The organism is Rhodococcus sp. ACPA1 (assembly GCF_002300195.1).
GTDB classification, from domain to species: domain Bacteria; phylum Actinomycetota; class Actinomycetes; order Mycobacteriales; family Mycobacteriaceae; genus Rhodococcus_F; species Rhodococcus_F opacus.
Genome location: NZ_NSDX01000001.1, coordinates 515254 through 630596 on the forward strand (window position 1 = coordinate 515254; position 115343 = coordinate 630596).

The window sequence follows — 115343 nt, forward strand, 5'->3', positions numbered from 1 at the left end:
GCCCACGCCGGCCTCTCTCACGCCATCCACGTGCCGGGGTCGATCTTCCACTCCTCGGCTCTGACCCAGCTCGGCGGGGAACCTCAGGGCATCCACCGCTCGATGATCTAGGCGCTCCGCGCCCGTGCGTGGTTAGCGAGTCCAGAGACTCGTCAACCACGCACGGGTGGCGGAGCCGCCTCCAGGAAAGGACTTTCACATGACCGACATTCGAGGACTCGGCTACCTCAGGATCCAGACGAAGGACGTGCCACGCTGGCGTGAGCTGGTGGTGGACGGGCTGGGCATGGCCGAGGGTTTCGGCCCCGAGCCCGACGGCCTGTACCTGCGCGTCGACGAGCGGCGGTCGCGGCTGATCGTCCTCCCCGGTGACACGGACAAGGCACTCGCGGTGGGGTGGGAGGTGCGCGACCAGTTCGCTCTCCAGCGGGTGCGTGAGCAGGTGGAGAAATCGGGTGTCACGGTCGACGTCCTGTCCGAGGAGGAGTCGCGCCACCGCGACGCAGAGCAGGTGATCGCGTTCGACGATCCGTCCGGCACACGGGTGGAGGTGTTCTTCGGGCCCGTGCTCGACCACAGTCCGGTCGTCACTCCGCACGGCGGGCGGTTCGTCACCGGCGCACAGGGTCTGGGGCACGTGGTCCTCCCGACGCCGGCGTTCGAGGAGGCCTACACGTTCTACACCGAGGTGCTGGGCTTCCTGCCGCGAGGGGCGATCCGGCTCGGACCGGCCGACGCCCCGGGACCGGCCCGCCGGGTGCGGTTCATGGGCGTCAATCAGCGCCATCACAGCCTCGCGTTGTGCCCTGCGCCGCGCAGCGGCGAACCCGGAATGGTGCATCTGATGACGGAGGTCGACACCCTCGACGCCGTCGGCCAGGCACTCGACCGGCTCGGCAAGCTCGGCTTCTCCATCTCGTCGACCCTCGGCCGGCACACCAACGACCGCATGGTGTCGTTCTATGTGCGTGCCCCCGGCGGCTGGGACCTCGAGTTCGGCACGGAGGGCATGCTCGTCGACGAGACGCACTACACCGCCGAGGAGATCACGGCGGACAGCTACTGGGGTCACGACTGGTCGGGTTCCGAGCCGCTGGCGGCGTTCTCATGATGTTGTCGCGCGCCCGGATCGGCGCGGTGGCCGCACTCGTCCTCCTCGGTGGAACCGCCTGTTCCACTGCGACATCCGAGACGGCGACGGACCCGGGCGCACTGCGACCGGGCCAGCTTCTCTCGTCCCGCGCCGTCGCGGACGGTCCCGCACTGCCGAGCGCCGGACGGAACGAGGTGATCACCTACGCGTCGCAGGACGGCAACGGCGACCCTGTCGTCGTGTCGGGCACCGTGTCGATTCCCCGCACGCCGGCACCCGAGGGCGGGTATCCGGTGATCAGTTGGGCGCACGGCACGACCGGCGTCGCGGACGCCTGCGCCCCGTCCGCGGATTTCGCCGGCGGCCCCGCCCACGGCTATCTCTCCGGGGTGGACGCGTCCCTCGACGACTGGGTCGCCAAGGGATATGCGGTGGTGAGCACGGACTACCAGGGTCTGGGCACGCCGGGGATCCACCCGTACATCAACGGTGACACCGAGACGAACGCCGTCGTGGACATCGTGCGCGCCGCCCGGGCGATGGATCCGGCGGTCGGCTCGACGTGGTTCGTGATCGGTCACAGCCAGGGTGGGCAGGCGGCGTTGTTCACCGCCGCGCAGGGCGGGGAGCGCGCGCCGGAACTGCACCTCGGTGGTGCGGTGGCGATCGCGCCGGGCAACGGGCTCGACCAGACGCCGCAGTACTTCCGCTCGGGTGTTCCGGGTATCGAAGCGGCCGAGGCGTTCCTCCCGCTGATCCTCCTCGGAGCCCAGGCCGCGGATCCCGCCATCGACCCGTCGGCGTTGCTGACGGAGCAGGCGCAACCGTTGCTGACGGTGGCGCGGACCGGGTGCATCGACGACATCCGGAAGGTGCCGCCCGTGCCCGCGGGTCAGGTCTTCCGTCCCGACGCCGATCTGGGACCGCTCACCGAGTACCTGGCCCGCCAGGAGCCGTCGAGGGTCCACGTGCAGGTCCCGACGCTGGTCGCGCAGAGCTCCGGCGACCTGGTGGTGAGCGAGCCGTCGACGGATCTGATGGTGAAGACGTTGCAGGACAACGGGAATGAGCTGACGTATCGGACGTACGAGGGTGCGGACCATCGCGGGACGATCGGTGCGTCGCAGAAGGACGCGCAGGATTTCGTCGCCGGGATCCTCGCCGGCTGAGGATGCCGGGACCTCGCCCGACGACGCGACCATCAACAGAATGTTGACAACAGACTGTTGATAGCGTGTGGTGGTCGGGTGACCACCGACGACCAGACACACGCGGCCGAACTCGATCAGGCACGCACGACGCTGAACGAGGCCGGTGCCGCGCGACTCGAGCGGCGTCCCTGGGAGCATTCCGGGCAGCCACGTTCGGACACCGACCTCGTCAGGTTCGCGGCGTGGGCCGGCCGGGACGCACAGGGCACGGACCCGGCGGTGCTCGCGGCCGGGCTGCGGCTGCTGTCGTCAGCTCGGGTCGAGCTCGATCAGATCGAGTCCGGCCTGCTGTTTGCTGCCCGTGCCAGTGGGATGACCTGGCCGCAGGTCGCGGAGGAGCTCGGCCTGGGTTCGGCGCAGGCTGCCCAGCAGCGTCTGAACCGGGTCCTTGCCAGGGCCGGCGACCGCGACGCGGAGGCCTGAGCATGCCGATCGTCCCCCTGCCGGACGCGTCGGAGGGTTGCGGTGCCAAGGCCCGCAACCTCGGCCTGCTGCTGCGTGCCGGATTCCGGGTGCCCGACGGATTCGTGATACCCGACCCGCTCGGCGATCCCGGTTGGGAGCGGGAGATCGACATCGGACTGCGCCGTCTCGGGCCCGGTCCGTTCGCGGTGCGCTCGTCCGCCCTCGCGGAGGACGGCGTCGAGTGCTCGTTCGCCGGACAGCTGACCACGACGCTCGGGGTCACCACCAGCGCCGAGGTGATCGAGGCGGTGCATCGCAGCGCCGCGTCGGGCTCCTCGCCCGAAGCCGTCGCCTACGCGGCTCGCACCGATCGGGAAGCCCCCGCGTCGGCCGGGGTGATCGTGCAGGTGATGGTGCAACCCGAGACGGCCGGAGTCATGTTCACCCGGCACCCGCTCACCGGTACCGAGCAGGTGGTGATCGAGGCTGCGCGGGGCCTGGGTGACACTGTCGTGGCCGGGACCGTCACTCCGGAGGCGTACCTGGTCGACGGTGCGCATGTGCAGGTCGCCCGGCACCGCGGCGGGCAACTGCTGACCACTGCCCAGGCCCTCGCCCTCGCGGCGCTGGGACGCGATATCGAGAGCCTGTTCGGCCGCCCGCAGGACATCGAGTGGGCGATCGCCGGCGACGAGATCCGGGTCCTGCAGGCCCGCCCGATCACGACCGCTCCCACCGCCGCGCTGCCAGTGCGAGCCACGTCGGGCGACGTTCTGCTGACAGGCGTGGCAGCCGGCCCGGGCACTGCCGTCGGGCCTGCGCGGATCATCGGCAGCCTGGACGACTTCGCCCGCTTTCGTCCGGGCGACGTGCTGGTCTGCCGTACGACCTCGCCGGCGTGGACCCCGCTGCTCGCCCGCGCGTGCGCGGTGGTCACCGAGACGGGCGGGATGCTCGCGCACGCCGCGATCGTGGCCCGCGAATTCGGCATCCCGGCAGTCCTGGCGGCGCCGGGGGCCATGACCATCCTGACCGAGGGCCGACGGGTCCGCGTCGACGGCACCCACGGGCACGTCGGCACCGCCACCGGCAACGCGGGGACGAGTTGATGTCGCACCGCACCCCGTCGGACATCCTGGTGCTGCACGCCGTGCGGATCCTGGGCTACGCGGAGACCGCGCGCATCGCGGCCCGGTTCGCCCTGCCTGCAGGGCTGGCCGCAGAGCACCTGCTCGATGCCGAGGCCCGTGGGTGGGTCACCCACACCGACTTTGCCGGGGACAGCGGCTGGTCCCTGACCGAAACCGGGAAGGTCCACGGCGAGCGACTGCTCGCCGCCGAGCTCGACCGGTGCGGCTCCCGCGCCGTGGTGGTGCAGGTGCACCAGGACTTCCTGCCGCACAACGTCGCCGTGGCGGATGCGTGCACCGCCTGGCAGCTGGCCGAGATGGGTTTCGGCGAGTCGACCGTGACCCTCGACGAGACGATCACCCGGCTGGCGACCGCGGCGGACGCCCTGGGCGAATTCGAGGCGCGCCTGGTCGCGGGCATGGACCGGTTCGCCGGTTATCACCGGCGGTTCGCCGGCGGCGTCGAGCGAGCGGGCACCGATCCGGCCTGGATCACGGCAACCGACCGCGACTCCTGCCACCGCGTCTGGTTCGAGTTCCACGAGGACCTCATCACTTCTCTCGGCCTAGCCCGATGACAGGCCTAGTCTCGAACTATGGGCCTGCGACTGCGAGACAGCATCGGACGTCAGTTGCGCGAGCTTCGCTACGAGCCGACGGCGAAGCGGATCCGTGCGGTGCTGAACGGGACCACCGTGGTCGACAGTGACCGTGCGGTCCTGGTCTGGGAACCGCGGCGCGTCGTTCCCACGTACGCGGTGCCGGCGGAAGACATCGACGCGGAGTTGTCGCCGGAGCCAACGGATTCGGTGCCGGCGGAAGGAGCAGGTGACGTCGGTTTCGCCCTGCCGGACGTGACGACGCTGCCGGTACTCGATCCGCGGGTGCCGTTCTCGGTGCACAGCACGGAGGGCGAACCCGTCTCGCTCCGCACCGCCGGCGCAGGGTATGCCCTGGGGTTCCGGCCCGGAGACGAGGACCTGACCGGGTACGTGGTTCTCGATTTCGACGGCTTCGACCGCTGGCTCGAGGAGGACGACGAGATCGTCGGTCATCCGCACGACCCATTCCAGCGCATCGACGTTCGCCGCACGTCCCGCCATATCCGGGTGATGCTGGGCGACACCCTCCTCGCCGACACTCGGCGCGCGAAAATGCTGTTCGAAACACTGCTTCCGGTCCGCTACTACCTGCCGCCCGGCGACGTCGTCGCGGAACTTCAACCGAGTGCGACGACGTCGTACTGCGCCTACAAGGGCGAGGCCGCCTACCGGTCCGCGGTCACCGCCGGCGGAGTGCTTCACGACATCGCGTGGCGATACGACGAGCCCCTCGTCGACGCGTCGGAAGTTCGGGGGCTCGTGGCCTTCTTCGACGAGCGGCTCGATCTGGTCGTCGACGGTGTGGCCCGGCCTCGGCCGGTGACTCCCTGGTCCTAGTACTCCTCGCCGGCGCCGGTGTCGGCGCGCCCGAGGACGATCTCGAGCGCCCGGGCCTCGTGCGCGTGTCCGAGCAATTCGTATCCGACGACCGTGACGACCGGTGCCAGCATCACCACGATCAGACACCACGCCATCGACACGCCTTGCGCCGCCAGCACCAGTGCGAGCGCGATCGTGGCCGCGGTCAGGACGAGGAGCAGGATGTGGAACGGGTCGGGCACCCGCAGCAGATACGTGTACAGCGCGTAGACGCCCGCGAGGAAGATCGCGACGGGCGCGGCGACGGAGAGCACCGTCGCCGTCCCGCCGAGATGGGAGGCGTGTTCGATGTAATACGCCGCCACGTGTAGTCCGGCCCCCACCGCGGCCAGCGACGCGAAGAGCGCGATGTGGCTGTAACCCCAGACGAACGACCGGCTGCGGTACACCTCGAGCACCTCGGCCGACGGCAGGGTGTAGTACACCCACCACAGTCCGAACGTGAGTCCGATGCCCGCGACCGCGACGAGTACCGCGTCCAGTGTCCAGCCCTGGTGTTCGACCACGGCGGACAGTGATGCCACGGTGCCGATCACACCTTCGCCGAGTGTGATGATGACGAGCAGGCCGTGACGCTCGACGATGTGGTGTGCGTGCCAGGGTGTTCCGCCCTTGTATCGTTCGGCGATGACGGGGCTGGTCAGCTCGACGAGTATGAGTATCGCGCCGAGGCCGAACGCGTACTCGACGGTGAGGGGAGCGATCACCAACGCGACCCAGCCGATCTGCGCGATGACGAGCGTCGTGGCGTACGTCAGTGACGCGGAACGGTGCTCGGGGTCGTGTTTGGCGGCGCGCAGCCATTGGAACACCATGGCGACCCGCATGACGATGTACCCGGACACCATCACGGAATTGTCGAGTTCGACTCCGCGGTCGATGGACGCGAACATCGGAGGCATACCGAGCGCCAGGATGACGACGCCGATCATCTGGATCATGGTGGTGACCCGGTAGATCCAGTCGTCGGTGTCGTAGGCCGACGCGAACCAGGAGAAGTTGATCCACGCCCAGATGATCGAGAACATCGCGAACGCGAATCCCGCCAGCCCGGCGGCGACGTGTCCTTCGGCGACGAGGTGCGCGAACTGATCGCCTGCGACGCCGAACGCGACGACGAACGTCAGGTCGAACAGCAGCTCCAACGGCGTTGCCGCACGGTGTTCCTCGTGCGGATCACGCCCCACCATCTTCTGGACGCGGTGGGCGAGGCTCCTGCTGTTCGGTGCCGGTTGTCCGGGCGCGTTCACGGCGGTCCGCTACGGAGTTCCCTGGTCTGCCTGCACCACGAGGTCCGCGACCGCGCCGGGCTGGGACACCAGGACGGCGTGCGACGCGGGAATTTCCGTGATCCGGGCCCCCGCGCGCGTGGCCATGAACCGCTCAGCGGCTGCCGGAATCACGCGATCGTTCTGAGCGACCATGGCCCAGCTGGGGGTCGACGCCCACGACGGATCGGCGGTCGGTTCGAGGTTCGCGACGAGTGCCGCCGACTTCTGGTGTGCGATCATGTCGGCGACCGTGGCGTCCGGGACGTCCTGGGCGAACACCTCGTGGAATCGGCCGGGGTCGATGTAACCGTCGAGGTTTCTCCCGGCGATTCCGGTGGGATCGTTCTCGACGACCTTCACCTGAAGCACCGGCGGGAGCAGCTGGCTGCCGGGGAACCGGATCGGATCGAGGTTCAGCATGACCGGCTCGCCCTGCGCCGGGGCGAAGGCCGCCACGTAGACGAGGGCCTCGACGTTCGGCGAATGCACATTGGTGATGACCGCGCCGCCGTACGAGTGACCGACGAGCACCACCGGCCCCGGGATGTCCGCGAGCACCTTTTCGATGGCGGCGGAGTCGTATGCCGGTCCGCGCAACGGGTTGTCGGGCACCACGACTTCGTATCCTCGGCCGCGCAGTTCCGCGGCCACCGCATCCCAGCTGGTCGTGTCGGCGAACGCGCCGTGGACCAGCACCACCGTCGGCAGATCCTGGGCGAGGGCCGGTCCGGCCCCCACAGTGAGCGTGCCGGCGGCCGCGATCGCGCACGCGGCAACGGCGGTTCGAAGGCGAAGAAGTCGCATCACTCGTCTCCCGAGTCAGGAAAGAACACAGTGGTTAGGGGTGAAGGGGCCTGCGCGCCAGGTGTAGTCGTGCGACGACAGGCATCGCCGTACGAGAGCAACGCCGTGGCCTGGCCCTTCGTCGCTGAGATTACTCGCCTGCAGCGCGGTCGGCATCATTTCGGCTAGCGTGATCGGAGGGGGATGTTCCGCTCGTCCGTGCACGCTCCGCCGTCGTCAGGAGGAACCCCGTGGATCTCGCCTTACGTGGCACCGTCGCCGTGGTCACCGGAGCCAGCAAGGGTATCGGGCTCGCCATCACCCGGGCGCTCGCCGCGGAAGGTGCGTTCGTGGTGGCGGGGGCGCGCTCGCCCAGCCCTGAACTGGACGAACTCGTCCGCAGCGGAACGGTGGAGGCGGTGAGCGTCGACCTGTCGACCCCCACCGGTCCGGGCGAACTCGTCGCCGCCGCCACTGCTCGGGGCAGTCTCGGCATCGTCGTCAACAACGTCGGCGCCGCCCACCCGAGACTGACCGGGTTCCTCGACGTGACCGACGAAGACTGGATCACGACGATGAATCTCAACCTGATGTCGGCGGTGCGGACGATCCGCGCCGCCCTGCCCACGATGATCGCGGCGGGCCGGGGAAGCATCGTGACCACGAGTTCGGTCAACAGTTTCCTGCCCGACCCCACCGTCATCGACTACTGCGCGTCCAAGGCCGCGCTCACCAACTTCTCGAAGGCCCTGTCGAAAGAGGTGGGACCGTCGGGTATTCGGGTGAACACCGTCAGCCCCGGTCCGGTGTCGACCGCCCTCTGGCTCGGCGACGACGGGGTCGCCGCCACGGTGGCGCGCGCCGCAGGCGGTGACCCGGAGGCAGTGGCGGAGCGTGTCGCGGAGCAGGCGGTCACGGGCCGGTTCACCCGCCCGGACGAGGTGGCGGATCTCGTCGTGTTCCTCGCGAGCGACCGGGCGGGCAATGTGACGGGCTCCGATTTCGTGATCGACGGCGGACTCGTCACCACCCTCTGACCTCCGCGGCTACCGGCGGCCCAGAAGTTTCCGCATACCCTCGGCTGCGCCGCGCACGAGTGCGTCGCGGGGGAAACCGCTGCGCTTGCGCACCGCGTCGTCGTTGCCGCCCGCCACCCAGACCGGGCCGTCGGCGATGTGCGCGAGCCCCTCACGGGCAACGTCTTCGGGTTCGGCGACTTTCATTCCGGGAAGATCGAAGTTCAGGCCCGCCCGGACCATCGCCGGCGTGCGGGTGACGCCGAGGATCAGTTCGACCACGTGGACGCCGAACGGCGCGAGTTCGAGCCAGAGGCTTTCCGCGAAGATCCGGCCGAACGCCTTGGATGCGGCGTAGATGCTCTGGTCTTCCGAACCCAGGTACCCGGCCAGCGAACCGACCAGCACGATGCCGCCCCGTCCGCGGTCCTTCATCCTCGCGCCGAAATGCTGCGAAAGGTGCAGCTGCGAAGTGATGTTCAGGTCGATGACACGTTGGAAGCCGGTGAGGTCACCGCTGACGAACTCGTGTCCGTAACTGTTGGCCCCGGCGTTGAAGATCAGCAACCCGACCTCGACGTCGTCGGTGGCCGTGCGGATCCGGTCGAGGGCGTCCGGATCGAGGAGATCGAGCGCGAGTGTGCGCACCAGGACGCCGTGGGCGCGGACCGTGGCCGCGGTCTCCTCGAGCGGCCCGGGCTTACGGGCGATCAGCACGAGGTTGATCCCCGCGCGGCCCAGTTCCTCGGCGAAACTCGCGCCCACACCCTCGGAGCCGCCTGCGATCACGGCCCACGGGCCGTAGTGCTCGGTGTCGATCATGTTGTGTCCTTCCGGAAATTGTTCAGTGGGCGACGACGGGGGTCGGGACGGGGTCGGGATCGCGCACCGGGACGACGCCCGCCTCCGCGGCTCGGATGATCGACGCCGTCAGCGCCGAACATCCTTTCCGGGGAGTACCGGGGCGCCCCGGCCCGGCGCTGCCGATCTCATGGCACCGGGCGCGGGCCGCGTCGTCCCACTGAACGGAAGTGTGTTCCCAGCTGTTCTTCTGGACCAGGACGCTCGCGCCGCACTCAGTGCACTGCAGCGGTTGCATCGGCTTCGCGCGCCTTTCGTGCGAGGTTCTCTTCGACTTCCCTCTTCCACGACTCGACCGGCCGGGTGGTGTCGAGCTCGAACTCGAACCGCTCGGTCATCTGCGGGGTCACCGCATCGACGTCGACGTAGAACTGCTCGTACCACCGTCGCAGCTGGTAGACCGGGCCGTCTTCCTCGCACAGCAGCGGATTCTCGATGCGGGTCTTGTTCTTCCAGATCTCGATGTCCTGCTCGAAACCCTTCGCGATGAACGTGCCGAAATTCTTCGCCATCTCGGTGGCAGCGTCGCCTTCGAGGTCCTTCGACTTCTTGACGATGATGCCGTACTGCAGCACGAACCTGTCGGCGCTGACAGGGTAGTGGCAGTTGATCAGCACGGAGTCGACGTCGTGCGTCTCGTAGCGGTACGTCAGGTCGTCGACCATGAACGACGGGCCGAAATACGTCGCATCCGAGCGGCTTCCGACCATCTTGGGCTGACCCGACGCGTGCGGGCGCATGTCGTCGCGGGCCTGTCCGCGCATGAACTGGCCGGCGACGTGGCCCTCGAAGACGTTCTTGAAGTACGTGGGGAACGAGTAGTGCACGTAGAAGAAGTGCGCCATGTCGACGATGTTGTCGACCACCTCGCGGCAGTTGGTGTCGACCGTGGTCCGATACCAGACCCAGTCCGTCCACTCGTCGTCGAGTGCGCCTTCGATGCGGGGAATCGTGACGTCCGCGGGCGGCGGATTGCCCTCCGGATCGTTCCACACGAACAACATCCCGTCCTGGTCGAGCGCGTGCCACGACCGGGTCCGGGCGAGCGGCGGAACCCGGCGCGCGTACGGAATCTTCTTGCACCGGCCGTTGCTTCCCCACCGCCAGTCGTGGAACGGGCACGCCACCTCGTCGCCCTTGACCGTGCCCTGGCTGAGGTCGCCGCCCATGTGCCGGCAGTAGCCGTCGAGCACGGCGAGATCACCCGCACTGTCGGCGAAGACGACGAGCTTGGTCCCGAACGCTTCGACGGAATGGGGCTTGCCGTCCCGGAATGCCTCGGACAATCCGATGCAGTGCCATCCACGGGCGAATCGGGTGGGCGCTGCGCCCGCGTCGATTTCGCGTACCTCGACTGTCTCGGACTGTTGGGTGGTCACGATGCGTCCCGTCCTCTCCTGGGCTTGTGCGGTGCCCTGCACGCTAAGTGAGCGTGGACGGTCCGCATGACGTGGTCCCACTGGACGGGACCGGGCGGTGGGGCGGCGTTTCCCGTTGAGCGAGACGCCTGTCCACGCACGGGTGTGATCGCCCTACCCTCCGACAGATGACGAACGAGGTCCTGAGATCGATCCGCGGCCTGCTGCCGATGATCGCGGAACGCGCGGACAAGGTCGACGAGTCGCGGCGGGTGTCCGAACAGGTGATCCGTGAGCTCGGCGACGCCGGATTGTTCAAGATGCTGCAGCCCAGGCGGTACGGCGGCACGGAAAGCGATCCGGTGCACTTCTACGAGGTGGTGCGCGCCGTGTCCGGTGTGTGCGGCTCGACGGGCTGGCTGGCGTCCGTGCTCGGGGTGCACCCGTGGCACCTGGCCCTGTTCGACGACCGGGCGCAGCGTGACGTGTGGGGCCACGACGATTCGGTGCTCGTGTCGTCCGCCTACGCACCCGTCGGGCGGCTCGTCCCCGTCGAGGGCGGCTACCGGCTGACGGGGGACTGGCATTTCTCCTCGGGCTGCGAGCACGCGTCGTGGGCGTTGCTCGGCGCGATGGTGGTCGGGACCGAGGGCCGCCCGGTCGATTTCATGACGGCGCTGGTGCCGCGGTCGGATTACCGCATCCACGACGTCTGGGACGTGGTGGGGATGCGCGGCACCGCCAGCAACGAGATCAGCGCCGAGGAGGTGTTCGTTCCCGACTACCGGATCAAGAGGAATTACGAGACGGCGCAACTGCGCGGACCCGGACAGAAGGTGAACCGGGGACCGCTGTACCGGCTGCCGTTCGCCACACTCTTCACCACGGCCGTCGCCGCCCCCGGAGTGGGAGTCGTCGCGGGATGCTACGAACGCTATCTGACGTTCATGCGGGAACGAGTGCGGCTCAGCCTCGGTGGCGGAAGATTCGTCGACGACCAGTTCGCCCAGGTCGCGGTGGCCCGGGCGTCGTCCGAGATCGACGCCGCGATACTGCAGATGGATCGCAACGTGCGTGAACTGTGGGAACTGGCGGAGGCCGGTGACGAACTCCCCATGGGTCTGCGCCTGCGGGTGCGCCGCGATCAGGTTCGCGCGACCGAGCGAGCCCTCGACGCGATCGACCTGCTGTTCAAGACCGCCGGCGGAAGTTCGCTGTCGCGCGGCAACGCGATCGAACGGTCGTGGCGCGACGCCCACGCGGGCAGCGTGCACGTGGCCAACGAGCCCGAACGCGCCCTCGCCCTGTTCGGCAGGGGCGCGTTCGGGCTCCCGGTGGAGGACAACCTCGTGTAGTCAGCTCCGCATGTGCTGAACTGCCCGGTAGGAGAAGACCATCGCGGTTCCGAGCGGCACACCCGGGCCGGGATAGAACCGGCCGCTGAGCGACGCGCTCGTGTTACCGGCCGCATACAGTCCGTCGATGGGTGTGCCGTCGGCGCGCAGGACCCGGGCGTCGGCGTCGGTCCGGACCCCGCCCTTGGTACCGAGATCGCTGAGCACGATGCGGGCCGCGTGGAACGGGCCCTGCGACACCGGGCTCAGTGCCGGGTTCGGTGGTGCGTCCGCACCCGTGCCCGGAGGGCAGAAGAAGTTGTCGTACGGGTCCTCTCCCCGGTGGAAGGACTCGTCGACGCCGTGCTTGGCGAAGTCGCTGAACTGTTCGACGCTGCGGCGCAGTGCGTCTGCGGGGACGCCGATCTTCTCCGCGAGTTCCTCGATCGTGTCGGCCGAGACCCAGGTGCCCGCCGCGTGATGCTTCTCGGCGGAGATGTTCGGAATGGAGATGGCAGGCAACACGGGCCCGCCCTCCTTCGAGTCGAACACGAGATACGAACTGCTGCTGCCGTGCTCGATCATCGCTCGGCCGAACTGGTCGTACGGCAGCGATTCGTTGAGGTACCGCTCTCCGGACGTGTCGACGAGAATGCCGCCGCGCACGCCCACCATGAAAGCGCCGGAGCCGTCCGGAAGTTCGACCCCGGGGCACCACCACGCCTCGTCGAGTAGTGCGGTGTCCGCGCCGATCTCCACCGCCGCCCGCAGGAGGTCGCCGGTGTTCGCGCCGCGCGGGCCCATGCTCCAGGCCGCCCGGCCCGGTGTTCCGTTCTCGGTGCGCAGGGCCGCGTTGCCCTCGATTCCGCCTGCCGCGAGCAGCACGCCGCGCGTCGCCCGGATCCGGACGGTCTCACCGGCGGCGTTCGTCGCCTCGACGCCGACGACCCGTCCGTCCTCGACGATCAGCGAGCGCGCGGCGGTCTCGGTGCGCAGTTCCACGTGCCCGGTGCCGTGCAGAGCCATGAGAAGGCGGCCGATCAGGGCGCGGCCACCGTTCAGCGTTCCCTCCGGATGCGGTTCCCCGGCCCGGTCGACGTCGGCCTCGGGCCGGATGACCTCGCGCAGGTCCCCGATCTCGTCGCTCGGCAGGTCCAGCGGGTTGATCGCGCGACCGTAGTCCATCCGGCCGGGTGCCTTGTAGTAGTCGGGGAACGCGCGCCACTCGAACTCGATGTGGGGATCGCGTTCGAGAAGGTCGACGACGTCGGGCGCGGTGGCGACGTACGCCTCCTGACGGTCGATCTCCTCGTCGCCCACCACTGCGCGCAGGTACGTGCGCGCCTTGTCCGTGGAGTCGCCGATGCCGGCGCGCTCCTGCACGGCGGTGCCCGGCAGCCACACCGCGGCGCCGGAGTACGCGGACGTGCCGCCGAACAGTGGGGTCTTCTCGAGGACGAGGGTGCGCAATCCCTGCGAAGCGGCCGTGTATGCGCCGGTCAGCGCGCCGCCCCCCGAACCGACCACCAGCACGTCGCACTCGGTTGTCCAGTCCTGCATCGTCGTTTCCTCCGTTGATGGTCTGTGGAGACTGGCGGTCCAGTCGTGGGGTTCACGCAATCGCATCCGGGCGACCTGCGGCACGTGCGGTCCCACTCACCGGACGAAATTCGATGGTTTCCCGATCCAATGCGAGAATCGACACCGGATCCGGGGCTGTGTGCGGAGTGAAGGGGGATCGAGGGTGCCGAGAATCGCCGAAGTGCGGGACGCTGCCGAACCGAGTTCGGAGGAACAGCGGGCCCGCCACGTCCGCATGCTCGAGGCCGCCATCGAACTGGCCACCGAGAAGGAACTCGCCCGGGTCCAGATGCACGAGGTGGCCAAACGTGCCGGCGTCGCGATCGGGACGCTGTACCGGTACTTTCCGTCGAAGACGCATCTGTTCGTCGCGGTGATGGTCGATCAGATCGACCGGATGGGTGCCGGGTTCAAGAAGAGTGCGCCCCCCGGCGAATCGCCGCAGGATGCGGTGTACAACGTTCTGGTCCGCGCCACCCGCGGGCTGTTGCGCCGGCCCGCATTGTCCACCGCGATGATCCAGTCCACGAGCACCGCCAACGTCGCGTCCGTGCCGGACGCGGGGAAGGTCGACCGGGCATTCCGGCAGATCATGCTGGACGCCGCGGGGATCGAACACCCGACCGAGGAAGATCTGACGGCACTGCGCCTGCTGGTGCAGTTGTGGTTCGGCGTGATCCAGTCCTGCCTCAACGGCCGCGTCTCGATTCCGGACGCCGATTCCGACATTCGTAAGGCCTGCGACCTCCTGCTCGTCAACCTGTCGCACCGCTGACGCTCGTCGGTCCGGGTGCCGGCGCGTCCGCGACCGTGAAGTGAAATTCATTCCGTCTGTCTGACCTGCGATGACGGTTTGTTTGCACGGCAAACGGTATTGATGTCTTCTCAGAAATAGAATAAATTCCAATTATGAGCCGCGGCTGAGTCCGTGAGTCAGAAGAATCCGAGGAGTAGAACATGGGCAATGCCGTCATCGTCGACGCGGCACGGACACCGATCGGGCGCCGGCGCGGGGCACTGTCCGGACTGCACCCGGCCGAACTACTCGGTGCCGCACAGCGGGGTGTCCTCGAACGGGCCGGTGTCGCCCCGGCGGACATCGGGCAGATCGTCGGTGGATGCGTCACCCAGGCGGGTGAGCAGTCCAACAACGTGACCCGGCAGGCGTGGCTGCACGCGGGACTGCCGTACGCGACGGCGGCCACGTCGCTCGACTGCGCCTGCGGATCTTCCCAGCAGGCCGTGCACGTCGTGGCGGGTCTCGTCGCGTCCGGCCAGATCTCTGCCGGAATCGGGTGCGGTGTCGAGGCGATGAGCCGGGTGTTCCTCGGCCAGGCCGTTACACCGGAGACCGGCAACCCGTACCCGGACGACTGGGCGATCGACATGGGCGACCAGTTCACGTCCGCCCAGCGAATCGCCGACCGGCGCGGGCTCGGGCGCGGCGACGTCGACGCGTTCGGGCTCGAGTCGCAGCGACGCGCCGCCCGGGCCTGGGCGGAAGGACGGTTCGACCGCGAGATCGTTCCCGTCACCGCTCCCGTCGTGGACAAGTCCGGCGCACCCACCGGTGAACTCGCGGTGGTCACCCGGGACGGGGGACTGCGCGAGACGACCGCAGAGGCCCTGTCTGCCCTGAAGCCCGTGATCGACGGCCACATCCACACCGCGGGCAACTCGTCCCAGATCAGCGACGGCGCCGCCGCCGTCCTGCTCATGGACGGCGGCCGTGCCCGCGAACTCGGATTGCGGCCGCGCGCGAGGATCGTCGCGTCCGGCATGGTCGGCTCCGACCCGTACTACCACCTCGACGGGCCGATCGAGTCGACGCGGATGGTCCTCGAGCGCGCCGGAATGTCTTTGGGCGACATCGATCTCGTCGAGATCAACGAGGCATTCGCGTCCGTCGTGCTGTCGTGGGCGCAGGTGCACGGAGCCGACATGTCGAAGGTGAACGTCAACGGCGGGGCCATCGCACTCGGACATCCGGTGGGCTCCACCGGGGCCCGGCTGATCACGACCGCCCTGCACGAACTGGAGCGCTCCGACACCTCCACCGCGCTGGTCACGATGTGCGCCGGTGGCGCGCTGTCCACCGCAACCATCATCGAACGCATCTGACCCCGAACGATCGACGAGGCCGACATGACAATGGGATTGACCGAAGAAGAGCGCGACCTGCGCGACTCGGTGCGGGGCTGGGCCACACGGACCGTGACCCCGGCCGTGCTCCGGGGGGCCGTCGAGGCCAAGACCGAGCAGCGACCGCTGTTCTGGAAGTCGTTGGCGGACCTGGGCGTACTGGGACTCCACCTGCCCGAGGACGTGGGCGGGGCGGGGTGCGGGCTGGTGGAACTGGCAGTGGTCACCGAGGAACTGGGCCGGGTCCTGCTGCCCGGTCCCTTCCTCCCGACCGTGCTGCTCGGCGCCGTCCTGCACGAGTCCGGGCGCACGGGTGAGCTCTCCGGGCTGGCCGACGGTTCGGCCCTCGGCGCCGTGGCCCTGCAGCCGGGTTCGCTGCGGCTCGTCCGGGACGGCGGAGTGGTGACGCTGGACGGTGAGTCCGGGTACGTCCTCGGCGGGCAGGTGGGCGACCTGTTCCTGCTCGCGGCGAGGGACGGCGACGAGACCGCGTTCGTAGCGCTCGCCCGCGACCGGCTCGACGTGACCGACCTGCCCAGCCACGACGTGGTGCGCCGCAACGCGACCGCTTCGGTGAGCGGCCTCGAGATCGCCGAATGCGATGTCCTGCACATCGATTCGCAGCGCGTTCTCGATCTGGCGGCCACCTTGTTCGCCGCCGAGGCCTCCGGTGTCGCAGACTGGGCGGTGACCACCGCCGCCGACTACGCCAAGGTGCGCCACCAGTTCGGCCGCCCCATCGGCCAGTTTCAGGGGGTGAAACACCGGGTAGCCCGCATGCTCTGCCTCGCCGAACAGGCCCGGGTCTGTGCGTGGGACGCGGCCCGTGCGATGAATCCCGGAAGCAGTGCCAGGGCCGCGACGGCTGCGCCGCGCTGCAGTGCGGCGGAGGCGTCACTCGCGGCCGCGGTCGCCGGAGCCACCGGACCCGACGCGGCGTTCTCCGTCACCAAGGACTGCATCCAGGTGCTCGGCGGCATCGGCTACACCTGGGAACACGACGCCCACCTGTACCTGCGCCGGGCGCAGTCGCTGCGGATCCTGCTCGGGTCCACCGCATCGTGGCGGCGGCGCGTGGCCCGCGCGACCCTGGGCGGGGACCGCCGGGTGCTCGGGATCGACCTGCCTCCGGACGCCGAGGGCATCCGCGCCGGCGTGCTCGCGGAACTCGCGCCAGCCGCCGCACTGGACGACGCGGAGCGCAGGACGTACCTGGCCGAGAAGGGCTACACCGCACCGCACCTCCCCGCACCGTGGGGCAGGGGGGCGGGCGCCGTGGAACAACTCGTGATCGCGGAGGAACTGCGCGCGGCCGCGCTGAAGCCCCACGACATGATCATCGGCAACTGGGTGGTACCCACGCTCATCGCGCACGGCAGCGAAGAACAGTTGCAGCGCTTCGTGCCCCCGTCACTGCGCGGCGACCTCGTCTGGTGCCAGCTGTTCTCCGAACCCGGCGCCGGATCGGACCTCGCCGGCCTGACCACCCGGGCCACCAAGGTGGACGGCGGCTGGGTGCTGCGGGGGCAGAAGGTGTGGACGTCGATGGCCCGGGACGCGGACTGGGGTATCTGCCTCGCCCGCACAGATGCCTCGGTGCCCAAACACAAGGGATTGTCGTACTTCCTGATCGACATGAGGGGCAGCGACGGCCTCGACATCCGGCCGCTGCGCGAGATCACCGGCGAGGCACTGTTCAACGAGGTGTTCCTCGACGACGTGTTCGTCCCCGACGAACTCCTCGTGGGCGAACCGGGCGACGGCTGGAAGCTCGCCCGCACGACCCTCGCCAACGAACGGGTGTCGCTGTCGCACGACTCCTCGCTGGGCTCCGGCGGCGAGGCTCTGCTGACGCTGGCCGGCGAGCTGCCCGGCGGCATCGACGACGAGCAGCTGACCGTGCTCGGCAAGGTCCTCTGCGACGCACAGTCCGGCGGCCTGATGGGGCTGCGCACCACCCTGCGCTCGATCGCGGGCGGGCAACCGGGCGCCGAGTCGTCGGTCGCGAAACTGCTCGGCGTCGAACACATCCAGCAGGTGTGGGAGGTGGCGATGGACTGGGCCGGACCGCGCGCCCTGCTCGGCGACCGGCCCCGCACGTCCGCTACGCAGATGTTCCTGAACTCGCAGTGCATGTCGATCGCGGGCGGCACCACCAACGTCCAGCTCAACATCATCGGCGAACGACTGCTGGGTCTGCCGCGTGACCCCGCGCCCGGAAAGGGAGCGTGACCTGACATGGCGATCGACGTGAAGGCCGCGCTGACCGCGGAACCGGCCGTGCGTGACGTGGCGTGGACCGAGCGTGACGTGATGCTCTACCACCTCGGACTCGGCGCCGGCGGGAACGCCCAGGACCCCGCGGAACTGCGCTGGGTGTACGAGAAGGACTTGCAGGTGCTGCCGACGTTCGCGCTCGTCGCGGGACAGGGAATCTCGGCCGGCGACGCACCGGCGTCCGGGCTGGGCCTGCCCGGTATCGACATCGACCTGCGCAAGATCCTGCACGGCGGACAGTTGCTCACCGTGCACGCGCCCATTCCTCCGTCAGGTGGGGCCCGGGTGTCCTCGCGGGTGGCGGACGTGTGGGACAAGGGCAAGGCTGCCGTCATCGTGCTCGAACAGACGGCCACCGACTCGGGCGGGAACCCGTTGTGGACCACGGGGATGCAGATCTGGGCCCGCGATGAGGGCGGGTTCGGCGGCTCCCCGGGACCTGAGTCGGTGGCCACGGTGCCGGCCCGCGAACCCGACAAGGTGCTGGTGTCGCGCACCGGGACGGCGCAGGCCCTGCTCTACCGGCTCAGCGGCGACCTCAACCCGCTGCACGCGGACCCCGAATTCGCGGCCGCGGCCGGGTTCGAAAGGCCGATCCTGCACGGGCTCGCGTCGTACGGTGTGGTGTGCAAGGCCGTCGTCGACGGGATGCTGGACGGCGATCCCACGCGACTGCGCCACTACGAGGTGCGGTTCGCGGGCTCGCTGTACCCGGGCGAGACCGTCGAGACCGCGGTCTGGCACGACGGCGACCGGCTGACCCTGCGCGCGACGTGCCCCGACCGTGACGGGCAACCGGTGCTGACCGAGGCGACGATGGAGGTGAGCGGGTGAGCGTCGGTACGCACCCCACGTTCGAGAACAGCCCGTCGGGAACGGTGCTGACGTCACCGCCCGACAGTTCCGCCGTCGACCGGGCGACCGAGGCCGCCCGGCGCGTGGTCGACGCGCTGCTGCGAACCGATCGCGGCAACGCCAACCTCGACCGCGTCGCGGAAGAGCTGAACAGCATCGCCGAGCACCTCGAGGAACACGCGCCCGCCGTCGCCGAGCGGCTGATCGACATGTGGAACGGCGAGGGCGTCACCCGGCACGATCCCGTCACCGGACCCGAGAACGCGCTCGCGCCGCCTGTGGTCCTCGAGGGGCTGTCCGACGGATCGGTCCGGGGCACCGTCACGCTGACCATCCCGTACCAGGGGCCGCCCGGGCACGTCCACGGCGGCGTGTCCGCGCTCCTGCTCGACCACGTCCTCGGCGTCGCCAACGCCTGGGGTGGAAAAGCCGGCATGACAGCGCAGTTGAGCACCCGCTACCACCGCCCGACGCCGCTGTTCGAACCACTCACCCTGACCGGGAAGCTGATGTCGGTCGACGGCCGCAAGATCACCACCGTCGGCGACATCCGGACCGCGGACGGCCAGGTGTGCGTCTCGGTCGAGGGACTGTTCGTCGACAAGACCGTGCCCCGCCCACGATGACCCCGATCAGGAGCAGACAATGATCAGGAACAGACAATGACCTCCCCCGACCGTTTCGAGAACAAGGTCGTCTTCGTGACCGGCGCGGCGCGCGGGCAGGGCCGCGCCGAGGCCGTCCGGTTCGCGTTCGAGGGCGCCGACGTCATCGCGATCGACGCCTGCACCGAATTCGCGTCCACCGCCTATCCCGGCGCCACGGAAGACGACCTGGCCGAGACGGTCCGGCTCGTCGAATCCACCGGCCGGCGGATCGTCGCCGCCACCGCGGACGTGCGCGATTTCGACGGACTCTCGCGCGCCCTCGCCGACGGCATCGAGCAGTTGGGGCGCCTCGACGTCGTGATCGCGAACGCGGGCATCTGTTCGGGGGCGTTGTCGTGGGAGATCACCGCCGAGCAGTGGCAGGAGACGGTCGACGTCAACCTCACGGGAACGTTCCACACCGCGAAGGCGGCGGTTCCCTATCTGATCGAACAGGGTGAGGGCGGCGCCGTCGTTTTCACGAGTTCGGTGTCCGGACTGAAGGGCACGCCGTTCACCGGGCACTACGTCGCGACCAAGCACGGCATCACCGGGCTCGCCAAGACGATGGCGAACGAACTCGGTGAGCACCGCATCCGCGTCAACACGGTGCACCCGGCCGGTGTGGACACCGGCATGAAGGTGAACGACCTGCACCCGCTCATCGCCCGGTTCGCGTCGACGCTCGGTTCCATCTACCAGAACTCGCTGCCGTACAGCATCACCCAGCCCGAAGACGTCGCCGCCGTCGTCGCGTGGCTGTGTTCCGACGAAGCGCGGTACATCACCGGGGCGCAGATTCCCGTCGATCTCGGCAACCTCATCCGCTGAGGTTCGCGCGCTCCCTCGCTCGCCGAATGTCGCAGTGGCGCAGTTCGACTGCACCACTGCGGCATTCGGCGTTCAGACGGCGATGTCGCGCCGGATCATCTTACCGGTGGCATTGCGTGGCAACAGGTCCGTGGTGATCCGCCACCGGGTCGGGACCTTGAAGTACGACAGTCGCTCGGACGCGTACGCGCGCAGTTCCGCCTCCGTGGCACCGGCGCCCGGCCGCAGGACCACGACAGCCGACACCTCCTGCCCCAGATCCTCGTGCGGCGTCCCGATCACCGCGCACTCGAGCACGTCGGGGTGTTCGTCGAGGCACTGCTCGATCTCGGTGGGGTACACGTTCTCCCCGCCCCGCAGGATCAGATCCGAGCGCCGCCCGGTGAGGCGCAGGCGACCGTTTTCGACGAGCCCGTAATCGCCGGTCCGGAGCCACCGGCCGGGGGCGATCGCCGCGGCGGTGGCGGCCTCGTCCTCCCAGTACCCGAGCATCACGAACGGGCTGCGCACGCAGACCTCACCCTCGACACCGTCGGGCAGCCATTCGCCGTACGGGTCGCGGATCTCCATGCTCACCGTGATGATCGGACGTCCCAGAGTCCCCGGGAACTGCTCGAGTTCGGGGGCGGTGGCGACGGCGATCGCGGTACTGCACTCGGTGAGTCCGTAGCTGTCCACGAGGGCGTTCCGCGCGAACGGCACCTTCTCGCGCAGCCGTTCCTTGAACGCGACCGACGACGGTGCGGACGCCAGCGAGAACGAGGTGAGCGACGACAGGTCGTACCGGTCGAGGTCGTCGTGCTCCACGAGACGGGACGCCATGGTGGGTACCGCGCCCCAGTTGGTGACCCGTTCCCGCTCGACGAGACGGAGCACGGCGTCCACGTCGAATCCGCCCTGGTGCATGACGACGGCACCACCGGTCGCCAGCCGCGGAATCACCAGATTGTGCAGGCTCGCGATGTGGAACAGGGGAGAGGTCAGGAGGTAGCGAAGCGGACTCGGCATCGCCGGGTCGACGGGTCGTCCACTGAATTCGCCGACCACGGCGTCGCTGAACCGGTGGTAGTCGACGACGGCCAGAATGTTGCGCTGCGAGTGCAGCGCTCCCTTGGGTCTGCCACTCGTGCCGCTGGTGTAGAGGATGGCGGCGGGATCGTCCTCGTCGACGTCGGTGTGCGGCATCGGGGACCCTGCGTACTTCGCGAAGATCGCGGGCAGATCCGCCTCCATCGTGAGGACCGGAAGGTCGGCACCGGCCGCGGCGAGCGTCTCGGCGCGCTTCGCGTCGGCGATCACCACGGTGGGGCGACTGTGCGTCAGCCCGTACTCGACCTCCCGCGGAACCCACCAGCCGTTCAGTCCGACACTGATGGCGCCGAGCACCTGCGTGGCCCAGAACGCGACCACCCACTCGGGGGTGTTCGCGGCCAGGATCGCCACCCGGTCACCCTTCCGGACGCCGTGGTCGTCGCGCAGCGCCGTCGCCAGGGCCGCGACCGCGGCGGCGTGCTCCGTGTAGGACATCCGGCGGTCGGCGCTCACGAGGTAGTCGCGGTCGCCCCACCGGAGCGACGTGGTGAGGAGTTCGCCCACCGAGCGCCCGCGGTTCTTCATCACCGGCATCCGGGTGCCGAGTACCAGCTCCTCGACGAGTTCGAACCGGCCACCGGGTCCGGTGAGACGGGACATCACCTGATCCAGGTGCAACTGTGGATCTGTAGGGGCAGTCATCGGGGCGACCTTTCGTCCTCGGGCACTCGTACCGACACAAGATGGCACGCCGTGACGGGCGCCCGGACGTGGTTACCACTCAGCGAGACTGCCGCGATCCGCGACATCCCGGCGCCGTTACGTTCGACAGCGAATCGCAGCTGGAGGAACTCATATGACGATAGATCTCGACCAGCCCACAGTGAAGGTCGATCCGCTCGCCCCGGCCAAGCTCGGGCCGATCACTCTGCGCAATCGCGTGATCAAGGCAGCGACGTACGAGGGGCTGACCCCGAAGGGTTTGGTCACCGACGAGCTCATCGAATTCCATCGGCAACCCGCCGCCGGGGGCGTCGGTATGACGACGGTCGCGTACTGCGCCGTCGCCCCCGACGGCCGGACGTCGCCGGGCCAGATCCAGTGGACCGACGAGACGATGCCGGGCCTGCGGAAGCTGACCGACGCCATCCACGACGAGGGCGCGGCAGTGTCGGCGCAGATCGGCCACGCGGGACCGGTCGCGGCCGCGAAGTACATCGGGTATCCCGCGCTGGGCCCGTCCCGCGCGTTCCGGATGACCACCCAGAACTTCTCCAAGCCGGCGACTGCGGCAGATATCGCCCGGATCGTCGAGGCACACGCCGACGCGGCTCGCCGCGCGGTGGAGTCGGGGTTCGACGCCGTGGAGATCCATTTCGGCCACAACTACCTGATCAGCTCCTTTCTCAGCCCGAAGGTCAACAAGCGCACGGACGAGTACGGCGGATCACTGGCGAACCGCGCCCGGTTCGCGCTCGAGACCGCCCGCGCCGTACGCGACGCCGTGGGGGACAGGATCGCGATCCTCGCCAAGCTGAACATGGACGACGGTGTGCCCGGGGGCTTCTGGGTGGACGAGGCGATCCAGGTGGCGCAATGGCTCGAGCAGGACGGTTCGCTGGACGCGCTCGAGCTCACCGCGGGCAGTTCGCTGCTGAACCCGATGTACCTGTTCAAAGGCGACGCGCCGCTCCGTGAGTTCGCCGCCGTCATGCCGCAGCCGACGAAACTGGGAATCCGGTTGGTCGGCAAGCACTTCCTGAAGGAATACCCCTACCGCGACGCCTACCTCCTCGAGGACGCCCGCCAGATCAGAGCCGCCGTGACGATGCCGCTCGTCCTACTCGGTGGCATCACCGGCAAGGCGACCATGGACCTGGCGATGGAGGAAGGATTCCAGTTCGTGGCCGTCGCACGGGCACTCCTGCGGGAACCCGACCTCGTCAACCGGATCACGGAGGAGACCCACAACCCCGGTCTGTGCATTCACTGCAACAAGTGCATGACGGCCATCTACGGTGGCACCCACTGCGTGCTCCGCGTGCCGTGAGCGTGCATACCGTGTCGACAGGAGAGATGGAGTTGGAACGCACCACGATCGCCGAGATGCTGCTCGACCGGCTGGGTGACGACAGGCTGGGAGTCCGTACCCGGCAACGGGATTGGACGTGGGACGAGGTGGTCCACGAGAGTGCGGCATGCGGCGCGGTCGCATCCTCGCTGCGGACAGAGGGGCCGTTCCACATCGGCGTGTTACTCGAGAACACCCCTGAGTTCCTGTTCTGGCTGGGCGGTGCCGCGCTCGCCGGAGCCACGATCGTCGGCATCAACCCGACGCGGCGCGGGGCGGAACTCGAGGCCGAGATCCGGTACGTCGACTGCCAGCTGATCGTCACGGATACCGCGGGGAAGGCGCAGCTCGCCGGTCTCGACCTCGGGCTGTCCGAGGACCGGTTTCTGCTGGTCGACGATCCGGCCTACACCGAACTCGTCGCGGCCCACGCGGTCGCGAATCCGGCCTGGGATCCCGGGATCGACGCGTCGACGCTGTTCCTTCTGCTGTTCACGTCCGGCACCACCGGCACGTCGAAAGCGGTGCGGTGCAGCCAGGGCCGGCTCGCCCGGCTGGCGTACGCGAACACCGTCAAGTACGGGCACGTGCGCGAGGACGTCGACTACTGCTGCATGCCGCTGTTCCACGGCAACGCGCTGATGGCGTTGTGGGCGCCCGCGCTCGCCAACGGCGCCACCGTCTGCCTGCCACGCAAGTTCTCCGCGTCCGGGTTCCTGCCCGACGTCCGGTTCTTCGGCGCCACATTCTTCACCTACGTCGGCAAGGCGCTGGCGTACCTGATGGCCACCCCGGAGCAACCCGACGACCGTGACAACACGCTCGTCCGCGGTTTCGGGACCGAGGCCTCTCCGGAGGACAAGACCGAATTCGTGCGGCGGTTCGGCGCCGAACTGTACGAGGGGTACGGATCGAGCGAGGGCGCCGGTTCGGTGACGCTCGACCCGAACGCCCCCGAGGGTGCGCTCGGCCGGCCCGCGAACGAGAACATCGTCATCGTCGACCCCGACACCCGCGCGGAGAAGGCCCGGGCGCGGCTCGACGAGCACGGTCGCGTGCTCAACCCGGACGAGGCGATCGGCGAAATGGTCGACAAGGCCGGCGCGGCGCGGTTCGAGGGCTACTACAAGAACGAGGACGCGATCGCGGACCGCATCCGGCACGGCTGGTACTGGACGGGCGACCTCGGGTACGTCGACGAGGCCGGCTTCATCTACTTCGCCGGCCGGAAGGGCGACTGGATCCGCGTGGACGGGGAGAACACCTCGGCGTTGATGGTGGAGCGGATTCTGCGCCGCCACCCCAAGGTGGTCGCCACCGGCGTGTACGCCGTCCCCGACCCGCGGTCGGGCGATCAGGTGATGGCGGCCGTCGAGGTGTCGGATCCGACCGATTTCGATCCGGCGGAGTTCGCCGCGTTCCTCCGCAGCCAGGACGACCTGGGTACGAAGGCCGCTCCCCGCTTCGTCCGGGTGTCGACGGACCTGCCGGTGACGGGATCGAACAAGGTGCTCAAACGAACGCTGCAGGAACAGCGCTGGCGTTGCGACGATCCGGTCTTCCGGTGGGTGGGACGCGGTGTTCCCGAGTACCACGAGATGACCGACAGTGAGAAGGCCGCGCTGGAGCAGGAGTTCCACACGCACGGCCGGCAACGATTCCTGCACGTGTGACGGTGAGGGTGACATGAAACTGGGTGTGGTGGTTCCCGTCGAACTGGGACGGGCGGGCGAGCCCGAATGGATACTCGAATTCGCGAGGGCCGCCGAATCACTCGGATTCGACGAGATCTCCGCCGTCGAGCATTCGGTCGTCATCGCGGACACGGCGAGTGCCTATCCGTACTCGCCCACCGGGAAGTCGCACCTGCCCGATGACTGCAGCCTGCCGGACCCGCTGGAACTGCTGTCGTTCGTCGCCGGCGCCACCACGACCCTGGGTCTCGCGACGGGCGTGCTGGTGCTGCCCAACCACCACCCGGTGGTGCTGGCGAAACGCCTCGCCACCCTGGACCGGCTGTCCGCGGGGCGCCTCCGCATCTGCCTCGGTCTCGGCTGGATGCGCGAGGAGATCGAGGCCTGCGGCGGCGACTTCGACCGGCGCGGCGCGGTCGCCGACGAGGCGATCGCGGTGATGCGGGCGCTGTGGTCGGGCACCACCGCCGTCGACTTCGCGGGCGAACACTTCTCCTTCCGCGGCGCCCAGAGCTGGCCCAAACCCCACCGGGATTCGGGAGTGCCGCTCTACATCGGCGGACACAGCCCGGCGGCCGCACGACGGGCCGGGCGGCTGGGCGACGGCTTCCAGCCGCTCGGCCTGGCCGGCGACGACCTGGACCGGGCGATCTCCCGGATGCGAGCGGCGGCAGCGGACGCCGGCCGCGATCCCGCCGACGTCGACCTCGTGCTCGGTGCGACCCTGCCGCGGCTGGACGAGGCCAGGGTCGACCGGGCCCGGGACCTCGGCGCGAATCGGCTGGTGCTGTCGGCGTCCCGGAACGTGCAGTCGCTCGACCAGGTCATCGACGAGATGGCCGAGTGCTCGGCCAGGTTGGGGCTCAGTCCGGCACGGTGACCGGCACGTCCTCGCTGAAGTCGACGATCAGTTCGCGCCGGGAGAACCGCCAGCCGGTGTCGCCGAGCACATACCGGTCGTGGTATCGCAGCGCGATCCGGTTGTCACGGTAGCCGTTTCGGCCGGAGTAGACGTGATGCGCGGTGCAGTAGGTCTCACCCGACGCCGTCGACCCGTCCACGTCGATCACCTGCTGGTGGACGACGTGCCGGGTCGACTGCAGATGCGAGACCGCGTCCACGACGGCGGACGCGAGCACGTCGCCGCCGCGGAGTTCGGATGCTGTGCCGGTGCCCGTCAAGGCCGGCGGGAGGACGAACGTCGCGTCGGGGTCGAACAACGACGCGAGCGTTGCCGCCTCGCGCCGGTCGACGGCTCGGGCATAGCGGGCGGTGAGTTCGGTGAGAGCGAATCCGGTGGCCATCCGACCATTCCAGCGGACATTCGGCACCGGCGACAACCACCTCCCGCTGACCGAGACATCGGCAGTGAGGCGGGGGAGCGCTGGCTAGCGTCCAGAACACACGTGGCGACAGCCACGCACACGTTTGAGGAGAACGCCGATGGATCTGAGGGAATCGCCCGCGCAGCGGGAACTCCGGCGGGAGCTGCGCGCCTACTTCGCGGCGCTGCTGCCGGAAGAGAAGCGGCGCGTCGCGGGTGAGGAGGGTGTCGGCGGCGAGCATTTTCGCGACATCGTGCGACTGCTGGGCAAGGACGGCTGGCTGGGTATCGGATGGCCCGTGGAATACGGCGGGCAGGGACGGTCGATCGAAGACCAGTTCGTGTTCTTCGACGAGGTGCAGAGGGCCGGGTTGCCGTTCCCGTTCGTCACCGTCAACACCGTCGGCCCCACCCTGATGAAGTACGGCACCGAGGAGCAGAAGGCGCGGTTCCTCCCCGGCATCCTCGCCGGCGACATCGTCTTCGCCATCGGCTACACCGAACCGGAGGCCGGCACCGACCTCGCGTCCCTGCAGACCCGGGCCGTGCGCGACGGGGACACCTGGGTTGTCGACGGCAACAAGGTCTTCACCAGTGGCGCCAACACGGCCGACTACGTGTGGCTGGCGTGCCGCACCGATGCAAATGCACCCAAGCACAAGGGCATCTCGATCCTCATCGTTCCCACCGACGATCCCGGCTTCAGCTGGTCGCCGATCCACACCGTGGGAGGGCTGACCGTCACGTCGACGTACTACAGCGGGATCCGGGTCGGCGATCAGGACGTCGTGGGCGACGTCCACGGCGGGTGGCAGCTGATCACCGCGCAACTCAACCACGAACGCATCGGGCTCGCCGCGCTCGGCGGACGCACGCTCGGGCTGTGGCACCAGGTCCTCGACTGGGCCCGGGAGACCGGTGCCCTCGACATCCCGTGGGTGCAGACGGATTTCGCGCGCACTCACGCGAAGCTCGAGGCGATGCGACTGTTGAACTGGAAGATGACCGCGGCCGTAGCGCGGGATGCGTTGTCTGGGGCGGACGCCGGTGCCACCAAGACGTACGGCACCGAAACCCATGTCGAGGTTTATCGCACGCTGCTCGGGATCCTCGGCGCCGCCGGGCGGCTGCGTCCGGCCTCACCGGGCGCGATCCTCGCCGGTCAGATCGAACAGATCTCCCGGCAGAGCGTGGTCAACACGTTCGGCGGCGGCGTCAACGAGGTGCTCCGCGACATGGTGGGCACCCTCGGCCTCGGACTCGTCCGTGAGAAGAGGGTGAAATGAGCGAACTCCTCGCCCGGCTGCGCGCATTCGAGGGACGGACGATCGTCCACGCCACCTGGGGTCCCGATCCCGTGAACATGCCGATGATCCGGCACTGGGTCGAGTCGATGGGCGACACGAGCCCCGTCTACCTCGACGAACACTCGGCACGCGCCACCGGCCGCGACGGCGCCGTGGCGCCGGCCCAGATGCTGCAGGTGTGGACGATGCGCACGTTCGCCGACAAGATGTCCGGCGCCGACCCGTCGGCTGTGTGGACGGAGCTGATCGACACGCTCGACGAGGCGGGATTCACGTCCGTCGTCGCCACCGATTCCGATCAGGAGTTCTTCGCAGAACTGCGCCCCGGCGACCGGGTGAACACGACCGAGGTGGTCGAGTCGGTATCGGCGGAGAAACACACAGGTCTCGGCGCCGGACATTTCGTCACCACCCTCAAGACGTACCGCAACGGCGACGGTGCGATCGTCGGCACCCAGCGGTGGCGGACCCTGCGCTTCCGGCCCGCCGAACGCCCGGCACCGCGCGCCGTGCGTCCGCGGCCTGCACTCGACGACGACAACGCCTTCTGGTTCGCGGCCGCCCGCGAGCACCGCCTCGTCATCCAGCGGTGCGTCACCTGCGGTGTGCTGCGGCACCCGACCGGACCGATGTGCGGGGAGTGCCGCTCCACCGAATGGGACACCGTCGACGCGTCGGGGCGGGGCACCGTCTACACGTTCGTCGTCAACCACCACCCGAAGATCGACGCCTTCGACTACCCACTGATCGTCGCGGTGATCGAACTCGAGGAGGGCACCCGCCTGATCGCCAACATGACAGGTGTCGAACCCGAACACGTGCACATCGGAATGCCCGTGGAACTGGACTGGATCGACGCAGACCCGGAACTCACACTTCCCGCATTCCGGCCCGCAGCATCGGAGGAACACTGATGGACTTCACATTCAGCGAGGAACAGGAAGCGGTCCGCCGACTGGCCGCGGACGTGTTCGCCGCCAGGTCGCGACCCGAGCGGATCAAGGACGTCGAGTCGAGCGCCGACCGGATCGACCGGGAACTGTGGCGCGAACTGGCCGGCACCGGGCTGCTCGGCATCGCCCTGCCCGAGAACCTCGGCGGCGGCGGCATGGGACTCGCCGAACTGTACGTCCTCCTCGAGGAGCAGGGCCGGACCGTGGCGCCGGTTCCGCTGTGGCCACACATGCTCGGCGCACTCGCGATCACCGAGTTCGGGACACCCGACCAACGAGACGCGCTGGTCCCCGCGGCGGCCGACGGCAGCCTGATCCTCACCGTCGGACCCGAGGAGTTCGGACCGTACGTCGCGGGCGAACCGGCGACGACGGCACGCGAGGTGGACGGCCGGTGGCAGGTGCACGGCGTCAAGGCCGCGGTCCCGGCGGCGCACGTCGCCGAACGCCTCCTCGTCTCCGCGAACACCGACACCGGTCCGGCGCTGTTCCTGGTGCACCCGTCGGCCGCGGGCGTGACTGCGCAGCAGGCGGAGTCGACCACCCGCGCGATCTGCGCGAACGTCACGTTCGACGCGGCCCCCGCGGAACCGGTCGGCCCGGCGGACGGTACCGCGGTGCGTTGGCTACTCGAACGAGCGGAACTGGCGGTCGCCGCCCTGCAACTGGGTGTGGGGGAAGGCGCGGTGCGTCAGGCCGTCACGTATCTCAACGGCCGCACCCAGTTCGGCCGCCCGCTCGCGACGTTCCAGGCCGTGACCCATCAGCTCGCGGACTGCTACATCGACCTCGAGGCCATGCGCGTCGCACTGTGGCAGGCCGTCTGGCTCCTCGCGAACGGCGAGGATCCGGGAACCGCGGTGCTGGTGGCCAAGTGGTGGGCCACCGACGGCGGTCAGCGCGTGGTTCACCGCACCCAGCACGTGCACGGCGGAATCGGAGTCGACACCGACTACCCGGTGCACCGGCACCTGCTGTGGGGGAAGCAACTCGCCGCCACTCTCGGCGGCGCGAGTTCCGACCTGGCACGTCTGGGTGCGCAGCTGGCGGCTGGCGTCGAGGTGGTCGCATGACCGCAACCGTCGACACCGCCCGCGGCTACGGGGACGTCGCCGTCGGCGAGAACCTGCCGGAGCTGACGATCCCCCTGACCCGCACCCTGATCGTCGCCACCGCCCTCGCCACCCGCGACTTCCAGGACGTCCACCACGACCCGGCACTCGCGGTGGCGAGAGGGTCGAAGGATGTGTTCATGAACATCCTCACCACCAACGGGCTGGTGGGACGGTTCGTCACCGACTGGGCGGGCGCGCACGCGTCGCTGCGCCGGATCGCGGTGCGGCTCGGTGCCCCCAACTACCCCGGCGACGTGATGACCCTGACCGGTGAGGTGATCACGAAGGACGACGGCCTGGTGACCGTGAAGGTCCGCGGCGCGAACAGCCTCGGTGATCACGCCACCGGCACCGTCGTCGTCGCCTGGCCTGCACGAGGAGACCTGTGACCAGCCCCCTGTCGGGCGCCGCCGCCATCGTCGGCATCGGCGCCACCGAATTCTCCAAGCACTCGGGACGAAGCGAACTGCAACTGGCGTGCGAGGCGATCGTCGCCGCACTCGTCGACGCGGGCATCGACCCGTCCGAGGTCGACGGACTGTCCACGTACACCGCCGAGACCAACGGGGAGGTGCTCGTCGCCCGCAACACGGGCATCGGCGAGCTGAAGTTCTTCTCCCGCATCGGGTACGGCGGCGGCGCCGCGTGCGCCACCGTCCAGCAGGCGGCGATGGCCGTGGCGACGGGCATCGCCGACGTCGTCGTCTGCTACCGCGCCTTCAACGAACGGTCCGGTGTGCGTTACGGACTCGGGCAGCACGACCGCCCGATGGACAGCACCGCGGACCGGGCGGCGTACGCCTGGCTGACCCCGCAGGGACTGTCGACGCCGGCCCAGTGGGTGGCGATGTTCGCCCGCCGGTACATGCATCGGTACGGCGCCACGAGTGAGGACTTCGGCCGGGTCGCGGTCGTCGCACGCAAGCACGCCGCCGACAACCCGGCCGCCTGGTTCCACGGGCGGCCCATCACCCTCGACGACCACCAGAAGTCGCGGTGGATCGCCGAACCGCTGCACCTGCTGGACTGCTGCCAGGAAACCGACGGAGGCCAGGCCCTCGTCGTCGTCTCCGCCGAACGCGCCAAGGACCTCCGCACCACCCCGGCGATCGTCAAGGCAGCCGCGCAGGGCTCCGGCAAGGACCAGCACATGATGGCCAGCTACTACCGGCCCGACATCACCGGAATACCCGAAATGGGCCTCGTGGGCAGGCAACTCTACGGGCAGAGCGGTCTCGCGCCCGACAACATCTCGGCGGCGATCCTCTACGACCACTTCACCCCGCTCGTCCTCCCGCAACTGGAGGAACTGGGTTTCTGCGATCCCGGCGAGGCGAAGGACTTCATCCGGGACGGCAATCTCGAGGTCGGCGGCCGACTCCCGGCGAACACCCACGGCGGCCAGATCGGCGAGGCCTACCTGCACGGCGTCAACGGCATCGCCGAGGCAGTTCGCCTGATCCGCGGAACGTCGACGACACAACCGGACGGCATCGGCAACGTGCTGGTGACCGCGGGCACCGCCGTGCCCACCAGCGGCCTGATCCTGGGTAGAGAGGACTGATCATGACGACAACCGAACGCACGACGGCAGGAGCGTGGCGAGGCGAGGACCTCGGCACCCGCACCGTGAGTTACGACGAGCGCGACGCCATCCTGTACGCACTGTCGGTGGGTGCGCGGGCCACCGAATTGGACCTCGTCTTCGAGGAGCATCTGCGGGTGCTGCCCACGTTCGCTCTCACCCTCGCCCAATGGGCGCCTGACGAACTGGGGTCGCGGGGCGCGTTCGACACGAAGACGGCGCTGCACGGATCGCAGGAACTGACGGTGCTCGCGCCGCTTCCCCGTCGCGGCGAGATCGCGTTGTCGGCGTCGGTCGGCGAGGTGTGGGACAAGGGCTCGGCCGCCGTGTTCGACGTGCGCGTCGAGTCCGAGTTCTTCGTCGCCACCTGGTCGCTGTTCGCGCCCGGCGCCGGCGGTTTCGGCGGCGATCGAGGTCCCGCGAAACCGTCTCGGCCCGAGGGTGAACCGGCCGTGGACGCTGTTCTGCGGACCGCGGGGAACCAGGCGGCGCTGTACCGGCTGACCGGCGACCGGCACCACATCCACATCGACCCGGCGGCGGCCGAGCGGATCGGACAGCCCCGGCCGATCATGCACGGCCTGTGCACGCTCGCCGCGAGCACGCTGGAACTCGCCCGAGCGCTGGACGTCCACCCGGCCGACCTCGTCCGGCTGGAGGGACGATTCGCCGCACCGGTCTACCCGGGCGACGCGCCGACGTTGCGGGCCTGGGGTGATGCGGGTGATGCGTCGTTCGAACTCGTCGAGGACGACCGCCCGGTGATCGCCGGGGCCCGCGCCGCGTTCGGCTGACAGCACGGTCGCCCGCCGTCGCCGAATGTCACACCGGTGCAGTTCAACTGAACCGATGCGACATTCGGCGCGGAGGTCAGCAGTGGGTGGCGAGATACCGCGCGGGATACTCGCCGCCGCCGTGGACGGCGAGATCGGCGCCGTTCACGTACGACGCCTGCGCGCTCGCCAGGTACAGGCAGGCGTCCGCGATGTCGGACGGCACCGCCATCCGCCCCATCGGCAGGGTCCGGGTGACGGCGGCGCCGCCGTCCTCGCCGTAGACGGAGGCCGCGCTCTCGGTGCGGATGAGACCGGTGGTGATGTGATTGATCCGCACCTTCGGAGCCCATTCGAGCGCAAGCGCTTTCGTCAGAACCAGCAACCCGGCCTTCGCGGCGCTGTACGCGGCGGTGCCGGGTTGCGGATCGTGGGCGGAGACGCTGCCTATGTTGACGATGGCACCGCCGTCGGACTGCTGCTGCATCACCGCATTGGCGGCCTGGGCGACGGTGAAGGGCGCCAGCAGATTCAGCGCGACGATCTTCTCGACGAAGCGCGGCGAGACGGTGGCCGCGTCGGCATCGGGCGAACCACCCGCATTGTTGACGAGGACGTCGAGGCGGCCGTACCGCGCGACGGCCTCATCGATCAGGGCGGCGGCGTCGGCGTGGTCGCGGACGTCGGTCGCGCGGAACGCGGCGGTGCGATCACCGTGCGCGGGCAGGGTGTCCGGTGCGCTCCGGCCGCACACGAGCACGTTCGCACCCGCGGCGAGAAACGATTCGGCGACGACGAAACCGATGCCCTTGGTTCCGCCGGTCACGACGATGGTGCGGCCACTGAAATCGAGAGGATGGGGGATTGTCACGGGAGACCTTCGGAGTGAGGGAGCGCGGAATTCCTGGCGCTCGAATGGGATCGGGTGAATCGGCACGAAGACCGAAAACAAGCAAATGCTTGGTTCGATAGTAGGGGAACGGGAGTGGACATGGGCAAACTCGACGGCAAGGTCGCGCTGATCACCGGTGCGGGGCAGGGGATCGGGCAGGGAATCGCCCTGGCCCTCGCCCGGGAGGGCGCGGCGATCGCCGTCGCCGGCCGGACCGAATCGAAACTGCACGGCACGTGCGAGCGGCTCACCGAACTCGGTGCACGCAGCGAACCAGTGGTGTGCGACGTCAGCAGGCGTGCGGACATCGCGTCCGCCGTCGAGCGGACCGTGGACGTGTTCGGCGGCGTCGACATCCTGGTCAACAACGCCAACGACTGCACACCGGGACCGATCCTGTCGGTGATCGACGAGGAGTACGAGCGGTCGTTCGCGACGGGACCGCTCGCGACGCTGCGGATGATGCAGTCGTGCCACCCGCACATGAAGGCGCGCGGCGGCGGCGTGATCGTCAACCTCGTCACGTCGGCGGCCGTGCGGTGGGACGCGAGCAACTACGGTGCCTACGGTTCGATCAAGGAGGGAATGCGTTCGCTGACCAGGTCGGCGGCGTGCGAGTGGGGCCGGGACGGCATCCGGGTGCTGTCCGTCGCCCCGCACGCCAAGAGTCCGGCGCTCGAGCGATGGATGGACAGGAACCCGGACGAGGCGGCGGAGTTCGTGGCGGGCATCCCGCTCGGACGGGTCGGCGACGCCGAAACCGACATCGGACGCGCCGTCGTGTTCCTCGTGAGCGAGGACGCCGGCTACCTCACCGGGGCCACCATTCCCCTGGACGGCGGGCAGTCCCGTTGGGGCTGACGGCGGGCAGTCTCGTTGGGGCTGACGGCGGGCATCCGGGTCCCGCACAGCGGGAAGGCCAGGGGCCGGCGCGCTCGATCTGCACTAGTTTCGGCAGGATCGAATTACCGTAGCGAGAGGGCACCATCGCGATGACGACCGTTGAAACACCACGCAGTTCGCGATCAGTAGTGGTCACCGTGGCCGCTGTCGTGGAGGAGACGTCCGACGCCCGGTCGCTGGTGTTCGACGTCCCCGACGAGCGCCGGCACGAATTCGCCTACAAGCCCGGACAGTTCCTGACCCTGCGTATCCCGAGCGACCGGACCGGATCCGTCGCCCGGTGTTACTCCCTGGCCAGTTCGCCGTTCACCGACGCCCTGCCGAAGGTGACGATCAAACGCACCGCAGGCGGCTACGGCTCACACTGGCTGTGCGACAACGTCGGCGTCGGAGACCGGATCGAGGTTCTGCCGCCCGCCGGGGTGTTCACACCGGCCAGCCTGGACGAAGACCTGATCCTGTTCGCCGCGGGCAGCGGAATCACCCCGGTGATGTCGATTCTCAAGTCGGCGCTCAGCGAGGGCGACGGGAAAGTCGTTCTCGTCTACGCCAATCGGGACGAGAAGTCGATCATTTTCGCCGGGGAGTTGCGGGAGCTCGCGGCCCGCCACGACGACCGGCTGACCGTCGTGCACTGGCTCGAGAGCGTGCAGGGTCTGCCGACGCCGCGGCAGTTGGCCACTCTGTCGGACCGGTTCCGGAACCACCGGGCCTACCTGTGCGGACCGCGACCCTTCATGGACGCGATCCACGAGGCGCTCGCGCTCGCGGGGACGCCGCGCGACCGCGTGCACGCCGAGGTGTTCACGTCGCTCTCCGGCGATCCGTTCGCCGACGTCGTCGTCGACTCACTGCCGGACACGGGGGAGGCGTCGACGGTGGAGGTGCAACTCGACGGCGAAGCGCACAACCTGAGCTGGCCACGAACCGCGACGCTCGTCGACGTGATGCTCTCGAAGGGACTCGACGTCCCGTACTCCTGCCGCGAAGGCGAATGTGGTTCCTGCGCATGCACGGTGGTGGAGGGCGAGGTGGACATGGAGAACACGTCGATCCTCGATCCCGAAGACCTTGCGAGCGGCTACATCCTCGCGTGCCAGGCGCGTCCCGTCTCCGAGCACGTGCGGGTGGAGTTCTGACCGGAGTCGGCTATTTCTCCGTCTGCGATGCCGCGGCGCGGGCGCCCAGATCGGCCAGACGGATCGGGTAGCGCGGGGGCCGATCGACGATCACTTCACGAGTGACGCCGAGGTCGCGGTCGACGTGGAGCAGTTCGCCCGACTGCAGCGGCATCCAGCCGGGGTCCTCGTCCATCTGCTCGCTGGCGAGGACCACCGCCGGATACTCGGCGAGATGCTCGGACCTGGCACGGATCCGGCCGGGAGTGCTCGCGTGCTGGAGGTGGCGACCACCGCTCGGACCGCCCGCGCGCCGCTCGAGGAACAGCAGGTCGTGGGTGTCCGGGTACCGGAGCGCCCACAATTCGCCGGGTGTGGTCAGCAGGATGTTGAGCGCGTAGATCGGCACGTTGTCGGCCAGCCATCGGGCGGCCGAGGTGATGCCGGCCGTGACGTCGCCGCCGTTCCTGCCGATGTGACTGGTCACGAGAGCGAAGACGCGTTCCGAGTCGGTGTCGCCGTGAACGAGCGCGAGATCGGAGCCCAGTTCCGCCTCGAGCTTCGGCAGGTCCTCGACCACGCCGTTGTGGGCGAACACGCGACCGTCCTGGGCGAACGGATGGGTGTTCTGGGGAAGCAGTTCACCCGTGGTCGCGAAACGGATGTGCGCGACGAACGTGGCCGAAGAGCGATGCTTCGCCTCCTGCGCGAACTCCTTGTCCTCGTATGCGGCGAGCGGTTGCTTCTCCACGATCGGAGTTCCGTCCTCCGCGAACGTGCCGAGTCCGGTGCCGTCCGGCTCGCGGTGACTCTGCTGCGCGAGGCTGTCCGGGGCGTCCAGCAGCCAGAACGACGCGCGGACGCGATGAGGAGCGGCGGACAACCCGAACAATCGGCACATGACTTCCCTCTCGAGTGGGACGGATCAGCGGTAGTCCGGGTTGGCGAAGTCGGGGCGGCAACCCGCGTCCCACTCCGAACGTTGATTTCCGTACGCGGGGAACCCGCCGGCCTTCTTCAACATCGCGGCGACGTGCATGAGGTTGTACGTCATGAACGTGGTGTTGCGGTTGGTGAAATCGTTCTCCGGGCCGCCCGACCCTTCGTCGAGATACGACGGGCCCGGGCCGGCCTCACCGATCCATCCGGCGTCTGCCTGCGGTGGGATCACGTAACCGAGATGCTGGAGGCTGTAGAGGATGTTCATCGCGCAGTGCTTGACCCCGTCCTCGTTGCCGGTGATCAGACAACCTCCGGCCCGCCCGTAGTACGCGTACTGGCCGTTGTCGTTGAGAATCGACGAGCAACCGTACAGTCGCTCGATCACCTGCTTCGTGACGGAACCGTTGTCGCCGAGCCAGATCGGACCGGCCAGGACCAGGATGTCGGCGTCCAGCACCCGCTGAAACAGCTCGGGCCATTCGTCGCTCGGCCACCCGTGCTCGGTCATGTCCGGATAGACGCCGGTCGCGATGTCGTGGTCCACCGCCCGGATCTGGTCGACCGCGACGCCTTCCTTCTCCATCAGGCCGACGCTGCGGTCGATCAGCCCCTGGGTGTTGCTCACCTCGGGAGACCGCTTCAGGGTGCAGTTGACGAACAGGGCACACAGACCGCTGAAACGGGGTGTCCCGTCCTGCGGCGACGGATCGGTCATCAGTCCTCCCACGAAAAGAGTCCGGAAGTCCACGATATGCCGCGGCGGACCCTGTTCGTGGCAGAAGAGTCCGCCCGGTCCGGGACGATCCCGGACCGGGCGAACCCGGGTGTTCTCAGCCCAGCGCGGAGATCGCCTTCGCGACGCCCTCGCCGTAGGCGGGATCGCATTGCGTGCAGTTGTCGATGTGCCGCTGCACGACCTGCTGCGACGCGCCGTTGATGGCGCGCGCGGTGTTCTCGAACAACACTTGCTTCTGCTCGTCGCTCATGTTGTTGAACAACACGCGCGGCTGCGAGAAGTAGTCGTCGTCGTCCTCGCGGAAGTTGAACCGGTCGGCGAACGCGCCCACACCCTGCGCGGGATCGCGGTACCGGCTCTGCTCCTGCCACTTGCCGTAGCTGTTCGGCTCGTAGTGCAGGGTGCCACCGTTGTTGCCGTCGACCCGCATGGCACCGTCGCGGTGGAAGTTGCTCACCGGGCAACGGGCCGCGTTGACCGGGATCTGGTAGTTGTTCACACCGAGGCGGTAGCGCTGCGCGTCACCGTAGGAGAACAACCGGCCCTGGAGCATCTTGTCCGGGGAGAAGCTGATGCCGGGCACGACGTGCGCCGGGTTGAACGCGGCCTGCTCGACCTCGGCGAAGTAGTTGTCGGGGTTTCGGTTGAGTTCCCATTCGCCGACCTCGATGAGCGGGTAGTCGGCTTTCGGCCACACCTTCGTCAGGTCGAACGGGTGGTAGGGGACCGTGTCGGCGTCGGCCTCGGGCATGATCTGCACGCACAGCTTCCACTTCGGGAAATTGCCGGCCTCGATGGCGTCGAAGAGATCCCGCTGGTGGCTCTCGCGGTCGGCGCCGACCAGGGCCTCGGCCTCGGCGTCGGTGAGGTTCTCGACTCCCTGCTGCACGCGGTGGTGGAACTTCACCCAGAAGCGTTCGCCCTCGGCGTTGATGAAACTGAACGTGTGCGAACCGAATCCGTGCATGTGCCGGTACGACGAGGGGATACCGCGGTCACTCATGACGATGGTGACCTGGTGCAGCGACTCGGGCAGCGACGTCCAGAAGTCCCAATTGTTGTCGGGGCTGCGCAGATTCGTGCGGGGGTCACGCTTGACGGCGTGGTTGAGGTCGGGGAACTTCAGCGGGTCGCGGAAGAAGAAGACCGGGGTGTTGTTGCCGACGAGATCCCAGTTGCCTTCCTCGGTGTAGAACTTGACCGCGAAGCCGCGGATGTCGCGCTCGGCGTCGGCGGCGCCGCGCTCACCGGCGACGGTGGAGAAGCGGGCGAACAGGTCGGTCTTCTTGCCGACCTCGGAGAAGATCTTCGCGCTGGTGTACCGAGTGATGTCGTTCGTGACCGTGAACGTTCCGTACGCACCGGAACCCTTGGCGTGCATGCGGCGTTCCGGAATGACCTCGCGGTCGAAATGTGCGAGCTTCTCGAGGAACCAGACGTCCTGCAGCAACTGCGGCCCGCGGGGCCCGGCGGTCACGACGTTCTGGTTGTCGGGGACGGGTGCGCCTACGGCCGTGGTGAGCTTGTCGCCCGTGTTCGCAGTGGTCTCTCGGCTCACAGTGGATCCCTTCGTTGCTGGCTGTCGCTGTGGGTTATCTGGAACTGGCTGTCGGGCAAGAGGCTTCGCCGATGGACAGTCGACGTCGCGGATCGAACCACACTCACGGGACGCGACGTGGTGGTGGCCGTCTCCCGCCCTCGTGTGTGTTCACGGTCACACTGCACCATCGTTTCTTGAATTAGTCAAGAAAGCGCACGCTAACTCTCGACCGCTGTCTGCGTCTCCAGCGCCGCAACCAGGAACTCTTCCGGAACATCCGGCCAGTCGGACTGCCAGCGGCCGGCTCGCTTGTCCTCGAGGAGTGCCGTCAGCGCGGGCACCATGCGCGGTCCGCCGTCGATCAGGTAGCGCACGAAGCCGATTCGTGCACACGTCGCGGCGATGGACGCCAGCACCGGCTTCGCTTCGTCGACCCGGCCCGCCGCGACCAGGCATGCGACGAGCAGGCGACTGGCCTGCATGGCCGCCCTCGGCCGACTCTCCCGTTCGACCCTGCGCACCCACTCCTCCGCGCGGCGACACGCGACGTCGGGCTCGTCGGCCGACTGCTTCCGGATCTCGGTGGCGTCGTCGAGCTGCGCGACGATCTCGGCGAAACCGAAATCGGGTTCGCGGTTGGCCTTCCCGGCAGTGGCCGGGGGCTGGGGCGAGGCCGGCAGACCGAGCCGGACCCGCTCGTTCTCGACCCGGGCCCGCAGCCGGGGAAGTCCCAGCGACGCCGCCGCGGACGCGCCCTCGTCGAGGTGGCGGGCGGCGGACACGACGTCGCCGCGCCCCGCCTTCAGCCGTGCGCCCGTGACGAAGCGGGCGATCATGAAATCGACTATGCCGCCCTCGGGCCCGAGCTCGTAGCTCTCGTCGAGGAGTCGTTCGGCCTCGTCGAGATGGCCCAGTTCGTACATCAGCTCGCCGAGGAGTGCGCCTGCAAGTCGTGCGGCATGTGAGTGGGTGCCTGCCGACTTCGTCGCGGTCTGCACGGCCAGCCGGAAGTTGTCCTCGGCCGCGGCGATGTCGAGTTGTTCCATCGCGGCGATGCCGGCGAAGGAGTACCCGTACATCGTACTGAACGGTCCGACGGTCCGCTGGTGGTACCCGGTGGCCCACTCCTGCAGGCGGCGTGCCTCCACGAAATCGAATTGGGCGATCGCGACGGCGGATGCGAGATTCGACCCCGCCGAAACCACCCACGCGCGTAGGGTTTCCGGGCGGGCCAGACATTCCGCGATGAGGTCGGGAACTCCCGCGATGCGATCGGACGACACCGCGATCACGGCGCGGACGATGTCGGCCTCCACGCGGATGTCCGCCTGTTCGGTCTCGCTCAGCTTCGAGGACTCGAGGGTCGACGCGACCAGCGAGAGCGACCGCAGCGTCGGCGCCACCCGCTGCAGCAGGATGTTCGCCCACGCGACCGCGATCTGGATGCGGGGACTGGACTCGACCAGCGGCCGCGGCAACTTGTCGACGAGGCCGAGCAGCGCGACCATCCGCGAGTGCTCCACCAGGTACATGCCCTGCTCCTCGACCACCGCGACAGCCACGTCGCGATCACCCGCCGCCAACGCGTGATCCACTGCGTCGCTGACGTAGTGGTGGTCGGCGAACCAGTGCGCGGCCGCGCGGTGCAGGTCCGCCACGCGCGACGGATGATCGCGCTCGAGGCGTCGGCGGAGATACTCGGCGAACAGGTGGTGGTACTCGAACCACTCCCGGTCCTCGTCGAGGCTGCGCAGGAACAGATCGCGCGATTCGACCTGTTCGAGCAGGGCCTGACCGCGGGTCACGTTCGCCAGCACGCAGGCGAGGTCGCCGCAGACCCGCTCGGTGACGGACGTGGCCAGCATGAAGTCGAGAAGCGCAGGCTCGAGTGTGCTGAGCACGTTCTCCGCCAGGTACTCACCGATCGCATGGTGGCGGCCCGACATGTGCCGGATGAGATCGCCGGGATCGGCGCGATCACGCAGCGACAGCGATGCCAGTTGCAGCGCCGCGACCCACCCGTCCGTGGTCTCCTCCAGCGCCTCCACGTCGGAGTCCTCCAAATGCAGTCCACCGAGGTCGACCAGGAACCGCTGCGACTCGGTGAGGTCGAAGCGCAAAGCCACGGAATCGATTTCGACGAGTTCGTCACGCACCCGCATCTTGGCCAGCGGAAGTCCTGCCTGGCTTCGGCTGCTCACCACCATCTGCAGGTGGTGGCAGCCGTTCTCGAGGATGAAGTCCATCGCGGCGATGGTGTCGGGCGACGTCACGCGATGCCAGTCGTCGATCATCACCACCACGTGGCGCCTGCTGTCGTGGACCTGATTCACCAGCGAGGTCAGCACATACCGTTCCGCTTCGGCACCGTTCTCGTCGAGCGCCTGACCCAGTTCGTCCGCCAGGGTCGGCTCGGCCCGGCGGATCGCTTCGACGAGGTGGGACAGGAACCACACGACATTGTTGTCGTCGTTGTCGACCGTCAGCCAGGCGACGGCGGAGCCGTCCTCGATGAGCACGTCGCGCCACTGCGCGGCCACCGTGCTCTTCCCGAAACCGGCGGGTGCGTGGATGAGCGTCAACCGCCTCCGCTGACCCAGCCGGAGCAGATCCAGGAGACGGGTGCGTTCCACCAGGGACCGCATCGGGGTCGGCGGCCGGAAGCGGGCCGCGGCGCTCGGCGGAGTGGCACCCGACCGCCGACGGTAGCTGCGACTGTGCCCGGACGTCGAGGACTGCGTGGTCGGCGCCGCCGTGTGCTCGGTGCGCGGGAACTCGTCGGCCGCCGCGGGGAGCGCCATCTCGTCGACGTCGAGCCCGTGCCTGCGCTCGATGTCGCGGAGTTCCTGGCCGAATTCCGCGGCCGAAGCCGGGCGGTCGGTCGGTTCCTCGGACATGGCGCGCTCGATGGCCGCGCACACGTCGTCGGGAATGTCCTCGCCCCGCAGGTCCGGAACCGGTTGCGTCGCAATGCGGAGGAACTGCGCGACGAGCCGCTCCCCGCTCCGCCGCTCGAACGCGGCGTGCCCGGTGAGCAGGCAGAACAGGGCGGCGCCCAGGCTGTACACGTCGGAAGCCGCGGACGGTGCGTCACCCCGGAGGACCTCCGGCGCCGTGAACGCAGGTGACCCGGTAATCATGCTCGACGTGGTCTCGAATCCACCCGTGACCCGCGCGATGCCGAAGTCCGTGAGCTGCGGTTCGCCGTATCCGGTGAGCAGGATGTTGGCGGGTTTCACGTCGCGGTGCAGGGTACCGAGCCGGTGCGCCGTCTCCAGAGCGCCCGCCAGCTTCACACCGACGCGCAGCGTTTCACTCCACGGCAGCGGCCCCTCGCGGCGAATCCAGGCGTCCAGCGAATTGCGCGAGTGGTACGGCATCACGATGTACGGCCTGCCGCTGCGCGTCACCCCGGACTGCAGGATGTCGACCACGTGGGGATGCCCCGACAATTTTCCCATCGCACGCTGTTCCCGCAGGAAGCGTTCGCGGTCCTCGCCGTCCAGATCGGAGGACAGCACCTTGATCGCGACCGTGCGGTCGAGCGCTGTCTGAAGGCAGCGGTAGACGACCCCGAACCCTCCCCGGCCGATCTCGCGGGCGTCGTCGAATCCCTCCGACGACAGCTCCGCGACGATGTCGGTCACGACGATCCGCTTGGTAGCCTGCGGATCCGAGTCGGTCGGCCCGGAACTGCTTTCCGGGTGTCGTGGCACACTCAATGAAATCACCTTCTCGGTGCACTGACGCCAGCATATCGCGGTCGCACGACACAGAGAGCGGTGTTCGAGAACGAGTAGACCCGAGGAGAATTCGACGGTGACGGATACCGGTATTGCGACAGCGGACACGAGCCTGGCCGAGCGGACCCTGGCCCAGCTCCTCGACGCGCGGATCAGTTGCAGGGCTTACCTACCGACGCAGGTGCCGCGCGACGTGATCGAGAGGATCCTCGAGCTCGCGCAGCAGACGCCGTCGTGGTGCAACACGCAGCCGTGGCAGGTCGCGATCACCGAGGGGGAGGGGACCGAGCGGTTCCGTTCCGGGCTGGCGGAGTACGTCCGCACCCACCCGCAGGAGTCCGACTTCGAGTGGCCCCGCGAATACGTCGGCGAGCACAAGCAACGCCGCCGGGAGTGCGCCATGCAGCTGTACTCCAGCGTCGGCATCGCGCCCGGCGACCGGGCCGCGTCGGCCGAGCAGACGATGAAGAACTTCGACCTGTTCGGCGCGCCGCACGTCGCGATCGTCACCACCCACGAAGCACTCGGCACGTACGGCGCCGTGGACTGCGGCCTGTACGTCGAGACGTTCCTCCTCGCCGCGCAGAGCCTCGGGGTCGCGACCATTCCGCAGGCCGCCGTCGCGGGAAGTTCGCGGTTCATCCACGACTTCTTCTCGCTCGGCGAGGACCGCAGGGTCGTCTGCGCGATCTCGTTCGGCTACCCCGACACCGAGAACCCCGTCAACGGATTCCGCACCCACCGGGAACCCGTCGCCAACGTCGCGCAGTGGGTGTCGCAGTAACGTGCTCGACTCCGAAGTGTTCGACCGGGACGCCCTGTTCGCCCGCCTCCGCCGCCGTCCCGACGTCGAAGCCCCCAACCTGACGGCCGTCGACGCCGCCGACCGGCTGATCCTCGACGAGGCCGCGGCGGCACTGTCGGCAGCGCGCCCCGGGACGCTCGCCGTGATCGGCGACCACTACGGTGCGCTCACCCTCGGCGCCGCGGCGACGCACGGCTCCACCGGGATCCGCGTGCACCAGGACCCGCTGACCGGCGAACTGGCGCTCGCCGCCAACGCCGCGACGGTCGGGCTCGCCGACCGGTACCGGTCGTGCGCGCTGTCTGAGGAGCTGCTCGCGGGCGCAACCGTCGTGCTGATGCAGCTGCCGCGGAGCCTCGGCGAACTGACCGAGGTCGCCGAGGCGATCGCCCGCCACGCCGACCCGTCCGTCGTCGTCTACGCGGGCGGACGCAACAAGCACATCTCCACCGCCATGAACGACGTGCTCGGTCGCTCGTTCTCCGACGTCCGCGCGACCCTCGGCAGGCAGAAGTCGCGGGTGCTGATCGCGAGCGGTCCGGTGGAGGTGGCGCAGCAGACGTACCCCGTCACCGATCATCTCGCCGAGATCGGGCTGGACGTCGTCTCGTACGGGGCCGCGTTCGCCGGCCCCAAGCTGGACATCGGGACCCGGTATCTCCTCGACTTCCTTCCGCGCGTGAACCCCCGGGCCCGCGCCGCGGTCGACCTCGGCTGCGGAACGGGCATTCTCGCCGTCAGCCTGGCCCGGCTCCTCCCGGAGGTGTCGGTGATCGCCACCGACCAGTCCTCCGCCGCGGTGGCGTCTGCCGCCGCCACCGCCCGCGCCAACGGACTCGACGGACGGGTCCGCACGCTGCGCGACGACGCCATGTCCACACTCGCCACCGACAGCCAGGACGTCGTCCTGTGCAACCCGCCGTTCCACGTGGGCGCGGCCGTCCACACCGGTGGCGCGTCGAAGATGTTCACCGAAGCCGGGCGGGTCCTCCGGCCCGGCGGCGAGTTGTGGACCGTGTACAACTCGCACCTCGGATACCGGGGCCGGTTGCAGCGGCTCGTCGGTCCGACCGACGTGGTCGGCCGGAATCCCAAATTCACGGTCACCCGGTCGGTGGCCTGACCGCCACGCCGACCGGCCTCGTCTGGCGGGTGTCCCCACGGCACCGGTAGAGTCCGAATTGTCCGACCCGAAAGCGACGAACGGGAACTTGCGGTGGGTGCGGGACGTTCAACGTACAAGAAACCCGGATCCACCCGGCGAGCCACGAGAAGGGATGTGCACGGTGCGCACCACCAGTAACCCGGTGTTCCGCAACCTGCCCAAACAAGAGGGCAGCGGCGGATACGCCTCGTTCGGATCTACGACGGCCGGCGCAGCGCAGGTCACGCAGCAGTTCGGTCAGCCGCAGTACACGCAGGCCGAGCCCTACCGGACGGGCCCCGACTACCGTTCGATGACCATCGACGACGTCGTCACCAAGACGGGTGTCACGCTCGGCGTGCTCACGGTGTCGGCGATCATCTCCTACTTCCTGGTGAACAACGACGCGAACCTCGCGACCCCGCTGGTCATCGGTGGTGGCCTCGTCGGTCTCGTGCTGGTCCTCGTGGCCACGTTCGGCCGCAAGATGGACAACCCGGGCATCGTTCTCGCCTACGCGGTGGCGGAGGGCCTGTTCCTCGGCGCCCTGTCGTTCATGTTCACCGACGTCACGTTCGGTGGAGTCGGGGGAGCGGCGCTCATCGCCCAGGCCGTACTCGGCACGTTCGGCGTGTTCTTCGGCATGCTCGTCGTCTACAAGACGGGCGCGATCCGAGTCACGCCCCGCCTGACGCGGATGATCATCGGCGCCCTCATCGGTGTCGTCGTCCTCGCCCTCGGCAACGTGATCGCCAGCTTCTTCACCGAAGGCGGCCTCGGTCTCCGCGACGGCGGTCCCCTGGCGATCATCTTCAGCCTCGTCTGCATCGGCATCGCCGCGTTCAGCTTCCTGCTGGACTTCGACGCCGCCGACCAGTTGATCCGCGCCCAGGCGCCGGAGAAGGCAGCGTGGGGCGTCGCATTCGGACTCACCGTTACCCTCGTGTGGCTGTACGTCGAGATCCTGCGACTCCTGAGCTACTTCAACAGCGACTAGCAGTTCCACGAGAAGGCCCCCGAGAGCATGCTCTCGGGGGCCTTCTCTGTTGTGCGGGCCCGGTTCGATTACCTCGGAGGTAATCGACGCGCGTATCCCGGCGGAGGAATGTCGTGTGCAGCAACCAGCACCACCCGAAGGAGCACGACATGAGCGCGTACGGAATGGCCCACCTCGAGAACGTCGACATGGGTCCGCAGATCGTCGAATACCTCGAACGCATCGACGGCACCCTCCGCCCGTTCTCCGGCAAGTTCATCGTCCACGGCGGACGCCAGGACGTGGTCGAGGGAACGTCCAAAGGCGCGTTCATCGTCATCGAGTTCCCCGACCGCGAGCACCTCGAAGGCTGGTACGCGTCCGACGCGTACCGGGAGATCCTCCCGCTCCGCGCCGAGCATTCCGACGGACTGGTGATAATGGCCGACGGAGTCGACGCCGACCACAAGGCCACCGACATCCTCGGGTAGGCGCTTCGCGCCCGTGAGTGGTTAACGAGTCTCTGCACTCGTCAACCACTCACGGGCCCGGAGGGCCTAGCTCAGGCGCTCGAGGACCATGGCCATGCCCTGCCCGCCGCCGACGCACATGGTTTCGACGCCGAACGTCTTGTCCTGCTCGCGGAGGTTGTTGAGCAGGGTGTTGGTGATGCGGGCACCGGTCATGCCGAACGGGTGGCCGAGGGCGATGGCGCCGCCGGAGATGTTCAGCTTGTCCTCGTCGATCTTCAGCTCGCGGGCCGATCCGAGAACCTGGACCGCGAACGCCTCGTTGATCTCGAACAGGTCGATGTCCGAGATGGACTTGCCCGCGATGGCGAGGGCCTTCTTGACGGCCTCGATCGGGCCCAGGCCCATGATCTCGGGGGACAGTCCGGACACCCCGGTGGACACGATGCGGGCCAGCGGGGTCAGGCCGAGGGCCTTGGCCTTGGTGTCGGACATGATGACGAGCGCGGCGGCGCCGTCGTTGAGGGGGCACGCGTTGCCGGCGGTGACGGTGCCGTCCGGCCGGAACACCGGCTTGAGCTGGCTGATGCCCTCGTAGGTGGTGCCGGCGCGCGGGCCGTCGTCGGCGGACACGACGGTGCCGTCGGGGAGGGTGACCGGGGTGATCTCCCGCTCGAAGAAGCCGTTCTTGATCGCTTCCTCCGCGCGGTTCTGGGAGCGGACGCCCCAGCGGTCCTGCTCCTCACGGGTGATGCCGGTGGCCGATGCGACGTTCTCGGCGGTCTGGCCCATCGCGATGTAGACGTCGGGAATCTGCTCGTCCCCGCGCGGGTCGGTCCACGCGACGCCGCCCTCGGCGAGCTTCGCGGTACGGGCCTCGGCATCGGCGAACTTCGGGTTCTTGGTGTTCGGCAGGCCGTCGGCGTTGCCGGTGACGAAGCTGGACACCGACTCGACGCCGGCGGAGACGAACACGTCGCCCTCGCCGGCCTTGATGGCGTGCAGTGCCATGCGGGTGGTCTGCAGCGAGGAGGAACAGTAGCGGTTGACGGTGACGCCGGGCAGGAAGTCGTAGCCCAGTTCCACCGCGACGACGCGGGCGATGTTGAAGCCCGACTGGCCGGCGGGCTGGCCGCAGCCGAGGAGCAGGTCGTCGATCTCGGTGGGATCGAGTTCGGGGACCTTCGCCAGAGCCGCGGCCACCATCTGCGTCGTCAGATCATCCGGGCGGATGGTCTTGAGCGAGCCCTTCATGGCTCGGCCGATCGGTGAGCGTACTGCGGAGACGATGACTGCCTCGGGCATGAAAACTCCTTTGTCAACTGCGGGGGTCTGCGCTGTGTTGCAGACCACCCGTTCTGTGGCCTTCCCGACAACTTACGTTGCCGGGCGGCACCGGGGACATCGCCATCTCACTCAGCGACCCGTCGCGTCCTGGACGCTGACGCCTCCTCGATCGCGAGGAGCTCGTCGAGGCTTGCAGGTGAGCGTCGCCGGGCACTGCGTCGCCACAGGAAACGGTTGAGCGAGGCTGTCATTCGGGTCGACAGCTTGCGTGATTCCGCGGCCTCCGACACTTCGGGCAGGTCGGGCAGCGGTCCGCCGTGCCACATGCCCAGAGCGGTCGCGAGAACGGGCACGATCTGCATCGCCGCCAATTCGTACCCCGCCGCGGACGGGTGGAAGTGGTCGGAGGAGAACATCCGGTCGGGGGCCGCCAGGAACTCCGGCGCCAGCAGGTCGGCCAACGCCACCGGGTGGCCACCCGCCGCGCTGGTCGCGGCCGCCTGCGCCCGGGCCAGGCGCAACCCCCACGTCCGGACGACGGTCCGCAGGGGCTGCGGAATCGCGGTCACCACCCCGAGGTCGGGACAGGTTCCGACGACGACCGCGCAGTCGTGGGCGCGGAGCCGTTCGACCGCTTCCCCGAGCCTGCGCGCCGACGCCCGAATCGAGTTCTTGGACGTCACGTCGTTGGCGCCGACCAGGATCACGGCGGCGTCCGGCGGCGGTCCGGCCACGAACATCGCGTCCACCTGTCCGCTGAGTCCGCGGGATGTGGCGCCGCCGATGGCTTTGGTGCTCAGCCGGATCCGCTTGCCGGTCTCGTCGGCGAGGCGCCTCGCGATCTGCACACCGGGCACTTCGTCCGCGGACAGGCATCCCACCCCGGCGGCCGTGGAGTCGCCGAAAATCATCAGATGGACGTCGTACGAGACGGTCCGTAGCCAGCGTTCGGGGACCGCGGCGCCGGGGGAGTAGACGCCGTCGGCCTCCGGCGGCTTGGCGACGTTGCGCCCGATCACACCGCGGGCCGCCGTCGCCTGGGACATCAGATAGGAGTACGCCGCCCACGACAGCGTGCCTGCGCTCGAACCTGCCACGACAGCCGCGGCGCCGGCTTTCACTCCGCTCTGCCAGGTCCTCTTGGGCACTGGTCTCACCTTTCCGCTACCTGGTGCTCATCTCACGGGTTCCAGCGGACTGCGTCCGCACCAATCTAGTCGGATCAGGGCCCCCGTGCCGGACGTCTGTGAGCATCGGATCAGGGCATCTGGGAGCATGGAGGCATGCGCATCGCGGAACACGTCGTCGACCTGATCGGCAACACCCCTCTCGTCAAGCTCTCTTCTGTCATCGGGGAGAACCACGGGACCGTTGCAGCCAAGATCGAATACCTCAACCCGGGTGGAAGCTCGAAGGACCGCATCGCGGTCAAGATGATCGACGCCGCGGAGGCGTCCGGTGAGCTGAAGCCGGGTGGGACCATCGTCGAGCCCACGTCCGGCAACACCGGCATCGGCCTCGCCCTGGTGGCCCAGAAGCGCGGATACAAGTGCGTGTTCGTCTGCCCCGACAAGGTCAGCGAAGACAAGCGGAACGTCCTCAAGGCCTACGGCGCCGAGGTCGTGGTGTGCCCCACCGCGGTCGCGCCCGAGCACCCGGACAGCTACTACAGCGTCTCCGACCGGCTCGCCCGCGAGCTCCCCGGCGGCTGGAAGCCCAACCAGTACTCCAACCCGGGCGGCCCGCAGAGCCACTACGAGACCACCGGCCCCGAGATCTGGGCCGACACCGACGGCAAGATCACGCACTTCGTCGCGGGCGTCGGCACCGGCGGCACCATCACCGGCACCGGCCGCTACCTCAAGGAGGTGTCCGGCGGAAAGGTGAAGGTCATCGGCGCCGACCCCGAGGGCTCCGTGTACTCGGGTGGCACCGGGCGTCCGTACCTGGTCGAGGGTGTGGGCGAGGACTTCTGGCCGACCGCCTACGACCCGTCCATCCCGGACGAGATCATCGCGGTGTCCGACGCCGACTCCTTCGAGATGACCCGTCGTCTCGCGCGCGAAGAGGGCCTGCTGGTCGGCGGTTCGTGCGGCATGGCCGTCGTCGCCGCACTCGAGGTCGCCAAGCGTGAGGGCCCCGACGCCGTCATCGTCGTCCTGCTGCCCGACGGTGGTCGTGGATACCTCTCGAAGATCTTCAACGACAAGTGGATGGCGTCCTACGGATTCCTCCGGACCCCGCTCGACGGCAAGCCCGACGAGAAGACCGTCGGCGACGTGCTGCGCGGCAAGTCCGGCGAACTCCCGGACCTCGTCCACACCCACCCGTCCGAGACGCTGCGCGACGCCATCGAGATCCTCCGCGAGTACGGGGTGTCCCAGATGCCCGTCGTCGGCGCCGAGCCGCCCGTCATGGCCGGTGAAGTGGCAGGCAGCGTCACCGAGCGCGACCTGCTCAGTGCCGTGTTCGAGGGACGCGCACATCTGGCCGACCCGGTGGAGAAGCACATGAGCAAGCCGTTCCCGCTCATCGGGTCGGGCGAGCCCGTGTCGGCCGCCACCAAGGCGCTCGGCGACACCGACGCGCTGATGGTCGTCGACGACGGTAAACCCGCCGGGGTCATCACCCGCCACGACCTTCTCGGGTTCCTCAGCGCCGGCTCCTAGACGACACGTCGAGGGCCGGGCACGACAACTCTGGTCCCCGCTGCGCACGGAACGTACGGTGCACAGCGGGGCACCGGTCCGGTGTCCGTGAGGGGGAATCACAGTGAGTGTTCGTCTACGTCGTGTTCTGGTGGTGCCGGTCGCCCTGCTCGGGTTCGCCGCCGCCGGATGCGGGAACAGCATCGAGGGTGCCGCGGTCGCACAGCCGGGATCGTCGGACGTCGACTCGGTGTCTTCGGGAACGTCTCCTTCCGGGGCGTCCGCTGACTGCGCCGCGCTGACGAAGGCACTCGGCCGGCTGGTGTCGGACCGGCCGCATCTCACCGAGGCCGTCCTGCCCGGCTCGACCGATCCGACGTGCTCGTGGTCCAAGGGACCGACCAATGTCATGAGCACCATCACCGCGTCGGTCAAGCCGCAGGTGACGGATCCTGCCGTCCTCGTCGAGATGCGGAACGGGACGAACGTCGTCCCCGACCCCCGTTCCGCCGAGTTCGGCGGGGTGGTCCTCGACGTCGTGGCCATGGCCCTGCTCACCCCGGAACACAGCATCATCGTCAACGCGCTCGACCCCTCCGTCAGCGACGCGACCAAGCTCGAGGTCGCGTTCGCGATCGCGGAGTATCTGGAGAATTAGGTCCCCACTAGGCTGGGGGCCATGAGTGAGCAGCGCAGCAAAGCGGACAACATCAGCTGGCAGGGGTTCTCCACCAAGGCCGTGCACGCAGGATTCGACCCGGACCCGCAGACGGGCGCCGTCAACGTCCCGATCTACGCGAGTTCGACGTTCGCGCAGGACGGCGTCGGCGGCATGCGTAACGGATTCGAATACGCCCGCACCGGCAACCCCACCCGGCGACCGCTCGAGGCCAACCTCGCCGCCCTCGAGTCGGGCACGTACGGTCGCGCGTTCGGCTCGGGCATGGCCGCCACCGACTGCCTGCTCCGTGCCGCGCTCCGCCCCGGCGACCACCTGGTCATCCCGAACGACGCCTACGGCGGCACGTTCCGCCTGATCGACAAGGTCTTCACCCAGTGGGGCATCGAGTACACGCCCGCCGCGGTGTCCGACGTGGACGCGGTCCGGGCAGCCATCCGGCCCAACACCAAGCTCGTGTGGGTCGAGACGCCCACCAACCCGCTCCTCAACATCGGTGACATCGAGGCACTGTCCGACGTCGCGCACGAGGCCGGCGCGAAGATCGTCGTCGACAACACGTTCGCCTCGCCGTACCTGCAGCAGCCGCTGCAGCTCGGCGCCGACGTCGCGCTGCACTCGACCACCAAGTACATCGGCGGACACTCCGACGTCGTCGGCGGCGCACTCGTCACCAACGACGAGGAACTCGACACGGCGTTCGCGTTCCTGCAGAACGGTGCAGGCGCGGTCCCCGGACCCTTCGACGCGTTCCTCACGCTCCGCGGCATCAAGACCCTCTCCCTGCGCATGGAGCGGCACAGCGACAACGCCGAGAAGGTCGTCGAACTGCTCACCGGGCACTCCGCGGTGTCGCAGGTCATCTACCCCGGACTCGAGTCGCACCCCGGCCACAAGGTCGCGGAGAAGCAGATGCGCCGCTTCGGCGGCATGATCTCGGTCCGCCTCGCCGGCGGCAAGCAGGCCGCGCTGGACTTCTGCTCGCGCACCGAGATCTTCACGCTGGCCGAGTCGCTCGGCGGCGTCGAATCGCTGATCGAGCACCCGGGCGCCATGACCCACGCCTCCACCGCCGGTTCGCTGCTCGAGGTCCCGGACGACCTCGTGCGCCTGTCCGTCGGCATCGAAGATGCCGCCGACCTCGTGGGCGACATCGAGCAGGCGCTGAAGTAGGCGCCTCCGGCGCCCGTGCGTGGGTGACGAGCCTCTGGACTCGTTAACCACGCACGGGGCGCGGAGCGCCCTATGCTGGCCCGCGTGGAGCCTGTCACGCTGGATCAGATCAGAGCAGCTCGTAAGCTGCTGGACCCCGTCATGCGCCGGACGCCGGTGATCGCGTCCCGGGCGCTGTCGGAACGATGCGGGCACGTCGTGTCGCTGAAGTGCGAAAACCTGCAGCGCACAGGATCTTTCAAACCGCGCGGTGCGTACAACCGGATCGCGAATCTGTCGGTCGCCGAACGGGCGTGCGGGGTGGTGGCGGCCAGTGCGGGCAATCACGCGCAGGGTGTGGCCTGGGCGGCCACGGAACTGGGCATCCCGTCCACCGTGTTCATGCCCACCGGCGCACCACTTCCGAAACTCGTCGCCACCAAGGCGTACGGCGCCACCGTCCACCTCACCGGGGACACGGTGGACGACGCTCTCGTCGCCGCGAAGGAGTTCGCGGACGAGACCGGCGCCGTCCTCATCCATCCCTTCGATCACGTCGACATCGTCGCCGGACAGGGGACTGTCGGGCTCGAGATCCTCGAGCAGGAACCCGACGTCGGCACGCTCGTCGTCCCGACCGGCGGTGGTGGGCTGATCGCGGGCATCGCCGCGGCGGTCAAGGCCACCCGGCCGGACGTGCGGATCGTCGGCGTCCAGGCCGAGCAGGCGGCCGCGTGGCCGCGTTCGCTGGCGGAGGGCCGTCCGATTCCGCTGGAGACCATGTCGACGATGGCCGACGGCATCGCGGTCGGCCGGCCCGGCGACGTGCCGTTCGCCCACGTCGGCTCGCAGGTCGACGCCATCGTGACGGTCAGCGAGGACGCGCTGTCCCGGGCGCTGCTCCTGTGCCTCGAACGCGCGAAGCTCATCGTGGAGCCTGCGGGCGCAGCGGCGGTGGCTGCGTTGATCAGCTGCTCGACGGAGGAGCTGGGACTCACCGGGAAGGTGTGCGCGGTGCTGTCCGGCGGCAACATCGACCCGTTGCTGCTCACCCACGTCGTCAATCACGGCCTTCGGGCGGCCGGACGGTATCTCGGTGTGCACGTGACCATTCCGGACCGACCGGGTGGTCTGGTCAGCCTCCTGGGCGTGATCAGCGGCAACGGCGCCAGCGTGGTGGACGTCGTCCACTCCCGCACCGGCGGCGCGCTTGCGCTCGACGAGGTGGAGGTGTTCCTCACCGTCGAGACCCGTGGCCCCGGCCACCGGCAGGATCTCCTCGACGCACTGCGCGACGCCCAGTACGCAGTTCGCCTGCAGGAATAGCCGGACCTAGCTCGGCCACCCGCCCAGGGTGATCACCCGGAACTCCTGATCCACCAGCCGGGCAGGCCGCTCGAGGTTGGTGAGCCAGTCGATCGCACCGCCGCCCATCCCCACCGCGGCCGTGCTCGACGCGTGCGCGGTGGTGCACGACTCGGCCACCACGGACACGGTCCGCCACAACGAGATCGAGTCGGGATGCAGCGGCTTGACGGTGCTGGCGGTCGCGACGGCCGCACCCGACGGGATCGACACCTGACAGGTGGGGTCGCCCGGCAGGTCCTGGACCTGGACCTGCCAGCCGCCCGGTGGCGTGGTCCCGGCGGTGGCGATGTCTCCGCCGAGCGCCACCAGGACGCCACACCCGAGCAGCTCCGCCGTCGTCGACGCACAGTGGTCGGCGGAACTCGCCCGCGCGGTCGCCGTCAGGTCGAGATCCACGCCGGCGGGGAGCGTGACCTCGGTGCCGTCGACGGTGATCGACCGCCACGACTGGGGTGCGGGGGCCGACGCCGTGGGGTCGAGTGCGCCCTCCGTGGTGCGCGCTGCGGCGAGGGCGTCGGTCAGGAACCGCGCGAACATCGGTGTGACCGTGTTCGGCCCCTCGTCGAGGGAGCGGATCTCGGCGTCCGCGCGGTCCCGGTTGACGGCGGCATCGGCGGCCGCGAGGTAGCCGCGGATCAGGTTCGACGCCGAACTCAGGGCGTCGGGGTCGGTGACGACGATGCGTGCGTGCACACCCCAGGTGGACCATTCGGTTGCGCTGCGTGCGCTGGTCATGTGGTAGTTCTCCGGTCGCGCGATCTCAGGAACCGCTGGACACGGCGTCCGGTGCGCCGAATCCTGCCGAGACCAGGGGCGCTGCCACCGTCGAATCGGGGGTCGCGGGGTCCGCTGCCGCCGCCATACCACCACCGGCGACCAGTCCGGCGATTCCGGCTGCCGCGAGGACGCGGCGAACGGGAAGCAGGCGGGAAATCCGTCGGTCTTCACTCATGCCGACCAGCTTCCCCGACGAACCTTAGAACAACCTGGGAAGAATCTGTCTCTCCTCGCCGAGTGCACAGTTGGTGCAGCGCACGCCCGGCGCGTCGCATGCAGTCGTGCCCGACAGCCGTGATTCGCCAGGTGTCGCGCTCCCGCAGGTCACGGTAGGGAACGGATCAATCCCGCAGAATCGCCTCGCATCTGCTGTGCCCCGTCGTAACGTGAACTCACTCGGTTAGGTGCACCGAGGAGGAGGAGCGCACGTATGTCAGTTGATGCAGCGGCGATCATCGTGGCGATCACCACCGCAGCGGGGGCCATCGTTCAGGGAGCGGACATACCGCAGCCGGTGAAAGATCAAGCAGCAGAAGCAATTCAGGTGGTCGAGCAGGCCTCACCCGACGTTCAGAAACAAGTAAACGACGCATTGTCGACCCTCCCCGAACCGGCCCGCGTGCAGGCCGAGCAGATGGTGGCCCAGGCCTCGGATGTGGTGAAGCAGGCAACCGACCCCTACATTCCGCCGCCACCCGCCGTCGAGGCGGCTCCGCCGCCTGCTCCGGTTCCCCCACTGGCGCTGCCGGACACGCCACTCGACCAGCCCCCAGCGATGAGCGCCCCCGACGTCGGAAACGCGATCGGGGGCCTCGCCGCTCTGCCGGGGGTCCCCGCCCTGATCAGCGGACTCGGGTCGCTGATCCCGTCCGTCCCCGCCGGCTTCCCCGGTGTCTCGCTCGCGCCGGTCGGCGCCATCGCCGTCTTCGCGCCGTGGATCCGCAAGGCCGGGTCGCTGTGCGAGGGCATCAAGCCGCCGACACTGGCGGCCCTGTACTCCGTCGAGAACGGCTTCCGATACGGCGCGACCTCACCGGTGTCCCGGGCGGGCGCCCGCGGTCCCGGCCAGTTCATGCCCCCCGCGTGGGCGAAATACGGCAAGGACGCGGACGGCGACGGCAAGGTCGACATCAACGGCGTCGCCGACCCGATGATGGCGTCCGGTCAGATGCTGTGCGATCTGTTCGGGCAGATCGAGGGCTGGAAGAAGGAGGGTGTGGTCAAGGGCGACACCCTCGACCTCACGATCGCCGCGTACAACGCGGGTGCGGGTGCGGTCCGGACCGCGGGTGGCATGCCCGCCGGCAAGTTCGACTACGAGCACGAAACGCAGCCGTACGTCGGGCGGATCCGATCGCTGGAGGAGTCGTTCGCGCGGATGCTGTCGCCGTTCTTCTACGGTGCGGCCGCCGGTGACACGAGCCGCGTCGTCGAGGCGGCCATGCGGTTCATCGGTCTGCCGTACGTGTGGGGCGGCGGCAACATCAACGGACCGTCCGGCGGCGGTTTCGACTGCTCGGGGCTGACGTCGTTCGCCGTGTACGCCGCCACCGGCGTCAAGCTGCCCCGGACGTCGGAGACGCAGTGGAATGTCGGCGTGGAGGTGCCGCTGTCGCAGGCCAGGCCCGGAGACCTGCTGTTCGGCAACTGGCAGTCGGGTGGGCCGGGACACGTGGCGATCTACGTCGGCAACGGTCAGATGCTGCACGCCCCGACGACGGGTGACGTGGTGCGCATCGGCCCCGTGTTCGCCGACATGAAGGCCCGCAGGGTCTTCTGATCCCGCCCACCGGCGTCAGTGCAGAAAACTCCGGCCCGGGCGCTGGGCCCGGACCGGAGTTTTCGGCGGTGGATCCGAGATCAGCTGTGGTACGGCTCCGCGCTGACGAGCGTCACCTTCATGCTGCTGCCGTTGGGCAGCGTGTATTCGCGGGTTTCGCCGACCTTCGCCTCGAGCAGTGCGCCACCCAGCGGGGAGTTGGGGGAGTAGACCTCGAGCTTGTTGTCGCGTGCACCCTCTTCGCGGGTGGCGATCAGGAACGTCTCGGTGTCCTTCTCGTCGCCGTCGTAGTACACCTTCACCACGGAGCCGGGCAGTGCGACACCGGACTGGGTGGGCGCTTCACCGACCTTCGCGCTGTTCAGGAGTTCCTGAAGCTGGCGGATGCGTGCCTCCTGCTGACCCTGCTCTTCGCGGGCCGCGTGGTAGCCACCGTTCTCCTTCAGATCGCCCTCTTCGCGACGCTCGTTGATCTCGGCGGCGATGACCGGACGATTGGCAATGAGCTGGTCGAGTTCGCTCTTGAGCCTGTCATGTGACTCCTGGGTCAGCCAGGTCACCTGGGTCTCGGTCATCTCGATCACTCCCTCGTAGTTGGAGCCGCCGGGCTCCCTCGACAGACCACTGCAACAGCAGTGATCAACGGCTCGGCAGAATTCGACGGCCGGGGCCGTTCGATCTCCGCCTTGCCGCCAATGCAGCAATACACGGTTCCAAACCGGAACCGTGTACCAGGCGATTCTAGCACGATCGGGGAGCGCAAACCCCGAATAACCCGAACGGTCGCTCGGGTGCGCTGGTGTCAGCCGCCGGTCAGATAGGCGGGAACGTCCAGGCTGCAGCCGTAGATGTCGCCCATCGCGGGCGGGCGCGACGTGTAGACGGGGGCGGTGACTTTCACCGTCTGGTCCTCGCCGCCGGCGATGTAGACCTCGCGCCTGCCGGTTTCGGAACCGTCCTTGGAGCGGGAGCGGACGATGCAGACCGCCGCCTGGGACGGATCCTCGCGGGTGACGGTGAACGTGATGTCCAGCTGCGATTCACTCACCAGATCGAACGACGTGGCCTCACTGTCGATCTCGGAGACGGCGAACTTGTTGTAGGCGACGAACGCCACGATCACACCGACGACCAGGACCGCCGCGGACAGCGCCCACACGAGCCAGCGCTTCGGGCGCGCAGACTTTGCCTCGGCTGTGTATCGGCCCGGGGGAAGCGTTCTCGTCATCTCTCAACTCTCGTACCGCTCCGGTTCCACGTAACTCGCAGCACTCGAGCGGGGGCACGGCTGCAAGCGGAACTCTCGGGTGGAACTATAGAGGACGTGCGTCAGTGCGCCGTCAGCGATGGCGGAGGGCGAGAGCGCGCGACACGGACAAGCCGGCAACGGCTACTGGCGAAGTTGAGGTGAACGAATACGTGAGCGGATTCCGGCTCATGGCCGTCCATGCCCATCCCGACGACGAGTCGAGCAAGGGTGCCGCGACAACGGCCCGTTACGCCGCAGAGGGCAACGAAGTGAAGGTCGTGACGTTGACCGGTGGTGAACGTGGCGACATCCTCAACCCCGCGATGGACGTGCCCGGGGTGCGGGACCGCATCCACGAGGTACGCATCGAGGAGATGGCCGAGGCGGCGCGCATCCTCGGAGTCCAGCACCAGTGGCTGGGATTCGTCGACTCGGGTCTGCCCGAGGGGGACCCGAAGCCGCCGCTGCCGGAGGGCTGCTTCGCGCTCGTTCCGCTCGAGGAGTCGACCGAGGCGCTGGTGCGCGTGATCCGCGAGTTCCGTCCGCACGTCATGACCACGTACGACGAGAACGGCGGCTACCCGCACCCCGATCACATCCGGTGCCATGAGGTATCGATGGCCGCGTACGAGGCCGCTGCCGACCCGGAGCGGTTCCCCGACGCCGGGGAACCGTGGAAGGTGCAGAAGGTCTACTACTCGCACGGCTTCATCAGGAAGCGTCTCCTGCAGTTCCAGGAGGAGTACGACCGCCGCGGCGAAGAGTTCCCGATGGCCGAGTGGCTCAAGAAGTGGAAGACCGAGCAGGGCGACCTGATGGCACGCGTCACCACCCAGATCACGTGCGGCGACTATTTCCCGCAGCGTGACGACGCGTTGCGGGCCCACGCGACCCAGATCGACCCGAACGGCTCGTTCTTCGCGGTTCCGCTCGAGATCCAGCAGAAGATCTGGCCGACCGAGGAATTCGAGCTCGCCAAGACCCGCGTCACCACCTCCATCCCGGAGAACGACCTGTTCGCGGGCATCAACGAGGACGGACAGCAGTGAATGCGTTGACGGTGAGCATCGTGGCCGGCGCGGCGGACGTCCTGGCGCAGACGCCGAGCACGCCGTCCGGTCCCGAGTTCGGCAAGGCGTCGCCCATCGGCCTCGTCGTCATTCTCGCGCTGCTCGCGGGTGTGGTGCTGCTGGTGCGGTCGATGAACAAGAAGCTCAAGAACCTGCCCGAGACGTTCGAGCCGGAGCACCCCGAACCGGACCAGGAAGTGGACGAGGGCACCGACCGCGGCGCGATCCACGGTGGCGGGCCGAGCAGCACCGAACCGCCGAAGCCGACGGACACCCCGCCGAACCTGCAGAAGTAGTCGAACAGGAGCCGGACATGGACCCACGCGCACAGAACACACTCGGTGGGTCCACCAGCCCCTATCTGCGACAGCACGCCGACAACCCCGTGCACTGGCAGCAGTGGGGTCCGGCGGCGACCGAGTGGGCGCGTGAGCGGGACGTCCCGATCCTGTTGTCGATCGGATACTCGGCGTGCCACTGGTGCCATGTGATGGCCCACGAGTCCTTCGAGGACGAGGCGGTGGCGTCGCTGATGAACGAGCATTTCGTGTGCGTCAAGGTCGACCGCGAGGAGCGTCCGGACCTCGATGCCGTGTATATGAACGCCACGGTCGCGATGACCGGCCAGGGCGGCTGGCCGATGACGTGCTTCCTCACTCCCGACGGCGCCCCGTTCTACTGCGGCACCTATTACCCGGCCGAGCCGCGCGGCGGGATGCCGTCGTTCACCCAGTTGCTGGGGGCCATCGCCGACACGTGGCGGGACCGCCGCGGTGACGTCGACGACGCGGCCGCCTCGGTGGTCGCCGAGTTGCGGCGGGGAGCCGGCGGCATCCCCGAGGGCGATGTCCGCGTGGACGCGGCCCTGCTGGACGCGGCTGCCGGAGCCGTGCTGCGGGACGAGGACGCCGACCGCGGCGGGTTCGGGGGAGCCCCCAAGTTCCCGCCGTCCGCGCTGATGGAAGGCCTGCTGCGCACGTACGAGCGGTCCGGTGACGACGACGTGCTCGGTGTCGTGGCGCGGACGGCGTCGGCGATGGCGCGCGGCGGCATCTACGACCAGCTCGGCGGCGGCTTCGCCCGGTACTCGGTCGACGCCGCGTGGGTGGTGCCGCACTTCGAGAAGATGCTCTACGACAATGCCCAGCTGCTGCGCGTGTACGCGCACCTGGGCCGGCGCACGGGCTCGGACCTGGCCGTCCGGGTCACCGAGGAGACCGTCGAGTTCCTGCTGCGCGATCTGCGCACCGACAACGGGTCGTTCGCGTCCGCCCTCGACGCCGACACCGAGGGCGTCGAGGGACTCACGTACGTGTGGACCCCGGAGCAGCTCGTCGAGGTTCTCGGGCCGGAGGACGGGGAGTGGGCGGCCCGGGTGTTCGCGGTGACCGCGGACGGGACGTTCGAGGCCGGCACGTCCGTTCTGCAGCTTCCGCGCGATCCGGACGACTGGGACCGCTGGCGCCGGATCCGGTGCACGCTGCTCGATCGGCGTGCGACGCGGCCGCAACCGGGACGCGACGACAAGGTGGTCACCGCCTGGAACGGCCTCACGATCACCGCGCTCGCCGAGGCCGGTGCCGGACTCGGCAGGCCGGAGTGGGTGGCCGCGGCCGCCGATTGCGCGCGTGCGGTGCTGGGCTTGCACGTCGTCGACGGGCGGCTGCGGAGGGCGTCCCTGGGAACGTCCGTGGGCGAATCGGCCGGGGTGCTCGAGGACTACGCCTGCCTGGCGACGGGCCTTCTCGCGTTGTATCAGGCGACGGGCGACAGCGAATGGCTGACGCACGCGCAGGCGCTGCTGGACCGCGCCCTGATCCATTTCGCCGACGACGAGCGGCCGGGCACCTGGTTCGACACCGCTGACGACGCCGAGACCCTGGTGACCCGTCCCCGCGACCCGGTCGACGGTGCGACGCCGTCCGGAGCGTCGTGCCTGGTCGAGGCGCTGGTCACCGCGGCCGTGGTGACCGGCGCGGACGCGTCGGGACGGTACGCAAGTGCGGCCGCCGAATCGCTCGACCGGGTGGCACTGCTTCTGGAGCGTGCACCGCGATCGGCCGGGCACTGGCTCGCGGTGGCCGAGGCGTCGGTGCGCGGCCCGATCCAGGTGGCCGTGGCAACCGACGGCGATTCCGTCCTGCTTCGGGAGGCGCGCAGACTCGCCCCAGGGGGTGCCGTCGTGGTCGGCGGCGCACCGGACTCGTCGCCGCTGCTCGCCGACCGGCCGCTGGTCGGCGGCGCGTCCGCGGCGTACGTGTGCCGCGGGTTCGTGTGCGACCGCCCGGTGTCGACGATCGAGGACCTGGGTGTCGCGTTGAGCCGGTAGTCCGGCCTACCGGAACACCACCAGCCACACGGCGATGTAGTGGCACAGGGCCGCGATCACGGTGGCGGCGTGGAAGAACTCGTGATGCCCGAACGTGGTCGGCCACGGGTTGGGCCACTTGGTGGCGTAGAGGATCGCGCCGACCGAGTAGAGGATGCCGCCGATCAGCAGCAGCACCATCGGTAGGACGCCGACCTCGTGTGTCAGTTCGGGTGCCACCGGCACGATGGCCCAGCCGAGCAGCAGATAGAGCGGCACCCCGACCCAGCGCGGTGCCGTCGGCCACAGCATTTTCAGCGCGACGCCGGCGAGCGCACCCGCCCACACGACGATCAGCAGGGTCCGTCCTGTGTCGGGCGGAAGCCCCAGCACCGCGAACGGGGTGTAGCTGCCGGCGATGAACAGGAAGATCATCGAATGGTCCGCGCGCTTCATCCACGTGCGTGCCGAGACGGTGTTCCAGTGGATGCGGTGGTAGGTGGCGCTGACCCCGAACACACCGCACACCGTGAGGCTGTAGACGGCGGTGGCGAGCGCCGCTTCCCCGGACACCTGGGTGCCCGACAGTGTGACGAGGACGATGCCGGCGATCACGGAGACGCCGAACGCCCACAGGTGGATCCACCCTCGCAGTCGGGGCTTGACGGGCAGTTCGTCGAGGCCGAAAGCGGTCACTGAACACCTCTTCTCGCTGTGCGTGGCGCTAACCTACGCAACCGTAGGTTAGCTTGTGGTGAGAGCGTACCCGTCGGTAGCAGCAAGTCGTGCGCTGTGTGACGGCCGTCGCGGATCACCTTCGGGTGCGGCGTACTCTTGCGTGTCATGGTGATCTCCAGGTGAGTGCGCGAGGACTGCTGTACAGCATCTACGAGCGTCGTCTACTGAAGCGGCTCGACGGTCTACAGCACCCTCGGCACATTGCCGTGATGTGCGACGGCAACCGGCGGTGGGCCCGCGAAAACGGCTTCGAGGACGTCAGTCACGGCCACCGCATGGGCGCCCTGAAGATCTCCGAGCTGCTCGGCTGGTGCGACGCCGCGGGCATCGAGATGGCGACCATCTACCTGCTGTCCACCGAGAACCTGCGCCGCGACCCCGGGGAACTCGACACCCTGCTCGAGATCATCACGGATGTCGTCGAGGAGATCTCCGGCCCCGACAAGAACTGGAGCGTCAAGATCGTCGGCGCCCTCGACCTCCTGCCCTCCGAACAGTCGCGCCGTCTGCGCGACGCGGCCGCCGGGACCGAGGGGCGCACCGGCACCCACGTCAACGTCGCGATCGGCTACGGCGGTCGCCAGGAGATCGCCGACGCCGTGCAGTCGCTGCTGAGCGAGAAACTCCTCGCGGGACTGTCGGGGGACGAACTGGTGAAATCGATCACAGTCGATGGCATCGACGGTCACCTCTACACGTCCGGCCAGCCCGACCCCGACCTCGTGATCCGCACGTCGGGGGAGCAGCGGCTGTCGGGGTTCCTGCTGTGGCAGAGCGCCTACTCCGAGATCTGGTTCACGGAGGCGTACTGGCCCGAGTTCCGCCGTGTCGACTTCCTCCGCGCACTCCGCGACTACGCCGCCCGGCACCGCCGCTTCGGCGTCTGACGTGAGTGGCGAAGCGTGCCGGAACACACTTCGCCACTCACCTACAGCTTCCGCAGCCGCAGTCGGTTGATCGAATGATTGGCGTCCTTGCGCAGCACGAGCGTGGCGCGCGGACGCGTCGGCAGGATGTTCTCCACGAGGTTCGGCCGGTTGATGTTGTGCCAGATCTCCTGGGCGGCAGACGTCGCGTCCCGATCGGACAGTCCGGCGTAATGGTGGAAGTGCGCGTCGGGGTCGGAGAACGATGTCTTTCGCAGCGCGAGAAAACGCTGGATGTACCAGTTCTCGATGTCCTCGATGCGGGCGTCGACGTAGATCGAGAAGTCGAACAGGTCCGACACCATCAGCCGGGGGCCGGTCTGCAGCACGTTGAGACCCTCGATGATGAGGATGTCGGGTTGTCGGATCAGGTGGTACTGGCCCGGGATGATGTCGTACGAGATGTGTGAATACACCGGCGCGGCCACTTCTTCGGCCCCCGACTTCACCTCGGTGACGAACCGCAGCAGCTTGCGGCGGTCGTAACTCTCGGGAAAGCCCTTGCGGTGCATGATCCCGCGGCGGTTCAGCTCGGCCGTCGGATACAGGAAGCCGTCCGTCGTCACCAGGTCGACGCGCGGGTGGTGCTCCCACCGCGCGAGGAGGGCCTGGAGGACACGGGCGGTGGTGGACTTGCCGACCGCCACACTGCCGGCGACGCCGATCACGAACGGCACCTGCTGGTCGGGGTGCTTCTCGCCGAGGAACGTCGCGGTCGCGGCGAACAGTCGCTGCCGTGCCGCGACCTGCAGGTGGATGAGACGCGACAGCGGCAGGTACACCTCCGCGACCTCTTCGAGGTCGATCTGCTCGCCGAGGCCCCGCAGTCCGTACAGCTCTTCCTCGGTCAGGACGAGTGGCGTCGACTTACGCAGTGTGCGCCACTGCTTCCGGTCGAATTCGACGTACGGACTGGACTCGCTCGTCCGCGCCATCAGTTCCGCTCACACTCGGGTACACGGGGGAGTGAGCGGTCCATGCCCAGAATCTCTGCCGTCGTCGTTGCGCTGGCGAGTAGCGGTTGCATAGTCGGATTGTGCTTGGTGCCACAGGCTGCGCTGTCGGCGGGTCGGGCAGACGCGTCTGCGACTAAGGTCGGACGGCATGGAATCCGTTTCGTTCGTACGCGAATACTTGCTGCTCGGGCTGGGTTTCGACCGGCTGGAGGAAGGATTCGTCGATGCGTATACCGGCGATCCCGCGCTGCGCAGGCAGGTGGAGAACGCGCCGAAGCCCGATCCGCGCGTTCTCGCGCGCACGGCGGCGAACCTCCGCGCGGAATTGCCGTCAGCGGGATTGTCCGAGGAGCGGACCCGGTTCGTCGACGTCCATCTCCGCGCCCTCGAATGCTCGGGGCGCAAGTTTGCGGGTGACGACGTCGGCTTCGTCGACGAGGTCGAGGCGTACTTCGACGTCCGGATCGAACGCGGCGACGAGGAGCAGTACCGGCAGGCGCACCGGAAGATGGACGCCGTGCTGCCCGGAACGGGGCCGCTCGCCGAACGCATCCAGGCCCACCGCGCGAAGGACGAGATCCCCGCGGACCGGTTGCAGGAATGTGTCGACGCCTTCTCGAGCGCTCTGCGTGATCTCGTGCGGGAGCATTACGCACTGCCCGACTCCGAGGTCGTCGAGTACGAGGTGGTGGGCGACAAGCCGTGGTCGGGGTTCAACTACTACCTCGGCGACTACCGTTCCCGGGTCGCGATCAACTCCGACCTGAAGCAGCACATGTCGAACCTGCCGCGGCTGATCGCGCACGAGTCGTACCCCGGCCACCACACCGAGCACTGCCGCAAGGAAGCCGGACTGGTCGGCGCGGGACAGCTCGAGCAGACGTTGTTCGTCGTCAACACCCCGCAGTGCCTGATGGCCGAGGGGCTCGCGGACCTCGCGCTCGAATCGATCGTCGGATCCGACTGGGGGCTGTGGGCGCAGGAAATCTACGCCGACCTCGGCCTGCGATTCGACGGTGAGCAGGCGCAACGCCTGTCCGGGGCGTCCGGGCAGCTGCTCGGTGTGCGTCAGGATGCGGCGATGATGCTGCACGACGAGGGCCGCAGCCACGACGACGTCGCGGCGTTCCTGCAGCGGTGGAGCCTGTCGACCCCCGAGCGGGCCCGGCAGTCGCTGCGGTTCCTGTCGTCGCCATTGTGGCGGGCATACACCAGCACCTACGTGGAGGGATACCGCCTGCTCGGTGGCTGGCTGGGCGAGGTGCCGGTCGGTGTGGAGCGGTCGGAACGGTTCCGCCGGCTGCTCGACGAGCCGCTCGTGCCCAGCGTCCTGCGCGCCGGTGAGGGGTACCTCACCGCGGGCGGTTAGGAAGTCCTCACGGGTACTTCGTAGACTGGGAGCATTCGTTTCCGCATCCAGCTTGGAGATCCCTCGATGACCGCTGTGCCCGGTACCGACGTCAACACGGCCCCACTCGCCGAACTCGACCCCGAAGTCGCCCAGGCCATGGCAGGTGAGCTGGCCCGTCAGCGCGACACGCTGGAGATGATCGCCTCGGAGAACTTCGTTCCGCGCGCGGTCCTCCAGGCGCAGGGCAGCGTCCTCACCAACAAGTACGCCGAGGGATACCCGGGACGCCGCTACTACGGCGGCTGCGAGCACGTCGACGTCATCGAGGATCTCGCCCGCACCCGTGCCAAGGAACTGTTCGGCGCCGACTTCGCGAACGTCCAGCCGCACTCCGGCGCACAGGCCAACGCGGCGGTCCTCATGGCCCTGATGAACCCGGGTGAGAAGCTTCTCGGCCTCGACCTGGCGCACGGCGGGCACCTCACGCACGGCATGAAGCTGAACTTCTCCGGCAAGCTCTACGACGTCGAGTCGTACGGGGTCAGCAAGGAAGACCACCGCATCGACATGGACGAGGTCCGCAAGATCGCCGTCGCCGCGCAGCCGAAGGTCATCGTCGCCGGCTGGTCCGCGTACCCGCGTCACGAGGACTTCGCCGCGTTCCGGTCGATCGCCGACGAGGTCGGCGCGTACCTGTGGGTCGACATGGCGCACTTCGCGGGCCTTGTCGCTGCCGGGCTGCACCCGTCGCCCGTGCCCTACGCCGACGTCGTGTCCAGCACCGTCCACAAGACGCTCGGCGGGCCGCGCTCCGGCCTGATCCTCGCCAAACAGGAGTGGGCGAAGAAGCTCAACTCCGCCGTCTTCCCCGGCCAGCAGGGCGGGCCGCTGATGCACGCCATCGCCGCCAAGGCCGTCTCCCTGAAGATTGCGGGCACCGAGGAGTTCAAGGACCGTCAGCAGCGCACCCTCACCGGCGCGAAGATTCTCGCCGAGCGTCTGACCGGCGCCGATGTCGTCGACAAGGGTGTCAGCGTCCTCACCGGCGGCACCGACGTGCACCTCGTGCTCGTCGACCTGCGCAACTCGCAGCTCGACGGCCAGCAGGGTGAGGACCTTCTCCACGAGGTCGGCATCACCGTCAACCGCAACGCGGTGCCGTTCGACCCGCGCCCGCCGATGGTCACGTCCGGCCTTCGGATCGGCACGGCGGCGCTCGCGTCGCGTGGATTCGGGGACGAGCAGTTCACCGAGGTCGCCGACATCATCGGCGCCGCACTTGCCGGATCGTCCGACGTCGAGACGCTGAAGTCCCGCGTGACGAAGCTCGCCGCCGACTTCCCGCTGTACGAGGGGCTCGAGGACTGGCGCCTGATCTAGGCGGCTCCGCCGCCCGTGCGTGGCCTGCGAGTGCAGGGACTCGTTAACCACGCACGGGCGCCGCAGGCGCCTCCACGTAACGCGATGTTCACCGACACGCCCGCCGCTCGCACGGCCGTCCGGCGTGTTTGGCAGTACCGTCGGGGGTAACAGGCAGCGGGGAAGTTGCTTGTACGGGAGGTCCTGATCGTGGCTGACACACTCAGTGCGAGGGGGCCGGCGCCCGGCCCTCGTGTGGTGACACACCAGGGACGGACCGGTCCAGCGAACCGAGTTTGCGTGGGTGCCACGCAGACCTAGGAGCCAACGTGACTGCTTCACGCTCCGTCTCAGCCCGCGTCGGACGTTCGTCCGCCGCCCCCAGGAAATCGTCGGATTCTGCAGTTCGTACATTCGTACTCGATACCTCCGTACTGCTGTCCGACCCCTGGGCCGTCACCAGGTTCGCCGAGCACCGTGTGGTGCTTCCCCTCGTCGTGATCAGCGAGCTCGAAGGGAAGCGGCACCACCACGAGTTGGGATGGTTCGCAAGAGAATCGCTGCGCATGCTGGACGACCTCCGTCTGGAATACGGTCGTCTCGACCAGCCCGTGCCGATCGGCACCGAGGGCGGCACACTGCAGGTCGAGCTGAACCACACCGACCCGTCGGTTCTTCCGGTCGGGTTCCGCACGGACAGCAACGATTCGAGGATCCTGGCCTGCGCGCTGAACCTCGAGGCCGAGGGTGGTGACGTCGTCCTGGTCAGCAAGGACATCCCGCTGCGAGTCAAGGCCGGTGCGGTGGGTCTTCCCGCCGACGAATACCACGCCCACGACGTCGTTCCGTCGGGTTGGACGGGTATGACCGAACTGGACGTGGCGTCCTCGTCGATCGACGAACTGTTCTCCGAGGGTGTCGTCGATCTGGAGGAGGCCCGGGAGCTTCCGTGCCACACGGGTATTCGGCTGCTGGGCGGTTCGTCGAGCGCACTGGGCCGCGTGAACGCCGACAAGCGGGTGCAGCTGGTGCGGGGGGAGCGTGAGGCATTCGGTCTGCACGGACGTTCGGCCGAGCAGCGGATCGCCCTGGACATCCTGCTGGACGACAGTGTGGGGATCGTGTCGCTGGGCGGCAAGGCGGGCACCGGCAAGTCGGCGCTGGCGTTGACGGCGGGGCTTGAGGCGGTGCTCGAGCGTCGCACCCAGCGGAAAGTCGTTGTCTTCCGGCCGCTCTACGCGGTGGGCGGGCAGGAACTCGGCTACCTGCCGGGTAGTGAGAGCGAGAAGATGGGCCCGTGGGCCCAGGCGGTCTTCGACACACTCGACGGCCTCGCCAGCACCGAGGTGATGGACGAGGTGATCAGCCGCGGCATGCTGGAAGTGTTGCCACTCACGCATATTCGCGGACGGTCACTACACGATTCGTTCGTGATCGTGGACGAGGCGCAGTCGCTGGAACGCAATGTGCTGCTCACGGTGCTCTCCCGGCTCGGCACCGGCTCCCGGGTGATCCTGACTCACGACGTCGCTCAGCGCGACAACCTGAGGGTCGGACGTCACGACGGGGTGGCCGCGGTGATCGAAAAGCTCAAGGGGCATCCGCTGTTCGCGCACATCACGTTGACGCGCAGTGAACGTTCGCCGATCGCGGCGCTCGTGACGGAGATGCTGGAGGAGTTCGGGCCGACGCCGTAGGCGCCTGCCGCGCAGCGTGATCCGCCCGATGTCACCACGGCCCGACCGGACCGAGATGACATCGGGCGGAAACGTCAGAAGGCGCGCACGATACCTTTGAGCGTGCCCCACAGGAAGTCCCGGCTACTGAAGTAGTCGCGCCAGACGGCGATCTTGCCGTCCTTCATCTCGAACGTGCCGCACACCCAGAATTCGCTGCGCAGCCGCTTGTAGATCAGGACGTCGGTGCGTTCGGTCAGCACGGCCGTTCCGTCGCCGGCGATGTGGTGCAGGCGCACGTCGAATCCGACCCCGGGGCGGCTCATTCCGCGGAGTATCCGCATGACGGAGCCGAGGCCGCGGATCTTGGGCAGGGACACGTTGTGCCACACGATGTCCTGGTGCAGATACTGTTGCGCGGTGTCCGGGTCGCCGGCGACGAGCGCGTCCAGGAAGGCCCGGACGACCTGGACACCTGCCGTGTCCGTTCGAGTGGTTCCCGTCGGTTCGTGCGAGTTCGTGCTCATGGTCTTCTCCCCGTCGATGTGTCGGCTCAGCGGACGAATGTCCCCCGGCCTTCCGTGTCGTAGTACTCGAGTGTGACGTTGTTGCCGGCGAACGTGGCCTTCGAGATGGTTCCGGGTGGGGCGTTCTCACCGCTGGGTGTGAAGGTGAAGGTGTCGCCGTCCCAGTGGGTGAGCGGGAAGGTCTGCCCGGCGGGTCCGAGTTGGAGTGACAGCGCGCCGTTGCTCTCGGTGACCACGGCTGGGCCCCAATACGGGTTGCCGTAGGTGCCCGCGTAAGTCGGGAGGGGCTGCGGTGGTGCCGGGTTCGCGGGGGCCGTCTGGCCGACGAGACTGCCCTCGGGCTCGTCCATCGGCGCGATGGCCTGCCGGTACAGTGACCTCCAGTCCTCGCGGATCTCCCCGAACTGGACGAGGTCGGCGAACTCGGCGGTGAGGGACTCGGGGATGCCGATGGGCGACCCGTTGGTCAGCGCGACGATGGCGACATCGGCGGACGGTATCGCGACGAAGTTCGTTGCCACCCCGAGCTGGAACCCGCCGGAGTGGCTGAGGGAAACCCGCCCTGCCGGGGTGGTCGAGACGTTGAACCCGTACCCGTACGACCCCGGACGGCTGTCCATCGACCGCGGTGGGCTGGACACCATCTGAGGACTGACCGCGGGGAGCAGTGCCTCGGGGGACACGATCTCCTTGCCCTCGAAGGTTCCGTCGGCCAGCAGCATCGCCAGCCATTTGCCCATGTCGTTGACGGAGGAGCTCACCCCGCCTGCGGGGGACTGGGCGTCGGGGTCGCGTACCGCATCGGCGACGTACTTGCCGTCGACGAGTTGGTGCGCGATTGCGCGGTCGTTGCGGGCCTGATAGTCGGCGAATCGCGAACTCGTGGACGACATCCCCAGCGGCTGGTAGATCGTCTGCTCGGACAGCGTGGCCCAGTCCGTCCCGGACGCCGCCGCGACAGCCTCCGCCGCCGCGGTGAGGCCGAAGTTGGTGTACTCGTAGGTGATCCGGAACGGGTTCAGCGGTTCGAGCCGGAGCTTGTCGAGCACCTGCTGCTGGTTGTAACCCAGGTCCTCGAGCAGATCGCCGGCGTGGTCGGGCAACCCGGACCGGTGCGAGTACAGATCGCCGACCGTGACGTGCTCGGTGACCCACGGGTCCGCGAGGGCGAAACCGGGCGACGTGGACACCACGGGAGTGTCCCAGCCGACGACGCCGGCATCGACCTGGTGGGCCACCACCGTCGACCCCACCGGTTTCGACATCGACGCCAGCTGGAACACGGTGTCGGCGTCCACCTTCCGATCGGTGCCGGCCTCGCGCACCCCGAATCCCTTCGCGTACACGGTCTGCCCACCGTGGACGACGGCGACCGCCATACCCGGCAGACCGGAACTGTCCATCAACTCGTTCGCCAGTTCGTCGAGACGGCCCACGGCGTGGTCGATCTGACCGTCCGGGATGTCGACGCCCGCGACCGTCCCCGGGTTCGGCGGCGGCGAGGACTCCGAGGTGGGGTTCGCGCCGGACGTCGCGTCGGAACCGGAGTCGTCTGCGTCGGAGCCGCAACCCGTCACGAGTGACCCGCCGAGCGCGAGAGCCGACAGAAGTATCGTCAGGTTCCGATGTCTGCGCATGGGTGATCCTCTGCTCGGGCCCGGGGTAACCGTGAACTGCCAGCCTAACGACTTCAAGCCCATGACCAGGATGTTTTCGTCACAACGCCGCCGTTGTTCCCGTCGAATTCACCGGTGGTCGACCCGGTGCCCCGGCGCGGACGCTACGGTGTGCGGATGCCGATTGAAAAGAATGACTCGCAGCTGCTCAGTGAGCTGGCCCCGGTGGTGGACGAAAACCTCACACGTCACATCGCCGAGGCGGACGGCTGGCAGCCGCACGATCTGGTCCCGTGGGACCAGGGCAAGAACTTCGCGTTCATGGGTGGAACGGATTGGTCGGCAGATCAGTCGACGCTGAGCGACGTCGAGGCGCTCGCACTGACCGTGGGTGTGCTGGTGGCGGACAATGTGCCCGCGTACCACCGGGAGATCGCCAAGCACCTCGCCCAGGTGGGTCCGTGGTGGCGCTGGGTGGGCCGCTGGACCGCGGAGGAGAACCGGCACTCCATCGTGCTCCGGAACTACCTGATGGTGACGCGCGCCGTCGACCCCGTCGCCCTCGAGCGCGCGCGGATGGACGAGATGGTCCGCGGATACGCGATGCCGCCGATGCATCTGCTCGAGATGCTCGCGAACTCCGCGTTCGAGGAGAAGGCCGCGGCGGTGCGTCATCACAACACGGCAGCACTCGGCGAGGACCCGCTGGTGGCCGTGATCGCCGAGCGGCTGGCAACGGACGACGAACTGCAGTCGCTGTTCTACCGGAACATCGTCGAGGCCGCGTTCGAGCTGGTACCCGATCAGACGATGCGGGCCATCGCATCGCGGATCGAGGCGTTCGACGTGCCGAGCGTTGCACTGCCCGGCGGAACCGACAGCACCGCGGTGCTCGCCGAGGCCGGCATCTACGACCCCGCCCAGCAGGGGGAGAAGGTGTTCGCTCCGCTGCTCCGCTCCTGGAACATCGCCGGGCGCACCGATCTCGGCCCGGAGGGGGAGAAGGCCCGCGACGAGCTGTCCGCGCTGCTGTAGGACTTCTGCGCGAGGGGGCCCGCACTCGATCGAGTGCGGGCCCCCTCCGTCGGCCGGGTCAGTCCTTCACCTTCGCCATCGCCAGCACGTCGAGACGCTTGTCGAGTTCTTCCTCGCTCAGCTTGTCGCCGATCAGACCCCGGTCGACGACGGTCTCGCGGATGGTCTTCTTCTCCTTCAGCGCCTGCTTGGCGACAGCCGCGGCCTCCTCGTACCCGATCGCGGAGTTCAGAGGCGTCACGATGGACGGCGACGACTCCGCGAGGGTCTTGAGGTGCTCGGTGTTCGCGACGAGCCCCACGACACACCGGTCGGCGAACAGTCGCGTGACGTTGGCCAGCAACGTCAACGACTCGAGCAGGTTCCGCGCCATCATCGGGATGTAGACGTTGAGCTCGAATGCGCCCGCGGCACCGCCCCAGGCGACCGCGGCATCGTTGCCGACTACCTGAGCGGCGACCTGGGTGGCGGCCTCCGGGAGCACCGGATTGACCTTGCCGGGCATGATTGAACTGCCGGGCTGCAGGTCGGGGAGACGGATCTCGCCGAGACCGGTGAGCGGTCCCGATCCCATCCAGCGGATGTCGTTGGCGATCTTGGTCAGGGACACCGCGATGGTGCGGAGCGCGCCGGACGCCTCCACCAGGCCGTCCCGCGCCGCCTGCGCCTCGAAACTGTTCTTCGCAGGTGTGAGGGCGTCGACGCCCGTCGCCTTGACCAGTTCGGCGACGACCTTCGGGCCGAAGCCGTCGGGGGCATTGAGTCCCGTTCCGACCGCGGTGCCGCCGATGGGCAGCTCACCGAGCCGGGGAAGGCAGGCCACGACCCGCTCCATCCCCGCCTCCATCTGGCGGGCGTAACCGCCGAACTCCTGGCCGAGGGTCACCGGGACGGCGTCCATGAGGTGAGTGCGGCCCGACTTCACGACGTGCTTCCACTCGGTGGACTTGTCGAGCAGGGCCAGGCGCAGGTGGTCGAGGGCGGGGAGGAGGTCCTTCACCGCGGACTCGGTGGCCGCGACGTGCGTCGCGGTGGGAAACGTGTCGTTGGACGACTGCGACATGTTGACATCGTCGTTGGGGTGGACGACCACACCGTTCGCCGCGGCGATCGACGCGATCACCTCGTTGGCGTTCATGTTGGAACTGGTGCCCGAGCCCGTCTGGAAGACGTCGATGGGGAACTGATCGTCGTGCTTGCCCTCGGCGATCTCGCCCGCCGCGGCGATGATGGCGTCCGCCTTCTCGGCGTCGAGGAGGCCGAGGTCCTTGTTGACCTGCGCGCAGGCTGCCTTCAGCAGACCCATTGCACGTATCTGGGTGCGCTCGAGACCTCGACCGCTGATCGGGAAGTTCTCGACGGCGCGCTGAGTTTGCGCGCGCCACAGGGCATCCACGGGCACCCGCACCTCGCCCATGGTGTCGTGTTCGATCCGGTACTGCTGCTCGTTGCTCTCGGTCATGCGTCAAACATGCCACTTCTGAGCGCGTCGTGGGGGCGCTCCCGTGCGCCTTTCGGGTAGCTCTGGCTACCGGAAAGGCGCACGGGCAGCGGAGCTGCCTAGAACGTCGGCGGAATCGCGCCGTCCTCGCCCGTGAAGTCCACGGACGAGTACTCGCGCAGCTTCTCGAGGCGGTGGTACGCGTCGATCATGCGGACTGTGCCCGACTTCGACCGCATCACGATCGACTGGGTCGAGGCGCCGCCACCGTAGTAGCGGACACCGCGGAGCAGGTCGCCGTCCGTGACACCGGTGGCGCAGAAGAAGACGTTCTCACCGGACACGAGATCTTCGGTGGTGAGCACACGGTCCAGGTCGTGGCCTGCGTCGATGGCCTTCTGACGCTCGGCGTCGTCGGTCGGGGCCAGCCGGCCCTGCAGCGAACCACCCATACAGCGCATCGCGGCGGCGGCGATGATGCCCTCGGGCGTGCCACCCGTGCCGATCAGGATGTCGGTGCCCGACTCCGGACGCGCGGCGGCGATCGCCCCCGCGACGTCGCCGTCGGAGATGAGACGGATCCGGGCACCGGTGTCCCGGACCTCCTGGATGAGCCTGGCGTGCCGCGGACGGTCGAGGATGCAGACCGTCACGTCGGAGGGGGACGCCTTGCGGACCTTCGCGACGCGCTTGATGTTCTCGGCGACGGGCGCTGTGATGTCGATGACATCGGCGGCGTCGGGGCCGACGGCGATCTTCTCCATGTAGAACACGGCAGACGGGTCGAACATCGCGCCGCGCTCGGCGACCGCGAGGACGGCGATCGCATTGGGCATGCCCTTCGCCATCAGGGTGGTTCCGTCGACCGGGTCGACGGCGAAGTCGCAGTCGGGTCCGTCGCCGTTGCCGACCTCTTCGCCGTTGAACAGCATCGGGGCTTCGTCCTTCTCGCCCTCGCCGATGACGACGACGCCGCGCATCGAGACCGAGCTGACGAGCTGGCGCATGGCGTCGACGGCGGCTCCGTCGCCGCCCTCCTTGTCGCCACGGCCGACCCAGCGACCGGCAGCCATCGCACCAGCCTCGGTGACTCGGACCAATTCCAGAGCAAGATTTCGGTCCGGGGCCTCGCGGCGACTCGAAGTGGTGCTAGCCGTCATGGGCAGTGCCTCCTGGTGCAGTCACGGTCGACGTTGTACGTCGACGCTGTGTCGGTGGCCGTCGGCCGCCGAGTGTCGAGTGGATCTCGCTGCTGATTCTCCCAGAAAGAAGTGTGACGTGCGCTGCTGGGGCGCGAATCATGGGACCGAGAATCGTTGTTCCGGGACCGACCCTGGATACTGGTGGGCGTGGCATCTGATAAACCCCGCATCCTGCACAACAACCGCGACATGGTGTGGTCGCTCGTACCCCTTGTCCTGTTCTGCGTACTGATCGCGGGTATCGCCAGCCAGTGCACGTTCAGCCCGGGCGGGCCCACCAGTGGTCCGATTCCCAGCTTCGACGTCGATGCGGCGCTGAAGTACGACGCGCAGGACCTTCCGTTCCCGGTGCGTAAGCCGGAGACACCGGAGGGCTGGACGCCCAACTCGGGCAGCCGCAGCATCGTCAGCGGCGACGGCGGCGGCGATTCGAGCACCGTCGGCTTCATCACCGAGGCAGGCCGCTACATCCAGCTGACGCAGAGCAATGCCGTCGAGACGGTGCTCGTGCCGTTCGTCGCGGGTGGTCCGCGTACGGCGACGGGAACCGAGGACGTCGCAGGTCACAGCTGGATCGTGTACGGCGGGGAGGGCGTCGAGCCGATCTGGGTCTCCGACTTCGGCGACGTCCGGCTCCTCGTGACGGGCAGTGCGTCACCCGAGGCGTTCGAGCAGCTCACCACCGCGGCGGCCGACGCCCCGATCCTCGCCGCCTGACGACCGGGGGCGTGTCAGCCCTCGTCGTCGGCGTGGGCGAGCGCCGTCTCGACGCGCTTGCGGGCCCCGGCGAGGTGCTCCTCGCAGCGTTTGGCCAGGGCCTCGCCACGCTCCCACAGCGCGAGTGACGCGTCGAGGTCGAGGCCGCCCTGCTCGAGCACCTTGACCACGTCGACGAGTTCGTCGCGCGCCGCCTCGTAGCCGAGCTCCGCGATGTCGGTGTCGTTTCCGGTGGGCTTGCTCATGTCCTACTTGTCCTTTCCCATCACCGCGGCACGGATTGCACCGTCGGCGACTCGAACGCGAATCTGGGTGCCCGGTGGGGCGTCGTCGACCGAACGCAGTACCTCGGGATCGCCGTCGGGCACGATCCGCTGAACCACGGAGTAGCCGCGGGCCAGGGTCGCGGCGGGGCCGAGGGTCGTCAGCCGTGCACGAAGGTGCTCGATCGTGGTGCTCTCCGCGGCGATCGCCCGGCTGATGTCGCGTCGCCCCGCCTCCCGCAGTCGCTCGACCTCGTCCGACCGGTGGTCGAGTGCGCGCAGCGGATCGGCGAGCACCGGCCGGCTCCGCAGCTGGGCGATCAGGTGCGACTCGCGCTGCACCCAGTTGCGCAGCGCAGCCGCGCTCCGCGACCGCAGTTCGCCGACCAGCGCCTGCTCGGCGACGGCGTCCGGTACGACCCGCTTGGCGGCGTCCGTCGGTGTCGCGGCCCGCAGGTCGGCGACGTGATCGCTGAGCGGACTGTCCGGCTCGTGACCGATGGCGCTGACCACCGGAGTTCGGCAGGCGACGATCGCGCGGCACAGCGTCTCGTCGGAGAACGGCAGCAGATCCTCCACACTGCCCCCGCCGCGCGCGAGGATGATCACGTCGACGTGCGGGTCGGCGTCCAGTTCCTTCAACGCGTCGAGGATCTGCGGAACGGCGGTCGCGCCCTGCACCGGGGTGTTGCGCACCTCGAAGCGCACGGCGGGCCAGCGGCGCTGCGCCACACTGAGGACGTCGTGCTCGGCGGCGCTGGCGCGACCGGTGATCAGCCCGATGGTGCCCGGCAGGAACGGCAGCGGACGCTTCAGCCGAGGGTCGAACAGGCCCTCCGCTGCGAGCAGCGCACGCAGCCGCTCGATCCGGGCGAGGAGTTCACCGATCCCGATCGCGCGGATCTCCGTCACCCGCAGCGAGACCGACCCGCGGCCGGTGTAGAACGACAACTTGCCGAACATCATCACCCGGCTGCCCTCGGTGAGCGGGACGGCGGAGTTCTGCAACAGCTGTGGGGAGCAGGTCACCGACAACGACATGTCGACGGACGGGTCCCGCAGCACCAGAAACGCGGTCCGGGTTCCCGGACGCGCGTTGATCTGGGTGATCTGTCCCTCGACCCAGACACTCCCGAGCCGGTCGATCCACTGTGCGACCTTGGCCGACACGGTGCGGACCGGCCAGGGCTGCTCGGCGGTACTCGGTCCGGTACTGGCTGCGCGGGGCTGTGCGGAGGTCACTTGGCCTTGGCGGAGGTGATGCGGTTGGTCAGCATGGTCTGGAACGGTGCGCGTGCCAGGGTCGCGTTCTCGTAGTCCAGCAGTGTCGTGAGGTCCTCGACGGACAGGCTCCGCAGGCGCGCCCGCAGCTGGGCGAGCGTCAGCGTGCCGTAGTCGAGTACGACGGCGATCTCGGGTTCGGTCACCGTCGGCGCGGAGGTCGCGGCCTTCTTGCTCACCGACTTCACGGAGGCGGCGCCGTTTGTGGCGGCGGGAGCAGTCTTCGGGGTCGAGACCTTCTCAGGAGTGCTCTCGTCCTGCGGACTCAGCGAGTACAGGGCGAACCGCCCAGGTCCGGCCGACCGCTCGTCGGTCCCGCCGTCGACGGCGGGTACCGGATCGGTGTCCTCGTCGAAGACGGCCCAGACCGGCTGCTCCTCGTCGTGGGTCCAGTTGATCAGTGCGAAAGCCTGGTCGCCCTTGATGGCCAGCGCCGTCATGGACTGCTGAACACGCATCGTGGTCTGCAGCACCTGACTGACCGCGGTCATGGGCAGGGTCGCCGCGGTGGTCGGCAGTTTCCTGGCCTCTTCGACGGCCGTCACGGCGATTCCAGCGGCGACACGCGCCACGAACGGGGGACGAATCATTCCCACAGCCTGCCTGACAACGGCACGTTTGGGTAGCCGACGTGCCCACAGCGTCGACGACTTCGGTGCGACGATGCGCACACTACCCGGCCGAGGCCCCGCGAAAGTGTCGTCCGTACGGGGTGACCCGTAGTCTGGAGCCATGTCTTCGGCTGTTCCACTCAATGTGGGTATCACACGTTCTGCAGATTCGGGAGCGTCGCGCGCCGACGGCGAGAAGCGCGTACTGCTCGCGGAACCTCGCGGCTACTGCGCCGGCGTGGACCGCGCCGTCGAGACGGTGGAGAAGGCGCTCGAGAAGCACGGCGCCCCGATCTACGTGCGCAAGGAGATCGTCCACAACCGGCACGTCGTCGAGACGCTCACCGATCAGGGTGTCGTCTTCGTCGACGAGACCGACGAGGTTCCGGAGGGTGCGCTGCTGGTGTTCTCCGCCCACGGCGTGTCTCCCGCGGTCCACGAATCGGCCGCGGCGCGCAACCTGCGCACCATCGACGCCACGTGCCCGCTGGTCACGAAGGTCCACCAGGAAGCCAAGCGCTTCGCCCGCGACGACTTCGACATCCTCCTGATCGGCCACGAGGGCCACGAGGAAGTGGAGGGCACCGCCGGCGAGGCCCCCGATCACGTGCAGCTGGTCGACGGACCCGACTCCGTCGACGCTGTGACGGTCCGCGACGAATCGAAGGTCATCTGGTTGTCGCAGACCACGTTGAGCGTCGACGAGACGATGCAGACGGTCGCCCGGCTGCGGGAGCGTTTCCCGAATCTGCAGGACCCGCCGAGCGACGACATCTGCTACGCCACCCAGAACCGTCAGGTCGCCGTCAAGGCGATGGCGCCCGAATGCGATCTCGTCATCGTCGTCGGATCCCGCAACTCCTCGAACTCGGTTCGCCTCGTCGAGGTGGCTCTGGGTGCGGGCGCGAAGGCGTCGTACCTGGTCGACTACGCACGCGAAGTGGATCCGGCCTGGCTCGACGGTGTCCGGACGGTCGGGATCACCTCGGGTGCGTCCGTGCCGGAGATCCTGGTGCGCGGTGTGATCGATCTGCTCGACGAGCACGGATTCCACGACGTCCAGCCGGTCACGACGGCCAACGAGACGCTGGTCTTCGCACTGCCGCGCGAGCTGCGGGCCGCGCGGACCTGATCGGCTCGCTACCCGCTCCGTCCCTGCTCTAGCGGGGCTGCTCCGTTTCGAACGGCGGCTCGTACCGGTCGCGGTAGCGCACCTGCGGAATGGGGTGGGCAGGCACGTCGGGGTTCGGCCGGGGTCGCGGCGTCGTCCGCGGCGGCACCGAACGCGGCGCCTGAGTGGTGCGCGGAGGTGCCGAGCGGGGTGCCTGCGCTGCCCGGTCGACCATCGGCGGTGGGGGCGCTGTGCGTCCGCCCGAGGAGGACGAGCGGCGAGGCGGTGGGGTGGCCGCCCGTCGTGCCGAACGGGGGTGCTCCCGTGCAGCGTCCTTGTCACGCGTCCGACGCGGCGGCGGAGACTGCTCCGACTCCTCGGCGGCGCGCCGAGGGCGGGCGGCGCGTGGCGCCCGCTGCGCGCGTCGTCGCTCGGACGTGCGAGCGGGACCGGTCTTGCGTTGCTGCAGCAGGAAGAGGCGGAGCCCACCGATCAGCAGGGTCACCACCGTGGCGGCGAGCATCACCGGAAAGCGGTTGACCAGTGGATACGCGACGTTGATCGCCAGGTCTTTCAGTGCGGTGCTGTTCTCGTCCGCGATGAGACTCTGCCCGAGCGGCACCGCGACGAACAGGATCAGCGGCGGCTGGACGATCGCGGTGAACAGCGCTCGGTTGCCGGCAGCCGCCACGGCGAGAACGCAGCCGAGGAAATAGAACGTGGAGAACGCAGCCGTGAGTTCGGTGCCACGAGCCGCATCGACAGCGAATCCGACAAAGGTGACTCCGACGGCCAGGAGAATGACACCCCACCAGGGGAGACCGGGGACCGTAGGGACAATCGACCGCCTGTCGAGCGGCACCCCAGAGCGAGCACGTTGGGTTGCAGACACACAACGACAGTAGCGGCAACTTGTTAACTAGCCTCGTTGGCGTGACCGGTAGAGCCTGAGAGATCCTCGAGATTTGTGCGTCTCGGCCACGAATCGACGGCGCTGACCTCGGTGACGTCGCCGTCGAACACGTCGAGGTCGTGAAGCTTGCGGGCGGTCACTGTGACCCGGGACTCCATCGACGCGACGGTGAGATTGAACGAGTCGACGGCCTTGCCGAGTTGGGAGCCGAGACGGTCGAGATGCGCGCCGACGGTGCCCAGCCTCGTGTACAGCTCCCGGCCGAGCTGGTGGATCTTCGCGGCGTCCCGAGACAGCGCCTCCTGGCGCCAGGTGTGCGCGATGGTCCGCAGCAATGCGATGAGCGTGGTGGGGGTGGCGAGGATCACGTTCCGTGAGAACGCGTGCTCGAGCAGCCCGGAATCGGCGGTCAGCGCCGCGTCCAGGAACGGATCACCGGGCACGAACAGCACCACGAACTCCGGCGTCGGGTCGAACGACTCCCAGTACGTCTTGTCGGCCAACTGGTCGACGTGCGTCCGCAGCTGCCGGGCGTGCCGGGAGAGGTGCTGTTCCCGGGCGGCCGGGTCTTCCGTCTGCGCGGCGTCCAGGTACGCCGCGAACGGGACCTTGGCGTCGACCACGATCTGCTTGCCGCCCGCGAGGTACACGAGCAGGTCGGGACGGACACCCTCCTTCGACACCTGGGTGTCGAAGTCGCAGTGCCGGACCATCCCGGCCAGTTCGACCACCCGCTCCAACTGGATTTCACCCCACCGGCCCCGGATCTGCGGCGCCCGCAGCGCCGTGACGAGTCTGTTCGTCTGCGTGGACAGCATCTGTGACGTGCGGTGCATGCCCTCGACCTGCTCACTGAGTCCGGCGTACGCGTGAACCCGGCTGCGTTCGACGTGGTCCACCTGTTTCGCCAGCGCGCCGACGGCCTCGTGCAGCGGCCCGACCAGTCGCGAGATCTGCTCGCCGATCGCACCCGAGTGGCGGCGGGCAGAATCCTCGCTGACGGCGCCGAGTGACTGCCGCAGCAGGGCCTCGTTCTCGCGCAGCGCGGCGAGCTGTGCCTCCGCTCGCGCCGCCCGATCACCGCTCCGCGCCGCGTGCAGCAGCCACCCGAGGGCGGTGCCCGCGGCGAGCGCCAGGAGCATTCCGAGTGCAGCGAGTGCATCCATGTGGCTCATGGTGCACCGACCCACCGACATGTGGGGCACCGCCCAGCTACATGTGGGGCACCGCCCAGCTACATGTGGGGCACCGCCCCAGCGACACGTCGAATCGCTCGGACGCCACGCGGCCGAGGTGTTCGAGGTTGTCGGCACGGTGCTCTACGGTCTCGGGACATGAGGATCCTGCACACTTCGGACTGGCACATCGGACGCACGTTCCACGGGGTGGACCTGCTCACCGACCAGGCCCGTGTGCTCGACGCGATCGCCGCCCTCGTCGCCGAGCACGGCGTGGACGTCGTCGTCGTTCCCGGTGACGTGTACGACCGGTCGATCCCCAGCGCGGACGCCGTCACCGTGTGCAACCGCAGCTTCGAAGCGATCCGGGACGCCGGCGCAGTCATCGTCGCCACGTCCGGCAACCACGACTCCGCGGCGCGGCTCGGGGCGGGTGCCGCGTTCTCCCGCGCGGGCGGGCTGCACCTCATGACGACGGTCGCCGGGATCGGCTCGCCCGTCGTGCTCGAGGACGCGCACGGTCCCGTCGCGTTCTACGGCATTCCCTATCTCGAGCCCGAGATCACCCGCACGCAACTGGACGTGCCGACCGCGCGGTCACACGCCGAGATCCTCGACGCCGCGATGGACCGTGTCCGCACCGACCTCGACAGGCGGAACGACACCACACCGCTCACCAGGTCCGTGGTGCTGGCCCACGCGTTCGTCGTGGGCGCCGAGGCCACCGGATCGGAGAGGTCCATCTCCGTCGGCGGCGTCGAGACGGTGTCGGCTTCGGCCTTCGGCGGGGTCGACTACGTCGCGCTCGGCCACCTCCACTCGCCGCAGACCCTCGCGGAGAACATCCGGTACTCGGGTTCGCCGCTGCCGTACTCCTTCGGCGAGCGCACCCACAGCAAGGCGGTCTACCTCGTGGATGTCGACGCCGACGGACTGCGGACCGTCGAGCGGGTCGACCTGCCGGTGGTCCGCGGTCTCCGACAATTGACCGGCACGGTGCAGGAGTTGCTCGAGGACGACACGTACCGCGACGCCGAGGACTGCTACGTGTCAGCGGTGCTCACCGACCCGGAACGCCCGGTCGACGCCATGCGCTCACTCCAGACCCGATTCCCGTTCGCCGTTCACCTCGAGTGGCAACGCCCCGAGGGCGGCGACGATCTGCGCTACCGCGACAAGGTGCACGGGCGCAGCGATCTGCAGATCACGCGCAGCTTCCTCACCGACGTGCGCAGCGAACCGTCGACCGGCGAGATCCGGCTGGTGGAAGCTGCACTCGGCTTCGCCGACCGGGCCGGCGAAGACACCGCCGAGGTCGTCGCGCTGGAACAGACGGCATGAGGCTGCATCGACTCGAGGTCGAAGCCTTCGGGCCGTTCGCAGGATCCGTGGAAGTCGACTTCGATCGGCTCGGCGCGGACGGGCTCTTTCTGCTGCACGGGCATACCGGAGCCGGTAAGACGACAGTCCTCGACGCGGTGGCGTTCGCGCTGTACGGCACGGTGCCCGGGGCACGGAAGGACGGCAAGCGCCTCCTGTCCGACCACGCGCCCGCCGGTTCCGTTCCGACGGTGAGGCTCGAGGCGACGATCGCGGGCCGGCATCTGCGTCTCGTCCGCAGCCCGGAGTTCGAGCGTCCCAAGCGCCGTGGGTCGGGGACCATCAAGGAGAACGCGAAGGCCACGCTCACCTGGCTCGACGGCCGCGGGGAGAACCTGTCACGGATCCCCGACATCGCCGACGAGGTCGGGCAGCTGATGGGCATGAGCGCCGACCAGTTCTTCCAGGTGGTCCTGCTGCCGCAGGGGGAGTTCGCGAAGTTTCTGCGCGCCGACAACGAGGAACGCGGTCAGCTCCTGGAGAGGCTGTTCGACACCACCCGATTCGGGACGGTGGAGGAGTGGTTCCTCGACCGCAGGCGCACCAGCGCTCACGACCTGGACGAGCATCAACGGGCCATCGACGTTCTGCTGGCACGGGTCGCGACGGCCGCAGGCATCGAGGGGGGCGCTGATGCCGATCCGGTGACCTGGGCCCACAAACTCGAGGACGAGGCCCGCGAGACCCGTGACCTGGCTGCGGACGACCTGCAGAACGCCAAGAGCCGGGCGAAGATGGCCCGCGACGCGCTCACGGAGGCGCGCCGCGTCCTCGAACTCCAGAACCGCAGGCGGCGAGCCGAGGCGGAGCTCGAGGCCCACACAGCGGGGGCAGGCCGGCGGGCGGTCCTGGTCGCCGAATTGGCGGATGCGCGCCGGGCCGAACCGGTCGCGACCGTCGCGCGCGACGCCGACGCCGCCCGGGCCAAGGCTGCGGCTGCCGCACGGAACGTCGAGGCGATCACGGACGGATTGCGCTCGACGGCAGGCGGCGCCGATCTCGTGGCGGAGTTGTCCTGGCCTCCGACCGCTGACGAACGGGAGCACATCCGGTCGAGTATCCGGGCCTGGCGTGACGAGATCGTGCGCCTCGACGGGGCTCTCGCCGAATCCGTCGCCGCCGACCGGCTCGCTGTCGAAGTGGAGCGACTGCGCGCCCGCCAGGTCGAACTCGCCGAGGCCGGTGCCGCGCTGTCCCGGGAGCGGGAACGATTGCCGCTCGCCCTGCGGGAAGCGGAGAAGGCGCTCGACTCGGCGGAGAAGGCCCGCGCCGCACTGCCCGCTCTCGTCGATGCCCGGGATCGGGCAGCCGACGCTGCCTCGGCGGCAGCGGATCTCCGTACCCGCCGCACCGAGCGCGATCGGCTCGAGCGCGGCGTGCTCGACGCTCGGCGGAAGCATCAGGACGCGCGGGAACACTGGCTCGACCTGCTGCAACGTCGGATCGCGGGCATGGCAGCCGAACTGGCGGGCACGCTCGAAGACGGTGTCCCGTGCCAGGTGTGCGGTTCACCCGAGCACCCGCAGCCTGCCGAACCGTCCGAGCTGTCGGTCACGAAGGCCGACGAGGACAAGGCTCTCGCCGCGGAGCAGAAGGCCGCGGCGGCGCTGACGACCGCGACCGAGAAATTGGGCGCGGTGGAGCGCGCGATCGACGTGCTCGTCCAGCGCGGCGGCGACGGTGACGCGGACGAACTCGCGCAGGCACTCACGGCCGCGGAGACGGCGATGGGGGAGGCGACCGCGCTCGGCGACGAGGTCGAGCGTCGGTCCGCATCGCTCACCGAGCTGCGGGACCGCGAGAGTCACCTGCAGGAACGGTCGCGGGAGGTGGGCGTCGACGCCGCCACCGTGGCCGAGAGGATCACTGCGAGTGCGACACAGCTCGGGGAGATCCGGGCCCGGGTGAGCGAGGCGGCAGGCGACGACCCGAGCGTGGAGGCTCGTCGCGGACGACTCGACGCCCTCGCCGAGTCCGCATCCGAGCTGCTCGACGCGCGGGACGCCGGTGCCGGAGCCGAGTCGGCGGCCCGTGAACTCGCGGCCAAGGCCGAAACACTCGCCGGGGACGCCGGTTTCGACGGCACTGCCGGCGCCGTGACCGCGGTCCGGACGCCCGCCCGCCAGCGTGAGATCGAGGCCGTGCTCACGGCGGCGCGGGACGCCGAGGTCGGGGCGCGCAGCGTGCTCGACGACCCCGAGATCGTTGCCGTCGCCGAGACGGAGCCCGTGGAATTGGCGTCCGTCCAGCACGCGCACGACGCGGCCGCGGAGGTCGTGAACGTCACCGTCGCGGCGGCGTCCGACGCCGAGCGCCGACTGCTCGATCTGGAACGGTTCGTCGGTCAGCTCGACAAGGCCGCCGAGGCGATCGCGCCGATGCAGGCCGCGCACGACGAGCTGGCCGCGCTCGCCGAGGTGATCGCGGGCCGTGGCCAGAACGCCAGGAAGATGTCGCTGCGGTCGTATGTGCTGGCGGCCCGGCTGGAAGAGGTGGCGGTGTCGGCATCCGCGCGGCTCGGCCGGATGTCGGCGGGACGTTACGAGTTCGTCCACAGCGACGAGGCGGGTCCGCGAGGCCGCCGCGGTGGTCTGGGACTGGACATCCGCGACGACTACACCGGGGTGGTGCGGTCGGCCAAGACCCTGTCCGGCGGTGAGTCGTTCCTGGCGTCGCTGTCGCTGGCGCTCGGTCTCGCCGATGTGGTCGCCGCGGAGTCGGGAGGCGTCGTCCTCGACACGATGTTCATCGACGAAGGATTCGGCACCCTCGACGCGGACACCCTCGACTCGGTGATGGGCGTGCTCGACGAGCTTCGTGACGGCGGCCGGGTGGTCGGGATCGTCAGTCACGTCGACGAGATGCGTCAGCGAATCCCGAGCCGGCTGCACGTGATTCGCGGACGCACCGGCTCCACCGTGGAGGTGGTCGCCGGCTGACGGCCGGTCAGTCCGCCTTGGGCGCGACGGCGGCCTGGTCGACGGTGACGCCCTCCCGTTCGGCGTCGTCGAGGTCTTCGTCCGCGGCGACGGCGTCGGCGATGTTGCTCTCGGCGCTGTGCTCGTCGATCTGCTCACCGATGTAGCGCACCACCACGGCGGCGACGGCGGCGGCGGGCACCGCGAGGAAGGCGCCGACGATCCCGAACACGGAGCCACCGGCGGTGACGGCGAGCAGGACCACGACGGCGTGCAGTTTCATGCTCTTGCTCTGGAGAACGGGCTGCAGCACGTTGCCCTCGATCTGCTGCACCACGATGATGATGATCAGCACGATCACCGCGGTGGTGAGACCGTTGGCCACCAACGCGACGAGCACGGCGAGAGCGCCGGCGACGAATGCACCGACGATCGGGATGAAGCCACCGATGAACGTCAGGATCGCGAGGACCGGTGCGAGTGGCACACCGAGAATCAGCAGTCCGGCGCCGATGAAGACGGCGTCGATGAGGCTGACCAAGGCCTGCGTGCGGATGAACCCGCCGAGCGTGTCCCACATGCGGCCCAGCACCACTTCGAGGTGACGGCCCGCGCGGCCGCCGCTGACGGAGTGCAGCCACGGGATGAACCGGGGGCCGTCCTTGATGAAGAAGAACGACAGCACCAGCACGAGGCCCAGTGTGATCAGCAGGGAGCTGGCGGTGCTGACGCCGGTGAACACGCCGGACGCGATGACCGTCCCACTTTCCTGCACCTTCACGATGATGGTGTGGATGCCCTGGTCGATCTGATCGTCCTGGAGGTTGATCGGCGGACCCTTCAACCAGTCCTGCACCTGGTTGATGCCCTGGGTGGCCTTGTTGGCCAGCTCGGGTGCCTGGTTGACGACGGACGGCACGATGCCCGCGATGATTCCGGCCACGACGGCGATGAACACGATGAGAGACGTCGCGGCGGCCGCCGCCGGGGGGATGCGTCGTCTCGTCATCGCCCGGGTCGGCGGCCACAGCACCGTGCACACCACGACGGCCAGAAGCACGGGGAGGACGATCACCCACAGCTTTTCGATGATCCACCCGAACAGCAACGCACCCAGCGAGATGGCCACGAGGACCAGCGACCACTTGGCCAGCCACATCGCACCCACCCCGATGAGATGCCCGCGGTCCGGTTTCGTGACTGTGCTCCCGGACGGTGCCGGGGCTTCCTTCTCCGTCACAGATGGTCCTCCCTACCGTGTCTGCTCAGCCGATCAGTACTGACAGTACTGGGGGACGCCGGGACGGCTCGGTGAGGTCAGCAGCAGCGGGCACCCGGGTTCGCGTCGGCGTCCGCGTAGCGCGCCTTCCAGTACTCGCGCACGGTCGGCACCTCGGCGTCCGGATGGTTCCGGCGAAGGTGTTCGACGTACCTGCTGTAGTCGTGGTCGCCCATCAGCGACCCCGTCCACCACCAGGCGGTCCGGACGGCGCCGACGACCCTATTCATCATGGTGATGTGCCCTGTCTGTGTGGGTGTGCGCAGCACCGGGTGCGCGCACCGCTCCCGACGCGATGAGTTCGTTCCATTCCTTGTCGAGTTCCTTCTCGGCGGCGGTGGGGACGAACCCGGCAGGCGCGAAGATCTTCGACGGCTGCTCGGGTGACTCGGTGGTCGGTAGTCCACCCGCCCGGAACGCCTTGATGCACACCAGCACTCCGGCCACCACGACGACGAGGACGAGGCCGGCGAACACGATCGACAGGGTTCCCTGGATGAACGTGTTGCGGATGACGGCGTTGATGGCCTCGGGGGTCTTGGCGGAACCGAAGCTGGTCTTGCCGGCTTCCTTCGCTTCCTTGAACGCGGCGTGCTGGGACCAGTAGCCGACGGCGGTGTTGCCGGAGAAGATCTTCTGCCAGGACGCCGTCATGGTCACGATCAGGTCCCAGACGAGGGGAACGCCGGGAATCCATGCCCACTTGAACTGGCCCCTCTTCATGACGACGGCGAGGACCACGGTCAGCGCGATCGCGGCGAGCAACTGGTTCGCGATGCCGAAGAGCGGGAACAGGGTGTTGATTCCGCCGAGCGGGTCGGTGACGCCCATCAGCAGGATTGCGCCCCACAGTCCGACGACGGCCAGCGAGCACACCCAGGCTCCGACGCGCCACGACGGATCCTTGAACTTGCGGGCGGGTCCGCCGAAGTTGCCGAGCGAGTCGGACAGCATGAACCGGGCGACACGGGTGCCTGCGTCGACGGTGGTGAGGATGAACAGCGCCTCGAACATGATCGCGAAGTGATACCAGAACGACTTGAGGGCGGCGCCGCCGAGGAACTGGCTGAGCACTTCCGACATGCCGAACGCGAGCGTCGGGGCACCGCCGGTGCGCGAGATGATCGACTCCTCGCCCACGTTCTCCGCGGCCTGCGAGAGCGTGTCGGGGCTGATGTTCGGGCTGGACAGTCCGAGGCCGTTCACATACGCGGCGGCCGTCTCGGGGGTCCCTCCGGTGAGGGTGGCCGGCGCGTTGAGAGCGAAATACAGGTGCTGGTCGATGATGCACGCGGTCACGAGCGCCATGATCGCGACGAACGACTCGGTGAGCATGCCCCCGTATCCGATCAGCCGCATCTGCTTTTCCTTCGCCAGCAGCTTGGGCGTGGTGCCGGAGGAGATGAGGGCGTGGAAGCCGGACAGCGCGCCGCACGCGATCGTGATGAACAGGAACGGGAACAGCGAGCCCGCGAACGCGGGGCCGTTGCCCTGGATGGCGAACGTCGTGACGTCGGGCATCTTGATGGTGGGCTGCGCGACCAGGATGCCGATGGCCAGCAGGATGATCGTGCCGATCTTCATGAACGTCGACAGGTAGTCGCGCGGGGCCAGCAGCAGCCAGACGGGCAGGACGGATGCGGCGAAACCGTAGGCGATCATCAGCCAGGCGATGGTCACCTTGGAGAGCGTGAACCAGTCGGCGCCCCAGCCGGTGTCGGCGACCCAGCCGCCGGAGATGATGGCGAGGAGCAGCAGCACGACGCCGATCAGCGACACCTCGGCGACCTTGCCCGGGCGCAGGTACCGCAGGTAGACGCCCATGAACAGGGCGATCGGGATGGTCATGGCGATGGAGAAGACGCCCCACGGGCTTTCCGCGAGCGCGTTGACGACGACGAGGGCGAGCACCGCGATGAGGATGATCATGATGACGAAGACGCCGATCATGGCGGCGACACCGCCGACGAGGCCGAGTTCGTCGCGGGCCATCTGACCGAGGCTGCGTCCGCGGCGTTTCGTCGAGATCCACAGGACGAGGAAGTCCTGGACGGCCCCGGCGAAGACGACGCCGATGATGATCCACAGCGTGCCGGGCAGGTAGCCCATCTGCGCGGCGAGGACGGGACCGACGAGGGGGCCTGCGCCGGCGATGGCGGCGAAGTGGTGCCCGAACAGCACCCGCCGGTCCGTCGGCATGTAGTCCTTGCCGTTCTCCAGGATCTCGGCGGGGGTGGCCCGGTCGTCACGGGGTTGGACGAGTTTGCGCTCGATCAGCCGCGCGTAGAAGCGGTAGGCGATGAGATAGGTGCAGACGGCGGCCACCACGAACCAGACGGCGTTGATGTTCTCGCCGCGGATGAACGCGATCATCACCCAGGCGATGCCGCCGAGAAGGCCGAGGACGGCGAACGTGATCCGCGCCGCCGGTGAGATGGGGGTGCGGTCCACGACGCCGACCGCTGGTAGATCCGGATCCGTTTTCAGGTACTCGATCTCGGATTCGGGTGCGGCTCTCAAGGCCATCGCGAACTCCTTCCCAGCGCCCCCGTCGTCATTGTGTGCCAGGGGTGACGCCGTCGACAGATGCCACATCTTTTGTGGCCCCCGTCACCCTATTGCGCCGACGTTCGGTTCGACGAAAAAACGACGTCAGAAGCGAGACGAATCGGCGTCGATCCAGTCGGTGAGCCAATCCGACGGCGGATCCTCGAGCAGTTCGCCGGGCATCAGCCACTCGTACAGTTCCGCGTAGGTGCGGGTGGTGACCCCGTCGATCCGCCGGTTGAGCATCGACGGTGTCAGTTGGTCGAAGCTGTCGAGACCCATCGATGCCACCATCTGCTGGGCGCCGGCCACCGTCGACTTCTGGAACCGGAACACCCTGGCCGCCTTGTCGGGGACGTCGAGTGCGCGGGTCCGCGCCGGGTCCTGGGTCGTCACCCCGACGGGGCAGCGGTTCGTGTGGCACATCTGCGCCTGGATACACCCGACGGCGAACATCATCGCGCGGGCGGCCAGGGTGAAGTCGGCGCCCTGGATGATCCGTTTGACGATGTCGGATGCGCTGGCGACCTTCCCGGACGCGCCGATCTTGATGCGGTTCCGCAGTCCGGCGCCGGTGAGCGCGTTGTGCACGAGCATCAGCCCCTCGGTGAGGGGCATGCCCATGTTGTCCTCGAATTCCACTGGACCTGCACCGGTTCCGCCCTCGGAGCCGTCGACGACGACGAAGTCCGGGGTGACGTCGCGTTCGAGCATCGCCTTACAGATGCCGAGGAACTCGGTGCGCGATCCGACGCACAATTTGAACCCGACGGGTTTGCCGCCGGAGAGCGTTCGCAGGGTGACGATGAAGTCGATCAGCTCGTTCGGGGTGGAGAACGCGGTGTGCGAGGGCGGGGAGATCACCGTCTGTCCGACCGGCACGCCGCGCGTCTCGGCGATCTCCCGCGACACCTTCGCCCCGGGCAGCACACCGCCGAGCCCGGGTTTCGCGCCCTGCGACAGCTTGATCGAAATCGCCTTCACCTGATCGAGTGCCGCGTGTTCGGCGAACTTGCCGGGGTCGAAGTGGCCGTCGTCCGTCCGGCAGCCGAAGTAGCCGGACGCGATCTCCCAGATCAGGTCGCCGCCGTGCTTGCGGTGATACGGGCTGATCGCGCCCTCGCCGGTGTCGTGCGCGAACCCGCCGCGCGCGGCGCCGGCGTTGAGGGCTTCGATGGCGTTCGCGGAGAGCGAGCCGAAGCTCATCGCCGACACGTTGAGAAGCGCGATGTCGTAGGGCTGTTCGCAGTCGGGGCCGCCGATGCGCACGGTCGGCGGCTCGGGCGGTGCCATCCGGGCGCGCAGCGAGTGGGCCATGAACTCGTAGCCGACGGCGTGCACGTCCCGTTCGGTGCCGAACGGCTCCTCGGCGAGGGTCCCCTTGGCCCGCTCGTAGACGAGGTCGCGGGTGTCGCGGTCGAAGGGCGTTCCATCCGTGGACGATTCGACGAAGTACTGCTGGATCTCGGGGCGAATCTTCTCGAGCAGGAACCGTGCGTGCCCCAGCATCGGATAGTTCCGCAGAATGCTGTGCCGCCGTTGCAGCAGATCCCACGTCCCCAGGGCTGCGAGCGCGAGAAGGACGACCGCGGCGAACCACCATCCGGTGGCCACACCGAGGGTCAGGGCCAGGGTGCCCAGTCCGAGGATCCATAACGCGAGGACGATCAACCAGCGGGTCACTCGCTGAGACTAGAACCTCACGTGAGTGCCGACGCGTACTCCGGCGCACTTTCCCACTCACGGGGGAGGCAGGTGGGATAGTGGACGCACGAGGTCAGCTGCCACGACAGGGGGAGTCATGTCGGAGTCACCGAGCAATCCGGAATCGTCGAGCAATCCGGTGCCGCCGAAGCCCGGCGACACGGGTGCGTACGGCTACCAGTACCCGACGCAGCAACAGCAGCCGCCGCAGTCGTACCCGGGCCAGTACGGCCCGCCGCCGCTGCCGCCCTCGAACGCCGGGTGGGCGGTGGCTGCCGTCCTCTTCTTCTGGCCGCTCGCGTTCGCCGCGTTCAACCACGTCCACGACGTGTACCCCAAGTGGGCGATGGGCGACTACCAGGGCGCCCAGTACGCGTCCGACCGCGCCAAGGCGCTCGGCAAGATCGCCCTGTGGATCTGGGTGGCGCTGATCGTCGTCTTCGTCATCGGGTACGCCATCCTGATCATCGCCCTCGTCGCGAACAGCGATACCTCCAGCTGGTGAGGCCGATGGTCGTTGATCGGACGCCGACGCCGTAGAATCCAACGACCGTGAGCCTTACCCTCGGAATCGTCGGACTGCCCAACGTCGGCAAGTCCACCTTGTTCAACGCGCTGACCAACAACGACGTGCTGGCCGCGAACTACCCGTTCGCGACCATCGAACCCAACGTCGGCCTGGTCGAACTGCCCGATCCGCGGCTGTCCGAGCTCGCCCGGATCTTCGGTTCCGAGCGCATCCTGCCCGCCACGGTGTCGTTCGTCGACATCGCCGGCATCGTCAAGGGCGCCTCCGAGGGCGCCGGCCTCGGCAACAAGTTCCTCGCCAACATCCGCGAGGCCGACGCGATCTGCCAGGTGGTTCGCGTCTTCAACGACGACGACGTCGTACACGTCGACGGCCGCGTCGACCCGGCGTCCGACATCGAGGTGATCGAGACCGAGCTCGTCATCGCCGACATGCAGACGCTGGAGAAGGCCCTGCCGCGTCTGGAGAAGGAAGCGAAGAAGAACAAGGAACTCAAGCCCATCCACGAAGAGGCGCTGAAGGCGCAGGAAGTCCTCGACGAGGGCAAGACCCTGTTCAGCGCGAAGGACAAGCTGGACTTCTCGCTGCTGCGCGAGCTGAGCCTGCTCACCACCAAGCCGTTCCTGTACGTGTTCAACGCCGACGAGGCCGTGCTCACCGACGAAGCGAAGGTCGCCGAACTGCGCGCCTCCGTCGCCCCCGCGGACTCCGTGTTCCTCGACGCCAAGGTCGAGCAGGAGCTACTGGAGCTGGACGAAGAGGACCGGCAGGAGATGCTCGACTCCATCGGACAGTCCGAGCCCGGCCTGCACGCACTCGCCCGCACCGGCTTCCACACCCTCGGCCTGCAGACCTACCTCACCGCAGGTCCCAAGGAATCCCGCGCCTGGACCATCCACAAGGGCGACACCGCCCCGCAGGCCGCCGGCGTCATCCACACCGACTTCGAGCGCGGCTTCATCAAGGCCGAGATCGTCTCCTTCGACGACCTCGTCGCCGCCGGATCCATGGCCGCCGCCAAGGCCGCGGGCAAGGTCCGTATGGAGGGCAAGGACTACATCATGGCCGACGGCGACGTGGTGGAGTTCCGCTTCAACGTCTGACGGCTGCTCCCCGCACCAGCAACCCGACCACCCCTGCGCCGACGAGGGAGATCAGCCCCGTGGTGACGGCGGCGTAGTTCCAGCCGGACACCATGCCGTCGACGGTGCCTGCCGGGTCGAGGGCGATGATGCTGACGACGGTGACGCCGATGGACGAGCCGAGGTAGCGGGCGGTGTTGTTGGCGCCGCTGCCGAGTCCACCCTGGTCGGCGGGCACGCTCGCGACGGCTTGGCGGCCGAGCCCGGCGTTGAGGAGTCCGCTGGCGACGCCGGCGAGAAGTAGTCCCGGGACCAGTCGCAGCAGGGACGAGTCGGGGGAGAGGCCCGTCATCGTGAGCATGGCGACGCCGACACCGGCGAGTCCGATGACGAGTTGCGGTGATCCGGCGAGTCGCGCCGGCAGTTTCCGCGCCAGCAGCGATGCCACGACGCTCGTGCCCGACCACAGGGCGATCACCCCGGCTGCGGCTAGGGTGCTGACGTGCATCGTCTTGACCAGGAACGTGCATGCGAACGACATCAGGCCGATGATGCCCGCCCCGGTCGCGAGGGCCGCGAGGGTGGCGGCCAGGAAGTCGCGTCGGCGGAACAACGCGAGGTCGAGCATCGGGAACGGTCGCCGCCGCTCGACCGTGACGAAGGCGAGGGTGAACACGGCCGCGCCGACGCCGCAGAGCACGGTGGCGGCGGTGTTTCCCTGCCTGCCCTCGACGAGTGCGACGAGCACCAGGACCATCGCGGCGCACAGCGTGACCGCTCCGGGGACGTCTATCCGCTTGGGGACGGCGGAGTGTGACTCCGCGAGCGCGCGCGTCGCGACCTGCCCGATCACGAGCGATGCGACGGCGAGTGCCCAGTACAGGCCGCGCCACCACCCGGCGAGGTCGAGGAGGCCCGCGAGGACGGGACCGACGGCGATGCCGGCGCCGACGCTCGCGCCCCAGATTCCACTCGCCGTCGCCCTTGCCGCGGGCGGGGTGAAGGCGTGTGCGACGGCGCCGAGGCTGGCCGCGATCAATGCCGCGCCCGCCACTCCCTGGATCAGTCGTCCGACGATGAACAGCACGGGTTCCTGGCTGACCGCGCCGACCACTGCGCCCAGCGCGAGAAGCCAGGCACCCCAGTGGAACACCCGGCGCCTCCCGTAGTCGTCGGCGAGCGCGCCCGCGGTGAGCAGGACCGCGGCGAGGCCGACGCTCATCGAACTGAGAATCCACGTCTGCGCTGGGGGGCCTGCCGACAGAGCCGCGGCAACGGTGGGCATGTTGCCGAGCGGGGCACAGAACGCGACCAGGGCGACGAACGTCCCGAGCGACGCGACGGCCAGCGTGGTCTCCGGGCGGGGAGTGTGTGCGCGGATCGGTGGGGCAACCGCTGTTGGTCTGTTCACAAGACTGAACTTAGAACTAATTTGGTCTGGTGACAAGACTGGGTTGCGATAGCATGTGGGAGTGGCACTGGGAACCGGGTACTCGCAGCAGAACTGCAATCTCGCTCGCGCCCTCGAGGTGGTGGGTGAGCGGTGGACGATGCTCGTGCTGCGCGACTGTTTCTACGGCGTCCGCCGCTTCAGTGACCTGCTCGCCCACCTCGACATCTCGCGCGCCGTCCTGACGGATCGGCTGACCGCTCTCGTCGAGGCCGGCGTCCTCGTCCGGGTCGCCGACGGCGGTCATCCCGAGTACGAACTCACCGAGGCAGGAAAGGCGCTGTGGCCGAGCATCTATGCGCTGTCGCAATGGGGTGAGCAGTACGTGTCGCCCGGCAGCTACCCGGGCCGCGTGTTCTCGCACGCGGAGTGCGGAACGCAACTCGATCGTTTCGGGCGGTGCCCCGACTGCGGCACGATCCCGGGCCCCGAGGACCTGGTGGTCGCGCCCGGACCGGGGGAGGCCGTCCGTCCCCGCAGCGACGCCGTCGCCGTGGCTCTGCGTGCACCCCGCCGGATGCTCACTCCGCTGCGTCCGCGCGGCGACGCCTGATCGGCGCGACCCTTACGCCGCGACGCGCAGGGGCGGTTCGAACGTCGCCCGCACCTGCAGCCACTGGGCGAGGATCTGGCATCCGGTGAGCCCGCTCGCATCGAGTGGTTCGCTGGCGTACGCGACGTGCCGCCCGCCCCGTGCGTTGACGACGCGCACACCGCGCCAGGTGAGGCGCGGCGGAAGGTAGCCGAGCACCTCGATCGCCGCGGTCCGCAGGCGGCGCAGGTCGGTGCGCCACTGCCGAGGGCTGACACGTGTCCTGGCCGCGTTCTGGAAGCTGTTGTGGCGGATCAGTTCCCACGTCTGCGCAAGCCACGTCCGCATCGCGCGAAACGACATCCACCGGGTGAGGTCCGCGATGTCGCGCACATAGCTGTCTTCGCTGGCATTGCAGATCATGTCGTCCGGGTGCGCGATCCACTGGACCGGTACGGAGTCGGGGATCGGGGCGCCGTCGCCCGCGACACCGCGCCCGCGGCAGCCCGGTACCACCCCCGCGGGTTGCTCGGGGTCGGAGACGAGACCCACCGCGGAGAGGTTGTCGGCGCGCAGGGCGCCGGAGGCTATCTGCCCGAGCACCTCGCGGATCACGGTGCATCCCTGCGAGTACCCGATCAGCATGACCGGTCCGGGAGCGTCCTCCATGGCGTCGATCAAGCGGCGGACTCCGACCTCGGTGCTCTGCCGGTAACTCAGTCCGCCCGCGGCGACCGGCCCGTATGACGCCGGATAGCCGACCCACCGCGACGCGAATCGGTCGTCGAGGGCGTCGGTGACGTCACGCAACAGTCCGGTGACGTGGCGTCGGTGGTCATCGGGGTGGGACTCTCCGGTGCCACCGACAGCGAGAACGGTCACCTGGGACATGGCTCCCATCATGCCGACCGCGAGTAAGGATCCGTTCGGTCGACCCTGAGAAGTTCCTGGCAATCGGACGCCGTGGGTTGTCACCCGATCGCCAGCGCGATCAGGGCCAGCAGCGGGGGCACGCTCTGTGACAGCGCACCGACGACGCCGTCGCCGCGCTGTCGGCTGAGCGCCATGCGGTCCGACACGGCCAGGGCGATGCCGGCCAGAAACATGAACAGGCAGGTGTAGACGACGAGCGTCCGACCCGGAGTGTCGTGACCCGCCCACCACAGGATGACGCCGGCGATGGCGCCGGAACCGAGGAACAGGTTGTAGAAACCGACGTTGAACGCCCACAGATGGGCGGCGGGCACGTCGCCGCTCGGGATGCGGAAGATACCCTCGTGCACCGACGGCCTGCGGAACAGGAACGATTCCCACACGAACGCCAGCAGGTGCACGCCCGCGGCGATCAGTGTGGCGATCTGCGCGACGATGATCACGGCGCACCCGCCCCGGTCGCGAGTTCGACGCCGTACCGATCGGTGACCTCGTGCAGCAGCCGGTCCATCTCCTCCGGCGAGTGCCTGCCGCGCCCGACCGCGTCGAGATCACCGAAGAAGCGGCTGTTGGACGCCCCGGCGGTGACGAGGAGGAAGTCGGCGGACTCGGAGAGGGCCGTGAACGTATTCATCGTTCCCGCCTCGATGGCGATGGTTTCCCCCGCCGCGAGCTCGTACCCGGTGTCTCCGGCCTGGACGAGAATCCGGCCGCGCAGCACGTGGTAGGACTTCGACCACGGTTCGGCGTGCAGCGGGCCGTCCGGCGCATTCCGGGACGCTTCGACGAGGAAGACTTCGTACGCCCCGCCGGCGTGATCGCCGCCGACCAGGACCGTGATGTCGGCGTCCGGCGCGGTGAGGCGGCGGCCGTAGCCCGCTCTGATTACGTGAACGTGGGTGGACATACTGCGACGGTAGGATCGGCGCACCCTGCTGCCCATCCCAGGAATCTGGGATGGTGGTGTGCCTGTGACCAGCGCATACTGTGTTCATGCTGGAGGTCCGGGCGGAAAAGCTGCGCCGGGAGGTGCTCGCGGTCGCGGGATCGGGCGCCGGTGTCACGCAGCTGCACGAGCGCGCCCTCGAATTGGTCGGTGAGACGGTGCGCAGCGACCTGACGTGCTGGGCGATGCTCGACCCGGAGACACTCGCGATCAGTTCGATGACCAGCGGGCGCAGCCGGATACCGCAGCAGTACGAGCCGCTGCTCGCCGAATCCGAGTACAACGGCGACGATCCGGGCACGTTCGCCGAACTCGCCCGCAGTGGCCGAACCGTCGCGCGGGCCTCGGACCTCCCCGCGGACGAGGTCGCGCACAGCCTCCGTCACGGCGCGGTGTGGGCACCGCTGGGGCTCGGCAGCGAGGTCCGCATCGTGTTCCGCGTCGACGGCGTGTGCTGGGGCGCAGCCGGATTCGTGCGGTCCGGACCGGATTTCACCGACCGCGAGCTCGAGTTCCTCACGCTCGTGGCCCCCGGCCTGGCGGTCGCGACACGGGCCGCGTCCGTGCACGCCCCGGCGATCTCCGGTGGCGGCGACCAGGGTCCGGCGGTGGTGCTGACCGATGCCGCCGGCGATCCGGTCGCGCTCACGGCCGCTGCCCGCGGTTGGCAGGATCGCTTCGACGAGGTGGCCCCGGGCAGGCTGACCGTCGTGTTGCGAGCGGCGACGTTCGGGGCGCGGTCCAGCGGTTCGGGGATCTTCAAGGCGCGCGTCCGCGATGCGGAAGGGGGCTGGATTCTGGTGCGCGCCACGGCCCTGATCGGCGGCGACGAACCGCAGACGGTGGTCACCCTCGAACCCGCGGTCGGCGGCGAGCTCACGGGACTGCTGCTCGCGGCCTATGCGGTGACCGCACGCGAACGTGATGTGTGCGCCGACGTGATCGCCGGCTACGCGACGTCCGAGATCGCGGGCCGCCGCGGCATCACGGTGAACACCGTCCAGGACCACCTGAAATCGGTGTACGCGAAGGCCGGGGTCCGCAGCCGCGCGGAACTCGCCGCGCGGCTGCGGACCGGTCGCGAGCACTAGCTGCGGCTCACGAACCGGCCCCGCCGGAACACGCCTCCTGCGCGGCCGCCCACGTCGAACCGTCCACCCCGGGAGGAGTGCTCGACGCGTCCGGAGTTCCGCCCTCAGGCGGGGTCGAACCGTCGCCGCCCTCCGGCGGTGTCATCTCGCCGCTGGGCGGCGCCATTCCGCCCGGTGCGCCGCCGCCGGCCTGGTCGGGCGGTGCGGGTACGCCGTTCTCCTCGAGGCAGGCCTGCAGTTCGTCGCTCATCGCCGCGGGCGGGGCGCCGCCCTCCACGGCGGCGCTGCTGGTGCCGGTCGACGAAGTGCCGGACGACGACTCGCCCGAACTACACGCGACGACGGAACATGCGAGACCGACAGCCATCGCCGCTCCACCGATGCCGCGAACCAATTGTGAACGCATGATCGATGCCGTTCCCTTCTGTGTGAGTGAGACACCACTACACCGCGGGAGGCTGGGAGAACGCTGCGTGCACGCTGGAAGGGCACTGTCAGCGCGGTTCGGGCCGCTCCTGGTAGCACTTGAAACTCAGTGCGAGACGGCCACGTCCGTGTGTCATCGAGCGCAGGGCGACCGGATAGTCGGTGACCTCGCTCGTCGGCACCGACGCGATCACGGTGACCTCGCCGTCCCCTGCCGGTTCGGTGCCCTCGATCTGGCCGCGCCGCCGTCCGAGATCCGCCATCACGTCACCCTGAAGCGCCGACGGCACCGTGACCTCGACGTGGTCGACGGGTTCGAGGACGAGGGTGCCCACCTTGTCGATGGCCGCCCGGAGGGCGAGCGCCCCCGCCATCCGGAAGCTGAAATCGTCGGAGTCGACCGAGTGATGCTTGCCGTCGAGAACGGTGGCCCGCAGGTCGACGAGCGGAAACCCGTGCCTGCCTCCGCGTCCCATCGATTCGGCGATCCCCTTGCCGACCGCGGGAATGAGGGACTTGGGTATCACTCCACCGCGGGTCTCGTCGACGAACTCGTAGCCTTCGTCGCGGGGGAGCGGCTCGAAGCGGACCGTCGCCACCCCGAACTGGCCGTGGCCGCCGCTCTGCTTCTTGTGGCGGCCCTCCGTCTCCACGGTGCCGAGCAGCGTCTCGCGGTAAGCGATCTTGACCGGTTCGGTCTGGAGGGTGATGCCGTACCGCCGCTTCAACCGGGTCAGCGCCACCTGCACGTGCACGTCGCCCGCGCCCCGGACCACCGTCTGGTGGGTTTCGCTGTCGCGGGTCACCTCCAGCGTCGGGTCGTCGCTGACGAGCTCCGCCAGGGCGGTCGCCAGTTTGTCCTCGTCGCCTGCGCTCTCGGCGGCCACGGCGATCCCGTAGACCGGACGCCGGTGCACGATCGGAGGCACGGTGAGGGACGAGCCGATCGGCGCGAGGGTGTCGCCCGTCGACACGTCGGTCAGCTTGATGGCGCCGACGATGTCGCCTGCCTCCGCGGTGTCGATCGCAGTGTGTTTACTGCCGAGGACACGAAGGAGGTTGTGCAGGCGCTCCTTCGCGCCGGTGCGTTGATTGACGAGGACGTCATCGGCGTGCACGGTGCCGGACAGGATCTTCACCAACGCCACCTGCCCGACGTATTCGTCGGTCTGCGTCTTGAAGACGTACGCGAGCGGGTCCCCCGACGGATCGCACCCCACCTCGGCCACCCCGTCACCGCGCACCTTGGCGACCCCGTCACCGCGCACCTTGGCTACCCCGTCACCGTGCACCTCGATGCCCGGGACCTCCGACGGTGCGGGCGCGATCCGGCACACGAAGTCGAGCAACCGGTCGACGGCGATCGCATCGACGGCCGACCCGCACAGCACCGGCCACAGCGAGCCCGCCGCGAAACCCGCGCGGAGCGCGTGCTCGAGTTCGGCCACGGAGATGTCCTCCCCGTCGAGATACTTCGACAGCAGGTCGTCCTCGATCTCGACCACGTCCTCCACGAGATGTTCGTGCTGTTCGTGCTCGCGGTCGGCGATATCGGCGGGCAGTTCGTCGCTCGTGTTCGCGGACCCGCTGTCGTAGAGGATGACGTGCTCGGTGAGGAGATCGGCGACCCCGGTGAACGCCGACGCTTCGCCGACGGGCAGGTCGACCGGCTCGACTCCCGACCCGAAATGGTCGCGGATCACGGCCAGGACGACATCGAACGACGCCCGCTCCTTGTCCATCTTGTTCACGAACAGGATGCGCGGGATGGATCGCTCGCCGGCCACCTGCCACAGCAACTCGTCGTTCACCTGCAGACCGCTGACTCCGTCGATCACGAACACGGCGACGTCCGCGACCCGGAGCGCGGTCGTCGCGTCGCCGACGAAATCGGCGTAGCCCGGCGGGTCCAGGAGGTTGATCCGGTAGTCGCCCCACGAGAAGGAGGCCAGGCCGAGCGTCAGCGACTGCGTGCGGTCGTGCTCCTCGGGCTGGGTGTCGAGCACGGTGTTACCGCTCTCGACGCGTCCGGGCCGGGTGACGACACCGGCGCGGAAGAGCATCGCCTCCGCGAGCGTCGTCTTCCCGTTACCCTGATGTCCCACCAGAGCGATATTGCGGATCAGATCCGTCTCGGTCGTCACTGCTACCCCCACCACAGCACTGTCGTTGGGTCGCTCCCGACGATACCGCGCGCGCGACCGCCGGTGAGGCGTTATCTTCCACCTGGACAGGTGGGCGCGACGTCGGTCCACCACACCCGACACCGAATGGAGACCGGCATGGCTTCGGACGAGTTCCTCGTCGAACGTTCCACCGTCATCGATGCGAGCCCCGACGTCGTTCAGCCGCTTCTCGACAACTTCCGGCAGTGGCAGTCGTGGTCGCCGTGGGAGAACGTCGATCCCGACCTGAAACGCACGTACTCCGGCCCGGAGTCGGGCGTCGGCGCCGCCTATGCCTGGGAGGGCAATAGGAAGGCGGGGGCGGGGTCGATGCTGATCACCGAGTCGGTGCCCGGCTCCAAGGTCGTGCTCGACCTGAAGTTCCTCAAACCGTTCAAGGCCGACAATGTCACGACGTTCCTCCTCGAGCCGAACAGCGCCGGGACCACCGTCCGCTGGCAGATGACCGGCAAGACCAACCGCTTCTTCACGATCGTGGGACTCCTCTTCCCGATGGACAAGATGGTGGGCAAGGACTTCGAGAAGGGGCTCGCACAGCTGAAGGCGGCGGCCGAGCAGCGTTAGGCGTCGCTTTCCGTCGTCAACTCGAGGTCGGTCATGGTCTTGAATCGGGGCGTGCCGTCGCTGCCGTTGCGTGCCTGTTCCATCACGAGGCGGGCGGCCCGTCCGTTCAGGTGGAGCGTCGCGACCTGATCGCCGAAGAACGGTCCGGCGACCTTCGACCAGTCGATGGGGACGGGTGGCACCCGCGACACCCGGCCGAGGATGAAACGCACGGTCCGCTCGGTGGCGCGCCGCCACGAGATCCGGAACGTCACTTTCATGGCGGCCGGAACGTAGTTGTGCAGGGGCGAGCACGTCAGCTGATACACCAGTGACTGCAGCTTCTCTGCGTAGTGCGCCTGCGCGACGTAGGCGTGGTGGACGTCCCCGGACAGCACCGAGATGGTGGACGGCGCCCGGCCGGCCGGCCCGGCCTTGCGTCCTGCGCCGACCTCGGCGAAGAGGCGGGCCAACCGGTCGAACGAGTCGCGGAACGCCGCCCAGTGCTCCAGGTCCGCCCCCCGCCGGATCTTCTCCGCCACGGCCGCCACCCGCGGGCCGCGGGATCCGGCGGCGAGGCGTTCGTCCCAGGACTCCAGGTCGTGAAGGGCGCGAGGCAGCAACCACGGCAGAGACGTCCCGACGAGCAGATGGTCGTAGTCGCCCTCGGTCTGACGTTCGATCCAGGAGAATTCGGTGTCGGACACCATCTCGCGGCGACCGCCGGCGAGGACACGCCCGCACCGCGAGTCGATGACGAGCAGCCGCGCGACCCCGAGGTCCCGGCGATACGACCATTGCGTGCCCTTGGCCCCGTCCGCTTCCTCGTCGGCGGCAGACGCGAATTCGCGGAGCATCGGCTCGACGTCGCCACCGTGCTTCCGAACCCGTTGATACAGTTCGTTTTCGGCGAGGTGGCTCGGCGCCAGGTTCCCGAGGTGCTGATACACCCAGTACGACGACAACGCGCCGACGATGCGCTCCTCCCACCACGACGTGGCCTCGAGTTCGTCGCGCCAGGATTCCGAGGTGTTCCAGTCGTCCCGGACGTCGTGATCGTCGAAGATCATCGACGTCGGCACGGTGGACATCAGCCAGCGCACCTGAGGGTCCGTCCACGACTCTGCGTAGAGCCAGGTGTACTCCTCGAAATTGCGCACCTGCGGCCCCGGTGGCTCGTTCACGTCGTGGATCTCGGCGACCCGGGCCTCGGTCTCGGGGGAGAGTTCGTCGGCGTACACCTGATCCCCGAGCAGCAGCAGGGCGTCGGGCCACTGGTCCGGCGACTGTTCGGCCATCCGCACCGCATACGCGTCCAGGGCGTCGGCGCCGAGGTGCCGGTTGCCCTCCGTCGTGGACATCGTGGCGAACCGGCACGACCCGAACGTGAGGACGAGCGTGTCGTCGTCCTCCCGGAGCGTGCGGATCATCGACGGGACGGCGCTCGGCAGCGGCCACACCGGGCGGCCGTCGAGGGTCACGTCGTACGGGGTGGTCGACCCTGGCTCCAGACCCTCCACGACGACGAGTGCATAGTGGTGACCCGACACGTTCCACGTGCGTTCCTCGTGGCCGAGGACCCGGACGGTGCACGCCTCGGACGTCTCGACCCACACCGTCGCATCGCACGTGCCGACATGTCTCAGCAGTGGCCCCAGAATCAGCTCCGCCACGGCGTCACCTTGCCGGAATTCTCTTCGCGCGTGACGGATACATACGCTCAGCCTACGGATCCCCGAGCAAACCCGAGAAGGCTTCCGTCGCGAAAGAGTCGTGCGGTTCGCGGCGGCTCGTGGTGATTCGCCGGGAGGTGCCGTCAGCTGGTACCACTTTGGTATCATTGGTACATGGCCATGACATTGCGACTGACTGAGGAGCAGGAGCGCGCGCTCACGCTTCTCGCCGACGCTCAAGGTGTCAGCAAACAAGAGGCGACCGTCCGCGCGATCGTGGAGGCTGCTGCCCGACACACCCATGACGAGCGGGTTCGCGCGCTGTCCCGTCGCGGCCGCGACCGGTATGCCACTTTGCTGGACCGCCTCGCTCAGTGACGATCGACTACCTGACTCTCGAGGACTTGCTCGCGCTGGCTGAGGATCTCGGCGTTGCGTCCGTCCGGGACCTCGGACTGCTCGACTCGGCGGCTCATCGTCCGCAGACGTCATTGCTCGGCGAGGAGGCGTACCCGTCGATTCACGACAAGGCTGCCGTTCTGCTCGAGTCCCTGACCAGGAACCATGCGCTAGTCGACGGGAACAAGAGGCTGTCCTGGCTGGCGGTTCACGTGTTCTATGGACTGAACGGTTACGACCTGGATGCTCCCGAAGATCCGGCGTACGACTTGGTCATCGCTGTGTCGAGCGGGGAGCGGGGGTACCGGGAGGTGTCGCGGCAGCTCGCCGATTGGGCGCGTCCCGTCTGAGTGTCGCTACATCCGAAGATGCTTGTCGGACAGTATGTGTCGGAGGGTTCGGCTAGCCTGTCGCACATGGCTGAACCAGTGAAGGGCCCCGCGTCCTATTTCCCGTCGATCGAGGAGAAGTACGGTCGGCCGATCAGTGAATGGCAGACGCTCATCCGGTCGTCCGAGCTGACCAAGCACATGGAGTTGGTGAGCTGGCTGAAGTCCGAGCACGGCCTCGGTCACGGTCATGCCAACGCGTTGGTCGCGTACACCCTGAAGGAGGACGCCGCCGGCTGAGGGTTCCGGGCAGATCGGCGCCGGAGGTCGCGGGCGCCCTGGCGCAGCCGGATCAGGACCTCTCGCCGCGATGAATCCGGTATTCGGCCGCGGGATATCATTCCGACGACGAATCTGGTGTCGAGGGTTCTGCTGTCGAAGGGAATCGAAGTGAGCACGAAAATCGAACAACTGGAGTTCCAGGCGGAGACCCGCCAGCTCCTGGACCTCATGATCCACTCGGTGTACTCCAACAAGGACTCGTTCCTGCGGGAGCTCATCTCCAACGCGTCGGATGCGCTGGACAAGTTGCGGCTCGAAGCCTTCCGCAACAAGGAGCTCCACGTCGACACGTCGGATCTGCACATCGAGATCGAGGTGGACGCGGAGCAGCGCACGCTCACCGTCCGCGACAACGGCATCGGCATGTCCCACGAGGAGGTCGTCGACCTCATCGGCACGCTGGCCAAGTCCGGCACCGCAGACCTGCGCCGCAAGTTGAAGGAAGCGAAGGACGCCGCCGCCTCCGAGGAGCTGATCGGGCAGTTCGGCATCGGCTTCTACTCGACGTTCATGGTCGCCGACAAGGTCACCCTGCTGACGCGGAAGGCAGGCGAGAGCGAGGCCACGCGCTGGGAGTCGAGCGGCGAGGCCACGTACACGATCGAAGCGGTCGACGACGCCCCGCAAGGCAGCTCCGTCACCCTGCACCTCAAGCCCGAGGACGCCGAGGATCACCTGCACGACTACACGTCGGAACGGAAGATCAGGGAGCTCGTCAAGCGCTACTCCGACTTCATCGCGTGGCCGATCCGGATGAACGTCGAGCGTACGGTCCCCGCGGAGGGCGACGGCGAGGACGAGGTCACCACGACTTCCGAGACGATCAACTCGATGAAGGCGCTGTGGGCGCGCTCGAAGGACGACGTCTCCGAGGACGAGTACAAGGAGTTCTACAAGCACATCGCCCACGCCTGGGACGATCCGCTCGAGGTCATCCCGATGAAGGCGGAGGGCACGTTCGAGTTCCAGGCTCTGCTGTTCATTCCGTCCCACGCGCCGTTCGACCTGTTCATGCGGGACGGGAAGACGGGTGTGCAGCTGTACGTCAAGCGCGTCTTCATCATGGACGACTGCGACCAGCTGATGCCGGAGTACCTCCGCTTCGTCAAGGGTGTGGTCGACGCTCAGGACCTGTCCCTCAACGTGTCACGTGAGATTCTTCAGCAGGACCGGCAGATTCGTGCCATCCGGCGCAGGCTCACCAAGAAGGTCCTCACCACGATCAAGGACCTGAAGGCCGAGCGGCCCGACGATTACCGCACGTTCTGGGCGGAGTTCGGCCGCGCGGTCAAGGAAGGCCTGATGTCGGACACCGACAATCGGGATGTGCTGCTGGGTATCTCGTCGTTCGCGTCCACCCACAGCGAGGAGGAGCTGACCTCGCTCGAAGACTACGTGGCGCGGATGAAGGACGGTCAGGAGCAGATCTTCTACGCAACCGGCGAATCCCGGCAGCTGCTCGAGAGCTCACCGCACATGGAGGCCTTCCGCGCGAAGGGCTTCGAGGTGCTGCTGCTCACCGATCCGGTGGACGAGATGTGGGTCGGTGCCGTGCCGGAATTCGACGGCAAGTCGTTCCAGTCGATCGCCAAGGGTGAGGTCGATCTCGACACCGAGGAAGACAAGAAGGCGCACGAGTCGGAGCGGGAGGAGCAGGAAAAGGACTTCGCCGGCCTGCTCTCCTGGATGGCCGACGCGCTGAGCGAACAGGTCAAGGAGGTGCGGCTGTCGACGCGGCTGACCACGTCACCGGCTTGCATCGTCGGCGACGCGTTCAGCATGTCGCCGGCACTCGAGCGGATGTACCGGGCGTCCGGACAGCCCGTCCCCACCACGAAGCGCATCCTCGAGCTGAACCCGACCCACCCGCTCGTCACCGGGCTGCGGGAGGCGCACGGCGAACGCAACGAGGATCCGGCGCTGGGGGAGACCGCGGAGCTGCTCTACGGGATGGCGTTGCTGGCCGAGGGCGGCGAACTCGAGGATCCCGCCCGGTTCACCACCATGCTCGCCAACCGTCTCGCCAGGACGGTGTAGTTCACCTTGCTGGTATTGGTCACGGGGGGAACAGGTTTCGTCGGTGCGTGGAGCGCGAAGGCGGCGGTGGACGCCGGTCACCGGGTGCGCTTCCTCGTGCGGGATCCTGCTCGCCTCGTGACCAGTGCCGCGGCACTCGGACTGGACACGTCCGATCACGTGGTCGGTGACATCACGGACGCCGAGTCCGTGCGCCGCGCGCTGGACGGCTGCGACGCCGTCATCCACGCCGCGGCCGTGGTCGCGGTCGACCCGCGGCGCGCGGAGGAGATGTTGCAGACCAACCTGGCCGGCGCGCAGAACGTGTTGGGAACCGCGGTCGAACTGGGCCTCGACCCGATCGTCTACGTCTCGAGTATCGCGGCGCTGTTCCAGCCGGGGGCCCGGCTGCTCACTCCCGAACTGCCGGTGTGCGGGCCTCCCGACGCCTACGGCCGGAGCAAGGCACGTGTGGAGCAGTACGCTCGCGACCTTCAGGCCGACGGCGCACCGATCGCGATCACCTATCCGGGCATGATCATCGGCCCGCCCGCGGGGAACCAGTTCGGCGAGGCGGCCCAGGCAGTCGAGGCCGCCGTTCACCTGCGGGGTCTGCCCGGGCGGAGCGCGGCGTGGACGATGGTCGACGTCCGGGAGGTGGCGAGCGCGCACGCCGCCCTCCTCGAACCGGGACGCGGCGCCCGCCGGCACATGCTCGGTGGTCCCCGGATTCCGATCGCCGGGATCGCGGAGATGCTGGGCGTGATCACCGGCAAATGGATGGGGGTGTTCCCGGTTCCGGACGCCGCGTTGCGCCTGGTGGGCAGGCTGGTCGACGCCGTCGACCGGTTCGTCTCCATCGAGACCCCGATTTCGGAGGCCGCGATGGAGTACTACACGCGGATGCCGGACACGGACGACCGCCCGAGCGAGAGCGAACTGGGTGTGAAGTACCGAGATTCGGCGGAGACCCTGGCCGACACCGTTGCGGGGCTGACGCAGGCGGGCAGGCTGTGAGCTTCACTCGTGCGGAGTTGGAGTCGTTTCGGGACGCCGAGGTTGCGGACCTCATCGGACCGGGCTGCCGACTGCTGTTCGTCGGTATCAACCCGGGACTGTGGACGGCCGCGACCGGGGCGCATTTCGCGCGCCCGGGCAACCGCTTCTACCCGGCCCTGCTGGCCGCGGGGATCATCGAGCGTCCGATCGATCCGACGGCAGGGATGTCGGACGCTGATCGCGATCACCTGATCGAGCGGGGCGTCGGCATCACCAACCTGGCCCCGCGTGCCACGGCGAAGGCGGACGAGTTGACCGGTGAGGAGCTGGCCGTCGGCGCCGAGCGCTTGCGCACCGTGGTCCGCGACACCACTCCCCGGGTGGTCGCCGTCGCCGGAATCACCGCATATCGCACGGCTTTCGGGGAGCGTGCCGCGAGGAAGGGCAAGCAGCCGCGCGACCTCGAGGGCGCGGAGTTGTGGCTGGTCCCGAACCCCAGCGGGCTCAACGCCCACGAAACCGTCGCCACGCTGGGCGCGTCGTACCGGGAGGCGGCCATCGAGGCGGGAATCGTATCCGGCTGACCGGGCAGGTCGCTAGGCTGCGGAGATGACCGTCGTCTACAACCTCTTCTTCGTCTGCCACCTGCTCGGCATGGCCGCCCTCGTCGGCGGCTATTTCGCGGTGCTCGGGGCGCCGCGGATCTCCGAGGTCATGGTGTGGGGTGCGCGGCTCCAGTTCGTGACGGGACTGATCCTGGTCGGGCTCGGCGAGGCCGCACTGGACAAGGATTACAACCACGTCAAGATGGGCGTGAAGCTTCTGCTCTCGCTGGTGGTGGTCGCGCTCGCCGAGATCGTCCGGGGCAAGCAGAACAAGGGGCAGGAGAACCCGAACCTGGTCCACGTGACGGGTGGGCTCGGCATCGTCACCGTGCTCGTGGCCGCCCTGTGGACCTGATCCCACGCCGGGTTCACTTCTTCGGCGGGGCAAGGATTTTCATCGCCAGTCGCTGCGCGGACTCGGGCATCCGGTCCTTCATCGACATCGCGAACTCGCCTGCCTTCGTGCGCACGGACGTGCCCCTGCCGAACCGCCGGTTGAAGGCGGATCCCTCGGTCGGCTGATCGAAGTGGAGGGGCGGGGCGCCGTCCGCGGCGCCGAGAGCGCGCCCGATCACCATCCGCTGAATCTCACTGGTGCCCTCGAAGATGGTGTACAGCTTGGCGTCCCGGTACCACTTCTCGACGGGGTGGTCGCTGATGTACCCCCACCCACCCATCGTCTGCAGTGCGCGTTCGGTGGTCTTCACCGCGACCTCCGACGCCGCGAGTTTCGCCATCGAGCCCTCGCCGTGGCGGAACTCCACTCCCGCCGCCGCCATCCACGACGCCCGCCAGGTGAGCAGCCGCGCGGCGTCGATCTGGGTCGCGAGGTCGGCCAGCGGAAAAGCGATGCCCTGGTTGTCGATGATCGGGCCGCCGAATGCCTCGCGGCGGTTCGCGTACTCGGTGGCGTATTCGAGCGCGGCGCGGGCGATGCCCAGCGCCTGAGCGGCGACCATGGGGCGAGTCTGCTCGAACGTGCCGAGGGTGGCCGATTTCCGCCGGGGCGCGCCGGTGGCCACCTCTTCCTGCACCTCACGGGCCTTCCGCATGCGGTTCTGCAACTTGTCGTCGCCGCCGAGCAAATGATCGGCGGGAACCCGCACCTGATGGAACTTCAGCTCCGCCGTGTGCGACGCGCGGCAGCCCAGCTTGTCGAGTTTGCGGACGAGTTCGATACCCGGACTTCCGCCGGGCACCACGAAGAGCGCCTGACCGCGATGGCCCAGGTCCGGATCGACGGTCGCGTTCACGACGTGCACGTCGGCGATTCCCCCGTTGCCGATCCACATCTTGTGCCCCTCGATCACCCACTCGTCGCCGTCGCGCGTCGCGGTGGTCCGCAGGTTGCGGACGTCGCTGCCGCCCTCGGGTTCGGAGATGCACAGTGCGGCGAGTTTCAGGTTGCCGGGCTCGCCGAAGCACTCGGGCGCCCAGCGCAGCATCTGCTCCGGCGTCGCGGCCTGCCCGATCGACGACAGCGCCAGCGCGGGCATCACGACGGCCAGCCCGATTCCGGCGCAACCCCAGAACAACTCCTCCATGAAGAGGGGGAGAGACAGTCCCGTCGGGTCGCCGATGAGGTCGCGGTAGAACAGCGGACTGTAGAAGCCCTCTCGTGCGGCCTGCTCGAGAACGTCCCAGGGGAACTCCTGCGCGCGGTCGTGCTCGGCCGCCACCGGCCGGATCACGTTCTCCGCGAAGGCGTGCGTCCGCTCGACGAGGTCTTTCTGCGCCGGAGTGAGAGCGAGGCTGAAAGTCATGGCAGTCCCTCGGTTGCCGCGTTGGTGTGCAACAACGTAACACTCACGGCCTGCCGCGGCCGGGGTTCGCATTATCCTGGATGGTGAGATAGTGATCCCATTATCTGGTCGAAGTTGCTAGCGTCGGAGACATGAACGGCGACGAGACGGTCTACACCCACGGTCACGACGAATCGGTGCTGCGAAACCACCGATGGCGCACCGCCGAGAACTCCGCCGGTTACCTGCTCCCGCACCTGCGCGCAGGCATGACGTTGCTCGACGTCGGGTGCGGGCCGGGCACGATCACCGCCGACCTCGCGGGACTCGTCGCACCCGGAGTCGTCACCGCCGTCGAGATGACCGACGAGGCGCTGTCCCTCGCCCGGAACGAGTTCGCGAAGCGGGGCGTCCCGAACGTCCTGACCGTGGTGTCGGACGTCCACGCCCTCGACTTTCCCGACGACAGCTTCGACGTCGTGCACGCGCATCAGGTCTTGCAACACGTCGGCGATCCGGTGCAGGCGCTGCGCGAGATGACGCGGGTGTGCAGGCCCGGCGGAATCGTCGCCGCCCGCGACGCCGACTACGGCACGTTCACATGGTTCCCGCCGACACCGGAACTCGACGAATGGCTGACGCTGTACAATGCCATCGCGCGGGCGAACGGTGGCGAACCGGACGCCGGCCGTCGCCTGCGGGCGTGGGCGCACGAGGCGGGTCTCACCGACGTCGTGAACACCGCGAGCACGTGGTGCTTCTCCTCCGACGAGGATCGCGAGTGGTGGGGAGATTCCTGGGCCGATCGCTCGCTGCAGTCGAACTACGCGGACCGGGCGCTCGAACTGGGGCTCGCCACCGGGGCGGACCTGGAACGCATCGCGGCGGGCTGGCGTTCGTGGTTGCGGGAGGACGACGGCTGGTTCGCGCTCCTGCACAGCGAGATCCTCTGCCGGGTGCAGTAGCACGGAGGGAAAATCTCGCAACGGAGTGCCCGCGGATGGAACACTCGCCCCATGACGACGTTACGGGTGGGTCGACTGTGGTTGGCGGGACTGATGGTGGCTCTGATCGGGCTGGTGCTCGTACCCGGCGCCTCCGCGGCCCCGGACCGAGCAGTCTTCTCCGGCGCCTCGGACCAGGTGATCACGGTCTACGCCCCGTCCGCGGGGGCAGTGGTCGCCCAACTGACCGCCTGGGAACGGACTGCGGACGGCACGTGGCAGGTGTTCGCGGGCCCGGTCCCCGCCGACGTCGGCGCGGAAGGAATCGGTGCGGCGAACGAATTCTCCACCCGCACGCCGGCCGGTGTCTTCCCGCTGTCGCAGGCATTCGGCCGGCGGCCCGCCCCGGAGACGGCGATGCCGTACTTCCAGTCGGACCGGCGCGACTGGTGGGATTCGAATCCGCTCTCGCCGACGTACAACACGCACGTCCGGCAGGCCGCGAACCCCGGCGGTAACAGCGAGAACCTCTACGCTGCCGGACCGCTGTACGACTACGCGGTCGTGATCGGCCACAACGCCGCCCGCGTTCCCGGCCTCGGCTCGGCGATGTTCCTGCACGTCACCGACGGCACCACCACCGAGGGGTGCGTCGCCATCGACCGCGACACGCTGACCTCACTCCTCGGCCGGCTCGACCCGGCGAAGAACCCCGTCATCGAGATCGCGGTAGGCGCGTAGCGCCCGTGAGTGGTTGACGAGCCCAGAGACTCGCTAACCACTCACGGGCGGCGGAGCCGCCTACAGGCCGGGACGCTTGCCGATGGTGAGGGTGGGCGTGGAGACACCGGCGAAGAAGTCCTCGCCCTTGTCGTCGACCACGATGAACGCGGGGAAGTCCTCGACCTCGATCTTCCAGACCGCTTCCATGCCGAGCTCTTCGTACTCGACGATCTCGACCTTCTTGATGCAGTCGAGGGCGAGACGCGCCGCGGGGCCACCGATGGACCCGAGGTAGAAGCCGCCGTACGACTTGCACGCGTCGGTGACCTGCTTGGAGCGGTTGCCCTTCGCGAGCATCACCATCGAACCGCCCGCGGCCTGGAACTGCTCCACATAGGAGTCCATGCGACCGGCGGTGGTGGGGCCGAAGGAACCGGACGCCATGCCGTCGGGGGTCTTGGCCGGGCCGGCGTAGTACACCGGGTGGTCCTTGAGGTACTGCGGCATGTCCTCGCCGGCGTCGAGCCGTTCCTTGATCTTGGCGTGGGCGATGTCGCGTGCGACGACGAGCGGGCCGGTGAGCGACAGCCGTGTCTTCACCGGGTGCTTGGACAGCTCGGCGAGGATCTCGGGCATCGGCTTGGTGAGGTCGATCTTCACGGCGGCGCCCTTGCCGGTGCCGGAGACGCCGTCGGTCTCGGCGTCGAGCTGGGCGTCGGTGACCTCGGGGAGGAACCGGCCCGGGTTGAATTCGAGCTGCTCGAGGAAGACGCCCTCGGGGGTGATCTTCGCCTTGGCCTGGCGGTCCGCCGAGCAGGACACGGCGAGAGCGACGGGCAGCGACGCGCCGTGGCGGGGGAGGCGGATGACGCGGACGTCGTGGCAGAAGTACTTGCCGCCGAACTGTGCGCCGATGCCGATCTGACGGGTCAGCTCGAGCACCTTCTCCTCGAGCTCCAGGTCGCGGAAGCCGCGGCCCGTGATCGCACCCTCGTTGGGGAGTTCGTCGAGGTAGTGCGCGGACGCGTACTTGGCCGTCTTGAGTGCGAACTCGGCGGACGTGCCGCCGACGACGATCGCGAGGTGGTACGGCGGGCAGGCTGCGGTGCCGAGGGCGCGAATCTTCTCCTCGAGGAACCGCATCATGCCGTCCGGGTTCAGGATCGCCTTGGTCTCCTGGAACAGGTAGGACTTGTTGGCGCTGCCGCCGCCCTTGGCCATGTACAGGAACTTGTAGGCGTTCTCGTGGCCGGTCGCCGTGTCGGCGTAGAGCTCGATCTGGGCGGGGAGGTTGCTCCCGGTGTTCTTCTCGTCCCACATCGTGATCGGCGCGTTCTGCGAGTACCGCAGGTTGAGTCGGGTGTAGGCGTCGTAGACGCCCCGGGCGATGGCCTTCTCGTCGTCGCCGGGGGTGAGGACGTGCTGGCCGCGCTTGCCCATGACGATCGCGGTGCCGGTGTCCTGGCACATCGGCAGCACGCCGGCCGCGGAGATGTTGGCGTTCTTGAGCAGATCGAGCGCCACGAACTTGTCGTTGCCCGACGCCTCGGGATCGTCGAGGATGCTCGCGAGCTGCGTCAGATGGTCGCTGCGCAGGTAGTGCGAGATGTCGTGGAGCGCGGTCTCGGTGAGCAGGCGCAGCGCCTCGGGCTCGACGGACAGGAAGGTGCGGCCGTCGGGTCCTTCGACAGTCGACACCCCCTCGGTGGTCAGCAGCCGATACTCGGTGGGGTCCTCACCGATGGGCAGCAAGTCCTCGTAGAGGAAGTCGGCCATTCTATCTCCTGGACAGCGGGTTGTGTGAAGTTCGTATCCAGGCTAGACGCGGGCTCCGGCGGCCCTGTGACGCGGGGGCATGCTTCGACCTGCGTAGTGGCGTGGCTCACAGAGGTTTCACAGACAAATCCGTACACTTGACTTGATGCGTGTATACGAAGCAGATCGGCCGGCCGAATGACCCTTGAAGTCCAGTACGCCGGAGCTGTCGACGGCGAGAAGTCCGGTGCACGCGCCAAGCGTCCCGTGCTGCATGCCTACCTGGACATCGCGATCGTGGTGGTCGTCCTCGCGGCCACGAACCTGATCGCGCACTTCACCACCGCGTGGGCGAGTATCGCCACCGTTCCCATCGCCGCTGTCGTGCTGCTCGTGCTCACCCGGCGGCGCGGGCTCGGCTGGGCAGAACTGGGGCTCTCACCCCGGCACTGGCGAAAGGGGTCGCTGTACGCGCTGGCGGCGATGGGACTCGTGATCGGCGTCGTGGCGATCGGCGCAGCCCTGCCGATCACCCGCCCCTTCTTCATGGCCGACCGGTACGCCACCCTGTCCGGTGCGCTCATCGCGTCGATGATCGTCATCCCGTTGCAGACCGTCATCCCCGAGGAGCTCGCGTTCCGCGGCGTGCTGCACGGCACCCTCGACCGGGTGTACGGCGCACGTGGTGTCTTCGCGGCGGGATCGCTGATGTTCGGTCTCTGGCACATCGCGTCTTCGCTGGGGCTGACGTCGGGCAACAAGGGACTGTCCAGCTTCCTCGGTGGCGGCGTCCTGGGTCAGGTGCTCGGCATCCTCGCGGCGGTGGTCGCGACCGCGGCCGCGGGCGTCGTGTTCACGTGGCTCCGTCGTCGCAGCGGCAGTCTGATCGCGCCCATCGCGCTGCATTGGTCGCTGAACGGCGCGGGTGCGCTCGCCGCCGCCATCGTGTGGCACACGACCATGGCCTGAGTCCGCAAGTCAGCCGGCTTCCGGCGTGCCGAGCCATTCGAGCAGCTTCTCGTACACCGACTCGTGGTTGAGCATCGTGAAATGGTTCGCGGGCGCGAGGTGCATGCCGTCCTCGTCGCGGAAGCCGATCATCCGCGTCCGGTTCCGGCCGGACGCACTCGGCACGAGCACCATGCCGTCGCCGAGCAGGCGTCCCAGCGGATGTCTCGGGCTGCGGGTGATGGTCGCGGAGACGAAGCAGTACGTCACGCCGTCGAGGAGCGGGACCTCACTGCACGCCGCGGCGCGGAGCGCGTCGGGATCGCGATCGCGCCAGTCCTCGTCGACGAGCGAACCCTGGTTCAGATCCCGGATGCCGGCGCTCCTTCTGCGTAGGAGCCCGGAGATGGCACGCGTCTCGGGCAGTGTGGCCAGCCCGGCGCTCGCGTAGTGGACGGCCTGCTCCAACGGGGCGCCGAGGTGGGGTGAGCCGAGACTCACGACGTGCCGCACCCGCCTCACCCACGGGCGGTCGTCGAGGAAGGCGATCCGGCAGGCGCTGCGGGCCACGAGGCCACCCATGGAATGCCCGACGAGTGCGATCGACTCGACCTCGACCGGCCAGTGCTCGGTGACCGTGTCCAGAAGTTCGGACAGGCTCCTGCCGTTGTCCGAGATGTGCCTGCCGGAGTTGTACCGGATCTGCAGCGCCGTGTAGCCGAGGTCCGTTGCGAGCCGTTCACCGTAGGTGGGACGGCGGCCCAGCGCCCACGCGTCCTCGGTCTCGACGAGTCCGTGCAGGAAGACGACGATGCGGCCGCCGGCGCGCGGGAAGGCGTCGGCGAGCGTGCCCGCGTCCGGCGCGAGCGCGACACCGTTCACCCGTATCGCCAGGGGTTCGGCGAGCGGCGACCCCTCCGATTCCAGTACGTCCCCGATCAGACCCTGGATCGCGGCGATGGCCTGGGCTCCGCGGCGTGTCTGGGACGGGGCGACGTTCTCCGACGACGGGAGGTCGAGGAACCGTCCTGCGAGGGAACCGCCGAGACGTGCGGTGTCGGCGACGAGTGTGTACGCGGCGCCCGAGATCTCGTCGTGGAGCAGTTTGGCGGGGACGGCGTGGGAGCCGACACCGAGCCGGATGCCGGCGAAGACGCGATCCGATATGGCGCGGTGGATGCTGCCGATGCCGGTGGCGGCGGCCCCGATTTCCTCGAGGGCCAGCCGGGCGAGGGCCCGCACCTCGGAGCGGCGTCTGATCTGCGGGTCGGTCACGAGATTTGAGTGTACGCATGTGCACTGAGATGCGCGCGTGGTACGGAAGTGCCGAATATATGCGCCGTAGTCGATTATTTCGAGAATAAATCAACGGTGAAGCGGAAAAGTTGATCTTCGGAAGGTCGACTCAATTGGTCGACCGACCAATTCCGGGAAAATCGCTGGTGACGTGGATAATGAACATGTTCACGTCACGCATTAATCGTCGTGATAGGTACGTGATGAGTCGATCGAAGCGTGCCGACAACGCCGTGACGGGGCTCGCGCGCCTGAGCGTGCGAACCCCGTCACGGGTGTTCAAGTCTTGTGCCAGCGGAAATGCTAGCCAATCGTGGCCGCGGCCGCGGTTGCGGCGTCTGCGCCACCGCCCACTGCGTCGGCGGAACCCGAGAAGAAGTCCAGGGCACCGGCGAGGTCGGAGAAGGCGGAGAAGAATTCGGACAGGAAGGCGAGATCCATGCTTTTAACTCCTTGCTCGGTTGTGGGCATTTATGTCGGCGCTGAGCGGGCGCCGGATTCATTCCTACCGTTATTGAAATGAGATCGCAATCCGAAGGTTTAACCGAAATGAAACGCGGGACGAATTACCGGGTTCCGACCAGGTGAGAAGCCCGTGTCCGGATTCACATCCGTCGGGCCTGATCCCACGATGTGGGAGCCGCGGCGCTGTCCGAATACCGCCGTCGCCGGGCGCCGGCGGGGCTATCCTCGTCCCACGACGTGTAGCGCCTTCCGGACATACCGACGTATAGGGGAATCCATCATGCGCAAGACCATCGTCACCGGTATCGCGGTCGCGGCCATCGCTCTGCTCGGCGCGGCCGGCTGTTCCGACGACAGCTCGAACGAGGCTCCGATCGCGACCACGACGACCTCCTCCGCGTCCGACCGGGTGGAAGGCGCGATCAGCAGTGTGCAAGCTACGGCGTCGTCCGCCGTCAACACCGCGCGCGAGGCCACGCAGAACGCGATCAACTCGGCCATCGCGGCGGTCCCGATCGGATTCGAGTCGGGAACCGCCGAGCTCAACGCCATCTCGGACGTCACCGTCCAGGCGGTAGCCGCTGCGATGAAGGCCGGCGACAGCAAGATCGAGATCGAGGCGTACGCCACCAACTCGGACGAGGCGGCCGCCGAACTACTGGCCGATCAGCGCGCCCAGGCCGTCGCCAACGCGCTCGAGGCGCAGGGGGTCGACAAGAGCCGCATCTCGGTCGAGGGAACGGCCAACCCGCCCGAGGGTGTCAACGTCGATCAGGTGGAGATCACCGTCGAGGACAGCTGACCGGCAGAGGTCAGTGCAGAACCGCCCGGTGCTCGTTGCTGTACGGGATGTGCTCGGCGGTCCTGCCGTCGCGGAGTTTGAGCACCCACTCGGGATCGGACAGCAGCGCGCGGCCGACGGCCACGAGGTCGAACTCGCCGTTCTCGTACTGCCGGAGCAGGCGGTCGATACCGGCGGTGTTCGAGGCGCCGTCCGAGGTGAAGGCCGTCGTGAACACGTCGTCGAGACCCACCGAGCCGACCGTGATGGTGGGTAGTCCGGTCAGCCGTTTGGTCCAGCCGGCCAGGCCCAGTTCCCCGTCGTCACCGGCCAGCTCGGCGAACGCCGGTTCCCAGTGCCTGCGGGTGGACGGGTGCAGCATGTCGACGCCGGCGGCGACGAGGGGTGCGAGCACGGCCGCGAGTTCGTCGGGGGACTGCGCGATCCGCGAGTCGTAGTGGTTCGACTTCCACTGGCTGAAGCGGTAGACGATCGCGAAGTCCTCGCCGACGGCCTCGCGGATCGCTGCGACCACCTCGACGGGGAATCGGGTGCGGGCCTCGAGGGATCCGCCGTAGCCGTCGGACCGGACATTCGTGCGGTCCCACAGGAACTGGTCGAGCAGATAGCCGTGCGCACCGTGGAGTTCGATGCCGTCGAAGCCCACGTCGCGCGCGTTGACGGCGGCCGCCACCCAGGACTCGCGCAGCGCGTCGAGATCGGATGAGGTGAATTCGCGTCCCAGGCGGGTCCCGTCCAGAGCGATTCCGGACGGGCTGGCGGTGGTTACGTCGGGATTCAGGCGGGGCTGCGGACCGCGTTCGACGCCCAGATGCCAGAGTTGCGGGATGATCTGCCCGCCCTCGTCGTGGACCGCGTCCACCACCGATTTCCAGCCCGCGAGGCTGTCCTGTCCGTAGAGCAGCGGCACCCTGGTGTGAGATCCGGCGGCCGGGTCGGGAATGTACGTCCCCTCGGTGATGACGAGTCCGACGCCGCCCGCCGCGCGTCGACGGTAGTAGGCCGCGACATCGTCCCCGGGAATGCCGCCGGGGGAGAAAGCCCTGGTCATGGGCGCCATCGTAAAGCGGTTCCGCAGCTGGAGGGATTTGACGGCGAACGGCTCGAAGAGGCCGTCGACGGGCAGCGGTGTTTCGGTCATGCCTGTCTGCAACTGATCTTGGTTACGCACTATTCCTGCATATGGCCTGCTGTGTAGTTGTAATCTGAAGTCACAGTCGACACTCGCTGCCGGCGCGTGGGCCGTCGCCCGCGCCCGGTCTGACGGGAGGGTGCACTGATGGGCACGAACGACGCACAAGCTGCCGATCTGGTGCTTTTCGGTGACGTGGTCACCATGAACGATGCCGCGCCACGCGCTCGGGCGGTTGCGGTGCGAGACGGGCGGATCGCCGCTGTCGGCAACGATGCCGCCGTGTTCCCGCTGATCGGACCGGCAACGATCACGGTCGACCTGCACCGCGCATGCATACTTCCCGGCTTCATCGAGGCGCACGGCCACCCGCTGAACTCCGCGGTGTTGCTCGGTGAACCGGTCGTGGACATCAGGCCGGTGACCATCGCCGACGCGGGGGAGGTGGTCGACGCCGTCCGCCGCGCCGTCGACGAGCACCCCGACGGCGCCGTGCTCAACGGATGGGACCCACTGCTGCAGAAAGGGCTGCCCGAGCCGACCCGTGAATGGCTCAATTCCGTCGCTCCCGATACGTCCCTGGTGATCCTGCACAACACCGGCCACGTGGCCTACTTCAACGACGTCGCCGCGCGGGAATCCGGATTGACCAAGGACACGCCGGACCCGGAGGGCGGCAGTTTCGGTCGTGACAAGTCGGGTGAACTGGACGGTTCGGCGTTCGAGGCGCCCGCGGTGATGGCGGTGGCCGCCTCGATCCTCGCGGGCGCGAGCACCCGGCTCCCGGAACTCCTCGCCGCGGAATGCGCGCGGATGAATGCGGCAGGCATCACCACCGCCAGTGAGATGGCATTCGACCCACGGTTCCGCAGCGCCCTGACGGCGTTCGCCCGGTCCGGCGCACTCACCACCCGACTGCGGTTGTACGAGATGTCCAACCCGGAGCGCACCTCCGAAGTCTCACCCGGAGTCGGCAACGACCTGCTGCGCCAGGTGGGCATCAAGATCT

Annotated in this window: 110 protein-coding genes (2 of these 110 only partly in view); 64 read left to right on the forward strand and 46 right to left on the reverse strand. The window is 68.5% G+C overall.

All coding sequences use genetic code 11. From position 1 onward, the window contains the following. The 7 genes from CJ177_RS02255 to CJ177_RS02285 form a co-directional block, all read left to right on the forward strand. Positions 1-111 carry the 3' portion of an acyl-CoA dehydrogenase family protein gene (locus tag CJ177_RS02255; RefSeq protein ID WP_061700302.1) on the forward strand. It extends 1068 nt beyond the left edge of the window, so only the last 111 of its 1179 coding nucleotides appear in the window; its start codon lies off the left edge, out of view; it ends in the stop codon at positions 109-111. Positions 112-199: 88 nt separating this feature from the next. After that, positions 200-1111, forward strand: a complete 912-nt coding sequence (bphC, locus tag CJ177_RS02260) for a biphenyl-2,3-diol 1,2-dioxygenase (RefSeq protein WP_005238877.1) — start codon at positions 200-202, stop codon at positions 1109-1111. Further along, entirely contained in the window at positions 1108-2262 is a 1155-nt protein-coding gene (locus tag CJ177_RS02265; RefSeq protein WP_025432147.1) for a S9 family peptidase, read from the forward strand. The genes bphC and CJ177_RS02265 overlap by 4 nt, the downstream gene beginning before the upstream one ends. A 78-nt stretch (positions 2263-2340) precedes the next feature. After that, the gene (locus tag CJ177_RS02270; RefSeq protein ID WP_025432148.1) at positions 2341-2727 is read left to right on the forward strand and encodes a hypothetical protein; all 387 of its coding nucleotides are present in this window, start codon (positions 2341-2343) and stop codon (positions 2725-2727) included. Positions 2728-2729: 2 nt separating this feature from the next. After that, a complete protein-coding gene (locus tag CJ177_RS02275) occupies positions 2730-3818 on the forward strand; it encodes a PEP/pyruvate-binding domain-containing protein (protein WP_061700300.1) in 1089 nt (362 codons plus the stop codon). Beyond that, positions 3818-4417 (forward strand): hypothetical protein, encoded by a 600-nt coding sequence (locus CJ177_RS02280; protein ID WP_061700299.1) that lies wholly within the window; start codon positions 3818-3820, stop codon positions 4415-4417. Before CJ177_RS02275 ends, CJ177_RS02280 begins: the two co-directional genes overlap by 1 nt. A gap of 18 nt (positions 4418-4435) precedes the next feature. Beyond that, positions 4436-5278 (forward strand): DUF427 domain-containing protein, encoded by an 843-nt coding sequence (locus CJ177_RS02285; RefSeq protein ID WP_061700298.1) that lies wholly within the window; start codon positions 4436-4438, stop codon positions 5276-5278. Here CJ177_RS02285 and CJ177_RS02290 read toward each other — a convergent pair. Both CJ177_RS02290 and CJ177_RS02295 read right to left on the reverse strand, forming a co-directional pair. Further along, positions 5275-6510: a low temperature requirement protein A gene (locus CJ177_RS02290; protein WP_025432149.1), complete on the reverse strand. Its 1236-nt coding sequence runs from the start codon at positions 6508-6510 to the stop codon at positions 5275-5277. The two genes, CJ177_RS02285 and CJ177_RS02290, sit on opposite strands and share 4 nt — an antisense overlap. 69 nt (positions 6511-6579) lie before the next feature. Continuing rightward, the gene (locus CJ177_RS02295; RefSeq protein WP_005238890.1) at positions 6580-7395 is read right to left on the reverse strand and encodes an alpha/beta fold hydrolase; all 816 of its coding nucleotides are present in this window, start codon (positions 7393-7395) and stop codon (positions 6580-6582) included. 230 nt (positions 7396-7625) lie between these two features. On the opposite strand from CJ177_RS02295, the gene CJ177_RS02300 reads away from it, so the two are divergent. Further along, the gene (locus CJ177_RS02300) at positions 7626-8411 is read left to right on the forward strand and encodes an oxidoreductase (protein WP_095867191.1); all 786 of its coding nucleotides are present in this window, start codon (positions 7626-7628) and stop codon (positions 8409-8411) included. 9 nt (positions 8412-8420) lie between these two features. Here the strand turns inward: CJ177_RS02300 and CJ177_RS02305 are convergent, their stop codons facing one another. The 3 genes from CJ177_RS02305 to CJ177_RS02315 are packed head-to-tail and all read right to left on the reverse strand — an operon-like array spanning position 8421 to position 10630. After that, positions 8421-9212: an SDR family oxidoreductase gene (locus tag CJ177_RS02305; protein WP_095867192.1), complete on the reverse strand. Its 792-nt coding sequence runs from the start codon at positions 9210-9212 to the stop codon at positions 8421-8423. A gap of 22 nt (positions 9213-9234) precedes the next feature. After that, positions 9235-9489 carry a hypothetical protein gene (locus CJ177_RS02310; protein ID WP_061041462.1) on the reverse strand — a complete coding sequence of 85 codons (255 nt, stop codon included), beginning with the start codon at positions 9487-9489 and terminating at the stop codon, positions 9235-9237. After that, positions 9467-10630: a Rieske 2Fe-2S domain-containing protein gene (locus CJ177_RS02315; RefSeq protein WP_005238898.1), complete on the reverse strand. Its 1164-nt coding sequence runs from the start codon at positions 10628-10630 to the stop codon at positions 9467-9469. Before CJ177_RS02315 ends, CJ177_RS02310 begins: the two co-directional genes overlap by 23 nt. Before the next feature lie 167 nt (positions 10631-10797). On the opposite strand from CJ177_RS02315, the gene hsaA reads away from it, so the two are divergent. Next, positions 10798-11964: a 3-hydroxy-9,10-secoandrosta-1,3,5(10)-triene-9,17-dione monooxygenase oxygenase subunit gene (gene hsaA / locus CJ177_RS02320; protein ID WP_061041461.1), complete on the forward strand. Its 1167-nt coding sequence runs from the start codon at positions 10798-10800 to the stop codon at positions 11962-11964. Here hsaA and CJ177_RS02325 read toward each other — a convergent pair whose 3' ends face one another. Next, positions 11965-13503, reverse strand: coding sequence for an FAD-dependent oxidoreductase (locus CJ177_RS02325; RefSeq protein ID WP_095867193.1), 1539 nt, complete (start codon positions 13501-13503; stop codon positions 11965-11967). A gap of 184 nt (positions 13504-13687) precedes the next feature. On the opposite strand from CJ177_RS02325, the gene CJ177_RS02330 reads away from it, so the two are divergent. The 6 genes from CJ177_RS02330 (at position 13688) to CJ177_RS02355 (ending at position 20276) form a co-directional block, all read left to right on the forward strand. Beyond that, positions 13688-14299, forward strand: coding sequence for a TetR family transcriptional regulator (locus CJ177_RS02330; protein WP_061041459.1), 612 nt, complete (start codon positions 13688-13690; stop codon positions 14297-14299). 182 nt (positions 14300-14481) lie between these two features. Next, the gene (locus CJ177_RS02335) at positions 14482-15645 is read left to right on the forward strand and encodes a steroid 3-ketoacyl-CoA thiolase (protein ID WP_005238916.1); all 1164 of its coding nucleotides are present in this window, start codon (positions 14482-14484) and stop codon (positions 15643-15645) included. Positions 15646-15669: 24 nt separating this feature from the next. Then, positions 15670-17898 carry an acyl-CoA dehydrogenase gene (locus tag CJ177_RS02340; RefSeq protein ID WP_095867194.1) on the forward strand — a complete coding sequence of 743 codons (2229 nt, stop codon included), beginning with the start codon at positions 15670-15672 and terminating at the stop codon, positions 17896-17898. Positions 17899-17904: 6 nt separating this feature from the next. Then, positions 17905-18777 carry a MaoC/PaaZ C-terminal domain-containing protein gene (locus CJ177_RS02345; protein ID WP_095867195.1) on the forward strand — a complete coding sequence of 291 codons (873 nt, stop codon included), beginning with the start codon at positions 17905-17907 and terminating at the stop codon, positions 18775-18777. Continuing rightward, positions 18774-19424 carry a PaaI family thioesterase gene (locus CJ177_RS02350; protein WP_095867196.1) on the forward strand — a complete coding sequence of 217 codons (651 nt, stop codon included), beginning with the start codon at positions 18774-18776 and terminating at the stop codon, positions 19422-19424. Before CJ177_RS02345 ends, CJ177_RS02350 begins: the two co-directional genes overlap by 4 nt. 36 nt (positions 19425-19460) lie before the next feature. Further along, a complete protein-coding gene (locus CJ177_RS02355) occupies positions 19461-20276 on the forward strand; it encodes a mycofactocin-coupled SDR family oxidoreductase (RefSeq protein ID WP_095867197.1) in 816 nt (271 codons plus the stop codon). A gap of 72 nt (positions 20277-20348) precedes the next feature. Here the strand turns inward: CJ177_RS02355 and CJ177_RS02360 are convergent, their stop codons facing one another. Next, positions 20349-22010 (reverse strand): class I adenylate-forming enzyme family protein, encoded by a 1662-nt coding sequence (locus CJ177_RS02360; RefSeq protein ID WP_095867198.1) that lies wholly within the window; start codon positions 22008-22010, stop codon positions 20349-20351. A gap of 154 nt (positions 22011-22164) precedes the next feature. On the opposite strand from CJ177_RS02360, the gene CJ177_RS02365 reads away from it, so the two are divergent. The 3 genes from CJ177_RS02365 to CJ177_RS02375 are packed head-to-tail and all read left to right on the forward strand — an operon-like array spanning position 22165 to position 25953. Further along, positions 22165-23358, forward strand: a complete 1194-nt coding sequence (locus tag CJ177_RS02365; RefSeq protein WP_061041455.1) for an NADH:flavin oxidoreductase — start codon at positions 22165-22167, stop codon at positions 23356-23358. A gap of 26 nt (positions 23359-23384) precedes the next feature. Then, complete coding sequence (locus CJ177_RS02370; RefSeq protein ID WP_095867199.1) at positions 23385-25052, forward strand: AMP-binding protein; 1668 nt, start codon at positions 23385-23387, stop codon at positions 25050-25052. A 13-nt stretch (positions 25053-25065) separates the two neighbouring features. Then, positions 25066-25953: an LLM class F420-dependent oxidoreductase gene (locus tag CJ177_RS02375; RefSeq protein ID WP_061041453.1), complete on the forward strand. Its 888-nt coding sequence runs from the start codon at positions 25066-25068 to the stop codon at positions 25951-25953. Here CJ177_RS02375 and CJ177_RS02380 read toward each other — a convergent pair. Next, positions 25937-26377, reverse strand: coding sequence for a nuclear transport factor 2 family protein (locus CJ177_RS02380; RefSeq protein ID WP_061041452.1), 441 nt, complete (start codon positions 26375-26377; stop codon positions 25937-25939). The genes CJ177_RS02375 and CJ177_RS02380 overlap by 17 nt on opposite strands. Before the next feature lie 139 nt (positions 26378-26516). Between CJ177_RS02380 and CJ177_RS02385 the strand changes: the two genes are divergently transcribed. Genes CJ177_RS02385 through CJ177_RS02410 form a run of 6 tightly spaced genes read left to right on the forward strand, consistent with a single transcriptional unit; the run spans position 26517 to position 32151 of the window. Continuing rightward, positions 26517-27683, forward strand: a complete 1167-nt coding sequence (locus tag CJ177_RS02385) for an acyl-CoA dehydrogenase family protein (protein ID WP_095867200.1) — start codon at positions 26517-26519, stop codon at positions 27681-27683. After that, a complete protein-coding gene (locus tag CJ177_RS02390; RefSeq protein WP_095867201.1) occupies positions 27680-28618 on the forward strand; it encodes a bifunctional MaoC family dehydratase N-terminal/OB-fold nucleic acid binding domain-containing protein in 939 nt (312 codons plus the stop codon). Before CJ177_RS02385 ends, CJ177_RS02390 begins: the two co-directional genes overlap by 4 nt. Continuing rightward, a complete protein-coding gene (locus CJ177_RS02395; protein WP_095867202.1) occupies positions 28618-29730 on the forward strand; it encodes an acyl-CoA dehydrogenase family protein in 1113 nt (370 codons plus the stop codon). Before CJ177_RS02390 ends, CJ177_RS02395 begins: the two co-directional genes overlap by 1 nt. Next, complete coding sequence (locus CJ177_RS02400; protein WP_095867203.1) at positions 29727-30161, forward strand: MaoC family dehydratase; 435 nt, start codon at positions 29727-29729, stop codon at positions 30159-30161. The genes CJ177_RS02395 and CJ177_RS02400 overlap by 4 nt, the downstream gene beginning before the upstream one ends. Then, on the forward strand, positions 30158-31336 hold the full coding sequence (locus CJ177_RS02405) for a lipid-transfer protein (RefSeq protein WP_061041447.1): 1179 nt from the start codon (positions 30158-30160) through the stop codon (positions 31334-31336). The genes CJ177_RS02400 and CJ177_RS02405 overlap by 4 nt, the downstream gene beginning before the upstream one ends. A 2-nt stretch (positions 31337-31338) precedes the next feature. Beyond that, positions 31339-32151, forward strand: coding sequence for a MaoC/PaaZ C-terminal domain-containing protein (locus CJ177_RS02410; protein ID WP_005238945.1), 813 nt, complete (start codon positions 31339-31341; stop codon positions 32149-32151). A gap of 76 nt (positions 32152-32227) precedes the next feature. Here CJ177_RS02410 and CJ177_RS02415 read toward each other — a convergent pair whose 3' ends face one another. Continuing rightward, on the reverse strand, positions 32228-33001 hold the full coding sequence (locus CJ177_RS02415; RefSeq protein ID WP_095867204.1) for an SDR family oxidoreductase: 774 nt from the start codon (positions 32999-33001) through the stop codon (positions 32228-32230). A gap of 120 nt (positions 33002-33121) precedes the next feature. Here CJ177_RS02415 and CJ177_RS02420 point away from each other — a divergent pair, with 120 nt between their 5' ends. Both CJ177_RS02420 and CJ177_RS02425 read left to right on the forward strand, forming a co-directional pair. Further along, positions 33122-33883 carry an SDR family NAD(P)-dependent oxidoreductase gene (locus tag CJ177_RS02420; protein ID WP_095867205.1) on the forward strand — a complete coding sequence of 254 codons (762 nt, stop codon included), beginning with the start codon at positions 33122-33124 and terminating at the stop codon, positions 33881-33883. 131 nt (positions 33884-34014) lie between these two features. Next, entirely contained in the window at positions 34015-35064 is a 1050-nt protein-coding gene (locus tag CJ177_RS02425; RefSeq protein WP_061700284.1) for a ferredoxin--NADP reductase, read from the forward strand. A gap of 10 nt (positions 35065-35074) precedes the next feature. On the opposite strand, the gene CJ177_RS02430 is transcribed toward CJ177_RS02425, so the two are convergent. The 4 genes from CJ177_RS02430 to CJ177_RS02445 form a co-directional block, all read right to left on the reverse strand. Beyond that, the gene (locus CJ177_RS02430; protein ID WP_095867206.1) at positions 35075-35944 is read right to left on the reverse strand and encodes a class II glutamine amidotransferase; all 870 of its coding nucleotides are present in this window, start codon (positions 35942-35944) and stop codon (positions 35075-35077) included. A 24-nt stretch (positions 35945-35968) separates the two neighbouring features. Next, positions 35969-36700, reverse strand: a complete 732-nt coding sequence (locus CJ177_RS02435) for a flavodoxin family protein (protein WP_095867441.1) — start codon at positions 36698-36700, stop codon at positions 35969-35971. A gap of 115 nt (positions 36701-36815) precedes the next feature. Continuing rightward, entirely contained in the window at positions 36816-38279 is a 1464-nt protein-coding gene (locus tag CJ177_RS02440; RefSeq protein ID WP_005238953.1) for a catalase, read from the reverse strand. A gap of 200 nt (positions 38280-38479) precedes the next feature. Further along, positions 38480-41977 carry a serine/threonine-protein kinase gene (locus CJ177_RS02445; RefSeq protein WP_061700282.1) on the reverse strand — a complete coding sequence of 1166 codons (3498 nt, stop codon included), beginning with the start codon at positions 41975-41977 and terminating at the stop codon, positions 38480-38482. Between the two features lie 103 nt (positions 41978-42080). Between CJ177_RS02445 and CJ177_RS02450 the strand changes: the two genes are divergently transcribed. The 4 genes from CJ177_RS02450 (at position 42081) to CJ177_RS02465 (ending at position 45420) form a co-directional block, all read left to right on the forward strand. Beyond that, entirely contained in the window at positions 42081-42788 is a 708-nt protein-coding gene (locus CJ177_RS02450; RefSeq protein ID WP_005238958.1) for a nitroreductase, read from the forward strand. Position 42789: 1 nt separating this feature from the next. Further along, on the forward strand, positions 42790-43932 hold the full coding sequence (locus CJ177_RS02455; RefSeq protein WP_095867207.1) for a class I SAM-dependent methyltransferase: 1143 nt from the start codon (positions 42790-42792) through the stop codon (positions 43930-43932). A gap of 163 nt (positions 43933-44095) precedes the next feature. Next, the gene (locus CJ177_RS02460; RefSeq protein ID WP_179443148.1) at positions 44096-44950 is read left to right on the forward strand and encodes a Bax inhibitor-1/YccA family protein; all 855 of its coding nucleotides are present in this window, start codon (positions 44096-44098) and stop codon (positions 44948-44950) included. Between the two features lie 149 nt (positions 44951-45099). Continuing rightward, on the forward strand, positions 45100-45420 hold the full coding sequence (locus CJ177_RS02465) for a DUF1330 domain-containing protein (RefSeq protein WP_061700338.1): 321 nt from the start codon (positions 45100-45102) through the stop codon (positions 45418-45420). 66 nt (positions 45421-45486) lie between these two features. On the opposite strand, the gene CJ177_RS02470 is transcribed toward CJ177_RS02465, so the two are convergent. Together CJ177_RS02470 and CJ177_RS02475 are read right to left on the reverse strand one after the other, a co-directional pair. Next, a complete protein-coding gene (locus tag CJ177_RS02470; protein ID WP_095867208.1) occupies positions 45487-46704 on the reverse strand; it encodes an acetyl-CoA C-acetyltransferase in 1218 nt (405 codons plus the stop codon). 107 nt (positions 46705-46811) lie between these two features. Next, positions 46812-47834, reverse strand: coding sequence for an SGNH/GDSL hydrolase family protein (locus CJ177_RS02475; protein ID WP_061041595.1), 1023 nt, complete (start codon positions 47832-47834; stop codon positions 46812-46814). Positions 47835-47969: 135 nt separating this feature from the next. On the opposite strand from CJ177_RS02475, the gene CJ177_RS02480 reads away from it, so the two are divergent. From CJ177_RS02480 to ilvA, 4 genes are all read left to right on the forward strand, one after another. Beyond that, positions 47970-49355: a cystathionine beta-synthase gene (locus CJ177_RS02480; RefSeq protein ID WP_005238969.1), complete on the forward strand. Its 1386-nt coding sequence runs from the start codon at positions 47970-47972 to the stop codon at positions 49353-49355. 103 nt (positions 49356-49458) lie between these two features. Then, the gene (locus CJ177_RS02485) at positions 49459-49992 is read left to right on the forward strand and encodes a hypothetical protein (RefSeq protein ID WP_061700279.1); all 534 of its coding nucleotides are present in this window, start codon (positions 49459-49461) and stop codon (positions 49990-49992) included. 21 nt (positions 49993-50013) lie between these two features. Further along, on the forward strand, positions 50014-51186 hold the full coding sequence (locus CJ177_RS02490) for a cystathionine gamma-synthase (RefSeq protein ID WP_005238973.1): 1173 nt from the start codon (positions 50014-50016) through the stop codon (positions 51184-51186). A gap of 72 nt (positions 51187-51258) precedes the next feature. Further along, positions 51259-52491: a threonine ammonia-lyase gene (ilvA, locus tag CJ177_RS02495; RefSeq protein ID WP_005253726.1), complete on the forward strand. Its 1233-nt coding sequence runs from the start codon at positions 51259-51261 to the stop codon at positions 52489-52491. A 6-nt stretch (positions 52492-52497) separates the two neighbouring features. Here ilvA and CJ177_RS02500 read toward each other — a convergent pair whose 3' ends face one another. Continuing rightward, positions 52498-53268 (reverse strand): FAD:protein FMN transferase, encoded by a 771-nt coding sequence (locus CJ177_RS02500; protein WP_095867209.1) that lies wholly within the window; start codon positions 53266-53268, stop codon positions 52498-52500. Positions 53269-53293: 25 nt separating this feature from the next. Further along, a complete protein-coding gene (locus CJ177_RS02505) occupies positions 53294-53485 on the reverse strand; it encodes a hypothetical protein (RefSeq protein ID WP_009479096.1) in 192 nt (63 codons plus the stop codon). Positions 53486-53740: 255 nt separating this feature from the next. On the opposite strand from CJ177_RS02505, the gene CJ177_RS02510 reads away from it, so the two are divergent. Further along, positions 53741-55090 (forward strand): bifunctional lytic transglycosylase/C40 family peptidase, encoded by a 1350-nt coding sequence (locus CJ177_RS02510; RefSeq protein WP_061041598.1) that lies wholly within the window; start codon positions 53741-53743, stop codon positions 55088-55090. An 80-nt stretch (positions 55091-55170) separates the two neighbouring features. Here the strand turns inward: CJ177_RS02510 and greA are convergent, their stop codons facing one another. Together greA and CJ177_RS02520 are read right to left on the reverse strand one after the other, a co-directional pair. Further along, positions 55171-55665 (reverse strand): transcription elongation factor GreA, encoded by a 495-nt coding sequence (greA, locus tag CJ177_RS02515; RefSeq protein ID WP_005238978.1) that lies wholly within the window; start codon positions 55663-55665, stop codon positions 55171-55173. A 227-nt stretch (positions 55666-55892) separates the two neighbouring features. Beyond that, positions 55893-56318: a DUF4307 domain-containing protein gene (locus tag CJ177_RS02520; RefSeq protein WP_005238979.1), complete on the reverse strand. Its 426-nt coding sequence runs from the start codon at positions 56316-56318 to the stop codon at positions 55893-55895. A 191-nt stretch (positions 56319-56509) separates the two neighbouring features. On the opposite strand from CJ177_RS02520, the gene mca reads away from it, so the two are divergent. The 3 genes from mca to CJ177_RS02535 are packed head-to-tail and all read left to right on the forward strand — an operon-like array spanning position 56510 to position 59738. Next, positions 56510-57388 (forward strand): mycothiol conjugate amidase Mca, encoded by an 879-nt coding sequence (mca, locus tag CJ177_RS02525; protein WP_005238981.1) that lies wholly within the window; start codon positions 56510-56512, stop codon positions 57386-57388. Beyond that, positions 57385-57705 (forward strand): hypothetical protein, encoded by a 321-nt coding sequence (locus tag CJ177_RS02530; RefSeq protein WP_025432157.1) that lies wholly within the window; start codon positions 57385-57387, stop codon positions 57703-57705. Before mca ends, CJ177_RS02530 begins: the two co-directional genes overlap by 4 nt. Before the next feature lie 17 nt (positions 57706-57722). Continuing rightward, positions 57723-59738, forward strand: coding sequence for a thioredoxin domain-containing protein (locus CJ177_RS02535; RefSeq protein ID WP_095867210.1), 2016 nt, complete (start codon positions 57723-57725; stop codon positions 59736-59738). A 6-nt stretch (positions 59739-59744) separates the two neighbouring features. Here the strand turns inward: CJ177_RS02535 and CJ177_RS02540 are convergent, their stop codons facing one another. Continuing rightward, complete coding sequence (locus CJ177_RS02540; protein WP_005238985.1) at positions 59745-60413, reverse strand: hemolysin III family protein; 669 nt, start codon at positions 60411-60413, stop codon at positions 59745-59747. 161 nt (positions 60414-60574) lie between these two features. On the opposite strand from CJ177_RS02540, the gene CJ177_RS02545 reads away from it, so the two are divergent. Continuing rightward, on the forward strand, positions 60575-61342 hold the full coding sequence (locus tag CJ177_RS02545; RefSeq protein WP_005572244.1) for an isoprenyl transferase: 768 nt from the start codon (positions 60575-60577) through the stop codon (positions 61340-61342). Positions 61343-61383: 41 nt separating this feature from the next. Here CJ177_RS02545 and coaA read toward each other — a convergent pair whose 3' ends face one another. Beyond that, positions 61384-62316 carry a type I pantothenate kinase gene (coaA, locus tag CJ177_RS02550; protein ID WP_005238987.1) on the reverse strand — a complete coding sequence of 311 codons (933 nt, stop codon included), beginning with the start codon at positions 62314-62316 and terminating at the stop codon, positions 61384-61386. A gap of 169 nt (positions 62317-62485) precedes the next feature. On the opposite strand from coaA, the gene CJ177_RS02555 reads away from it, so the two are divergent. The 3 genes from CJ177_RS02555 (at position 62486) to CJ177_RS02565 (ending at position 66744) form a co-directional block, all read left to right on the forward strand. Then, positions 62486-63706, forward strand: coding sequence for a DUF885 domain-containing protein (locus CJ177_RS02555; RefSeq protein WP_095867211.1), 1221 nt, complete (start codon positions 62486-62488; stop codon positions 63704-63706). 66 nt (positions 63707-63772) lie between these two features. Beyond that, complete coding sequence (gene glyA, locus CJ177_RS02560; protein ID WP_005238991.1) at positions 63773-65068, forward strand: serine hydroxymethyltransferase; 1296 nt, start codon at positions 63773-63775, stop codon at positions 65066-65068. A 308-nt stretch (positions 65069-65376) separates the two neighbouring features. Beyond that, complete coding sequence (locus CJ177_RS02565) at positions 65377-66744, forward strand: PhoH family protein (protein WP_025432159.1); 1368 nt, start codon at positions 65377-65379, stop codon at positions 66742-66744. Positions 66745-66818: 74 nt separating this feature from the next. On the opposite strand, the gene CJ177_RS02570 is transcribed toward CJ177_RS02565, so the two are convergent. Further along, positions 66819-67250: a limonene-1,2-epoxide hydrolase family protein gene (locus tag CJ177_RS02570; protein WP_095867212.1), complete on the reverse strand. Its 432-nt coding sequence runs from the start codon at positions 67248-67250 to the stop codon at positions 66819-66821. A 26-nt stretch (positions 67251-67276) separates the two neighbouring features. After that, on the reverse strand, positions 67277-68887 hold the full coding sequence (locus tag CJ177_RS02575) for a serine hydrolase (RefSeq protein WP_095867213.1): 1611 nt from the start codon (positions 68885-68887) through the stop codon (positions 67277-67279). Positions 68888-69043: 156 nt separating this feature from the next. On the opposite strand from CJ177_RS02575, the gene CJ177_RS02580 reads away from it, so the two are divergent. Then, positions 69044-69901, forward strand: a complete 858-nt coding sequence (locus tag CJ177_RS02580) for an acyl-ACP desaturase (RefSeq protein ID WP_095867442.1) — start codon at positions 69044-69046, stop codon at positions 69899-69901. 58 nt (positions 69902-69959) lie between these two features. Here CJ177_RS02580 and CJ177_RS02585 read toward each other — a convergent pair whose 3' ends face one another. Beyond that, the gene (locus CJ177_RS02585) at positions 69960-71363 is read right to left on the reverse strand and encodes a class II fumarate hydratase (protein WP_005238997.1); all 1404 of its coding nucleotides are present in this window, start codon (positions 71361-71363) and stop codon (positions 69960-69962) included. Positions 71364-71461: 98 nt separating this feature from the next. Continuing rightward, positions 71462-72502: a class II fructose-bisphosphatase gene (gene glpX, locus CJ177_RS02590; RefSeq protein ID WP_039952719.1), complete on the reverse strand. Its 1041-nt coding sequence runs from the start codon at positions 72500-72502 to the stop codon at positions 71462-71464. Positions 72503-72691: 189 nt separating this feature from the next. On the opposite strand from glpX, the gene CJ177_RS02595 reads away from it, so the two are divergent. Further along, positions 72692-73261: a DUF4245 domain-containing protein gene (locus CJ177_RS02595; protein WP_009479114.1), complete on the forward strand. Its 570-nt coding sequence runs from the start codon at positions 72692-72694 to the stop codon at positions 73259-73261. 14 nt (positions 73262-73275) lie between these two features. On the opposite strand, the gene CJ177_RS02600 is transcribed toward CJ177_RS02595, so the two are convergent. From CJ177_RS02600 to CJ177_RS02610, 3 genes are read right to left on the reverse strand one after another with little or no spacing between them, the layout of a single operon-like run. Further along, entirely contained in the window at positions 73276-73506 is a 231-nt protein-coding gene (locus CJ177_RS02600; RefSeq protein ID WP_005239000.1) for an exodeoxyribonuclease VII small subunit, read from the reverse strand. Positions 73507-73509: 3 nt separating this feature from the next. Then, positions 73510-74766, reverse strand: coding sequence for an exodeoxyribonuclease VII large subunit (gene xseA / locus CJ177_RS02605; RefSeq protein ID WP_095867214.1), 1257 nt, complete (start codon positions 74764-74766; stop codon positions 73510-73512). Beyond that, positions 74763-75395 (reverse strand): lipid droplet-associated protein, encoded by a 633-nt coding sequence (locus CJ177_RS02610; protein ID WP_025432160.1) that lies wholly within the window; start codon positions 75393-75395, stop codon positions 74763-74765. Before CJ177_RS02610 ends, xseA begins: the two co-directional genes overlap by 4 nt. Before the next feature lie 142 nt (positions 75396-75537). Between CJ177_RS02610 and CJ177_RS02615 the strand changes: the two genes are divergently transcribed. Continuing rightward, a complete protein-coding gene (locus CJ177_RS02615; RefSeq protein WP_005239003.1) occupies positions 75538-76548 on the forward strand; it encodes a 4-hydroxy-3-methylbut-2-enyl diphosphate reductase in 1011 nt (336 codons plus the stop codon). Positions 76549-76576: 28 nt separating this feature from the next. Here the strand turns inward: CJ177_RS02615 and CJ177_RS02620 are convergent, their stop codons facing one another. Further along, positions 76577-77419 (reverse strand): DUF6542 domain-containing protein, encoded by an 843-nt coding sequence (locus CJ177_RS02620; protein ID WP_025432161.1) that lies wholly within the window; start codon positions 77417-77419, stop codon positions 76577-76579. A gap of 23 nt (positions 77420-77442) precedes the next feature. After that, a complete protein-coding gene (locus CJ177_RS02625; RefSeq protein ID WP_095867215.1) occupies positions 77443-78606 on the reverse strand; it encodes a DNA recombination protein RmuC in 1164 nt (387 codons plus the stop codon). Between the two features lie 168 nt (positions 78607-78774). Between CJ177_RS02625 and CJ177_RS02630 the strand changes: the two genes are divergently transcribed. Then, entirely contained in the window at positions 78775-79959 is a 1185-nt protein-coding gene (locus CJ177_RS02630) for an exonuclease SbcCD subunit D (RefSeq protein ID WP_095867216.1), read from the forward strand. Further along, positions 79956-82937, forward strand: a complete 2982-nt coding sequence (locus tag CJ177_RS02635; RefSeq protein WP_095867217.1) for an AAA family ATPase — start codon at positions 79956-79958, stop codon at positions 82935-82937. Before CJ177_RS02630 ends, CJ177_RS02635 begins: the two co-directional genes overlap by 4 nt. Before the next feature lie 7 nt (positions 82938-82944). Here the strand turns inward: CJ177_RS02635 and CJ177_RS02640 are convergent, their stop codons facing one another. The 4 genes from CJ177_RS02640 to CJ177_RS02655 all read right to left on the reverse strand — a co-directional run bounded on the left by CJ177_RS02640 (position 82945) and on the right by CJ177_RS02655 (position 88425). Then, complete coding sequence (locus CJ177_RS02640; RefSeq protein WP_005239017.1) at positions 82945-84156, reverse strand: AI-2E family transporter; 1212 nt, start codon at positions 84154-84156, stop codon at positions 82945-82947. A gap of 77 nt (positions 84157-84233) precedes the next feature. Then, entirely contained in the window at positions 84234-84425 is a 192-nt protein-coding gene (locus tag CJ177_RS02645; protein WP_095867443.1) for a YbdD/YjiX family protein, read from the reverse strand. Then, entirely contained in the window at positions 84418-86721 is a 2304-nt protein-coding gene (locus tag CJ177_RS02650) for a carbon starvation CstA family protein (protein WP_025432164.1), read from the reverse strand. Before CJ177_RS02650 ends, CJ177_RS02645 begins: the two co-directional genes overlap by 8 nt. A gap of 126 nt (positions 86722-86847) precedes the next feature. After that, positions 86848-88425: an FMN-binding glutamate synthase family protein gene (locus tag CJ177_RS02655; RefSeq protein WP_095867218.1), complete on the reverse strand. Its 1578-nt coding sequence runs from the start codon at positions 88423-88425 to the stop codon at positions 86848-86850. Between the two features lie 118 nt (positions 88426-88543). Here CJ177_RS02655 and CJ177_RS02660 point away from each other — a divergent pair, with 118 nt between their 5' ends. Together CJ177_RS02660 and ychF are read left to right on the forward strand one after the other, a co-directional pair. Then, positions 88544-88951 carry a CD225/dispanin family protein gene (locus tag CJ177_RS02660; RefSeq protein ID WP_005239052.1) on the forward strand — a complete coding sequence of 136 codons (408 nt, stop codon included), beginning with the start codon at positions 88544-88546 and terminating at the stop codon, positions 88949-88951. A 47-nt stretch (positions 88952-88998) separates the two neighbouring features. After that, positions 88999-90078 (forward strand): redox-regulated ATPase YchF, encoded by a 1080-nt coding sequence (ychF, locus tag CJ177_RS02665; RefSeq protein ID WP_005239054.1) that lies wholly within the window; start codon positions 88999-89001, stop codon positions 90076-90078. Here the strand turns inward: ychF and CJ177_RS02670 are convergent. Continuing rightward, entirely contained in the window at positions 90068-91468 is a 1401-nt protein-coding gene (locus CJ177_RS02670) for an MFS transporter (RefSeq protein ID WP_095867219.1), read from the reverse strand. The two genes, ychF and CJ177_RS02670, sit on opposite strands and share 11 nt — an antisense overlap. A 55-nt stretch (positions 91469-91523) precedes the next feature. Here CJ177_RS02670 and CJ177_RS02675 point away from each other — a divergent pair, with 55 nt between their 5' ends. Next, on the forward strand, positions 91524-92060 hold the full coding sequence (locus CJ177_RS02675) for a helix-turn-helix domain-containing protein (protein WP_095867220.1): 537 nt from the start codon (positions 91524-91526) through the stop codon (positions 92058-92060). Between the two features lie 12 nt (positions 92061-92072). Here CJ177_RS02675 and CJ177_RS02680 read toward each other — a convergent pair whose 3' ends face one another. The 3 genes from CJ177_RS02680 to CJ177_RS02690 form a co-directional block, all read right to left on the reverse strand. Beyond that, positions 92073-92942: a cutinase family protein gene (locus tag CJ177_RS02680; protein WP_095867221.1), complete on the reverse strand. Its 870-nt coding sequence runs from the start codon at positions 92940-92942 to the stop codon at positions 92073-92075. Between the two features lie 68 nt (positions 92943-93010). Next, entirely contained in the window at positions 93011-93415 is a 405-nt protein-coding gene (locus CJ177_RS02685) for a DUF1304 domain-containing protein (RefSeq protein ID WP_005239058.1), read from the reverse strand. Then, on the reverse strand, positions 93412-93879 hold the full coding sequence (locus tag CJ177_RS02690) for a hypothetical protein (RefSeq protein WP_095867222.1): 468 nt from the start codon (positions 93877-93879) through the stop codon (positions 93412-93414). The genes CJ177_RS02685 and CJ177_RS02690 overlap by 4 nt, the downstream gene beginning before the upstream one ends. Before the next feature lie 86 nt (positions 93880-93965). Between CJ177_RS02690 and CJ177_RS02695 the strand changes: the two genes are divergently transcribed. Further along, positions 93966-95009: a helix-turn-helix transcriptional regulator gene (locus CJ177_RS02695; RefSeq protein ID WP_061041629.1), complete on the forward strand. Its 1044-nt coding sequence runs from the start codon at positions 93966-93968 to the stop codon at positions 95007-95009. 7 nt (positions 95010-95016) lie between these two features. On the opposite strand, the gene CJ177_RS02700 is transcribed toward CJ177_RS02695, so the two are convergent. Beyond that, on the reverse strand, positions 95017-95376 hold the full coding sequence (locus CJ177_RS02700) for a hypothetical protein (RefSeq protein ID WP_025432168.1): 360 nt from the start codon (positions 95374-95376) through the stop codon (positions 95017-95019). Between the two features lie 127 nt (positions 95377-95503). Continuing rightward, positions 95504-97579, reverse strand: coding sequence for a translation factor GTPase family protein (locus CJ177_RS02705; protein ID WP_095867223.1), 2076 nt, complete (start codon positions 97577-97579; stop codon positions 95504-95506). Between the two features lie 138 nt (positions 97580-97717). Between CJ177_RS02705 and CJ177_RS02710 the strand changes: the two genes are divergently transcribed. Next, positions 97718-98185 carry an SRPBCC family protein gene (locus CJ177_RS02710; protein ID WP_025432170.1) on the forward strand — a complete coding sequence of 156 codons (468 nt, stop codon included), beginning with the start codon at positions 97718-97720 and terminating at the stop codon, positions 98183-98185. On the opposite strand, the gene CJ177_RS02715 is transcribed toward CJ177_RS02710, so the two are convergent. Then, positions 98182-99837: an alkaline phosphatase D family protein gene (locus CJ177_RS02715; RefSeq protein WP_095867224.1), complete on the reverse strand. Its 1656-nt coding sequence runs from the start codon at positions 99835-99837 to the stop codon at positions 98182-98184. The genes CJ177_RS02710 and CJ177_RS02715 overlap by 4 nt on opposite strands. A 174-nt stretch (positions 99838-100011) precedes the next feature. On the opposite strand from CJ177_RS02715, the gene CJ177_RS02720 reads away from it, so the two are divergent. From CJ177_RS02720 to CJ177_RS02750, 7 genes are all read left to right on the forward strand, one after another. Next, complete coding sequence (locus tag CJ177_RS02720; protein ID WP_095867225.1) at positions 100012-100215, forward strand: CopG family transcriptional regulator; 204 nt, start codon at positions 100012-100014, stop codon at positions 100213-100215. Beyond that, positions 100212-100586 carry a type II toxin-antitoxin system death-on-curing family toxin gene (locus CJ177_RS02725; protein ID WP_095867226.1) on the forward strand — a complete coding sequence of 125 codons (375 nt, stop codon included), beginning with the start codon at positions 100212-100214 and terminating at the stop codon, positions 100584-100586. The genes CJ177_RS02720 and CJ177_RS02725 overlap by 4 nt, the downstream gene beginning before the upstream one ends. A 66-nt stretch (positions 100587-100652) precedes the next feature. Beyond that, on the forward strand, positions 100653-100865 hold the full coding sequence (locus CJ177_RS02730) for a DUF4287 domain-containing protein (RefSeq protein WP_005253684.1): 213 nt from the start codon (positions 100653-100655) through the stop codon (positions 100863-100865). Between the two features lie 150 nt (positions 100866-101015). Beyond that, a complete protein-coding gene (gene htpG / locus CJ177_RS02735; RefSeq protein WP_007300228.1) occupies positions 101016-102944 on the forward strand; it encodes a molecular chaperone HtpG in 1929 nt (642 codons plus the stop codon). A 6-nt stretch (positions 102945-102950) separates the two neighbouring features. Beyond that, complete coding sequence (locus CJ177_RS02740; RefSeq protein ID WP_095867227.1) at positions 102951-103940, forward strand: SDR family NAD(P)-dependent oxidoreductase; 990 nt, start codon at positions 102951-102953, stop codon at positions 103938-103940. Further along, on the forward strand, positions 103937-104506 hold the full coding sequence (locus CJ177_RS02745) for a mismatch-specific DNA-glycosylase (RefSeq protein ID WP_095867228.1): 570 nt from the start codon (positions 103937-103939) through the stop codon (positions 104504-104506). The genes CJ177_RS02740 and CJ177_RS02745 overlap by 4 nt, the downstream gene beginning before the upstream one ends. 25 nt (positions 104507-104531) lie before the next feature. Further along, on the forward strand, positions 104532-104882 hold the full coding sequence (locus tag CJ177_RS02750) for a hypothetical protein (RefSeq protein WP_095867229.1): 351 nt from the start codon (positions 104532-104534) through the stop codon (positions 104880-104882). Between the two features lie 13 nt (positions 104883-104895). On the opposite strand, the gene CJ177_RS02755 is transcribed toward CJ177_RS02750, so the two are convergent. Continuing rightward, positions 104896-106290, reverse strand: coding sequence for an acyl-CoA dehydrogenase family protein (locus CJ177_RS02755; protein ID WP_025432172.1), 1395 nt, complete (start codon positions 106288-106290; stop codon positions 104896-104898). Between the two features lie 131 nt (positions 106291-106421). Between CJ177_RS02755 and CJ177_RS02760 the strand changes: the two genes are divergently transcribed. Both CJ177_RS02760 and CJ177_RS02765 read left to right on the forward strand, forming a co-directional pair. Continuing rightward, entirely contained in the window at positions 106422-107234 is an 813-nt protein-coding gene (locus CJ177_RS02760) for a class I SAM-dependent methyltransferase (RefSeq protein ID WP_095867230.1), read from the forward strand. Between the two features lie 51 nt (positions 107235-107285). Further along, complete coding sequence (locus CJ177_RS02765; RefSeq protein WP_095867231.1) at positions 107286-107954, forward strand: L,D-transpeptidase; 669 nt, start codon at positions 107286-107288, stop codon at positions 107952-107954. A 60-nt stretch (positions 107955-108014) separates the two neighbouring features. On the opposite strand, the gene CJ177_RS02770 is transcribed toward CJ177_RS02765, so the two are convergent. Beyond that, positions 108015-109712, reverse strand: coding sequence for a fumarate hydratase (locus CJ177_RS02770; RefSeq protein WP_005239073.1), 1698 nt, complete (start codon positions 109710-109712; stop codon positions 108015-108017). Between the two features lie 177 nt (positions 109713-109889). Here CJ177_RS02770 and CJ177_RS02775 point away from each other — a divergent pair, with 177 nt between their 5' ends. Beyond that, complete coding sequence (locus tag CJ177_RS02775) at positions 109890-110660, forward strand: CPBP family intramembrane glutamic endopeptidase (protein WP_037231569.1); 771 nt, start codon at positions 109890-109892, stop codon at positions 110658-110660. Between the two features lie 9 nt (positions 110661-110669). Here CJ177_RS02775 and CJ177_RS02780 read toward each other — a convergent pair whose 3' ends face one another. Both CJ177_RS02780 and CJ177_RS47255 read right to left on the reverse strand, forming a co-directional pair. After that, positions 110670-111914: a triacylglycerol lipase gene (locus tag CJ177_RS02780; protein WP_005239077.1), complete on the reverse strand. Its 1245-nt coding sequence runs from the start codon at positions 111912-111914 to the stop codon at positions 110670-110672. A 324-nt stretch (positions 111915-112238) separates the two neighbouring features. Beyond that, positions 112239-112376 (reverse strand): hypothetical protein, encoded by a 138-nt coding sequence (locus CJ177_RS47255; RefSeq protein WP_179443149.1) that lies wholly within the window; start codon positions 112374-112376, stop codon positions 112239-112241. 304 nt (positions 112377-112680) lie between these two features. Between CJ177_RS47255 and CJ177_RS02785 the strand changes: the two genes are divergently transcribed. Beyond that, positions 112681-113202: an OmpA family protein gene (locus CJ177_RS02785; protein WP_005239080.1), complete on the forward strand. Its 522-nt coding sequence runs from the start codon at positions 112681-112683 to the stop codon at positions 113200-113202. 10 nt (positions 113203-113212) lie between these two features. Here the strand turns inward: CJ177_RS02785 and CJ177_RS02790 are convergent, their stop codons facing one another. Further along, entirely contained in the window at positions 113213-114343 is a 1131-nt protein-coding gene (locus tag CJ177_RS02790) for an NADH:flavin oxidoreductase (RefSeq protein ID WP_095867232.1), read from the reverse strand. A gap of 138 nt (positions 114344-114481) precedes the next feature. Here CJ177_RS02790 and CJ177_RS02795 point away from each other — a divergent pair, with 138 nt between their 5' ends. After that, a protein-coding gene (locus tag CJ177_RS02795) for an amidohydrolase (protein ID WP_095867233.1) crosses the window boundary here: on the forward strand, positions 114482-115343 show its 5' portion. The gene runs 770 nt beyond the window's last position; the window shows 862 of its 1632 coding nt (coding positions 1-862); the start codon lies at positions 114482-114484; the stop codon falls past the right edge of the window.

Coding starts and splice junctions, on each gene's coding strand:
- CJ177_RS02290 (WP_025432149.1), bottom strand. CDS start 6,510: ATGGTGGGGCGTGATCCGCACGAGGAACACCGTGCGGCAACGCCGTTG.
- CJ177_RS02365 (WP_061041455.1), top strand. CDS start 22,165: ATGACGATAGATCTCGACCAGCCCACAGTGAAGGTCGATCCGCTCGCC.
- CJ177_RS02790 (WP_095867232.1), bottom strand. CDS start 114,343: ATGACCGAAACACCGCTGCCCGTCGACGGCCTCTTCGAGCCGTTCGCC.
- glyA (WP_005238991.1), top strand. CDS start 63,773: ATGACCGCTGTGCCCGGTACCGACGTCAACACGGCCCCACTCGCCGAA.
- CJ177_RS02755 (WP_025432172.1), bottom strand. CDS start 106,290: ATGACTTTCAGCCTCGCTCTCACTCCGGCGCAGAAAGACCTCGTCGAG.
- CJ177_RS02625 (WP_095867215.1), bottom strand. CDS start 78,606: ATGGATGCACTCGCTGCACTCGGAATGCTCCTGGCGCTCGCCGCGGGC.
- CJ177_RS02785 (WP_005239080.1), top strand. CDS start 112,681: ATGCGCAAGACCATCGTCACCGGTATCGCGGTCGCGGCCATCGCTCTG.
- CJ177_RS02585 (WP_005238997.1), bottom strand. CDS start 71,363: ATGACCGAGAGCAACGAGCAGCAGTACCGGATCGAACACGACACCATG.
- CJ177_RS02360 (WP_095867198.1), bottom strand. CDS start 22,010: ATGACTGCCCCTACAGATCCACAGTTGCACCTGGATCAGGTGATGTCC.
- CJ177_RS02570 (WP_095867212.1), bottom strand. CDS start 67,250: ATGAGCACGAACTCGCACGAACCGACGGGAACCACTCGAACGGACACG.
- greA (WP_005238978.1), bottom strand. CDS start 55,665: ATGACCGAGACCCAGGTGACCTGGCTGACCCAGGAGTCACATGACAGG.
- CJ177_RS02520 (WP_005238979.1), bottom strand. CDS start 56,318: ATGACGAGAACGCTTCCCCCGGGCCGATACACAGCCGAGGCAAAGTCT.
- CJ177_RS02630 (WP_095867216.1), top strand. CDS start 78,775: ATGAGGATCCTGCACACTTCGGACTGGCACATCGGACGCACGTTCCAC.
- CJ177_RS02305 (WP_095867192.1), bottom strand. CDS start 9,212: ATGATCGACACCGAGCACTACGGCCCGTGGGCCGTGATCGCAGGCGGC.
- CJ177_RS02410 (WP_005238945.1), top strand. CDS start 31,339: ATGACGACAACCGAACGCACGACGGCAGGAGCGTGGCGAGGCGAGGAC.
- CJ177_RS02355 (WP_095867197.1), top strand. CDS start 19,461: ATGACCTCCCCCGACCGTTTCGAGAACAAGGTCGTCTTCGTGACCGGC.
- CJ177_RS02775 (WP_037231569.1), top strand. CDS start 109,890: ATGACCCTTGAAGTCCAGTACGCCGGAGCTGTCGACGGCGAGAAGTCC.
- CJ177_RS02395 (WP_095867202.1), top strand. CDS start 28,618: ATGGACTTCACATTCAGCGAGGAACAGGAAGCGGTCCGCCGACTGGCC.
- CJ177_RS02335 (WP_005238916.1), top strand. CDS start 14,482: ATGGGCAATGCCGTCATCGTCGACGCGGCACGGACACCGATCGGGCGC.
- CJ177_RS02430 (WP_095867206.1), bottom strand. CDS start 35,944: ATGTGCCGATTGTTCGGGTTGTCCGCCGCTCCTCATCGCGTCCGCGCG.
- CJ177_RS47255 (WP_179443149.1), bottom strand. CDS start 112,376: ATGGATCTCGCCTTCCTGTCCGAATTCTTCTCCGCCTTCTCCGACCTC.
- CJ177_RS02680 (WP_095867221.1), bottom strand. CDS start 92,942: ATGATGGGAGCCATGTCCCAGGTGACCGTTCTCGCTGTCGGTGGCACC.
- CJ177_RS02465 (WP_061700338.1), top strand. CDS start 45,100: ATGAGCGCGTACGGAATGGCCCACCTCGAGAACGTCGACATGGGTCCG.
- CJ177_RS02375 (WP_061041453.1), top strand. CDS start 25,066: ATGAAACTGGGTGTGGTGGTTCCCGTCGAACTGGGACGGGCGGGCGAG.
- CJ177_RS02690 (WP_095867222.1), bottom strand. CDS start 93,879: ATGTCCACCCACGTTCACGTAATCAGAGCGGGCTACGGCCGCCGCCTC.
- CJ177_RS02380 (WP_061041452.1), bottom strand. CDS start 26,377: ATGGCCACCGGATTCGCTCTCACCGAACTCACCGCCCGCTATGCCCGA.
- CJ177_RS02710 (WP_025432170.1), top strand. CDS start 97,718: ATGGCTTCGGACGAGTTCCTCGTCGAACGTTCCACCGTCATCGATGCG.
- CJ177_RS02425 (WP_061700284.1), top strand. CDS start 34,015: ATGACGACCGTTGAAACACCACGCAGTTCGCGATCAGTAGTGGTCACC.
- CJ177_RS02610 (WP_025432160.1), bottom strand. CDS start 75,395: ATGATTCGTCCCCCGTTCGTGGCGCGTGTCGCCGCTGGAATCGCCGTG.
- CJ177_RS02390 (WP_095867201.1), top strand. CDS start 27,680: ATGAGCGAACTCCTCGCCCGGCTGCGCGCATTCGAGGGACGGACGATC.
- CJ177_RS02275 (WP_061700300.1), top strand. CDS start 2,730: ATGCCGATCGTCCCCCTGCCGGACGCGTCGGAGGGTTGCGGTGCCAAG.
- CJ177_RS02765 (WP_095867231.1), top strand. CDS start 107,286: ATGACGACGTTACGGGTGGGTCGACTGTGGTTGGCGGGACTGATGGTG.
- CJ177_RS02435 (WP_095867441.1), bottom strand. CDS start 36,700: ATGACCGATCCGTCGCCGCAGGACGGGACACCCCGTTTCAGCGGTCTG.
- CJ177_RS02510 (WP_061041598.1), top strand. CDS start 53,741: ATGTCAGTTGATGCAGCGGCGATCATCGTGGCGATCACCACCGCAGCG.
- hsaA (WP_061041461.1), top strand. CDS start 10,798: ATGACGAACGAGGTCCTGAGATCGATCCGCGGCCTGCTGCCGATGATC.
- bphC (WP_005238877.1), top strand. CDS start 200: ATGACCGACATTCGAGGACTCGGCTACCTCAGGATCCAGACGAAGGAC.
- CJ177_RS02295 (WP_005238890.1), bottom strand. CDS start 7,395: ATGCGACTTCTTCGCCTTCGAACCGCCGTTGCCGCGTGCGCGATCGCG.
- CJ177_RS02370 (WP_095867199.1), top strand. CDS start 23,385: ATGGAGTTGGAACGCACCACGATCGCCGAGATGCTGCTCGACCGGCTG.
- coaA (WP_005238987.1), bottom strand. CDS start 62,316: ATGGCGCGGACGAGCGAGTCCAGTCCGTACGTCGAATTCGACCGGAAG.
- CJ177_RS02700 (WP_025432168.1), bottom strand. CDS start 95,376: ATGGCTGTCGGTCTCGCATGTTCCGTCGTCGCGTGTAGTTCGGGCGAG.
- CJ177_RS02770 (WP_005239073.1), bottom strand. CDS start 109,712: ATGGCCGACTTCCTCTACGAGGACTTGCTGCCCATCGGTGAGGACCCC.
- CJ177_RS02660 (WP_005239052.1), top strand. CDS start 88,544: ATGTCGGAGTCACCGAGCAATCCGGAATCGTCGAGCAATCCGGTGCCG.
- CJ177_RS02400 (WP_095867203.1), top strand. CDS start 29,727: ATGACCGCAACCGTCGACACCGCCCGCGGCTACGGGGACGTCGCCGTC.
- CJ177_RS02265 (WP_025432147.1), top strand. CDS start 1,108: ATGATGTTGTCGCGCGCCCGGATCGGCGCGGTGGCCGCACTCGTCCTC.
- CJ177_RS02695 (WP_061041629.1), top strand. CDS start 93,966: ATGCTGGAGGTCCGGGCGGAAAAGCTGCGCCGGGAGGTGCTCGCGGTC.
- CJ177_RS02615 (WP_005239003.1), top strand. CDS start 75,538: ATGTCTTCGGCTGTTCCACTCAATGTGGGTATCACACGTTCTGCAGAT.
- CJ177_RS02580 (WP_095867442.1), top strand. CDS start 69,044: ATGCCGATTGAAAAGAATGACTCGCAGCTGCTCAGTGAGCTGGCCCCG.
- CJ177_RS02340 (WP_095867194.1), top strand. CDS start 15,670: ATGACAATGGGATTGACCGAAGAAGAGCGCGACCTGCGCGACTCGGTG.
- CJ177_RS02285 (WP_061700298.1), top strand. CDS start 4,436: ATGGGCCTGCGACTGCGAGACAGCATCGGACGTCAGTTGCGCGAGCTT.
- CJ177_RS02500 (WP_095867209.1), bottom strand. CDS start 53,268: ATGACCAGCGCACGCAGCGCAACCGAATGGTCCACCTGGGGTGTGCAC.
- CJ177_RS02760 (WP_095867230.1), top strand. CDS start 106,422: ATGAACGGCGACGAGACGGTCTACACCCACGGTCACGACGAATCGGTG.
- CJ177_RS02505 (WP_009479096.1), bottom strand. CDS start 53,485: ATGAGTGAAGACCGACGGATTTCCCGCCTGCTTCCCGTTCGCCGCGTC.
- CJ177_RS02720 (WP_095867225.1), top strand. CDS start 100,012: ATGGCCATGACATTGCGACTGACTGAGGAGCAGGAGCGCGCGCTCACG.
- CJ177_RS02650 (WP_025432164.1), bottom strand. CDS start 86,721: ATGGCCTTGAGAGCCGCACCCGAATCCGAGATCGAGTACCTGAAAACG.
- CJ177_RS02480 (WP_005238969.1), top strand. CDS start 47,970: ATGCGCATCGCGGAACACGTCGTCGACCTGATCGGCAACACCCCTCTC.
- CJ177_RS02490 (WP_005238973.1), top strand. CDS start 50,014: ATGAGTGAGCAGCGCAGCAAAGCGGACAACATCAGCTGGCAGGGGTTC.
- CJ177_RS02345 (WP_095867195.1), top strand. CDS start 17,905: ATGGCGATCGACGTGAAGGCCGCGCTGACCGCGGAACCGGCCGTGCGT.
- CJ177_RS02470 (WP_095867208.1), bottom strand. CDS start 46,704: ATGCCCGAGGCAGTCATCGTCTCCGCAGTACGCTCACCGATCGGCCGA.
- CJ177_RS02385 (WP_095867200.1), top strand. CDS start 26,517: ATGGATCTGAGGGAATCGCCCGCGCAGCGGGAACTCCGGCGGGAGCTG.
- glpX (WP_039952719.1), bottom strand. CDS start 72,502: ATGACGGCTAGCACCACTTCGAGTCGCCGCGAGGCCCCGGACCGAAAT.
- CJ177_RS02535 (WP_095867210.1), top strand. CDS start 57,723: ATGGACCCACGCGCACAGAACACACTCGGTGGGTCCACCAGCCCCTAT.
- CJ177_RS02555 (WP_095867211.1), top strand. CDS start 62,486: ATGGAATCCGTTTCGTTCGTACGCGAATACTTGCTGCTCGGGCTGGGT.
- CJ177_RS02750 (WP_095867229.1), top strand. CDS start 104,532: ATGACCGTCGTCTACAACCTCTTCTTCGTCTGCCACCTGCTCGGCATG.
- CJ177_RS02645 (WP_095867443.1), bottom strand. CDS start 84,425: ATGAATAGGGTCGTCGGCGCCGTCCGGACCGCCTGGTGGTGGACGGGG.
- CJ177_RS02420 (WP_095867205.1), top strand. CDS start 33,122: ATGGGCAAACTCGACGGCAAGGTCGCGCTGATCACCGGTGCGGGGCAG.
- CJ177_RS02730 (WP_005253684.1), top strand. CDS start 100,653: ATGGCTGAACCAGTGAAGGGCCCCGCGTCCTATTTCCCGTCGATCGAG.
- CJ177_RS02635 (WP_095867217.1), top strand. CDS start 79,956: ATGAGGCTGCATCGACTCGAGGTCGAAGCCTTCGGGCCGTTCGCAGGA.
- CJ177_RS02310 (WP_061041462.1), bottom strand. CDS start 9,489: ATGCAACCGCTGCAGTGCACTGAGTGCGGCGCGAGCGTCCTGGTCCAG.
- CJ177_RS02325 (WP_095867193.1), bottom strand. CDS start 13,503: ATGCAGGACTGGACAACCGAGTGCGACGTGCTGGTGGTCGGTTCGGGG.
- CJ177_RS02575 (WP_095867213.1), bottom strand. CDS start 68,887: ATGCGCAGACATCGGAACCTGACGATACTTCTGTCGGCTCTCGCGCTC.
- CJ177_RS02280 (WP_061700299.1), top strand. CDS start 3,818: ATGTCGCACCGCACCCCGTCGGACATCCTGGTGCTGCACGCCGTGCGG.
- CJ177_RS02600 (WP_005239000.1), bottom strand. CDS start 73,506: ATGAGCAAGCCCACCGGAAACGACACCGACATCGCGGAGCTCGGCTAC.
- ilvA (WP_005253726.1), top strand. CDS start 51,259: ATGCTGGCCCGCGTGGAGCCTGTCACGCTGGATCAGATCAGAGCAGCT.